The organism is Marinomonas fungiae, from assembly GCF_001418205.1.
In the GTDB taxonomy this organism is placed as follows: Bacteria; Pseudomonadota; Gammaproteobacteria; order Pseudomonadales; family Marinomonadaceae; genus Marinomonas; species Marinomonas fungiae.
In genome coordinates, this window is the sequence record NZ_LIQF01000001.1 from 274,534 (window position 1) to 389,876 (window position 115,343).

At 45.9% G+C, this 115,343-nt stretch carries 103 protein-coding genes (2 of these 103 only partly in view); 63 read left to right on the top strand and 40 right to left on the bottom strand.

The features are described from left to right. Positions 1–509: the 5' portion of a flap endonuclease Xni gene (gene xni, locus ASC49_RS01200; protein ID WP_055461625.1), read on the bottom strand. 271 nt of this gene lie to the left of the window's left edge; 509 of the gene's 780 nt are visible here — the first part of the coding sequence; the start codon lies at positions 507–509; its stop codon lies beyond the left edge, outside the window. A 109-nt stretch (positions 510–618) separates the two neighbouring features. On the opposite strand from xni, the gene ASC49_RS01205 reads away from it, so the two are divergent. Both ASC49_RS01205 and ASC49_RS01210 read left to right on the top strand, forming a co-directional pair. Further along, positions 619–1,872, top strand: a complete 1,254-nt coding sequence (locus ASC49_RS01205) for a hypothetical protein (RefSeq protein WP_055461384.1) — start codon at positions 619–621, stop codon at positions 1,870–1,872. Positions 1,873–2,075: 203 nt separating this feature from the next. Continuing rightward, positions 2,076–3,392, top strand: coding sequence for a TolC family outer membrane protein (locus tag ASC49_RS01210; protein ID WP_055461385.1), 1,317 nt, complete (start codon positions 2,076–2,078; stop codon positions 3,390–3,392). A gap of 74 nt (positions 3,393–3,466) precedes the next feature. On the opposite strand, the gene ASC49_RS01215 is transcribed toward ASC49_RS01210, so the two are convergent. Continuing rightward, positions 3,467–4,768: a M18 family aminopeptidase gene (locus ASC49_RS01215; protein WP_055461386.1), complete on the bottom strand. Its 1,302-nt coding sequence runs from the start codon at positions 4,766–4,768 to the stop codon at positions 3,467–3,469. Positions 4,769–4,891: 123 nt separating this feature from the next. Here ASC49_RS01215 and ASC49_RS01220 point away from each other — a divergent pair, with 123 nt between their 5' ends. Next, a complete protein-coding gene (locus tag ASC49_RS01220; RefSeq protein ID WP_055461387.1) occupies positions 4,892–6,910 on the top strand; it encodes a carboxy terminal-processing peptidase in 2,019 nt (672 codons plus the stop codon). 35 nt (positions 6,911–6,945) lie between these two features. Here the strand turns inward: ASC49_RS01220 and ASC49_RS01225 are convergent, their stop codons facing one another. Then, positions 6,946–7,155, bottom strand: coding sequence for a DUF2788 domain-containing protein (locus tag ASC49_RS01225; protein ID WP_055461388.1), 210 nt, complete (start codon positions 7,153–7,155; stop codon positions 6,946–6,948). 34 nt (positions 7,156–7,189) lie between these two features. Here ASC49_RS01225 and ybfE point away from each other — a divergent pair, with 34 nt between their 5' ends. From ybfE to ASC49_RS01245, 4 genes are all read left to right on the top strand, one after another. After that, positions 7,190–7,480: a LexA regulated protein gene (ybfE, locus tag ASC49_RS01230; RefSeq protein ID WP_055461389.1), complete on the top strand. Its 291-nt coding sequence runs from the start codon at positions 7,190–7,192 to the stop codon at positions 7,478–7,480. Positions 7,481–7,487: 7 nt separating this feature from the next. Next, positions 7,488–8,066: a thymidine kinase gene (locus ASC49_RS01235; RefSeq protein ID WP_055461390.1), complete on the top strand. Its 579-nt coding sequence runs from the start codon at positions 7,488–7,490 to the stop codon at positions 8,064–8,066. A gap of 3 nt (positions 8,067–8,069) precedes the next feature. After that, on the top strand, positions 8,070–8,972 hold the full coding sequence (locus ASC49_RS01240) for a recombination-associated protein RdgC (protein ID WP_055461391.1): 903 nt from the start codon (positions 8,070–8,072) through the stop codon (positions 8,970–8,972). A 144-nt stretch (positions 8,973–9,116) separates the two neighbouring features. Then, the gene (locus tag ASC49_RS01245) at positions 9,117–10,280 is read left to right on the top strand and encodes a cation diffusion facilitator family transporter (protein ID WP_055461392.1); all 1,164 of its coding nucleotides are present in this window, start codon (positions 9,117–9,119) and stop codon (positions 10,278–10,280) included. Here the strand turns inward: ASC49_RS01245 and ASC49_RS01250 are convergent. Next, a complete protein-coding gene (locus ASC49_RS01250) occupies positions 10,277–11,587 on the bottom strand; it encodes a DNA recombination protein RmuC (protein WP_055461393.1) in 1,311 nt (436 codons plus the stop codon). The genes ASC49_RS01245 and ASC49_RS01250 overlap by 4 nt on opposite strands. A 52-nt stretch (positions 11,588–11,639) precedes the next feature. On the opposite strand from ASC49_RS01250, the gene ASC49_RS01255 reads away from it, so the two are divergent. The 3 genes from ASC49_RS01255 to ASC49_RS01265 are packed head-to-tail and all read left to right on the top strand — an operon-like array spanning position 11,640 to position 15,715. Beyond that, entirely contained in the window at positions 11,640–12,257 is a 618-nt protein-coding gene (locus ASC49_RS01255; RefSeq protein WP_055461394.1) for a YigZ family protein, read from the top strand. 2 nt (positions 12,258–12,259) lie between these two features. Beyond that, on the top strand, positions 12,260–15,088 hold the full coding sequence (rapA, locus tag ASC49_RS01260; RefSeq protein ID WP_055461395.1) for an RNA polymerase-associated protein RapA: 2,829 nt from the start codon (positions 12,260–12,262) through the stop codon (positions 15,086–15,088). A gap of 9 nt (positions 15,089–15,097) precedes the next feature. Further along, positions 15,098–15,715 (top strand): RluA family pseudouridine synthase, encoded by a 618-nt coding sequence (locus tag ASC49_RS01265; protein ID WP_055461396.1) that lies wholly within the window; start codon positions 15,098–15,100, stop codon positions 15,713–15,715. Between the two features lie 65 nt (positions 15,716–15,780). Here the strand turns inward: ASC49_RS01265 and ASC49_RS01270 are convergent, their stop codons facing one another. From ASC49_RS01270 to ASC49_RS01280, 3 genes are all read right to left on the bottom strand, one after another. Continuing rightward, a complete protein-coding gene (locus tag ASC49_RS01270) occupies positions 15,781–16,080 on the bottom strand; it encodes a cysteine-rich CWC family protein (RefSeq protein WP_072242012.1) in 300 nt (99 codons plus the stop codon). Positions 16,081–16,291: 211 nt separating this feature from the next. Beyond that, a complete protein-coding gene (locus tag ASC49_RS01275) occupies positions 16,292–16,939 on the bottom strand; it encodes a DUF2959 domain-containing protein (RefSeq protein ID WP_055461397.1) in 648 nt (215 codons plus the stop codon). A gap of 158 nt (positions 16,940–17,097) precedes the next feature. After that, the gene (locus ASC49_RS01280) at positions 17,098–17,337 is read right to left on the bottom strand and encodes a hypothetical protein (RefSeq protein WP_055461398.1); all 240 of its coding nucleotides are present in this window, start codon (positions 17,335–17,337) and stop codon (positions 17,098–17,100) included. Between the two features lie 200 nt (positions 17,338–17,537). Here ASC49_RS01280 and ASC49_RS01285 point away from each other — a divergent pair, with 200 nt between their 5' ends. Continuing rightward, a complete protein-coding gene (locus ASC49_RS01285; protein ID WP_055461399.1) occupies positions 17,538–18,020 on the top strand; it encodes a LabA-like NYN domain-containing protein in 483 nt (160 codons plus the stop codon). A gap of 124 nt (positions 18,021–18,144) precedes the next feature. Further along, positions 18,145–18,462: a cupin domain-containing protein gene (locus ASC49_RS01290; protein ID WP_055461400.1), complete on the top strand. Its 318-nt coding sequence runs from the start codon at positions 18,145–18,147 to the stop codon at positions 18,460–18,462. Between the two features lie 10 nt (positions 18,463–18,472). On the opposite strand, the gene ASC49_RS01295 is transcribed toward ASC49_RS01290, so the two are convergent. From ASC49_RS01295 to ASC49_RS01305, 3 genes are all read right to left on the bottom strand, one after another. After that, entirely contained in the window at positions 18,473–18,742 is a 270-nt protein-coding gene (locus tag ASC49_RS01295) for a hypothetical protein (protein WP_055461401.1), read from the bottom strand. 90 nt (positions 18,743–18,832) lie between these two features. Beyond that, on the bottom strand, positions 18,833–19,687 hold the full coding sequence (locus tag ASC49_RS01300; protein ID WP_211261999.1) for a histone deacetylase family protein: 855 nt from the start codon (positions 19,685–19,687) through the stop codon (positions 18,833–18,835). 108 nt (positions 19,688–19,795) lie between these two features. Further along, positions 19,796–20,914: an HD domain-containing phosphohydrolase gene (locus ASC49_RS01305; protein WP_245624598.1), complete on the bottom strand. Its 1,119-nt coding sequence runs from the start codon at positions 20,912–20,914 to the stop codon at positions 19,796–19,798. Positions 20,915–21,031: 117 nt separating this feature from the next. Here ASC49_RS01305 and ASC49_RS01310 point away from each other — a divergent pair, with 117 nt between their 5' ends. Continuing rightward, on the top strand, positions 21,032–21,490 hold the full coding sequence (locus ASC49_RS01310) for an EVE domain-containing protein (RefSeq protein ID WP_055461403.1): 459 nt from the start codon (positions 21,032–21,034) through the stop codon (positions 21,488–21,490). 16 nt (positions 21,491–21,506) lie between these two features. On the opposite strand, the gene ASC49_RS01315 is transcribed toward ASC49_RS01310, so the two are convergent. Then, positions 21,507–22,199, bottom strand: coding sequence for a hypothetical protein (locus ASC49_RS01315; protein ID WP_055461404.1), 693 nt, complete (start codon positions 22,197–22,199; stop codon positions 21,507–21,509). A gap of 188 nt (positions 22,200–22,387) precedes the next feature. Here ASC49_RS01315 and miaB point away from each other — a divergent pair, with 188 nt between their 5' ends. Genes miaB through lnt form a run of 5 tightly spaced genes read left to right on the top strand, consistent with a single transcriptional unit; the run spans position 22,388 to position 27,701 of the window. Beyond that, complete coding sequence (gene miaB / locus ASC49_RS01320) at positions 22,388–23,746, top strand: tRNA (N6-isopentenyl adenosine(37)-C2)-methylthiotransferase MiaB (protein WP_055461405.1); 1,359 nt, start codon at positions 22,388–22,390, stop codon at positions 23,744–23,746. Positions 23,747–23,754: 8 nt separating this feature from the next. Beyond that, positions 23,755–24,804 carry a PhoH family protein gene (locus ASC49_RS01325; protein WP_055461406.1) on the top strand — a complete coding sequence of 350 codons (1,050 nt, stop codon included), beginning with the start codon at positions 23,755–23,757 and terminating at the stop codon, positions 24,802–24,804. Positions 24,805–24,806: 2 nt separating this feature from the next. Further along, on the top strand, positions 24,807–25,268 hold the full coding sequence (ybeY, locus tag ASC49_RS01330; protein ID WP_055461407.1) for an rRNA maturation RNase YbeY: 462 nt from the start codon (positions 24,807–24,809) through the stop codon (positions 25,266–25,268). Between the two features lie 11 nt (positions 25,269–25,279). Beyond that, complete coding sequence (locus ASC49_RS01335) at positions 25,280–26,146, top strand: HlyC/CorC family transporter (RefSeq protein WP_055461408.1); 867 nt, start codon at positions 25,280–25,282, stop codon at positions 26,144–26,146. A gap of 1 nt (position 26,147) precedes the next feature. Then, positions 26,148–27,701, top strand: a complete 1,554-nt coding sequence (gene lnt, locus ASC49_RS01340) for an apolipoprotein N-acyltransferase (protein ID WP_072242013.1) — start codon at positions 26,148–26,150, stop codon at positions 27,699–27,701. A 41-nt stretch (positions 27,702–27,742) separates the two neighbouring features. Here the strand turns inward: lnt and ASC49_RS01345 are convergent, their stop codons facing one another. Continuing rightward, entirely contained in the window at positions 27,743–28,150 is a 408-nt protein-coding gene (locus ASC49_RS01345) for a hypothetical protein (protein ID WP_055461409.1), read from the bottom strand. Between the two features lie 159 nt (positions 28,151–28,309). Here ASC49_RS01345 and leuS point away from each other — a divergent pair, with 159 nt between their 5' ends. From leuS to ASC49_RS01365, 4 genes are all read left to right on the top strand, one after another. Next, positions 28,310–30,757 carry a leucine--tRNA ligase gene (leuS, locus tag ASC49_RS01350; RefSeq protein ID WP_055461410.1) on the top strand — a complete coding sequence of 816 codons (2,448 nt, stop codon included), beginning with the start codon at positions 28,310–28,312 and terminating at the stop codon, positions 30,755–30,757. Between the two features lie 46 nt (positions 30,758–30,803). Continuing rightward, a complete protein-coding gene (locus ASC49_RS01355) occupies positions 30,804–31,313 on the top strand; it encodes an LPS-assembly lipoprotein LptE (protein WP_055461411.1) in 510 nt (169 codons plus the stop codon). Positions 31,314–31,315: 2 nt separating this feature from the next. Further along, complete coding sequence (gene holA / locus ASC49_RS01360) at positions 31,316–32,344, top strand: DNA polymerase III subunit delta (protein WP_055461412.1); 1,029 nt, start codon at positions 31,316–31,318, stop codon at positions 32,342–32,344. A gap of 123 nt (positions 32,345–32,467) precedes the next feature. Then, positions 32,468–34,483 (top strand): methyl-accepting chemotaxis protein, encoded by a 2,016-nt coding sequence (locus ASC49_RS01365; protein ID WP_055461413.1) that lies wholly within the window; start codon positions 32,468–32,470, stop codon positions 34,481–34,483. 83 nt (positions 34,484–34,566) lie between these two features. Here the strand turns inward: ASC49_RS01365 and ASC49_RS01370 are convergent, their stop codons facing one another. The 3 genes from ASC49_RS01370 to ASC49_RS01380 are packed head-to-tail and all read right to left on the bottom strand — an operon-like array spanning position 34,567 to position 39,337. Then, entirely contained in the window at positions 34,567–36,090 is a 1,524-nt protein-coding gene (locus ASC49_RS01370) for a SpoVR family protein (protein ID WP_055461414.1), read from the bottom strand. Then, positions 36,074–37,366: a YeaH/YhbH family protein gene (locus ASC49_RS01375; RefSeq protein WP_055461415.1), complete on the bottom strand. Its 1,293-nt coding sequence runs from the start codon at positions 37,364–37,366 to the stop codon at positions 36,074–36,076. Before ASC49_RS01375 ends, ASC49_RS01370 begins: the two co-directional genes overlap by 17 nt. Positions 37,367–37,414: 48 nt before the next feature. Continuing rightward, entirely contained in the window at positions 37,415–39,337 is a 1,923-nt protein-coding gene (locus ASC49_RS01380) for a PrkA family serine protein kinase (RefSeq protein WP_055461416.1), read from the bottom strand. Positions 39,338–39,837: 500 nt separating this feature from the next. On the opposite strand from ASC49_RS01380, the gene ASC49_RS01385 reads away from it, so the two are divergent. Beyond that, entirely contained in the window at positions 39,838–42,513 is a 2,676-nt protein-coding gene (locus ASC49_RS01385) for a cyclic nucleotide-binding domain-containing protein (RefSeq protein ID WP_245624599.1), read from the top strand. A gap of 104 nt (positions 42,514–42,617) precedes the next feature. Here the strand turns inward: ASC49_RS01385 and ASC49_RS01390 are convergent, their stop codons facing one another. Then, complete coding sequence (locus ASC49_RS01390) at positions 42,618–45,233, bottom strand: sensor domain-containing protein (protein ID WP_055461417.1); 2,616 nt, start codon at positions 45,231–45,233, stop codon at positions 42,618–42,620. Positions 45,234–45,578: 345 nt separating this feature from the next. On the opposite strand from ASC49_RS01390, the gene dapA reads away from it, so the two are divergent. Then, positions 45,579–46,451, top strand: coding sequence for a 4-hydroxy-tetrahydrodipicolinate synthase (dapA, locus tag ASC49_RS01395; protein ID WP_055461418.1), 873 nt, complete (start codon positions 45,579–45,581; stop codon positions 46,449–46,451). 70 nt (positions 46,452–46,521) lie between these two features. Here the strand turns inward: dapA and ASC49_RS01400 are convergent, their stop codons facing one another. After that, positions 46,522–48,159 (bottom strand): NAD+ synthase, encoded by a 1,638-nt coding sequence (locus ASC49_RS01400; RefSeq protein ID WP_055461419.1) that lies wholly within the window; start codon positions 48,157–48,159, stop codon positions 46,522–46,524. Between the two features lie 76 nt (positions 48,160–48,235). Here ASC49_RS01400 and ASC49_RS01405 point away from each other — a divergent pair, with 76 nt between their 5' ends. Beyond that, on the top strand, positions 48,236–48,481 hold the full coding sequence (locus tag ASC49_RS01405; RefSeq protein WP_055461420.1) for a PP0621 family protein: 246 nt from the start codon (positions 48,236–48,238) through the stop codon (positions 48,479–48,481). A 7-nt stretch (positions 48,482–48,488) separates the two neighbouring features. On the opposite strand, the gene ASC49_RS01410 is transcribed toward ASC49_RS01405, so the two are convergent. The 6 genes from ASC49_RS01410 to ASC49_RS01435 all read right to left on the bottom strand — a co-directional run bounded on the left by ASC49_RS01410 (position 48,489) and on the right by ASC49_RS01435 (position 52,850). Then, positions 48,489–48,887: a hypothetical protein gene (locus tag ASC49_RS01410; protein WP_055461421.1), complete on the bottom strand. Its 399-nt coding sequence runs from the start codon at positions 48,885–48,887 to the stop codon at positions 48,489–48,491. Continuing rightward, complete coding sequence (locus ASC49_RS01415) at positions 48,877–49,761, bottom strand: type II secretion system protein (protein WP_055461422.1); 885 nt, start codon at positions 49,759–49,761, stop codon at positions 48,877–48,879. The genes ASC49_RS01410 and ASC49_RS01415 overlap by 11 nt, the downstream gene beginning before the upstream one ends. Further along, positions 49,755–50,048, bottom strand: a complete 294-nt coding sequence (locus ASC49_RS01420; protein ID WP_055461423.1) for a type II secretion system protein — start codon at positions 50,046–50,048, stop codon at positions 49,755–49,757. The genes ASC49_RS01415 and ASC49_RS01420 overlap by 7 nt, the downstream gene beginning before the upstream one ends. Continuing rightward, the gene (locus tag ASC49_RS01425; RefSeq protein WP_055461424.1) at positions 50,045–50,548 is read right to left on the bottom strand and encodes a GspH/FimT family pseudopilin; all 504 of its coding nucleotides are present in this window, start codon (positions 50,546–50,548) and stop codon (positions 50,045–50,047) included. The genes ASC49_RS01420 and ASC49_RS01425 overlap by 4 nt, the downstream gene beginning before the upstream one ends. A 62-nt stretch (positions 50,549–50,610) precedes the next feature. Further along, positions 50,611–51,909 carry a DUF5610 domain-containing protein gene (locus tag ASC49_RS01430; RefSeq protein WP_055461425.1) on the bottom strand — a complete coding sequence of 433 codons (1,299 nt, stop codon included), beginning with the start codon at positions 51,907–51,909 and terminating at the stop codon, positions 50,611–50,613. An 80-nt stretch (positions 51,910–51,989) separates the two neighbouring features. Next, positions 51,990–52,850: an alpha/beta fold hydrolase gene (locus ASC49_RS01435; RefSeq protein WP_245624600.1), complete on the bottom strand. Its 861-nt coding sequence runs from the start codon at positions 52,848–52,850 to the stop codon at positions 51,990–51,992. A gap of 89 nt (positions 52,851–52,939) precedes the next feature. Between ASC49_RS01435 and pabB the strand changes: the two genes are divergently transcribed. The 3 genes from pabB (at position 52,940) to ASC49_RS01450 (ending at position 55,825) form a co-directional block, all read left to right on the top strand. Further along, positions 52,940–54,334, top strand: coding sequence for an aminodeoxychorismate synthase component I (gene pabB, locus ASC49_RS01440; RefSeq protein ID WP_055461427.1), 1,395 nt, complete (start codon positions 52,940–52,942; stop codon positions 54,332–54,334). A gap of 6 nt (positions 54,335–54,340) precedes the next feature. Then, positions 54,341–54,991, top strand: coding sequence for a CoA pyrophosphatase (locus ASC49_RS01445; protein ID WP_055461428.1), 651 nt, complete (start codon positions 54,341–54,343; stop codon positions 54,989–54,991). Positions 54,992–55,090: 99 nt separating this feature from the next. Continuing rightward, complete coding sequence (locus tag ASC49_RS01450) at positions 55,091–55,825, top strand: phosphoadenylyl-sulfate reductase (RefSeq protein ID WP_055461429.1); 735 nt, start codon at positions 55,091–55,093, stop codon at positions 55,823–55,825. A gap of 24 nt (positions 55,826–55,849) precedes the next feature. Here the strand turns inward: ASC49_RS01450 and ASC49_RS01455 are convergent, their stop codons facing one another. Beyond that, on the bottom strand, positions 55,850–56,152 hold the full coding sequence (locus tag ASC49_RS01455; RefSeq protein WP_055461430.1) for a LysR family transcriptional regulator: 303 nt from the start codon (positions 56,150–56,152) through the stop codon (positions 55,850–55,852). Positions 56,153–56,263: 111 nt separating this feature from the next. On the opposite strand from ASC49_RS01455, the gene ASC49_RS01460 reads away from it, so the two are divergent. Then, positions 56,264–57,610, top strand: a complete 1,347-nt coding sequence (locus ASC49_RS01460) for an anti-phage deoxyguanosine triphosphatase (protein ID WP_141656767.1) — start codon at positions 56,264–56,266, stop codon at positions 57,608–57,610. 2 nt (positions 57,611–57,612) lie between these two features. Here the strand turns inward: ASC49_RS01460 and ASC49_RS01465 are convergent, their stop codons facing one another. From ASC49_RS01465 to ASC49_RS01475, 3 genes are read right to left on the bottom strand one after another with little or no spacing between them, the layout of a single operon-like run. Next, the gene (locus ASC49_RS01465) at positions 57,613–58,107 is read right to left on the bottom strand and encodes a GNAT family N-acetyltransferase (protein WP_055461431.1); all 495 of its coding nucleotides are present in this window, start codon (positions 58,105–58,107) and stop codon (positions 57,613–57,615) included. 11 nt (positions 58,108–58,118) lie between these two features. Beyond that, on the bottom strand, positions 58,119–59,159 hold the full coding sequence (locus ASC49_RS01470) for a DUF2333 family protein (protein ID WP_055461432.1): 1,041 nt from the start codon (positions 59,157–59,159) through the stop codon (positions 58,119–58,121). Positions 59,160–59,174: 15 nt separating this feature from the next. Further along, positions 59,175–59,960, bottom strand: a complete 786-nt coding sequence (locus ASC49_RS01475; protein WP_055461433.1) for a hypothetical protein — start codon at positions 59,958–59,960, stop codon at positions 59,175–59,177. 98 nt (positions 59,961–60,058) lie between these two features. Between ASC49_RS01475 and dsbD the strand changes: the two genes are divergently transcribed. From dsbD to purD, 9 genes are all read left to right on the top strand, one after another. Continuing rightward, positions 60,059–61,888: a protein-disulfide reductase DsbD gene (gene dsbD / locus ASC49_RS01480; RefSeq protein ID WP_055461434.1), complete on the top strand. Its 1,830-nt coding sequence runs from the start codon at positions 60,059–60,061 to the stop codon at positions 61,886–61,888. Positions 61,889–62,098: 210 nt separating this feature from the next. Beyond that, positions 62,099–62,542 carry an acetyl-CoA carboxylase biotin carboxyl carrier protein gene (accB, locus tag ASC49_RS01485; protein WP_055461435.1) on the top strand — a complete coding sequence of 148 codons (444 nt, stop codon included), beginning with the start codon at positions 62,099–62,101 and terminating at the stop codon, positions 62,540–62,542. Between the two features lie 21 nt (positions 62,543–62,563). Next, positions 62,564–63,904, top strand: a complete 1,341-nt coding sequence (gene accC, locus ASC49_RS01490; protein WP_055461436.1) for an acetyl-CoA carboxylase biotin carboxylase subunit — start codon at positions 62,564–62,566, stop codon at positions 63,902–63,904. Between the two features lie 95 nt (positions 63,905–63,999). Beyond that, positions 64,000–64,887: a 50S ribosomal protein L11 methyltransferase gene (gene prmA, locus ASC49_RS01495; protein ID WP_055461437.1), complete on the top strand. Its 888-nt coding sequence runs from the start codon at positions 64,000–64,002 to the stop codon at positions 64,885–64,887. A 22-nt stretch (positions 64,888–64,909) separates the two neighbouring features. Next, a complete protein-coding gene (locus ASC49_RS01500) occupies positions 64,910–66,340 on the top strand; it encodes a DUF3426 domain-containing protein (protein ID WP_055461438.1) in 1,431 nt (476 codons plus the stop codon). A gap of 153 nt (positions 66,341–66,493) precedes the next feature. After that, positions 66,494–67,459: a tRNA dihydrouridine synthase DusB gene (gene dusB, locus ASC49_RS01505; protein ID WP_245624601.1), complete on the top strand. Its 966-nt coding sequence runs from the start codon at positions 66,494–66,496 to the stop codon at positions 67,457–67,459. 100 nt (positions 67,460–67,559) lie between these two features. Next, positions 67,560–67,838, top strand: a complete 279-nt coding sequence (gene fis, locus ASC49_RS01510; RefSeq protein ID WP_055461630.1) for a DNA-binding transcriptional regulator Fis — start codon at positions 67,560–67,562, stop codon at positions 67,836–67,838. 84 nt (positions 67,839–67,922) lie between these two features. After that, positions 67,923–69,491: a bifunctional phosphoribosylaminoimidazolecarboxamide formyltransferase/IMP cyclohydrolase gene (gene purH, locus ASC49_RS01515; RefSeq protein ID WP_055461440.1), complete on the top strand. Its 1,569-nt coding sequence runs from the start codon at positions 67,923–67,925 to the stop codon at positions 69,489–69,491. A 20-nt stretch (positions 69,492–69,511) separates the two neighbouring features. Further along, the gene (purD, locus tag ASC49_RS01520; protein ID WP_055461441.1) at positions 69,512–70,801 is read left to right on the top strand and encodes a phosphoribosylamine--glycine ligase; all 1,290 of its coding nucleotides are present in this window, start codon (positions 69,512–69,514) and stop codon (positions 70,799–70,801) included. Positions 70,802–70,869: 68 nt separating this feature from the next. Here the strand turns inward: purD and ASC49_RS01525 are convergent, their stop codons facing one another. Next, positions 70,870–71,124: a hypothetical protein gene (locus ASC49_RS01525; protein WP_055461442.1), complete on the bottom strand. Its 255-nt coding sequence runs from the start codon at positions 71,122–71,124 to the stop codon at positions 70,870–70,872. A gap of 45 nt (positions 71,125–71,169) precedes the next feature. Between ASC49_RS01525 and ASC49_RS01530 the strand changes: the two genes are divergently transcribed. The 8 genes from ASC49_RS01530 to yfaE all read left to right on the top strand — a co-directional run bounded on the left by ASC49_RS01530 (position 71,170) and on the right by yfaE (position 79,970). Beyond that, positions 71,170–73,440 carry a 7TMR-DISM family protein gene (locus ASC49_RS01530; RefSeq protein WP_162265190.1) on the top strand — a complete coding sequence of 757 codons (2,271 nt, stop codon included), beginning with the start codon at positions 71,170–71,172 and terminating at the stop codon, positions 73,438–73,440. Between the two features lie 48 nt (positions 73,441–73,488). Then, positions 73,489–73,830 carry a histidine triad nucleotide-binding protein gene (locus ASC49_RS01535; protein ID WP_055461444.1) on the top strand — a complete coding sequence of 114 codons (342 nt, stop codon included), beginning with the start codon at positions 73,489–73,491 and terminating at the stop codon, positions 73,828–73,830. A gap of 15 nt (positions 73,831–73,845) precedes the next feature. After that, complete coding sequence (gene coq7, locus ASC49_RS01540) at positions 73,846–74,481, top strand: 2-polyprenyl-3-methyl-6-methoxy-1,4-benzoquinone monooxygenase (protein ID WP_055461445.1); 636 nt, start codon at positions 73,846–73,848, stop codon at positions 74,479–74,481. A 3-nt stretch (positions 74,482–74,484) separates the two neighbouring features. After that, complete coding sequence (gene pdxH / locus ASC49_RS01545; protein WP_055461446.1) at positions 74,485–75,129, top strand: pyridoxamine 5'-phosphate oxidase; 645 nt, start codon at positions 74,485–74,487, stop codon at positions 75,127–75,129. A gap of 89 nt (positions 75,130–75,218) precedes the next feature. Further along, positions 75,219–75,932: a heparan-alpha-glucosaminide N-acetyltransferase gene (locus tag ASC49_RS01550; RefSeq protein WP_055461447.1), complete on the top strand. Its 714-nt coding sequence runs from the start codon at positions 75,219–75,221 to the stop codon at positions 75,930–75,932. Between the two features lie 276 nt (positions 75,933–76,208). Then, positions 76,209–78,476, top strand: coding sequence for a class 1a ribonucleoside-diphosphate reductase subunit alpha (nrdA, locus tag ASC49_RS01555; protein WP_055461448.1), 2,268 nt, complete (start codon positions 76,209–76,211; stop codon positions 78,474–78,476). 89 nt (positions 78,477–78,565) lie between these two features. Continuing rightward, complete coding sequence (gene nrdB, locus ASC49_RS01560; RefSeq protein WP_055461449.1) at positions 78,566–79,699, top strand: class Ia ribonucleoside-diphosphate reductase subunit beta; 1,134 nt, start codon at positions 78,566–78,568, stop codon at positions 79,697–79,699. Next, a complete protein-coding gene (gene yfaE, locus ASC49_RS01565; protein WP_082443657.1) occupies positions 79,680–79,970 on the top strand; it encodes a class I ribonucleotide reductase maintenance protein YfaE in 291 nt (96 codons plus the stop codon). The genes nrdB and yfaE overlap by 20 nt, the downstream gene beginning before the upstream one ends. Here the strand turns inward: yfaE and ASC49_RS01570 are convergent. Next, the gene (locus ASC49_RS01570) at positions 79,967–80,593 is read right to left on the bottom strand and encodes a CDP-alcohol phosphatidyltransferase family protein (RefSeq protein ID WP_055461450.1); all 627 of its coding nucleotides are present in this window, start codon (positions 80,591–80,593) and stop codon (positions 79,967–79,969) included. The two genes, yfaE and ASC49_RS01570, sit on opposite strands and share 4 nt — an antisense overlap. Before the next feature lie 109 nt (positions 80,594–80,702). On the opposite strand from ASC49_RS01570, the gene ASC49_RS01575 reads away from it, so the two are divergent. Further along, positions 80,703–81,464 (top strand): alpha/beta fold hydrolase, encoded by a 762-nt coding sequence (locus ASC49_RS01575; protein WP_055461451.1) that lies wholly within the window; start codon positions 80,703–80,705, stop codon positions 81,462–81,464. Here ASC49_RS01575 and ASC49_RS01580 read toward each other — a convergent pair. Genes ASC49_RS01580 through ASC49_RS01590 form a run of 3 tightly spaced genes read right to left on the bottom strand, consistent with a single transcriptional unit; the run spans position 81,438 to position 85,206 of the window. Further along, positions 81,438–82,334 (bottom strand): hypothetical protein, encoded by an 897-nt coding sequence (locus ASC49_RS01580; protein ID WP_141656768.1) that lies wholly within the window; start codon positions 82,332–82,334, stop codon positions 81,438–81,440. The two genes, ASC49_RS01575 and ASC49_RS01580, sit on opposite strands and share 27 nt — an antisense overlap. An 18-nt stretch (positions 82,335–82,352) precedes the next feature. Further along, on the bottom strand, positions 82,353–84,335 hold the full coding sequence (locus ASC49_RS01585) for a TonB-dependent receptor plug domain-containing protein (protein ID WP_162265191.1): 1,983 nt from the start codon (positions 84,333–84,335) through the stop codon (positions 82,353–82,355). 7 nt (positions 84,336–84,342) lie between these two features. Continuing rightward, the gene (locus tag ASC49_RS01590; RefSeq protein WP_055461454.1) at positions 84,343–85,206 is read right to left on the bottom strand and encodes a prephenate dehydratase; all 864 of its coding nucleotides are present in this window, start codon (positions 85,204–85,206) and stop codon (positions 84,343–84,345) included. Positions 85,207–85,322: 116 nt separating this feature from the next. On the opposite strand from ASC49_RS01590, the gene yidD reads away from it, so the two are divergent. Next, entirely contained in the window at positions 85,323–85,583 is a 261-nt protein-coding gene (gene yidD, locus ASC49_RS01595) for a membrane protein insertion efficiency factor YidD (protein WP_055461455.1), read from the top strand. On the opposite strand, the gene ASC49_RS01600 is transcribed toward yidD, so the two are convergent. From ASC49_RS01600 to ASC49_RS01615, 4 genes are all read right to left on the bottom strand, one after another. Continuing rightward, on the bottom strand, positions 85,580–86,221 hold the full coding sequence (locus ASC49_RS01600; protein WP_055461456.1) for a LuxR C-terminal-related transcriptional regulator: 642 nt from the start codon (positions 86,219–86,221) through the stop codon (positions 85,580–85,582). The two genes, yidD and ASC49_RS01600, sit on opposite strands and share 4 nt — an antisense overlap. Positions 86,222–86,248: 27 nt before the next feature. Beyond that, positions 86,249–88,207, bottom strand: a complete 1,959-nt coding sequence (acs, locus tag ASC49_RS01605) for an acetate--CoA ligase (protein ID WP_072242015.1) — start codon at positions 88,205–88,207, stop codon at positions 86,249–86,251. Between the two features lie 99 nt (positions 88,208–88,306). Then, positions 88,307–89,050: a class I SAM-dependent methyltransferase gene (locus ASC49_RS01610; protein WP_055461457.1), complete on the bottom strand. Its 744-nt coding sequence runs from the start codon at positions 89,048–89,050 to the stop codon at positions 88,307–88,309. Positions 89,051–89,086: 36 nt separating this feature from the next. Next, the gene (locus ASC49_RS01615; protein WP_245624602.1) at positions 89,087–89,707 is read right to left on the bottom strand and encodes an HAD-IA family hydrolase; all 621 of its coding nucleotides are present in this window, start codon (positions 89,705–89,707) and stop codon (positions 89,087–89,089) included. Between the two features lie 124 nt (positions 89,708–89,831). On the opposite strand from ASC49_RS01615, the gene ASC49_RS01620 reads away from it, so the two are divergent. From ASC49_RS01620 to ASC49_RS01635, 4 genes are read left to right on the top strand one after another with little or no spacing between them, the layout of a single operon-like run. Next, positions 89,832–90,425 carry a DUF4402 domain-containing protein gene (locus tag ASC49_RS01620; protein WP_055461458.1) on the top strand — a complete coding sequence of 198 codons (594 nt, stop codon included), beginning with the start codon at positions 89,832–89,834 and terminating at the stop codon, positions 90,423–90,425. A gap of 13 nt (positions 90,426–90,438) precedes the next feature. Beyond that, positions 90,439–90,909 carry a DUF4402 domain-containing protein gene (locus ASC49_RS01625; protein ID WP_055461459.1) on the top strand — a complete coding sequence of 157 codons (471 nt, stop codon included), beginning with the start codon at positions 90,439–90,441 and terminating at the stop codon, positions 90,907–90,909. Positions 90,910–90,916: 7 nt separating this feature from the next. Beyond that, complete coding sequence (locus ASC49_RS01630) at positions 90,917–91,765, top strand: fimbrial biogenesis chaperone (protein ID WP_055461460.1); 849 nt, start codon at positions 90,917–90,919, stop codon at positions 91,763–91,765. A 5-nt stretch (positions 91,766–91,770) separates the two neighbouring features. Then, positions 91,771–94,734, top strand: coding sequence for a fimbria/pilus outer membrane usher protein (locus tag ASC49_RS01635; protein WP_055461461.1), 2,964 nt, complete (start codon positions 91,771–91,773; stop codon positions 94,732–94,734). Between the two features lie 28 nt (positions 94,735–94,762). On the opposite strand, the gene ASC49_RS01640 is transcribed toward ASC49_RS01635, so the two are convergent. Together ASC49_RS01640 and ASC49_RS01645 are read right to left on the bottom strand one after the other, a co-directional pair. After that, positions 94,763–95,491, bottom strand: coding sequence for an SPOR domain-containing protein (locus tag ASC49_RS01640; protein ID WP_055461462.1), 729 nt, complete (start codon positions 95,489–95,491; stop codon positions 94,763–94,765). A gap of 26 nt (positions 95,492–95,517) precedes the next feature. Next, positions 95,518–95,877 carry a YqaA family protein gene (locus ASC49_RS01645; protein ID WP_211262000.1) on the bottom strand — a complete coding sequence of 120 codons (360 nt, stop codon included), beginning with the start codon at positions 95,875–95,877 and terminating at the stop codon, positions 95,518–95,520. Between the two features lie 322 nt (positions 95,878–96,199). Between ASC49_RS01645 and ASC49_RS01650 the strand changes: the two genes are divergently transcribed. The 5 genes from ASC49_RS01650 to ASC49_RS01670 are packed head-to-tail and all read left to right on the top strand — an operon-like array spanning position 96,200 to position 105,891. After that, the gene (locus ASC49_RS01650; protein ID WP_055461464.1) at positions 96,200–99,340 is read left to right on the top strand and encodes a glycoside hydrolase family 15 protein; all 3,141 of its coding nucleotides are present in this window, start codon (positions 96,200–96,202) and stop codon (positions 99,338–99,340) included. Positions 99,341–99,356: 16 nt separating this feature from the next. Continuing rightward, positions 99,357–101,525, top strand: a complete 2,169-nt coding sequence (gene glgB, locus ASC49_RS01655; RefSeq protein ID WP_055461465.1) for a 1,4-alpha-glucan branching protein GlgB — start codon at positions 99,357–99,359, stop codon at positions 101,523–101,525. Between the two features lie 18 nt (positions 101,526–101,543). Then, positions 101,544–103,574: a glycogen debranching protein GlgX gene (gene glgX, locus ASC49_RS01660; protein WP_055461466.1), complete on the top strand. Its 2,031-nt coding sequence runs from the start codon at positions 101,544–101,546 to the stop codon at positions 103,572–103,574. Positions 103,575–103,622: 48 nt separating this feature from the next. Then, positions 103,623–104,894, top strand: coding sequence for a response regulator (locus ASC49_RS01665; protein WP_055461467.1), 1,272 nt, complete (start codon positions 103,623–103,625; stop codon positions 104,892–104,894). 19 nt (positions 104,895–104,913) lie between these two features. Beyond that, complete coding sequence (locus ASC49_RS01670) at positions 104,914–105,891, top strand: serine/threonine protein kinase (protein WP_055461468.1); 978 nt, start codon at positions 104,914–104,916, stop codon at positions 105,889–105,891. Between the two features lie 4 nt (positions 105,892–105,895). Here ASC49_RS01670 and ASC49_RS01675 read toward each other — a convergent pair whose 3' ends face one another. Beyond that, a complete protein-coding gene (locus ASC49_RS01675) occupies positions 105,896–106,255 on the bottom strand; it encodes a VOC family protein (protein WP_055461469.1) in 360 nt (119 codons plus the stop codon). Positions 106,256–106,267: 12 nt separating this feature from the next. After that, positions 106,268–106,573: a GIY-YIG nuclease family protein gene (locus ASC49_RS01680; RefSeq protein WP_245624603.1), complete on the bottom strand. Its 306-nt coding sequence runs from the start codon at positions 106,571–106,573 to the stop codon at positions 106,268–106,270. Between the two features lie 297 nt (positions 106,574–106,870). Between ASC49_RS01680 and ASC49_RS01685 the strand changes: the two genes are divergently transcribed. The 6 genes from ASC49_RS01685 to ASC49_RS01710 all read left to right on the top strand — a co-directional run. Beyond that, positions 106,871–108,208 carry a TolC family protein gene (locus ASC49_RS01685; protein ID WP_245624604.1) on the top strand — a complete coding sequence of 446 codons (1,338 nt, stop codon included), beginning with the start codon at positions 106,871–106,873 and terminating at the stop codon, positions 108,206–108,208. Continuing rightward, positions 108,205–109,374, top strand: a complete 1,170-nt coding sequence (locus ASC49_RS01690; RefSeq protein WP_055461472.1) for an efflux RND transporter periplasmic adaptor subunit — start codon at positions 108,205–108,207, stop codon at positions 109,372–109,374. Before ASC49_RS01685 ends, ASC49_RS01690 begins: the two co-directional genes overlap by 4 nt. Then, complete coding sequence (locus ASC49_RS01695) at positions 109,371–112,529, top strand: efflux RND transporter permease subunit (protein WP_055461473.1); 3,159 nt, start codon at positions 109,371–109,373, stop codon at positions 112,527–112,529. Before ASC49_RS01690 ends, ASC49_RS01695 begins: the two co-directional genes overlap by 4 nt. 185 nt (positions 112,530–112,714) lie before the next feature. Further along, the gene (locus ASC49_RS01700) at positions 112,715–112,975 is read left to right on the top strand and encodes a DUF4212 domain-containing protein (RefSeq protein ID WP_055461474.1); all 261 of its coding nucleotides are present in this window, start codon (positions 112,715–112,717) and stop codon (positions 112,973–112,975) included. A 5-nt stretch (positions 112,976–112,980) separates the two neighbouring features. Next, positions 112,981–114,747 carry a sodium:solute symporter family protein gene (locus ASC49_RS01705; RefSeq protein WP_055461475.1) on the top strand — a complete coding sequence of 589 codons (1,767 nt, stop codon included), beginning with the start codon at positions 112,981–112,983 and terminating at the stop codon, positions 114,745–114,747. Positions 114,748–114,838: 91 nt separating this feature from the next. Then, on the top strand, positions 114,839–115,343 hold the 5' portion of the coding sequence (locus tag ASC49_RS01710) for a hypothetical protein (RefSeq protein ID WP_055461476.1). 23 nt of this gene lie beyond the right edge of the window; 505 of the gene's 528 nt are visible here — the first part of the coding sequence; its start codon is at positions 114,839–114,841; its stop codon lies beyond the right edge, outside the window.

Here is a 115,343-nt window from a genome sequence, read left to right on the forward strand (position 1 = left end):
GGCTTAACTCCATATTTTTGCTCCACCCAAAAAGCGTCATAGCCAATTTTTGCAAAATAGTCATATTGCAGGATATGCGGATATTGTAACAGTTGGGTATAGCCCTTATCCGTTGAAACAATCATCGAAGGAATGTGGTGCTGGCTAGCTTTGAAGGCTAAAGTGGCAATTAAGTCATCGGCTTCCCAGCCAGTGAGTCGCAAGCAAGGCCAGCCATTGAAGCGAAACACTTCTGCAAAGCGAGGCATGGCTTCTAGTAAACTGTCGTCCATAGGGGCTCGCCCGAGCTTATACTCTGGAAAGAGCTTATGACGCCAAGTCTTAGCTGGCGAATCGAATACGATCGCCATATATAGAGGCTCGTACTGAGCCACTAATTTTGCCAAGGCATCAATACATAGGCTTTGCGTGCGTTCAATGCGCCTGACTTCATCCGTTTCGCTCTCTAAAGCCGCATGTAAACGTCTTATCAAGTTTAAGCTATCAATGAGTAAAAGCCCGTTTTGCACTGCCACCTTCCACTTTGTGTCCTACATATAAGGCATCATTCTACGTTATTCTGAAACACAATTGGGAGTTTGCTAGCCCATGCATGACATGTTCAACAGAGGAAACGTTATGGACACTAAAACAATTCTAACCAGTGCCACCGTCACAGGGTTGCTACTGACCTCCATATCAGCTTTAGCCGCACCGGAAGCCATTGTGATTGAACGCAATGGTAGCCAAGTGACCGAAAAGCTGAGTAACGCAGCAGAACTCAGCTTCACGCCTGTTGCAGGGACGATTATTCCGATTGGTAAAAATTATGCACCCTTTCAATTACCGGAACTTTATGACACTGAGCGTCGGAATTGGAGTGATCACTTAGGCCAGCCCGTTCGCGTAGAACACAAAAGCCGAGATCTATCTCTTGAGGGCACACTAGAAGCTGTAAACGACCGCTATTTCACCTTAAGTGTGAAACGCGTGTCCGCAAACTACCCATTGAATGACTTTTACTTAGTCCCATCTTTAGCGGCCTCAAAAAGTCGATCCACGCTAAACTATCAAGGCTTACTCACCTATCAAACCTCGGATATTCACTGGCAACCTGAACTGACCATGATCATTGATGATCAGGACATCACTTTGGTGCAGCAAGCAAACATCCAAAATAACTCATCCATAGATGTGGAACTTAATTCAGCACTGCTGCACTACAACCAAAATTCTAACGTGATACGCCCGATGATGATGAAAGGTGCCATGGCCAGTGACATGTCGCTAGAACGCAGTGCGCCTGCTACGGAGTACAGCGACAGCGAAATCACTCTTGAATTGACTAAACTGGCGCTGCCAGCGGCCTCTCAAACTTTGGTCGACTTGGGCAAAACCAACAGCCGCATCAGTAGTCGTAGCAATGTTAGTAAGGTGTACAGCTACCCTTCTTCATCCAAGCTGAACTTAAGCTTCACCCAACAAATACGCTTCGACAGCCCAAAGGATTTGATTCCTGGTGTCTATCAAACGCTTTGGCATAAAAAACCTTACTACTTGAAAGGAAATCCTGTCGCGCTGCAAGACACTCGCGAAGGAGCTGAAGTAGAAGTGATGCTCAACCGTAGCCTCGATTTAACAGGGGACATTACTTTGTTAACGGAATCACAAAGCAAGCAAGGCCCGACTCAAACTTGGGAGCTGACACTGAAGAATCTATCGAAGCAGCCTCAAAACTACGCCATTACTCATCGTTTAGAAGCCCCCATTCGTGAGTTATCGTTGCGTTCTCTGGAGCAAATCGATGCCCAAAGTGTTGCCTTAAAAGGCTCAATCGCCCCTAATACGACTTACCAAATCCGCTATACAGTGGAACTTGATCAACCTAAGTAAGTTCGCAACTGCCTCACAAAACCTAGAGTTCTAGCGAGAGCTCTAGGTTCCATGTAAAATTTTTACACAATAGGTCAGGTCGTTTTTGGGAATGGGTATGATATTGTCAGTAGTCATACAAGGTATAACAAAAATGACAGTATTCAGTGTTTAGACCGTCAGGTAATATAAATTTATTTCATATCGAGGCAGAAAAGGAACCTATGAAAAAGCAAATTATCGCATCGATTGTTGTCGCGGCGGTCACGTTACCCGCTGCGCAAGCAGAAACATTGAGTGAAGTCTATAATTTAGCCAAGACACATGATCCAAGCCTAAGAGCAGCTAACGCCTCTTATCGTGCAGACAAAGAACAAGTCGATGTCACCCGTGGTAACTTATACCCAAACATCAGCTTCAGTGGCAATCTAGGGTATACCAAAACAGATCCAGATAACGCTGATTCCTTCAATAACAAGCAAAACCAGCTTGCTTTAAACCTAAACTACCCAATTTATTCTCCAGCGTTGAACTACGGCGTTGATGCAGTTGAACTAACATTTAAAAGTTCAGGCGTTGAGTTTGAACAAGCTCAAGAGCAGCTTATCTTTAACACTCTGAACGATTATTTTGCCGTACTGACCGCCCAAGCGACACTGGATACGACTCGCTCACAAGTGAAAAGCTATGCCGGTCAACTTGATCGTGTGAAAAAACAATATGAAGTGGGCTTAGTGTCCATTACCGATTTACAAGACGCTCAAGCGGCTTATGATTCTATTCTAGTCACCGAGCTGGAATCTGAAGCACAACTTACCATTGCATTGGAGGCTCTTTACCAGCGTACTGGTAAAAGCATCACAAGCATTCCTCGTTTAGCGGAGAACTTCCCGATTCAAGTGGATCCCAACTTGAATGCAAGTGATTTGATTAAGCGCGCCATGGCAGCAAACAAGAATGTTCGTATTTTAGATCTGTCCGTTGAATCGGCACAGAATAACATTAACATTCAAAAAGCGAGCGGTCGCGTACCAACCGTAGCGATCACTGGCTCACTTGCCCGTACCGACAATGACTACTCCGTGGAAACTTCATCTCGTACAGATGGCGTGACTAACACCTCTTCGATCGGTCTTGGCGTCAACATCCCCCTCTACAGTGGTGGTGCGATTAACGCTTCGATTCGTCAAGCAACCGCTAGCGCTGAAGCGGCGGTAGAAACTCGTGCTAATTCAATTCAAGACATTGAGTTGAACATTCGAAGTGCGGTACTTCGCTTGAAGACACTTGCAGCTCAGGTAAAAGCTCAGAAACAAGTTATCATCTCTTCTGAAAGCGCCCTAGAAGCGACTCAAGCAGGTTACGATGTTGGTACACGTAATATCGTCGAACTACTGGATGCGCAGTCTACTTTCTTTGATGCTAAGAATACTTACGAGCAGCTTCGCTATAGCTTCGTATTACAGCAAATCACACTGGATCAGTTAACTGGCGATTTGGATGAAGCCGACATTGCCGCGCTGAACCAATGGTTGATTTAACCCCTAAGGGCTAACTGCTACCAATAAAAATGCCCAGCACTTGCTGGGCATTTTTGTAGGATTCATGCGTCGAACTACTTGGCAATCAACTGCTCACGCTTAACGAATTCCACCAAAATCTTATAAAGATTAAAGGCATCGACACTGCCAGCCAGCTCTCGAATAGAATGCATACCGAAAGTTGGCAAACCGATATCTAAAGTTGCGACACCAATTTCCCCCGAAGTAATCGGGCCAATAGTACTACCACAAGCCATATCACTACGGACTACGAATGTTTGAGCAGGCAGTCCTAATTCGTTAGCAATGTCTTTGTAGACTGCTGCCGTTTCGCTGTTGGTGGCATAACGCTGGTTGTTATTCACCTTAATCACTGCGCCTTGATTGATCAAAGGTGCATGCAGCTGATCATGTTTCATGGCGTAGTTAGGGTGCAACGCATGGGCATTGTCCGCTGACACTAGCATCGAATGCTGTACCGTTTGCGTGTATTGCTCAGGCACAGGAATTAAGCGGCGCAACACATCTTCAAGGAATGGGCCATTCGCACCACAGGCAGATAAGCTGCCGACTTCCTCGTGATCGGTACAGATCAAAAGCGTTGGTCGGCTCGAATCTGCGTGCAAAAGCGCTTGCAAGCCAACGTAACAACTCAATAGATTATCCAAGCGCGCAGCACTGATATAATCTCCATGCAAGCCGGTAATCGCCGCTTTCTGCACGTCATAAAGGCTCAATTCAAAACTTAAAACAGATGCCACAGTCACGTCATTATGTTGACGTAAAATTTGCTCTGACAATAATTTTTCAAGTTCAAAAGTATGCTCTACGCCACACAGAATCGGTAAGATTTCTTCCTGTGGATTCACTTTAAAACCATCCGTGTTGACGCCACGACTTAGGTGGATGGCTAAGTTTGGCACCACAGCAATTGGGTCTTTGAAATCCACCAAACGGCTTTTCAGTTCACCTGTTTCTGTCTTAAAGGTTACGCGACCAGCAATGGATAAGTCTCGGTCCAGCCAAGTATGCAACAACACACCACCGTATACTTCAACGCCCAATTGATGATAGCCAAAGCGCTCCACATGAGCATTTGGTTTCAACTTCAAACATGGGCTATCCGTGTGTGCGCCAATCATGCGAAAACCTTGATGGGCAAAATCAAGTGTTGGCGTGGTAAAAGCAATGATCGATGAGTCATTACGTGTGACGAAATATTTGCCTGCTTCGCTGATCACCCACTCTTCTTGTTCATCTAATGCCTGGTAACCGGCGGCCAGTAGCTCTCGCTTCATCGTTGTTACGGCGTGAAACGGTGTGGGGGAATCATCAAGAAATGACAATAAACAATGATTAAAGCTGGCTTGATTCATATTTTCCTGCTGGGTCAATGAGATAAAAAACGACTTTTTCTCCACTGGACTGGTCTTGTCGATACGAGTCTAATATGATTTTAAAGAATCAAAGACAAATCAGTTTAAGGGAACCAATCGCGGATGATCTACAAACGCCTGTTGTTAAGTCTACTTCCAAGTATCGCGTTAGCCAGCGGTTCCGTTTCGGCGTATGAAAAACTCGAACCACCACACGATTACGACCGAGTCGCACAAGAAATCGTATCAACACTGGAAAGCGTTCACTATAACAAAACTCTGATCGACGATGAAATCTCAGAGCAAGCTTTCGATAATTACTTAGATGCGCTCGACCCGTCCCGTAGCTTCTTCCTTAAGAAGGACGTGGAAGCTCTATCTAAATATCGCGACGCATTTGACGATGCGTTACGCAATGGTAACTCACAGGTCGCTTATGACATCTACAACCTTTACTTAGAGCGCGCCGAAACGCGTCTTGAAAAGGTCTTAGCGGACATTCCTGAGATGGTGAAAGGCTTCAAGTACGATATCGATGAAAGCCTCAACGCCGATCCTGACAAATTGGTGTGGGCAGAGACCGATGCAGAGCTAGATGATTACTGGCGCAAACGCATCAAAAATCGTGCCCTAACGCTAAAACTAAACGGCGAGTCCGAAGCAGACATTATTGATGCAATTGAACGCCGTTACAAAAGTCAGCTAAAGCAAATTGATCAAACCAACGCAGTGGATGTATTTCAAAGCTTTGCCAGCTCAGTGACAGCCGTACTTGACCCTCACACGAGTTATTTTGCACCGCGAGCGTCAGAAGCCTTTAACATCAATATGAGTTTATCTCTTGAAGGCATTGGTGCCGTGCTACAAATGGAAGACGACTACACCAAAGTCGTGCGTTTAATTCCAGGTGGTCCAGCCGAAGCACAGAATGAGCTGGCGCCAAACGACCGTATCATTGCGGTTGGCCAAGAAGGTGAGCCGATGGTCGATGTCATCGGCATGCGCTTGGACGACGTCGTCGACATGATCCGTGGCGAACGTGGCACCAATGTCATCTTGGAAATCATTCCAGCTAACAGCAATTCGCAAAACAGCAAAAAAATCACCATTACCCGTGAGAAAGTAAAGCTTGAAGATCAGTCGGCGCAAAAGAAAATTGTTGAAGTAAAACGTGGCGAGGAAACCTTTAAGGTAGGCATCATCGAGCTACCAACTTTCTACTCTGACTTTGCAGCTATTCAACGTGGCGATCGTGACTATAAAAGCTCTACCCGTGATACCAAAAAGCTTATTGAAGAACTGCAAGAAGAAGGCATCACTGCCTTAATTCTAGATCTTCGTAATAACGGCGGCGGCTCATTGCAAGAAGCCAACTCCTTGACAGGCCTGTTTATTCCTGCTGGCCCGGTCGTGCAAATTCGCGATGCTTCTGGCCGTGTCAGTATTCTGGGCGATCAAGATCGTGAAGTAGCCTACAGCGGCCCTATGGCGGTAATGGTGAACCGCATGAGTGCTTCAGCGTCTGAGATCGTTGCGGGTGCACTGAAGGATTACGGTCGTGCCATTATTGTCGGTGACCAAACCTTTGGTAAAGGTACTGTTCAAGTGCTACAAGAGCTTGATAAAGGCCAATTGAAAATTACCCAGGCGAAGTTCTACCGCGTTTCAGGGGAAAGTACACAGCACAAAGGGGTAATGCCGGACATCAACTTTCCATCTTTAATCAACACGCAAGAAGTAGGCGAAAGCGCTCTTGAGAATCCGCTACCTTGGGATAAGATCCATGAAACACGTTACCCTGTGTACTGGAACTTTGAAGAATATGTGGCGGACTTGACGTCCCAACATGAGAAACGCATTAAGCAAGATGCCAACTTCGTAGCCCTAGAAGATCAAATTGCCTACGTCAAAGAACAAACGGAGAACTTCAAGTCAATTTCATTGAATGAAAAAAACCGTGAACAACAGCGTGAGCAAAATGAACAGCACGAGTTGGATCGTGAAAACAAACGTCGTCAGGCACTGGATCTTCCCACCATTGATAATGTCGATGATATTAAGGCACCAGAAGAAGATGTTTACGCTCACGAGGCCGCAGAGGTCATCTTAGACTTTATTAGTCTCTACCAGCAAAACCACTAGAATCTGGCCATCTGTTTAGACTATCTGGCGATAGTCTAAACAGAACTACCAAGAATTAACTCAATCACCACACCTTTTAGCACAAAAGCTAGCATTCCAAGGCCTAAACCGCCGATAATAATAAAGGTGCCAAGTTTTCCGGCATTAGATTTACGAGCTAAGTCCCACATGATGAACAACATAAACAGGCAAAAGCCTGTTATTAGCACTGTCATCATAATGGATTCAAATTCTTCTATTTCCATTTATAACCTACAGATTAGATATTCAATTTAAGTTATGGCTAAAGCTTCTTCAGACCGCAATACCATTGACCTATTTGGCACGGTTCGCGGCCGCCCCCGCACTCACCCGCTGCCTCGTAAAGACCAACTCAAGGCCAACAAACGCGCGCAGCGTGTAAAAGAAAAATCGCTAGGGATGAAGCGAGTCGAATTAGTGATCGACGAGGATACCGTAAAAAAGCTCGACATGCTTTGTGAATTATCAGGAATTAAACGCGCCGATTGGTTAACCATGCAAGTTGCCCTTGCGTTCAATAAAGCCAAAGTCCCTAACAAAGAAGGCTGATCCGACGATGGCAAAGCTCTACTACTATTATTCGGCTATGAACGCGGGTAAATCTACAACCCTACTGCAGTCAGCTTACAACTATCAAGAGCGTGGTATGAGCACCTTGCTGTTAACTGCTGCACTCGACGATCGCTACAGCCAAGGACAGATTACCTCGCGTATTGGCATTGCTGCAGACGCTGAGATTTTTCGCGCTAATACAGAGCTTTATCTACTCATCGAACAACATCACCAGCATGCAGCACTGGGCTGCATACTGGTGGATGAAGCACAATTTTTAGCCAAAGAGCAAGTCTACCAGTTATCCGAAGTGGTAGACCGTTTAGACATACCTGTTTTAGCCTTTGGTATTCGTACCGATTTTCAAGGGGAATTATTCCCTGGCAGCCAAGCCTTATTGGCTTGGTCTGATAAGCTGATCGAGCTTAAAACGATCTGTCACTGTGGTAGCAAAGCCACCATGGTTATTCGAGTAGACAGTGAAGGTCATGCCATCAAGGAAGGCACTCAAATCGAAATCGGCGGTAATGATCGATACATTTCCGTGTGCCGTAAACATTTTAAAGACGCGATGAAGGACTGATACATGTGGTTTAAGAACTTACAAATATTCCAACTCAAAGACACGGAAAATTTCAGCAGTACCGATTTGATCGCCAAGCTTCCTGAACATCCATTGCGAGAATGTGGTTCTCAGGATGAATTTACCTTTGGCTGGATGCCGCTCATCCGCAACAGTGAACAATGGTCTGTTGCCAGCGATCTTTGTCTCCTGATCCGTGCGGGTAAAGAAGAAAAAGTTCTACCCAGCGCGGTCATTCGAGAAGAGCTCGAAGCCAAGGTCTCTGAAATCGAAGTGGTGGAAGGCCGCAAAGTAGGCCGTAAAGAAAAAGCTGATATTAAAGATGAGCTTGTGTTTAGCTTACGTCCAAAAGCCTTCGCCAAACGCACCGACATTTGGGCCTACATTGATTTAAAAGCGAAATTATTGGTTCTCAACAGCACTAATGCTGGTATGACAGAACAACTCTTCAAACTGCTGCAAACTACACTAGGAAGCTTTCCTATGGTGCCTCTGCAAGCACAAGCTTCACCGGCGATGGTGATGACTGATTGGTTGATGAAAAACGATGTTCCAGCGAGCCTCGAAACAGGCGATGAATGTGAAATTGAAGACTCATCTGAGGATAAAGCCAAAATCCGCTTCAAATCCCTTGAGCCACTTTCAGAGGATGTTACGCGCCATCTTGAGCAAGGCATGAGTGTGAAAAATCTCGCCCTACGCTGGACCGATAAAATGTCCTTTGTTCTTAATAGTGACTTAACTTTAAAGAAAGTAAAATTCGACGATACTCTAAAAGAATCAGCGTTTAACGATTCTCAGGGCGGTGCATTGTCAGATATGGATGCCAATTTTTCACTTATGTCGTTAACCATTCGCGAGTTTTTTGAGTCATACAAACTGTGGTTCGAGATCGTCGACGAATAACAGTTTTCCACAATTTGGGTGGATAACCATGGGGAGAAAGACGGCAATGCTAGCAACAGCAAGTATCAGCCTGCTTTCTCCCTTTTCTATGCTATTAAATTTCCTTCAACAGCCTTTTTTAAGAACTCGATAGGACCTGACATCATGTCAAAAATGCAACAAGAAAAGCAAATAGCTCAACGAGTTACCATCGTGGGTGCTATATGGGATACGCTTCTCGGCATTGCCAAAATCATTGCGGGTTGGCTATCCCAATCACAAGCACTGGTAGCGGATGGGATTCACTCTTTATCGGATTTAGTCACCGACGTATTCGTCATCATTGCTTCTAACAATGCACGCCAAGCACCTGACAAAAACCATCCCTACGGACACCTTCGTTTTGAGACCTTAACAACCGTTATTCTCGGCGTAGTGCTGATAGTCGTGGCAACAGGGATTGTATTCGAATCCTTCAATAACGAAAGCTCACCAACCACTACATGGTACGGCGTTTCGGCGGTAATCCTGACCATTGTTATCAAGGAAATTATTTTCCACTACACTAAACGTGCAGGAGAAGAGATTGGCAGCAAACTACTGGTTGCCAATGCTTGGCACAGTCGCAGTGATGCGCTTTCCTCGGTTGCCGTTTTAGCAGGCTTAATTGGTGTCTATTTTGGTTACGCTTGGGCCGACCGAGTCGCCTCCGTGATCGTCGGCTTTTTCATCGGTAAAATTGCCGTGGAGATGATCTGGGATAATTTAAAAGAACTGGTCGATACCGCTCCCGACCCTAAGACCATAGAGCAAATTCGAGAAACCGCTGCGGGCTTAAAAAACATCATGGCACCTCATGATATCCGTGCTCGTTCCATGGCTGGCAAAATTTTCTTAGACATGCACATCCACGTGCCTGCTCATGCGACCGTTAGCGAAGGCCATTATCTTAGCGATCTAGTGGTGTACACGATCAAAAAAGCCCATCCACAAGTACAAGATGTAATGGTACACGTAGATACCGATGATCATATTCAGGCAGAAGACACCTTAGATCATGAACACACAGGTCGACCACCAGCCCTGCAACTTCCTGCACGAGACCAGATCCTAGCCGATTTAGGCTTTATGCTGCGCGCGCACCGCGATTATATCGACCTTGAACAAACTCAACTGCATTACCTAAATAAAACGCTCAACATCCACCTTATTGCCAAAGCAGCACAAGCACCGAGCACGGATTTAAGCAAGGTGACGCAAAGCATTTTGTTTGACCTGCAGAACATTCCTTATGGCAAGGATCATAAGGTACTGTGGTTACAGGATTAATCCTCACCTTCATCATTGAAGTCTTGATCGTCTTCTGGGAGCGCCAGCTGTTTGTTGGTTTTCGCTCCCATGAGACGCAGACGCTCCGCTCGGCTAATAAGGTTGCCGCGCCCTATCGTCAGTTTTTTCATGGCTTGCTCATGACTTCGAGTTAACGCATCAATACGGGTGCCGATCTCGTCCATATCTTGGACAAAGCCAGCAAACTTGTCGTACATTGCCCCCGCTTGACGGGCAATTTCCAAGGCGTTTTGACTTTGCTTCTCGTTGCGCCAGATATTTTGTACGGTTCGCAGTGTGGCCAACAAGTTTGACGGCCCAGTAATAATAATATTGTGCTCAAAAGCTTCTGAAAATAAGCCGTTTTCCGCTTGCAGCGCTAACCCATAAGCCGCCTCGATTGGGATAAACATAATCACAAAGTCGAGCGAGGTGATGCCTTTTAGATCGTGATAATTTTTCGCACTTAACTCTTTCATATGACGACGAATCGCGTCTAGATGTTGACGCAAGGCTTGTTGTTTCTGCTGTTCATCTTCCGCCTCCACATAAGCCAGATAACTCACCAAGACCATTTTGGAATCGATGATAATCTGTTTGCTCTCCGGCAAGTGGACAATCACATCGGGCTGATAACGCTTCCCTTCCTCGTTATTGAGCGATACTTGCACTTCGTACTCGCGGCCTTTCTCTAAGCCTGAGCGCTCTAAAATTCGCTCCAGAATCATCTCTCCCCAGCCGCCTTGAATTTTATTTTGACCTTTTAGTGCTTCGGTCAAACTCATGGCATCGTCGCTGATACGCTGGTTAAGCATTTGCAGATTCTTGATTTCTTTGACTAAAGAAAACCGCTCACGCGCCTCTTGGTCGTAACTTTGCTCAACACGCTGCTGGAATTCATGAATTTTCTGACCCAGAGGCGTTAGTAATGCGTGCAGCTGGCGTTCATTTTCATTGGCAAGGCGCACGCCCTGCTGCTGCATAATATCTTGCGCGAGTTGCTTAAACTGCACTTCGTTTTGGCGCTTTTGCTGTTCCAAAAACTGCTCTTTTTGCTGCCAGATTTCCTGCGCCGCAGCAAACTGTTGTTCTAATGTCAGCGCCTCTTTCTCAAGCTGATGCACCTCTTGTTGAGAACGTTCGAAGAGTTGGCGTGTTTGTATCAATTCCTGCACAGATTTTTCATGCTCAGCCTGCCACTTACGCTGGATTCTCTGTACAATACTGGCCGCGATGGCGGTCGTGATAGCAACACCAACAACACATCCCAAAGCAATCCACACAGATTGTTGCAACCAGTCTGTCATTTTATTCAGCCCGCCATTTTACTTTTAAAAACAATCGCTAAGCGAAGTTTACATGGATTACTACCAGAGCCCAACACACGAACAGCGCTTTGATCTGGAAATTAAGAACAGCCAGTTCATTACGACCGTGCGCCGCACCCGTGGCCGAGACGAAGCTAAAGCGTTCATTTTAGAAATGAATCTGCGTTACCCAGATGCCAATCATAACTGCTGGGCGTTTGTAGCGGGTGCGCCGAATAATGTGCACTTGTGGGATCAAAGTGACGATGGCGAGCCCAAAGGGACTGCCGGCAAGCCTATGCTGAATGTATTACAGCATTCAAACTTTGGCGAGATCACTGTCGTGGTGACCCGGTATTTTGGAGGCATTAAACTCGGTGCAGGTGGGCTAGTTCGTGCTTATAGCCAAGCGGTTGTGGAAGCCTTAGATAAGGTTGAATGGCAAGAAATTTATCCGCGACAAACCGTTTTCATCAAGATCGCCTATCCTTTGTTAGGTAAGGTGGAATATTGGTTAGAGAACAGCGACATTGATGTGGATGACAAACAATTTTCCGAAGACATTGAAATAACGCTCGCGGTGATTGAGCGCACTTGGCCAGAACAAAGACAGGCTCTGATCGATTTATGTCAGGGCAACATTAAGATTATTGAAGACGAAAAAGAGTAGTTATGTACCAAATTGGACAACGTTGGAGCAGCCGAAACGAACCTGACTTAGGGATCGGCATCATTATTGAATTACAACCTAAATCTTTTGTCTTATATTTTTCCGATGCAGAAAATGAGCGTAACTATGCGGTTTCACAGACCAGTTTAGTACGTCGTACCTTAACTCCAGGCGATCAATTGATTTTTGATGGGGAAGCACACACGGTTGAAGCAGTTCGAGAATTTGACTCTCTGATGGAATACAAAATCGGCGACGAGTGGGTCGACGAATCCGAAATTCAATTCCCGCGTAACGACAAGAATGAGTTGGATTCTATTTTGGCGTTGTCCCCTGCCCGCCGCATGTGGTTTGACCTACGCCGTAAGACCCTAGAACACCAAGCAGCTCATTCAGCAAGCCCTGTACGTGGCTTGATGGGATTAAAAGCTGAGTTGTTACCGCACCAAATTTATTTGGCCCATGATATTGCTAACCGCCCAGCGGCTCGTGCCTTGCTGTGTGATGAAGTAGGTATGGGTAAAACGTTGGAAGCTGGTTTGATCCTGCACCACCGTGTGCTCAATGGTTTATCTGAGCGCGCTTTAATTTTGACGCCAACCAACCTTCAACACCAATGGTTGGTAGAAATGCTACGCCGCTTTAACCAACCGTTTACGCTGATTAATGAAAGCGTATACGAAGACTACATGGATGGGGACGACAACCCATTTGAAGGTCAGGCATTTGTGATTGCGCCAATCGACTTTGTCTCAACCAATGGCAAAGTGGCAAAACACATGCTGTCTGCCGAATGGGATATGGTAATCGTTGACGAAGCCCATCACTTGGCTTGGGATCCTGACACCCCTAGCATTGCTTACCAGCTAGTTGAGCAACTGGCACTAACCTCTGAGTCACTATTGCTCTTGAGTGCAACACCAGAGCAAACAGGTGAGCGCGAGCACTTCTCCCGCCTACAACTGTTGGATCGCGAGCACTACCATAGCTTCGAGGTATACCAAGCCCAGCAAAATGAGTTCAAACGCGCTGCCGAACTTGCCGAGCAAATCCTACCATTTACTGAAGCTGACGCAGACCTTAGTCTACCGGATTGGAATGATATCTTTGCCGATTACTTCCACGAAGTTCAGTCGAAAGACTGGTTTGCCGACCTAGTTTCCGGTCATCAAGAGAAGTTAATCAGTGCAGCCCAAGACGCAGTCAATTGGCTAATTGACCGTCATGGTACTGGCCGTGAAATGTTCCGTAACACTCGCGCAGCGATCGGAGGCTTCCCTGAGCGTAATCTAAACGCTTACCCATTGATGAATAACGAGGCCTTCGCCAGTGCAGAGCGCCATGTTTTGCCAGAATATGAAGTTGACCACGGTTTTTGGGAAGCTGACCCACGCTGGCATTGGCTAAAAGAGTTCTTAGGCGATCAAAAAGCGAAAACCAAAGTGTTAGTCATCTGTCATACCGCAGATATGGCGCGTTGGTTAAATGATCAACTGACGTTTGCTGGTTTCCAAAGTGCGGATTTCCATGAACAGATGCCACTCATTCACCGTGACCGTGCTGCGGCTTACTTTGCTGACCCTGAAGGTGCGCAGGTATTGGTATGCTCTGAGATCGGTAGTGAAGGTCGCAACTTCCAGTTCAGCCATAATTTGGTGATGTATGATCTACCTGAACACCCTGACCTACTAGAACAACGTATTGGTCGTCTAGACCGTCTTGGTCAAACCAGCACGGTTCAAATTCATGTACCTTACCTAGAAGGTAGTGTGCAAGAGCGCTTGTATCAGTGGTATCACAACGCATTGAATGCCTTCAACCGTACCACAGGCTCTGGCGACAAAGTGAACAATGCTTTCCGAGAACAATTACAAGCCTTTTTATTCGGCAATGACGATGACAAAGCATTACTGGAAGAAGCTTACATTTACCATGAAGCGCTTCTAAAACAGATGGAGGAAGGCCGTAACCGTCTTTTAGAAATGTCTTCTTGTCGTCCAACGGTTGCCAAAACATTGATCGATCAAATCAATGCGCAAGCTACCCATGGTCTGCACGATTACATTGAGCAAGTCACTCATGCCTTTAACATCTACGCAGATTGCGTTAACGACGTACCAGAACAAGGCGCATGGTTTATTCGCCCATCTACCGACATGATGCTGGAAGCCCTACCTGGTATCGAAGAGGAAGGCAAAATGCTGATGCTCGACCGCCGTCAAGCTAGCCAACGTGAAGACGTTGCTTTTGCCACATGGGAACACCCATTGATCACCATGTTGATGGATGAAGTACAAGGCTTCGATTCCGGTAAGCTAACGTCTGCGATTCTGCCGATTGCCGCGTTGCCAGAAGGCACGGTATTAGTGGAAAGTATGTTTGTCATTGAAGCCACTGGGCACCCGCGCTTGAAGCTGGCGCAAACGTTACCTTTGACGCCTATTTGGCAATTATCAGATGCCAACGGCAAATTCCTACACGGTCAATTTACCGCTGACAAATGGGCTGAAAAATTGAAAGGCGTACCCAACCGCGTAGCAGAACAATGGGTGGCCGCATTGCGCTCTCAGCTATTGGATATTCTGCAAGGTCATCAACTGAAAGCTCAAGACCAAGCGCGCCCGACGGTGCATGCGGCAAAAGAAGCTTACCAGCGCAAATGGCAAGCTGAGATTGAGCGATTACGTGAATTACAACAGCAGAACCCAGCAATTCGCGATGAGCACATTGCCGAATACGAGAACTATCTAAATGAAGGTCTCGTACGTATTGATGAGCATCAAATTCGCTTGGATGCAATTCGTATCATTTTGACGACGAAGCCTGAGTAATTTGCACCAGTGTTAGACATTCTTTATGAAGACCAATGGCTGGTTGTGGTCGACAAACCAGCCAAGTGTTTATCTGTGCCGGGACGCGGTGCAGATAAACACGATTCGATTGTAGCGCGAGCTGAGCAGATGTTCGGAGAAGCCCATGCCATTCATCGATTGGATTACGCCACCTCGGGTCTTATATTGATCGCCAAAGACCTAGAATGCCAGAAACGTATGTATGCGCAGTTCCGTGAGCGCCATGTGCAAAAGGAATACCGCGCTATCATTCGAGGAGAAATCAAGGGGCAATGGGGGGAAGTTCGCAAACCATTGCGCTGTGATTGGGAGCGCCGACCAAGGCAAATGATTTGCACAGAATGGGGCAAAGACGCGATCACCCAATGGACACCATTGAGTTTTGAAGACGGTCATACCCGAGTCAGCTTAAAACCCATTACTGGTCGATCGCATCAGCTGCGTGTTCACATGCAGAGTTTGGGACATCCAATTTTAGGGGATGAGTTCTATGACTTTGAACCTACTACGGAAGAAAATAGACTACTACTGCATGCTTATCGCGTAGAGTTTTATCACCCCTTTACTAATGCCTGGGTAAAGTTTGTCGCGCCCTGTCCTTTTTAACAAAGCGTTAGGTCGCACTCGGCAGCCTAACAGACCTCCTTATAGCCTTTCATAAAGACGGCTGTCTAAGACTTTTTTAGCGTATCAAAAAAGCTATCTAAGTGTGCATCGCTGGAAAGGCCATTAAGGTTTGCCTGCTCTCCTTGTCGTGATTGGGCTGCGAATGCAACGCACTGCTTGCAAATACAAGCCTTACCTTGTGCAACGGAAGGAATTTTTGATAGCAATACCTTATCAATAACAATATCAGGCTGATGACACCAGCAGGTCGATGGATCTTGACCTAGGGTTACCGCACATTGATTATTCTCGCCACAGAGTGGACAACGCGTTGAATCGATCGAGCTCATAATTTCGGCACTCATACCAGTTTGTCATAAATACTGTATCGAGCAAAACCGACATTTATTTAGGGCTATCAGTCATGAATTTGCAATAAAGTCATTTACTTGGGGCGATTGGCTTACAAACTATAACGCCCTCTAATCAAGGTCGAGATTACAGTATTTTGGCGCAGGACGATTAAGCAGCAAAAAGGCCGCATCTTAAAATGCGGCCTTTCTCGATTCCTTGTAACTATTTCTTTAGGGTTGCAATAAACGCATTCGACTCATCTATGGCTTTACTCATATCCTTGATAAGACCAGAGATATCCGTTTTTAAATTGGCAAACTCACCTTTAATTGCGCTCACTGCTGCGGCGTTCAAGTTATGTTTTAAATACAACACATTGTCATTCAATGTAGCGAGTACCGGCGCCATCTTCGCTTCGGCTTGATGCATACTACGTAGCATCTGATTGAACTGACGCTTGGTATCATTCAATTTTGCCTCACTAACACGACGCATTTTCGCATTGCTGTATTGATCAAGCTCCTCTTCCCATTCATCAAACAAGTCTTCCGCTACTTGTTCCACATCATCAATACGTTTTGATACGCGTTCAGCAGCACTTTTACTGCTTTCATAGTCATCGTTCAAGTCGTCGTAGACGTCTTCTAAATCTCCGCCCTCAAAATCGGTTAGCATGACTAGTCGCTGATAAGCATCTTGAAACTCTTCTTGACTGTCTTTTTGGCTATCGCGAACATTTTCGACTCGATCCACCAAGATATCACGCTTATCAAGCCCTATCTTTTCCATTGCGCCATAGTAGGCAGTTTGACACCCCGCTAGAGACATCAGCAAAAGTGCGCCAGCAGCTTTGATGGCCAGAGATTTCATATTGACTTCCTTTGAATTGGTTTAATGTGACATAGGCAATATTTTTGCGGCTGTTGCATGGGATTACAACCTTATGGCGAAACTTACTTAGAAAAATCGCACATAGCATAAAAAGCCCCACTTAATTCCTTAAGCAGGGCTTTTAAAGTTGTACAAGGCTACTGCATCACTTGCGCAAACCAATCTTCTAACTTGGCTCGTTCTGACGTTTGCTTTTGAATCTGGCTTAGCTGCTGAATACTTCGCTCCAATTCCCCATCCAGTTTTTCAAGCTGGTTGAGGTTATCGTCTAACAATGTCAGCGCTTCCTCTAGCAACATCTGATCAGACATTACAAATGGCCTCTTTTGCAGCTCCATCATACCTTGCTTAGAGGTTAAAAGTTTTGAGCTTTTCATGGCGCATCCCTCCCACTGGCAGTCAAATAAGCTTAGCAGGCATTTTTTAATTGTGTTAATTCGTAAAATGCATTCAGGAGCGCCCTTGCTCTAAGTCAATTCCCCTTTTCAGTGAAACAATTTATAAATCAATGTTATACCTGACGTCAGCGGAGAAACCCGTTATGCTGATTTATTTTCCGCCATCGAATGAGTCCAACATGCAGAAAGTAGCCATCTTCGTTGATGTTCAAAATGTTTACTACACGACACGACAAGCTTTTCAGCGTCATTTTGACTATCAGGCTTTTTGGCAACACGCGACGGGACAACGCCAGCTCGTTAAAGCATTTGCCTACGCCATTGACCGTGGTGACGCAAAACAAAGAGCTTTTCAGAAAATCCTACAAAATATTGGTTTTGAAGTGAAAACTAAACCTTTTATACAGCGTTCCGACGGATCCGCTAAAGGCGATTGGGACGTTGGCATTACTCTTGATGTCATAGAATACGCACAAGATGTAGATGTCGTGGTGCTGGTATCAGGGGACGGCGATTTTGATTTATTAGTCCATAAGGTTCGCGAACGGTTTGGAAAAACCGTTGAGGTGTATGGTGTATCGACCCTAAGCGCCACGTCACTGATTCAAGCCGCAAGTCGATTCATTGAGATCGACGCTCCATTTTTATTATCTAAAAAGTGAAATGTTGACCACTCTTTCAGAATATTAGAATTGCATAATACTTTGTAATGTGATCAATTTGTAACGTTAACTAGTTAATATTGTGGCAGTTTTTATTTCTGAGAATAATAAAAAAGGATGTGTAGTGAAGGTCGAGAACATTTTTAACAATTTAGCGTTCAATTCATCCAAAGAGCAATTTGAAGACTTGGTTAAGGCTGATGGCGTCCGTATTGAGAGGATCGTTTCTCCTGCAAACTGCGAGCTCAGCAGCGAATGGTATAACCAGTCCGAAAATGAATGGGTGACGGTGCTACAAGGGTATGGGGTGCTTGCTTTTGAAGACGCTCGGATTATCAAGCTGGAGGCTGGTGATCACCTGTTAATTAAAGCTCATGAAAAGCATCGAGTGATCAAAACGTCAGCCGAGCAAGCGACGATATGGATAGCGGTTTTCTTTTAAAGTCGTACTATTACACTTTTATATCAATCAAGGTGCCAATCATATCGTCTGCGGCACCAATCACTTTAGCATTCGCTTTGGCGTTTAATTCACTGACATTGGCATTTATCAAGCCATCTTGAATATCCGCCTGGGGATTAGCGACGTTGCCCGTATCTGAAACACTCTGTAAAGCAGTACTGGCGTCTGCGACCTGAGCGCTGGCTTGTTGCAAACTATCTTGACTGCGCTGAAGGCCTAATTGGCCATAATAAGTACCACCACTGTTGGAAATTTGCATAACCTTGTACCTGAATAGGTTGAATCAATAAGCCAATATTAGTCTTCATTGAGAACTTGTCTACGATCTTTGCAATCTAGATACAATTTACTACTTAGCGTTATGGGTTTGCCAGACTTGACTCGCAGCGAGATGGAGCAAACCATGTCGAGCCGCGATTTTGTGGTGATCATGGTCGTATCCGCCACCAATGACGCAGGCAATGGGAACCGCTGCCGACATGACCAAATCAATGACATAACGATCCCTAGCAAATATGCCCTCATCGGTTAATTGGACATGACCTAATCGATCATCTTTATGAACATCAGCGCCAGCGTCATAGAGCACAAAGTCAGGCTGATATTGTTGCAGTAAACAAGGTAGATGCGCTTGTAGCAAGGCTAAATAATCCGCGTCATTACAGCCTTTATTCACTGAGATATTAACACCGCCAGACTGTTTCACCATGGGGTAGTTGTCGTCACAGTGGAATGATACGGGGATTACATTAGGGTCCTGCTCAAAGAACGCAATGGTACCATCACCTTGATGTACATCGCAGTCAATGATCAATACTTTGCTAGCCTTCCCTGTATCAACCAAGCTCCTAGCAGCTACCGCTAAATCATTAAAAATGCAAAAACCCGATCCTCGCCCCGGAAAAGCATGATGTGTACCTCCAGCAAGATGACAGGCTAAACCATGCTCCAAGGCTAATTCTGTGGTGAGCAAGGTACCTGACACAGCCCGCAAGGTTCGCTCAACCAACCACTCACTCCAGGGCAAACCGATGTCTTTTTCTTCTGCCTGAGTCAGCTGCCCACGAATAAAGCGCTGAACATACTCTGGGTCATGGGCTTGCATTAGCGTTTTAAGCGATAAGGGGCCTGGCTCATAGCAATTATCATGATCCATTAAACCTTGAGCACGTAAATGTTCTGCCAACAGACGAAATTTAGCCATTGGAAAACGATGGCGCTGAGGAAATGGAATGCTGTAATGGGGGTGAAAAACGAGAGGTAACTTCAAAATAACCGATCTTGCTTGCTAAAACGTGTCTCTACCTTAGCGTTAACGACGTTTGGCGACCAGTAGTTTTCGCACCGCTCGGTTAAACGCATCAACCAAATGTGGCGGAATGCCTTTGCCACTTTCTGCATTGACTTTTTGAATGGCACGCATGGCACTTTTTTTGTATTCATCACCCGATTTGCCCCATACCACATCAATAAAGCGAACCGCCATAGATAACACAAAAGCGCCTTGGGGGATCATGCCACCAACAAGCCCCTCTGGGTAACCAGTGCCGTCAAAGCGCTCTTTGTAAGTAATCACCATTTCCGAAGCCTGATCCCAGCCCTCGTGTTTACTGAGCAATTGTGCTCCCACCATTGGATGGTTATGCTCAGCGCGCTGCTTAGCCTCTTCATCGTCTCCGCATTTTAAGATCATCGCCAAGCCCATATTATGCATGTAGGCTGCTGCAGCAAGTTGTGCTTTATCGACGGGTTCAGAGCATTCTTGGTTAATTAATTGACTCAATTTCAAAATTCGTTCACCGCGCTCTGGTGAATAGCCCAACAATTTATTTAAGCGATAACTGAGCTGGCGAAAGTGGGAAATATCCTGTTGCTGAACATCATCGAACTCAACCTTGACCACTAGACTCTCAGACTCTTGTTTGGCCTTTTCTTCTTCAGCAGCGTCTTTATCGTTCATTTTCGCTAAAAAGCTTTCTGCAAGTTGAACGCGTGTTACGGCATCTTCCTCTGCATAGATTTGATCGAGATAGGCTTGTAAGAAGTTGAGTAATGCAGTGTCTGCTCCATGAAATTGGTGCAGCTGACGTAGTAAATGCAGGATTTTGTCCAACACTAAATTAATCAGCTCCCCCAATAGTGAATCGTAAGCAATGTAACCACCACGCATACCATCAACAATTTCTTCAAGACGGTGCAAGGCGTCGACTAGAGGATCAAGAAAACAAACCGAACAGTTGCCTTTCATGCTATGTAAAGAGCGAAATAAGTTATCAAGCTTTTCATGGGTAAAGCCTGATGACTCTATATCATTAACGATCGCTTCGATTTCTTGCTGCGCCTCTAAATAACACTCAAGCAAGTCATCTTTGAGTTCTTTATCCAACGCGGAAAACTCTTTACAAGCAAACTGCCCCATACCTTCTTCCAATTACATTCCTAATAGGGTTATTCCTACAACATCGTCAATTGTAGAGCCTAACCTTGGCTTAATGAATAAAATCTATGTATCTTTCTGCAACATCCACAACATTAATAATGAGGAAATATGGCTGTTTGGTTAATGAAATCCGAGCCGGATGAGTTTTCAATTAACGATTTGAAACATCGCCAGCATGAAAACTGGGATGGTGTACGTAACTTTCAAGCACGAAATTTTATGCGTCAGATGATGCTTGGCGATACAGTTTTGTTTTATCACTCCAGCTGTAAAACGCCCGCGATTGTCGGTACCGCAACCGTTTCTAAAACAGCCCACCCTGATCCCAGCTGTTGGAATTCCGAAAGCAAATACTTTGATGAAAAGTCCACACCAGAAAAACCACGCTGGGATCAAATTGAGCTAACCTTTGCAGGTAAGCTCAAGCGACCAATTACCTTGGCCGTTTTAAAAGCGATGCCCGAGTTAGATGGCTTTGCGCTGGTGCAAAAAGGTAGTCGTTTAAGTGTCATGCCAGTAGATGAACTTTACTGGCATGCCATTAAAGAAAAAATGCTGTTTGAATAGTGCAAGGGATTAGGCACTAGTGAAACAAGCGATCGCGCTGTTTGATACTGAAACTACGGTCAAAGTAATAACGTAGCTCGGCACCCAAATATGGAAATCCGGCACCTTTGCCATCACGAAATACAACCCCGTAAGCTACTCGCTCTTGAAATCTCTCTGGTTGGAAAAATGCTTCGGCACGCCAGCCAGTCCCACGCTCTTGATCTTCCGCGTATATTGCCAGACTGCGATTATCGTCAGGATACCAAATAGCCCCTAACTCCATCGAAACCGCGCGATCAAAATCCTCGTTGTAATTTGAGTATTTCCAATCAAGTGTTAGGTCATCCCAGTAGTAGGCAGCCATTAAATGGCCAATACCAACGCGGTCGGAAGCAAATGAATCATCACGGGATTCTTTTTCCAACACCCCTAAACCACCGCCTACGCGCCAAGATTCCTGTCGGTAGAACCCCATAACATTAAATTCTGAGGTAGAGTAATCTTCGTAGATTGGATCATCAAAGACATAATCACTGTCCAAGTTGACCTGAGTTGAAAATCGTTCAGATATAGGGATATTAATGGTGAGATCTATATTGAATGCAGGTTCATCTTTCGCCAGACCACCACCTAATGCCACCTCAAAATTGGGCAAATCCGTGTCCGCATACAAATTTGGAGTTAAGGTCACCAAACCAACTAAAAGAGAGGATTTCAGGTACTTCATAGGCTTTTTTATCTCTGTGAATGAACGCAAATATCAATAAAACGCTACATATTATTGGGTGTTATCGACCATAGAATTAGAAAATCCTATGGCTGCCTTCCGACACCCTATGGGAATCGGACCAAAACCTCAATATAATGTGCGCCAAAGTCACATGACGCACAAATTTATTAGGTTTACTTTTCACAATGGCGAAAAAACTCTTTATCCAAACCCACGGCTGTCAGATGAACGAATACGATTCATCTCGTATGGCTGACCTACTTGGCGAATCCCACGAGATGGAACTGACGGACAACCCAGAGGAAGCAGACGTTCTTCTGCTTAATACTTGTTCGATTCGTGAGAAAGCGCAAGACAAGGTTTACCACCAACTCGGCCGCTGGAAAAAGCTTAAAGAGAAAAACCCCGATCTTAAAATCGGTGTCGGTGGTTGTGTTGCCTCTCAAGAAGGTGACAACATTCGTAAACGCGCTAAGCACGTTGATATGATCTTTGGCCCTCAAACACTGCACAAATTACCAGAAATGGTAGATGCAGCGGCCAACTCGATCCCAATTACCGACGTCACTTTCCCAGAAATTGAGAAGTTTGACCACCTACCAGCGCCAAAAGTAGACGGTGCCGAAGCATTCGTGTCGGTCATGGAAGGCTGCAGCAAATACTGTACTTTCTGTGTCGTACCTTACACTCGTGGTGAAGAAGTGAGTCGTCACTTTGAAGACATCATGAAAGAAGTCGGCCAATTAGCAGAGCAAGGTGTACGTGAGATTCATCTACTGGGTCAAAACGTAAATGCTTACCGTGGCGAAAACAAAGACGGCGATGAAATGGATCTTGCGGATGTGATTCATGCGGTTGCACGTATTCCTGGCGTTGAGCGCATCCGCTTCACGACTTCACATCCGGTAGAGTTTACTGACAGCTTGATTGAAGCGTTCCGCACTGAGCCAAAACTGGTGAGTCACTTACACTTGCCTGTACAAAGTGGTGCTGATGCGGTGTTGTCTAACATGAAGCGCGGCCACGATCGTCAATTCTACATCGACAAGATCAACCGTATTAAAGAAGCGCGTCCAGGTATCAGTTTGTCTTCTGACTTTATCATTGGCTTCCCAGGCGAGACCGATGAAGACTTTATAGACACCATGAATCTAATCCAAGAAATCGGCTTCGACCACTCTTTCAGCTTCGTATATAGCCAGCGCCCAGGTACGCCTGCTGCGCAGCTAGAAGACACGACGCCAGAGGAAGTGAAAAAAGAACGTTTAGCGATCCTACAGCGCCGCATCATCCAACAGGCTTATGATATTAGCTTGAGCATGGTGGGTAACATTGAACGCATTTTGGTCAGTGGCTATTCGCCTCGTGATCCAGGCAAGCTACAAGGACGTACTGAAAATAACCGTATCGTAAACTTCCCCGCTGACAATCCAGCGCTGATTGGTAAGTTTGCGGATGTCGTGATTTCCGATGCCTACCCTAACTCATTGCTAGGCGAATTAGTCGGCTCTGAGTTGGACGCAGATTTCGAATTAACTAAATAAGGTCTATTTTGGACACATCATCTGTAATTTCTCAACAAATTCGACTGGAGCCCGCTGAGGCTCCAGCATTGGCTGCTCTATGTGGTCAGTTTGATGAACATCTAAAGCAAATCGAACAACGCTTAAATGTCTCAATCTCGCGCCGTGGTGAATTATTTGAAATCACGGGCGAAGACAACGAGCGCGTTGCGGCCACTAAAGTGTTGCTTGAAAGTATTTACCGTGAAGCGCTAGCGCAGAAAGAAATCACCAAAGAAGCGATTCATTTATACCTTCAAGAAAGTGCCATCGAGTCTCTTTCTAAAGGCAAAGCAGACAGTGGCCAAGTGGTGATCAAAACGCGCAAGGCCTACATCAAGCCTAAGGGTAAAAACCAACAAAACTACGTACAACAAATTCGTAAACACGATATCAACTTTGGTATTGGCCCAGCGGGTACCGGTAAAACCTATCTTGCTGTAGCTTGTGCGGTAGAAGCACTGGAAGCCGACCGAGTAGAACGTATTATGCTGGTGCGCCCAGCGGTGGAAGCGGGTGAAAAATTAGGTTTCTTGCCTGGTGATCTTTCTCAGAAAATCGATCCTTACTTGCGTCCTTTATACGACGCTTTGTACGAAATGTTGGGCTTCGAGCTGGTGGATAAGCTGATCGAGAAAAACGTAATCGAGATCGCTCCCCTTGCCTTCATGCGTGGCCGTACCCTGAATAACTCTTTTATCATTTTGGATGAAAGTCAGAACACCACTCGCGAACAGATGAAAATGTTCCTAACACGTATCGGCTTTGGCTCTACGGCAGTGATCACAGGTGATAAAACTCAGGTCGACTTACCGCGTGGCACTAACTCTGGCTTGGCGCACGCCATGCATGTCCTAGACAATGTTAATGGCATTAGCATGACGCACTTCTCGTCCGCGGATGTGGTGCGACACCCGTTAGTACAACGTATCGTAGAAGCCTACGACAAGTACGAAGAAGAAGCGGAAGCCGAGCGCAAGGAAAAAGAAGCGCAACGTCGAGCAGAGCGCGAAGCACAACAAAATGAGCAAGGTCAATAATCGTGGCAGAACTGTTTTTAGATCTTCAAGTCGCAACCGAAAGTGAAGCAGGCCTCCCAAGTGAAGTCGACTTCGAGACTTGGGCGCAAGCGGCTCTTCCAAACGAAGGTGAGTTTGAAATCACCATTCGTTTAGTGGACGAAGCCGAAAGCCATGAGTTGAACCATGAATACCGAGGCAAAGACAAGCCTACTAACGTGCTGTCTTTCCCATTTGAAGTGCCTGAAGGCATTGAACTGCCCTTACTCGGTGACTTGGTGATATGTCGTCAGGTCGTTGAGCAGGAAGCAGAAGAACAACAAAAACCCTTACTGCATCATTGGGCTCATATGGTTGTGCACGGCGTATTGCATTTACGCGGCTATGATCATATAAATGAAGATGAAGCAGAGGAAATGGAAGCGTTAGAAACGCAAATTCTGGCGTCGCTTTCCATTCCTGACCCTTATTTTGTTAACGAGTGAGTTTCACCACTATGAGCGAAGACCGATCGGGAAGTTCTAACGATCAACAGAAATCTTGGTTTGAACGATTAGCACAAGCCTTTCATGATGAGCCGCGCAACCGTCAGGACATCATCGAATTACTGCAAACAGCAGTAAAATCTGACGTGATCGACCGCGATGCTTACACCATCGCTGAAGGCGCGTTGGAAGTCTCTGAAGTTCAGGCACGCGACATTATGATTCCGCCATCGCAAATGGTAGTGATCAAGTCAGAAGATGATCCAAAAACGTCCATCCGTAAGGTAATTGATTCTTCTCACTCGCGTTTCCCTGTTGTTGGGGAAGACTCTGACGAGATTTTAGGTGTTCTGCTAGCAAAAGACTTGTTACCTTTGCTGTTTAAAGAAGGTGATATCACGCTAGAAGACATTCTTGATCGACTTCGCCCTGCGAACTTTATTCCTGAAAGTAAACGCCTAAACGTATTGCTGAATGAGTTTCGCACCAAGCGTTACCACATGGCCATTGTTTTGGATGAATACGGTAGTGTGTCAGGTCTTGTGACCATAGAAGACGTGCTAGAACAAATCGTTGGTGAGATCGAGGACGAAACCGATCGCCTTGAAAACGAAAACATTCAAGCTACGGCTCAAGAAGGTGTTTACCTTGTACCTGCCTTGGTATCAGTAGAAGATTTCAACGAATACTTCCACGCCAACATCAGTGAAGAAGAGTTCGACACCATCGGCGGCATCATTGTGCAGCAGTTTGGCCATGTACCTTCTCGCGGTGAGGAAATCACTTTTGAAAACTTCCATTTCAATGTGGTGAAATCAGACGGACGTCGCGTAAAAACACTACAGGTTTCTAAAGTAAGCGAAGAATCAATACTGTAATATGAACACCAACGCCACCTTAACAACGGATGTAACGGGGTGGCGTTTACGCCTCCTACACTCTTTTCAGACTCGCCCTGCACTGCATTGCCTAGGCTTACTCATAGCAGGTGCGCTATCAACTCTAAGCTTTGCTCCCTTTTATATCTGGCCAATTTACTTATTGGCCGTCAGCTATTTAATGCTGGCTTGGCAAAGTTCAAAAAACCTCAAACAATCTTTTAGTTTCGGCTTTAGTTTTGCTTTGGGTTTATTTGGCAGTGGCATTTCTTGGGTCTACGTTAGCATCGCCAACTTCGGGCAAGTCGGCATTGCCATTTCCCTGCTGATCACCTTAGGCCTTATCGCCGCTGCGGCTCTTTATTGGGGACTGGCGGGTATCGCCTACAGTAAGCTACGTCAATACTTGGCTTTAAGCTTTCGCGTGCCTTTGTTTGTGGCTTTGGTATTGCTGTTTGAATGGCTAAGAAGCACCCTTTTCACCGGTTTTCCTTGGCTATTACCTGGCTATATTGCGGAAAAAAGCTGGCTGTTTGAGATGCTCCCCATTGGCGGCATCTGGTTAACCAGTGCTTTGGTATTACTCACCTCTGCCGCTTTTGCCATGACACTCTTCCTCGGTCAGTCCTTGCGATACCTAGTAACAGCATCACTACTATGGCTCATCGCCGGTGCGTTGAATTTCAGCGCACCCAATTATGTCACTGAAAAGGAGTCGCACAGTGTAACCCTGATACAAGGCAATGTGGCTCAGGACGTTAAGTGGCTACCAGAAACCGCCGCACCAACGCTAACCTATTATCAGCAAGCAACCTTTGAAAATATCCAAAGCGATATCGTAGTTTGGCCGGAAACTGCAATTACTTACGTCCTGCACCAAGTAGAACCGTATCTAAAGCCTTTTTCTGAAGACTTAGAAAAGCAAGGCACTACCGTCATCACCGGTGTGCCAGTGTGGGATAAAGAACGTAACAGCTATTTCAACAGCGTGTGGGCGACGGGCAATGGTTTTGGCGTCTATGAGAAACAGAAGCTGGTGCCGTTTGGTGAATACGTACCGCTAGAAGACTGGTTTGGCCCGATCTTTGATTTATTTGGTATGCCGATGTCGCAGTTCCGTAAAGGTCCAGCCAATCAACCGACATTACAAGCGGGAGAACTCAGTGTAGCGCCGTTTATTTGTTATGAAGTGGTCTATCCAGACTTGGTTCGCTCAATGGTACGTGACAGTGATGTGTTGCTCACTATCAGTAACGATGGCTGGTTTGGTCACTCGATTGGGCCGCTACAGCATCTTCAAATCGCACAGTTTCGCGCCAAAGAAGCGGGCCGTTATATGATTCGAGCTACCAATACAGGGGTTAGCGCCATCATTGACACCAATGGCCAGATCGTGAGTGAACTACCGCAATTTGTTCGCGCAACCTTAACGGGGTCGATCGCCACAGTGGATGGCAACACGCCTTACGTAATGAATGGCAACCTTGCTCTTTGGCTATTGTTTGCTTTATTGATTGGTCTTGGCTTTATACCCGTCAGAAAGCCGCGCCGTTAAGGGGCCGGCTCTCTAACTGGGTGGATGTGAGCCTAAGAGGACTATTCGCCTTGGTAATACATCACACCGTAGTGGCAGACTTCGCAAGTATCGAGCATACCGCCCGCGTGGCTATTCTCATGGCCACAGTCCATACAAATATAACGTCCAGCTTGAGCCTCTTTGCCAGCCACGACACATTTCTCTAGCGGAACTGGATTATTGTTGGCGTGGTTAATCAACCATAGCAAGGCAATGTCTTCTTGCTCATCTAAGTCTTCCACCAATTCCTCACTTTGATCTTTGACGAGATGCCAGTTAGCATCCACCCAAGCTTCCATATAGCCCATCTTATCGTGCCAATAAGCTTTCATCAACTCGACGTCTTCAAGCAACCAATCTTTCGCACCAATAAGTGTTTTCTTGGCTTCTTCCACTAAATCTAGGTCTTGATCAGTATCTTTTTTCATAGATTGTACAACTCCATCGTTATGCGCCTTCTATTGTGCGCCTCATCTATATAAAATAGCGGATATTTCATTTTTCTGTTGGCGAAACTCGCGTTAAAGCGATGTACAGTATTGATTCGCCAAACAAACTTAACGCCTATTACGGGATGATCAAAGCACATGCAAGAACAATATAGTCCGCAGCAGATAGAAACCGCTGCACAAAGCTATTGGGATGAAAACAAAGTATTTAAAGCGGTAGCAGATTCCTCAAAAGAAAAATACTACTGCCTATCCATGTTCCCTTACCCAAGTGGCCGACTTCACATGGGGCATGTGCGTAACTACACCATCGGTGATGTGATCTCTCGCTACCAGCGTATGCTGGGTAAAAACGTAATGCAACCAATGGGTTGGGATGCATTCGGTATGCCTGCAGAAAACGCAGCGATCAAAAACAAAACTGCCCCAGCAAAATGGACCGATGAAAACATCGCCTACATGAAGGGACAGTTGAAAAAGCTAGGTTTTGGTTACGATTGGGATCGTGAAATCGCGACTTGCAAACCAGAGTACTACAAGTGGGAACAATGGTTCTTCACTCAACTAGTCGAGAAAGGTCTAGCCTACAAGAAAACTTCTGCTGTGAACTGGTGTCCAGAAGACCAAACCGTTCTTGCTAACGAGCAAGTTGAAGACGGTGGCTGCTGGCGCTGTGGCACACAAGTGGTGCGTAAACACATTCCACAGTGGTTTATCAAAATCACGGATTACGCAGAAGAACTGCTTAACGATCTAGACAAACTAGACGGTTGGCCAGAAAAAGTAAAAGCCATGCAGCGTAACTGGATCGGTCGTTCTGAAGGCCTTGAGTTCAGCTTTGGTGTTGAAGGCAAAGAAGAGCGCCTATCGGTTTACACGACTCGTCCAGACACTGTGATGGGCGTAACTTACGTGGCCGTTGCGGCAACGCACCCTCTTTCTTTAGAAGCGGCTGAATCTAACCCAGCCCTTGCAGACTTTATCGAAGAAAGTAAGCATACTTCGACTACAGAAGCCGATCTTGCGACCGTTGAGAAGAAAGGCATGGATACTGGCTTTAAAGCTATTCATCCAGTAACAGGCGAATCTGTACCAGTTTACGCTGCCAACTTCGTCTTGATGGATTACGGTTCTGGCGCAGTGATGTCTGTACCTGCCCACGATCAACGCGACTACGAATTTGCGGCGAAATACGGTCTACCAGTTAAACAAGTGATCCAGCCAGCTGGGGACGAAGCCATTGACCTAGCAAAAGAAGCCTTCACAGAGAAAGGCATCCTTTGCAACTCTGGTCAATTCGATGGCCTAGACTTCACCGCAGCATTCGATGCTATCTGTGCATTTATGACTGAAAAAGGCATTGGCGAGCGCAAAGTAAACTACCGTCTACGTGACTGGGGTGTTAGCCGTCAGCGTTACTGGGGCGCGCCAATCCCAACGATCAATCTAGCAGACGGTTCTGTGGTAACGACACCACACGATCAGCTACCAGTGGTTCTACCAACTGACGTTGTCATGGACGGTGTTAACTCACCTATCAAGAACAACCCTGAGTTCTCAGCAACGACTTACAACGGTGAGCCAGCTGAGCGTGAAACGGATACTTTTGACACCTTTATGGAATCGTCTTGGTACTTCGCACGCTACTGCTGCCCAGAGTCAGATGATGCCATGCTAACGGAAGAAGCTAACTACTGGCTTCCAGTTGACCAATACATCGGCGGTGTTGAACACGCGATCCTACACTTGCTGTACGCGCGTTTCTTCCACAAATTGCTTCGTGATGCAGGCCTAGTTAAGTCTGATGAGCCATTCACTCGCCTACTAACACAAGGTATGGTGAATAAAGATGGCACTAAGATGTCGAAATCTAAAGGCAACACCGTCGACCCTCAAGAGATGATCGAGAAGTACGGTGCGGATACCGTTCGTCTGTTCATCATGTTCACGGCGCCACCAGAACAGTCACTAGAGTGGAACGATGCCGGTGTAGACGGTGCGTCACGCTTCCTTCGTCGCCTATGGTCATTGGCTTACCGCCACAATAATGCTGGCACACCAGGTAAACTGGACGCTGAAGCACTAAATGGCGACCAAAAAGCACTGCGTCGTAAAACACACGAGACCATCAGCAAAGTAAGTGATGACATCGAACGTCGTCAGACTTTCAACACAGCCATCGCTGCGGTCATGGAACTTTGCAACGAGATCAGCAAGTTCGAAGACAAGTCTGAACTAGGCCTTGCCGTTGAACGTGAAGCGTTGGAAGCTGCAGTATTATTGCTATCGCCAATCGTACCTCACATTTCTCACCAACTATGGAGCGAGCTTGGTCATGGCACTGATGTGGTCAATGCAGCATGGCCTCAAGTGGATGAAGCAGCACTAGTCAAAGACGAGCTAACTATCGTCGTTCAAGTACTAGGTAAGAAACGTGCTGAGATCACTGTATCGGCAAACGCTGATGACAAAGAAGTGGAAGCTCAAGCACTGGCTAACCCAAATGTTCTTAAATTCATCGAAGGTAAAACGGTTCGTAAAGTGATCGTCGTACCAGGACGTTTGGTCAATATCGTTGCTAACTAAGTGACACAGGGGGTGGCTTAGGCCATCCCTTTTTTATGGAATGTATATGACTTTGCACGCACGAACTTTTTGGTTTATTCCCATCCTGATATTGGCCCTACTGTTGTCTGCCTGTGGTTTTCAGTTACGCGGCCAAACTCACGTACCGCCGCAATTGCAATCAATAACCCTACTGCTGGGTACGGGGTCGCAAGACTTTGATCGTGACCTGCGCATTGCCCTAGCTCAAGCGGGCATTCATGTTGTAGAAGGTACGCCTAGCGAGAACCTGTATGAACTCAAGGTTAACCCATTGGATGTGAAAGACACGGTCATGGCTCGTGCTGCGGATAATGATATTACTCAGGTGGAGCGCCGAATTAGTGCTACCTACTTTGTTCGCGATGAACAAGGCAAAGCCCTATGGGGCCCTCGTACTATTAGCACCTCCATTATGTTGAATAACCAAGACGCAGAACAAAGCCTTAAGTCGGCTTATAATGCTGAGCAGATGCAACGTGCCAGCGGCCAACTCGCTGATGAGCTAGTTTACGATTTAAACTACGCGACTTTCTAACGATGAAAATTCGCCCCGATCAGTTAACGCAGTCCTTAGAAAAAGGGCTGCAGCCTATCTACATTGTTTCCGGTGACGAAGTTCTACTGTGTCAAGAAACCTGTGACACGGTACGTCGTTCAGCAATACAACAAGGCAGCGAAGAGCGCTTACGTTTTGTTGCCGATGCTCAGTTTGATTGGCAGGACGTCATCAATGAAATGCAAGCTTTGTCTCTCTTCTCTTCAAGACGCTTGTTCGACATTCAAATAGATAAGCTTAGTGAAAAACACAGCAAAGCCTTAGCACAAGTCGTGCATCTTCTAAGCCTCGACAATGTAGTGTTACTTTCATTGCCGAAAGTCGATGCTAAAACCCAAAAAACCAAATGGTTCAGTGCCCTCGAGCAAGCTGGCACTTTTGTTCAAGTCTGGCCAATTGAAAGCAATCGCCTACCCGCATGGGTACAACAACGGGCTAAGTCGTTAAACCTTACCTTATCTCGTGAAGCAGCGGCCATTATGTGCGAACGGGGTGAAGGCAACTTACTTGCCCTATCACAAGAACTGGAAAAGCTCTTACTTAGTCATGGCCCAGGTGCACAACTGGATGAACAAACCATTGCTGAAAGTGTGGCCGACTCCAGTCGCTATTCTATCTACGATTTAAGCGATCGCTTATTAACCGGCAAGCTTAAAGACGCACTACATTGCTTGAGCCAACTGCGTGCAGAAGGAATAGAAGACAGCATTTTGCTCTGGTTGTACAACCGCGAGCTGGACACACTCAATCAACTGGCCTCCCTAGCTCAACAACAAGGCTTGCGTAATGCCTGCCAAAAACTACGTATTTGGGACAAGCGCGTTCCAATTTATGAAAGTGCTTATCAACGATTACCGCTGAACAGTCTCGCCTATATGCAGCGTTATATCGCTCTACTAGACCAAAGTATTAAAGGACTTGAGGGACCAGACATAGAACTAGGGTTTCGTAACCTAACCCTCATGTTCTGCGGCATCAAGCCCGTCGCAACTGAGCTTGATGTACTTTGATCAGGTAGCCATGTCATTGACGTGTATCAAAAAGCCACCTAAGTTTACACAAACCCTATAGGTTTAGCTTTTCGTGGCTCGTACACTAAAACAATAGAATTATTTGCATTAGGATTGGAAAATATGGCTTGGTTTAAACGCTCTCCGCTCGCTGAACAGAAAACACTGAACAATGAGTTTTCCAATTTAGTACAGATATCCTCACATCAGATCACCAGCGAAACACTGGCTCCTTTAGCATTTAAAAATGCACAGACTCAGCTGATTCTCGCTTACATCTCACCGCATCTCAATTTTGAGTCTGTCGTTAACAAAATCAAATCGTCGGCACCCTTTTGCTCCAAGATAATCGGCGTCATGACTGCTGGTGAGCTCAATAGCTGCAAAGCTAATATGTATCAGGCTGCAGACAACTCATGGGATAACATCGTTCTACAAAGCTTTAGCAGTGATTTATTTGAGCAAGTCAGCATCCATACGGTGCCATTACATTGCGAAGATCTGCGCTCAGGAAACATTAAACTATCTAAAGAACAGCGCATTAAGGCCATTCAAAGGGAGCTAGATAAAGTAAAGCTTCCATTTTCTGTCCATTTCAACGACACCATTGCACTGACTTTTATTGATGGCTTGTCGTCTTCAGAAAACTTCTTCATGCAAGCCATGTATGCAACCGGCGAGTTTCCATGCCACTTTTTAGGTGGGTCAGCTGGCGGAAAGTTAGATTTTAAGCAGGCCTTGGTGCATGATGGCAACAAAGTCGCCAACAATTGCGCGGTCCTAGCTTTTGTGAAGATGAAAGAGGACGCTCGCTTTGGCATTTTAAAAACGCATAACTTTGAAAGCACTAACGAATCATTCGTGATTGCCGAAGCCGATGCGATGCGTCGCAATGTCCGCAGCATCATCAGTAAAAAAACTGGCCAGCTGGTGAATATTATCGACCATCTCTGTCATTACTTTCACTGTCAGCCCCATGAACTAGAAAGCAAATTGGTTGGGCATACGTTCGCTGTTAAAATCCGCGATGAACTCTTCATACGTTCTGTTGCGGCCATCGATGCGAACGAAGGATTAATTCATTTCTTCTGTGACTTGGATTTCGGTGACGAGTTGATCTTGGTGAAATCAAAAGACTTTGCTGGAGCAACGGAGCAAGCGTTTCAAAACTTCATGCGAGATAAACCTTCAAAGCCAGTTGCCATGATTGCTAACGACTGCATTTTACGTCGTTTAAATAACCCTAAAGACTTAAGCAAGGTTACGAGTTTTAAAGACATAAAAGCCGCAGGGTACTCAACCTTTGGTGAAATCCTTGGCATTCACATGAACCAAACTCTGACTGGTTTATTCTTCTTTAAAGTCGAAAAAGAAGACTCTTTTAAAGATTATTTCGTCGATAAGTTCCCAGTACATTACGCGAATTTTCGTGAATACTTCCTACTCACACAACTTAATAGCAGCCAGCAGTTAAACAAACTACAAGATAATTTGATTAATCATTTATCCGAATACCGCCCTCTCTTGCAAGAAGTAACAGGCAGCTTTGAGCGAGTCACAAACTACTCTGGATCTACTCAAGAAGTCGTCACAGGCGTTACCTCGGAATTCTCGAGTTTTAGCCAAGCTATTCATGCGCAAGAAAAAGACCGAGCGGAAATGGTTGCTAATGTAAAAGAGCTAAAAGAAAACGCGGACCGGGTACTGAGCATTTTGAAAGTTATTTCCGGTATTGCAGACCAGACCAACCTACTGGCATTGAATGCCGCTATCGAGGCTGCCCGTGCCGGTGAAGCTGGCAGAGGTTTTGCTGTAGTAGCGGATGAGGTGCGCCAGCTCTCCCAAAATACACAACAGAGCCTAAATCAAACCGGGGAAACCATTCATGCTGTGGATGCATCGGTTAGCTCCATAGAGAAAAGCATTGAAAAGATTGATGCTTTTATGAGTCATCTATTGGACAGTACGTCTACCCTTTCAGCTCAAATTAGCAGCTTAAGTGAGACTTCTGAGATGGCAAGCCAAGATGTTCAAAGTAGTATTGCTTCCATTCAGGGTATGAGCGATCGAGTGGAAGAAATTAACAATGAAGTGGATATGATTGAACGCTTAAAAGCAAATAACAACCTGTCCATTTAAAGATTTAGCTGTAATGAAAAGGGAGGTCTATTGAACCTCCCTTTTTACATTTACAATCCTCAACAACATGAAATCAACAGAGCTTATAACTCTGATGCTAACTCACTGGAATAGACCTTAACCAAGGTATCACCATCCCAAGACTCTACCCGTACGTCAAATCCCCAAAGGCGTTGGAAATGCTTCACCACCTCAACAGTATCGTCATTCAGTGGCCGACCACTGTCCATCGTATGCTTTAAGATCAAGCTACGATCGCCATATAAATTGACTCTTTGAACTTGAATGTTCGGCTCACGATAACTCAAGTTGTACTGCTGTGCCAGACGCTGACGTAACCCTTGAAAACCACTGTCATCGTGAATCTCTTTAATTTCCACATAGGACTCTAAGGAATCGTTCTCGACCCCAAAGAAACGAAAATCGCGCATTACCTTGGGCGACAGGAACTGCAAAATAAAGCTTTCATCTTTAAAGTTACGCATCGCAAAATCCAATACTTCCAACCAAGGTTTACCGACAATGTCAGGGAACCACTCGCGGTCTTCGTCCGTTGGATTTTCACACATGCGTTTAATATCTGAATAGATTGCAAACCCTAACGCATATGGGTTAATGCCCGAGTAGTAGGAAGCATCAAAGCTTGGCTGAAATACCACATTTGTGTGTGACTGTAAGAACTCAAGGATAAACCCTTCGTCTACTTTCCCCCGGTTATACAGCTCATTCATCAATGTGTAGTGCCAAAATGATGCCCAGCCCTCGTTCATCACTTGAGTCTGGCGTTGAGGGTAAAAATACTGCGCCATTTTACGAACGATTCGAATAATTTCTCGCTGCCAAGGCTTCAATAATGGGGCATTTTTCTCCAAGAAATACAGCAAGTTTTCTTGTGGTTCGCTCGGGAAAATTCGTTCTTTTTTCTTTTCAACCTCCGCATGATCCATGATCGGAATCGTGCGCCACAAATCATTTACCTGCTGCTGAAGGATATGCTCTCGCTCGTCCTGCCTTGCTTTTTCTTCGCTTAACGAGAGCGGCACAGGACGCTTGTAACGATCTACACCAAAGTTCATCAAGGCATGACAGGAATCGATCGTCAGCTCTACTTCTTCAATGCCATATTTCTCTTCGCAGTCTTGAATGTACTTTTTCGCAAACACTAAGTAGTCGATTATGGCCGTAGCGTCAGTCCAGGTACGGAACAGGTAATTTCCCTTAAAGAAAGAGTTATGTCCATAACAGGCGTGTGCAATAACTAAGGCCTGCATCATCATGTTGTTCTCTTCCATTAAATAAGCAATACAAGGGGAAGAGTTAATCACAATCTCGTAGGCCAACCCCATACGACCACGCTTATAGTTTTGCTCAGTTTCAAGAAATTGCTTTCCATAAGACCAATGATGATAACCCAACGGCATCCCGACGGATGCGTAGGCATCCATCATTTGCTCAGAGCTAATCACTTCGATTTGGTTCGGATAAGTATCTAAACCAAATTCTGCCGCAATCTTACCGATCTCTTCGTCGTACTTCTGAATAAGCTCAAAGGTCCAGTCTGGCCCATGAGAAAGATAATCGGACTTCTTTTTAGTTTCTTGACTCATGTGGCCTCCTTTGGAATAAATCTCGGAATACTGGGTAGATATCTCCGACTTCCACGATATGGCGCATAGCAAAACTTTTTGGGTGATTGGCCTGCACTTGCTCATATGCGTGCCACAAACTCTGGTGTTCTCTTGGTGTGATTTCGATATAAGTGAAATATTGCACCAGATCTACCAGCTCTTCTTCCATGAGCTTACGGCAAATACGAGAATCATCGTCCCAGTTATCCCCGTCTGAAGCCTGCGCAGCATAAATATTCCACTGATCAGGAGGATAACGATCTTTGACGATCTTCTCCATCAGCTTTAATGCACTGGAAACAATAGTACCGCCCGTTTCCCGGGAGTAGAAAAACTCCTCTTCGGTGACCTCTTTAGCACTGGTATGATGGCGTATAAATACCACATCGATTTTTTCATAATTACGATTTAAAAACAGATACAGCAGAATAAAGAAGCGTTTGGCCACGTTTTTGGTTTCTTGCGTCATAGAGCCTGACACATCCATGATGCAAAACATCACGGCCTTACTGCTTGGGCGAGGCTCTTTGACATGATGGTTGTAACGTAGATCATAGGTGTCTAAAAACGGCGTCCGTTCAATTTTCTGCTTGAGCAATTCAATTTGCTCATCTAACCAAGCAAGCTTCACTTTCTCTTCAGGTGTTGCAGAAGTATTCGCCAAAATTGCATCCCGCTCTTCCTCCGCCTCAAGCAGCTTTTTGCGTGAACCACTGCTCATTACCATGCGACGGGCATAAGCATTGCGCATAGAGCGCACGACGTTTAGCTTCGAAGGAGTTCCTTCCGATACGATGCCTGCGTGCTTGAGACTGAATTCTTTAATTTCTTTCAGATCCTTACGTACTAAATTTGGCAGCGCCAAGTTTTCAAAGACAAAATCCAAGAACTCTTCTTGAGAAATTTGAAAGACAAAATCATCTTCCCCTTCCCCTTGGTTTGAAGCATTACCTTGCCCTGCGCCTTGACCAGAGCCACCTTCAGGCTTTGGAACTCTATCCCCAGTAGTGAACTCCTTGTTGCCAGGATGTACTACCGATCCTTTACCACCTTTACCGTGTCCAAAGTTCGGCTCATGAATATCACGTTTAGGGATCGTGATTTGCTCACCACGATCCAAGTCTTGAATACTGCGTTTGTTGACCGCTTCTTCGACAGCTTTACGAATGTGCTCTCGATAGCGGCGCAAAAAACGCTGACGGTTGACGCTACTCTTGTGCTTCCCATTCAGGCGGCGGTCAATTATGTAAGACATGCTCGCACCTCCTCTCTCAACCTATTTAGGCAACAGCTTAATTTCTACCTACTGGGATTTACGCACACGTAGATACCATTCTGATAACAAGCGCACTTGTTTTTCGGTGTAGCCGCGCTCAACCATTCGTTTCACAAACTCATTATGTTTACGCTGATCTTCTTTCGAAGATTTGGCACTGAAGGAAATAACCGGTAGCAGATCTTCGGTGTTGGAGAACATTTTACGCTCGATCACCACACGCAATTTCTCATAGCTTAACCAGCTAGGGTTTGAGCCATTGTTGTTGGCCCGGGCACGCAACACGAAATTCACCACTTCGTTACGGAAGTCTTTTGGATTACTAATGCCCGCTGGTTTCTCAATTTTTTCTAGCTCATCGTTAATGGCAGAGCGGTCCAGAATGTCACCCGTTTCCGGATCACGATATTCTTGATCCTGAATCCAGAAATCCGCATAAGTGACATAGCGATCAAAGATATTCTGGCCGTACTCAGAGTAAGACTCTAAGTAAGCGGTTTGTATCTCTTTACCAATAAACTCAATATAACGGGGGGCAATGAACTCTTTGAGTGCCCGTAAATAACGATCATGGCGCTCTTGATCAAATTGCTCTTGCTCAATCTGCTGTTCAAGCACATACATCAAGTGTACAGGGTTGGCCGCCACTTCAGTCGGGTCAAAGTTGAACACTCGCGACAGAATTTTGAAGGCAAAACGCGTCGATAACCCGTCCATCCCTTCATTCACTCCCGCCGCATCTTTGTATTCCTGAAGCGACTTCGCTTTAGGATCAATATCTTTCAGAGTCTCCCCATCGTAAATACGCATTTTTGAGAAAACACTAGAGTTCTCTGGCTCTTTAATCCGCGATAGCACAGAGAACTGTGCCAGCATTTTCAATGTATCAGGTGCACAAGGTGAATGGTTTAAAGAAGAGTTCTCAAGCAGTTTCTGATAGATTTTCATTTCCTCTGTGACGCGTAGACAGTAAGGCACTTTCACTGTGTAAACGCGGTCAATGAAGGCTTCGTTGGTTTTATTGTTCTTGAAAGACTGCCACTCGGATTCGTTCGAGTGGGCTAAAATAATGCCATCAAATGGAATACCACCCAGTCCCTCAGTACCGTTATAGTTGCCTTCTTGAGTCGCCGTTAGCAGTGGATGTAGCACTTTAATTGGTGCCTTAAACATTTCCACAAATTCCATGATGCCACGGTTACCACGACATAGCCCCCCAGAGAAGCTATAAGCATCAGCATCGTTCTGCTCAAAAAATTCCAACTTACGAATATCAACTTTACCAACAAGAGCTGATATATCTTGGTTGTTCTCATCACCGGGTTCCGTTTTTGAAATAGCAATTTGCTTGATTGCCGATGGATATACTTTCACTACACGGAATTGCTGAATATCACCATTGAACTCTTTGAGACGTTTCGCAGCCCAAGGAGACATCGCACTTTTTAAATAGCGCTTGGGAATACCATATTCTTCCGCAAGAATGTCACCATCTTCATGGACATCAAACAAGGCCAATGGCGACTCAAATACTGGAGAGCCTTTAATGGCATAGAAAGGTACTGTTTGCATGAGCTCTTTTAGCTTTTCGGCAAGTGACGATTTACCACCACCGACAGGACCTAACAAATATAAAACCTGCTTCGATTCTTCCAACCCTTGAGCAGCATGCGTCAGGAAAGCCACAATTCTTTCGATCGCTTCTTCCATACCATAGAAGTGCTCAAAGGTTCGATAACGCTTGATGACCTTGTTGGAAAAAATACGGCTACTACGAGAGTCCTTAGAAGTATCAACAACTTCCGGTTCACCAATCGCCATAAGCAAGCGCTCAGAAGCGGATGCATAAGCTGAAGGGTCTTCTTTACAAAGGCTTAGGTACTCGTCGAGTGATAATTCTTCTTCTTTTTGAGCATCAAAACGAGATTGAACATGATCAAAAATACTCATCGCGGTATCCCCTTATATACAGTCTTTGGGCTCGCACAAGTCGCAACGGCTACCCTGGATTTCAACCAGACAGTCTGGTTCTAAAGCAGTGAAAAGTCTTAGAAGATAATTAAGGTTTAGCATAGTCTGACGACTACTCAAGTAAGAAATGACAGGATTTACAAAAATAAATCTTTGGTAAAACAAAGTGATAAAAGTTTAACTACCTGATAATAAAGCGATTCAAATAGTGTTTTCTCAAATAAGGATTTTCTATGGCAAAGCAAGCACCTCAGGGGCTAAAAGCATAAACGGGCCCAGAAAAACCTGACTCCAAATCGGATTCCCCCTTTCCCCAAATGCATGTTTTGTAGTAATTTAACAAAATAAATACGGCCTTTTGAAACACTTATGCAGCCCAAAACAAACACTTTTTGGGAACATATTTTGCATTCTATTTAGTCATTCCCACTCGCATCAAGTGGCATAACACATCCGCACTGTCATAATTTTACGTCAGTATGGGTAACGAAACGCTTAATGCCAACATTCGTCATCAAGGTGGTTTAATGGATTTATCAAACTATGTGAGCACACTTCCTTTTATGGACAAGGCCTCGAATCAGGTCATTCAAACCCTTAGCGAGCTTGCCCAGATCAAGGAACTTAGCGCTGGTGAAATGCTGGCGCAGCAATTTGAAGTTGGTCACTCCCTATATATTTTAATGTCCGGTGAAGTCTCCATCTCAATTCCATTGCAGGAATCAGGGAAGTCCTATCACGTGGGACTCATCAGCCGTCAACATACGCCCATTGGCTGGTCTGCTTTTCGCCAGACATCACGCTATGCAACCAGTTTTCAAGCCACGAAAAATACCCAATTAATTAGCTGGCCAATTACAGAATTACAAAAAATTCTTGATCATGAAATCGAGTTTGCCGAGCATTTCCTTGCCTTTGTTTACCGTGAGTCATTGCCTGTCCTAACCGGCATTCAAAATCTTACTCGTCCTTTCTTTGCCAATGAGTCTTTGGCCTTTGAAGAAACTCGTCCTCTGATCGAGCCTGAGTTACAAAAGCAGTCCATCAAACAATCAGTAGCATTATTATCCGACACGGCATTTTGTGAGGGCTTCACACAAAATGAACTGCATGCCATGTCCAAACATGCACATGTCATCCTGGCGCATCAAGGGGACATTCTGTCGCAGCAAGATCAGCCTGAAGATGGCTTGTATTTTCTAGTCAAGGGTAAAGCTGTGGTGAGCTACCAAACCGAGGCCGCCGAAGTGATCACGACCCGAACCATTTCTCGCCCTGGTACTGTGTTGGCGTGGTGTACAAATGGCACACCACAACGTAATCGTTCAACTATTATCAGCTCGCGGGATACAACCGTGTTGTTTATTGCACGAGATGATTTGTTGTCACTGTTTGAAGAAATGCCCAAGTTTGCCATCAAGTATTGGTACCGCTTAATCTGGCTAGTTGGCACCCATCTGGTGTCGGCGCGGATGCGCTACTTATCACAGATTGCCAGTGATGAAGTTCTCGCTGTTAACAGCATGATTGAACAAAATGCGGCAGTTCTACCTGTCAGCTCTCCTTTATACAAAGTGGGCTCGCTGCTAAAAAATGCCGTCACAACAGATGAAGCTTTTGGTGTTCTGTATCGCTGTTTGCATTACGGAACGCGTATCGAGCGCACCATTTCGGGCATGAGTCTCGATATTCTAAAAGATCTACAGCGTGAAAACGCCTTTTATCGCAAGCTGGCGCATATTTACGATGCAGTGAATACCCTACCTGCCGAGTTAAACTCCATCGATGTGCGCCGATTCGCAACAGAGCAATTCACACAAGCCTTTAAGCAGGTCCCGTACATCATCAAAGGCATGGAAAACTTACCTAAGAAGCAAGGCTGCTTATTCATTTACAACCACCTATTAGGCTCATCAAGCAATCAGCTTGCGAACGGGTTTCGTTTTTCATTAGATGCGCAATTCATCAGCTCGATGATTATTTACAAACAATATGGCATTGCGGCACAGCGCGTAGTTCGACGGAGCAAAGAGTTTGAGTTCTGGCGCGACGCCTATTACGAAAGATTCGGCAATATCTTTGTCGACAGTTGGAGTGCCCTGCAAGCAGGCACAGAAGCCCATCATAAGTTCTTGGCTGATGGTCAAGAAACGTTGCATTCGAACATGCCCCTCATCATTTCACCTGAAGGCAAGAGCTTTCCGACCAATGAATCGCCCGGTGAGTTACTTCCTTACGTATTTGAATTGGCGGGATCAATGAAAGGAGAAGATGAGCCTTGGATTGTGCCTATCGCAGTGGCCAACTTTGATAAACGAGCTGACCATAATATCTACACAGCGGTCATCAAACCTGCGTTTCGTATTTCTGACCGCGTCGATATTGAAGACGCTGAAGCCGTCGCTAACTTCTTAAAGGAGTACCAAGAAGAGTTCCGCCAGACGGTGAAAGAAGCCGAGGACTTGGCTCAAGAAATTAAGAAATACCCTGTTTTAAGTCGTCGCCAAGGCTGCATTTCAAATGTCCGCAGCGTCAATCAAATTGATGTGGAATTTGAATCCGATGTGCGTGAATTGGAGTTCCGCCAAGCCCATCGCCGCTTTAGCAATCGCCCAGTGGCTTTCTATGGTAGCTCAACCATTAAAAATTGGGCTGATTTCGAAGCCCCATTTGATAGCAAAGACACCGTAAATCTTGGCTTTAACGGCGCCACCATCGATGCCTGTGTGTATTACTTTGAACGCATTGTTTTGCCTTACAATCCTCGGTCGCTGGTACTTTATGCTGGAGATAACGACATTGGCAACAAACATAGCAGCAACAAAGTCATTGATCGTTATGTCAGTTTGCTAGAAAAGGTCGACCGTCATTTGCCGGGGATTCCGGTCACGATTCTCGGCGTCAAGCTCAGCCCCACTCGACAAAGCATGCGCAATACCGTGGAAAGCACGAATAAGATGCTGCAACAACTTGCTCGTACTCGCCCCAACACCATCTTTATCGACAGCAACAAGATTTTGGGAGATAAACACGGCAATGTTGAAGAAAGCTTCTTTGAAGATGACCGCCTGCACTTAAATGAAAAAGGCTATCAGAAGCTTGGTGAAGCGTTATCCATCCACACAGACCATATCTATACTCAACACAAATCCTGAGTAATAATAAAAAAGCTCACTGGACTCCAGTGAGCTTTTTCGCTTTCATCGCTTGAATATTCGCCTGTCGACTTACAAAACCTGATCATTTCCTCTTCCTTCTATTACGCTTGCCCCTGTAACGGCCATAAATAATAGCTTTCTATGTCTTGGGCGCAATGTGGTCGCGAGAAGAAATAACCTTGCAGGTATTTGCATCCAAATGATTGCAGCATCTCCCATTGATCTTGAGTTTCTACGCCTTCTGCAACCACATCCATCGACATACTTGAAGCCAACGCAATGATCGCTTTCGCCACATCACGATCGGAATGATCGTAAGTAATTCCATCAATAAAACTGCGATCAATTTTCAGAGTATTGGCATTCAACTTTTTCAAATACCCTAAGGATGTATAGCCCGAACCAAAATCATCCACTGAGGCTTTAATGCCCCAACTTCGCAAAGTATTCAATACCACAGTCGCTTGATCAGGGTCGGCCATGATAGCCGTTTCCGTCAGCTCAATTTCCAAGCAATGAGCCAAGTAGGGATACTGATCTAACAGTGAGCGAAACAGATCAACCAACCCTAAGCGAGTAACATGGGCGGCGGATACATTGACGGAGACTTCCAGCAAAGGTAGCCCGAGATTACGCCAATGACTCATTTGAATTGCTACGGCGTTTAGTACCCAGCGATCCAGTTCAATGATTAAGTTTGATTCTTCGGCAATGGTGATAAATCGATCTGGATACACCAATCCTAGGCGTGGATGATTCCAACGAACTAATGCCTCTAATCCATAAACTTTACCGGACTGAGCTTCTACTTTAGGCTGAAAATGAAGCACCAACTCATCATTCACAATAGCCTCACGCAGCTCGGACTCCAATTGCACTCGCTCAGGTGTTGAGCCCTTTAAGAATTCACGCTGCCAAAATACATAACACCCCTTGCCTGAATTCTTCGCCTCATACAAGGAGATATCAGCGTAACGCATGGCTGTCACTCGATCACTCGCGTCCTCAGGCAAATTCACCACGCCAACGCTAGCGCCAATATAAACTTGGGTTTCAAATACGGTAAACACTTCGGATAACTGAGCAATCAAATGCTCCGCAATCTGTTCTTGCTGGGAGCGGTTGAGCTGCCCCGTCAGCAACATAACAAATTCATCTCCTCCCTGGCGGGCCACCAAGGTTGCATTTGGCACGGCTTCCAACAGCCTCTGTCCTACCAAATACAACAACTGATCCCCTGCGTGATGACCAAGAGAGTCGTTAACAAACTTAAAGCGATCCAAGTCCAAATAGAACAGAGTCATAGGATGACTCTCAAGATTCGGTGCAGACAGCTTTTGACTTAAAAATTGCTCAAACTGGAAACGATTAGGCAAAGAGGTTTGCGAATCAAAATAGGCCATGTGATGCAGCTGTTCTTGGGCATTTTTTGATTCCGTAATGTCATTGAAAATGGCAATGAAATTAACGACTTTCCCTTGATTATCTCGCAGCGCTTCTAGGGACAACCAAATGGTTTTATCGATCAACTCTGGACAGGTGAAATACACCTCCCCCGCCCAATGATTCGTTTCTATAACGGTCCGCCAAATATCGTTAATCGACATTTCATGGGTCCAAGCGGTCGCTAGACGCTCAGTGATACGTTGAGAGAATTCCCGAGACTGCAATTTAAAAATGCCGCAAGCAACATCATTGAAATCTAAGATTTCCTTATGTCGCCCCATCAGCACGTTGCCTTGCATGGAGGATTGGAAAAAGTGTGACGATATTTTAACTAGGTGCTCAGAAGTACGCAGGTCAGAAATATCTTGCAGTACTCCTTGGATCGTATCGTCTTCGCCTTTACTGCCGACTTTTAAACGGCCACGCAAAATAACGTAGCAATCACGCCCCTCCAAGGTAAACTGCATTTCTGCTTGAATCGTTTCACCATATTGTTGGCACTTGCGAAACTGGCGTCGCACATCCTCGCTATGTTCGCCATCGAGAACCTCTAGAAAGCCTTCAAGAGACATGTATTTGTGTTCGTCTGAGAAACCAAAGAGTTCAAGCACATCGTTTGAAAACAAGAACGTTTGCGAGCCGCAATCAAAGGTCCACTCACCCATTTTGGCAAGTTCATGAGCATGTTTTAATTCTTGTTTGAAATCCGCAATCTGGCGTTCTGCTTGTTTTTGACTGGTGATATCCGCCAAAGTCCAGAGGCGACCAACTAGAGAATCACCTCGTACAATCGGTTTTACACTGTAGCGAAGCCAGCGTCCCGCTTTGAGTAATAACTCGCCATTAAACGCGGCATGATTATCATGGCTGTGGCGCAAAAAACTCAGAAAGTTTTCTGGGGTCTCTAACTGGCTCGAAAGGTTTTGGAGAAAATCCGTCATGCTGATTTCGCCATCGAAATGGCTTGGCACCGTTAGCAGTTCCCCCAGAGCAGCGTTATAACGCAATTGATCTCTTTGAAAATCCACGATCAACATGGCTTCAGAAGACGAACCAAATGTCGTTTCAAACAACTCCTGATGTTCTGCCGCCGCATCATCCCGTTCTAACATAGCGTCCGACGCCAGATCGATTGAACGCTCTAACAGGATAATGTCGTTTTCCTGCTGTCGAAACATGAGATCAAGTTCAGATGCTAACATTTGCAGTTTGCCCGTTCTGGTTTCTTCTGGAAAATGTTTGTCTAGTAACTGTTTAATCTTTTGATGCATAGAATAGCTCTAATCGCATGTTTCAAATTATTTTTTTTAAAGAGATCTCTGGGGAATTTATGCTAATGAATTTCCCTATCAATTACTAATTAAAATGCACTGATTCCTTATTGACTCCGACAGAAAAAACCTTCAGCATGATGTGAATCGTTTTTTCTGACATAGACTTTTAAAAATGAACACATTCGCATTCACAAATAAACGCAACGGCGATAAACGTAAGGGTAAGAAACCTTGCGACGCTGGCGTGTGGATGTAATTTAAAAATTTCCCTCGGCAGCATGTTTGCCGATGGAAAACTCCAGCTTGCCGAACATGTTGCCGAATCTAACTAGAGGTAACAATATGTTTCATGGCGCGATCACAGCTCTTATCACACCCTTTTCCAACAATCAGTTAGACGAAGCTGCCCTACGTCGTATCGTTCGCTGGCAGATTGATTCGGGCATTAACGGCCTTGTCCCAGTTGGCACAACCGGGGAAAGCCCAACCCTGAGTGAAGCTGAGCACAAACGAGTTATCGAGATTACCGTAGAAGAAGCAAACAAAGCGGTGCCAATCATCGCCGGTGCAGGTTCTAACAACCCTATCGAAGCCGTTGACTACTCAAGACACGCCGCCGAAGCTGGCGCCGATGCAGCGCTTCATGTGGCAGGTTACTACAATCGCCCCAACCAACGTGGCTTGTACGCGCATTATGAGTATGTTCACAACAACACAGAACTACCGATCATCGTGTACAACATTCCGCCTCGCGCGGTGGTAGGCGTGGACGTTGCGACTATGGCCGAGCTTGCCAAACTTGAACGTATCGTCGGTGTAAAAGATGCTACTGGCGATCTGACACGTCCAATCCGCGAACGCGCCTTGATTAAAAAACCTTTCAGCTTTTTAAGTGGTGATGACGTAAGCTGCGTGGCTTATAACGTAGGTGGAGGCAATGGCTGCATTTCGGTCACGTCAAATATTGCCCCTAAACAAGTGGTAGAAATTCATCGCCTATGCCGTGAAGGCAACTTTGTCGCAGCCGCCGCACTACAGGATAAATTGTTTGCCCTACATTCAGCGTTGTTTATTGAGCCAAACCCAGCTGGTCCTAAGTACGCTATGTCTTTACTAGGTCTCTGCTCTGATGAAGTGCGTCTACCTATGATGCCGCTATTAGACAGTACAAAAGAGACCATTCGCAACACAATGAAAGCGTTAGAGCTAATCTAACCTGAAGGTTTGAACCATAAAAAAGCAGCTCATAGGAGCTGCTTTTCGTTCACACATTCACGTCTTAACATCACTCGCCAATATGCCAACCATTGGTAATTGGGTAACGACGATCTCGACCAAACCCACGCTCTGTGACACGCACCCCTGTCGGTGCTTGACGACGCTTGTATTCATTTAAATCGACCAGACGTAACACGCGATAAACCGTCTCACGATCAAATTCTTTTGACGCTAAGATTGCTTCTGCACTCATATCTTTTTCGATATACATGTGTAAGATGCTGTCCAGTACATCGTAGCTAGGCAACGAATCTTCGTCCACTTGATCTGGCGCCAATTCTGCACTCGGTGGACGCGTAATCACACGCTCAGGAATCACATACCCTAACGTGTTACGGTAACGACTGAGGCGGAACACCAAAGTTTTAAACACGTCTTTCAGGACTGAGTAACCACCGACCATGTCGCCATACAGTGTTGCGTAACCTACGGCCATCTCACTCTTGTTACCAGTGGTCAGTACCATGTAGCCTTTCTTATTAGAAATGGCCATCAAGGTCACACCGCGGGTACGAGCTTGGAGGTTTTCTTCTGTGGTATCTCGGGCGTAGCCTTCAAATTCTGGTGCAAGAGTTTTCATAAACGCCGTCACCATTGGTTCGATTGGCAACACACTGTACTCAACACCCAGCAATTTAGCTTCTTCTTCAGCGTCTTCAAGACTCATAGAAGAAGTGTAGGTGTACGGCATCATCACCGCTTGCACGCGATCAGCCCCAATGGCATCGACCGCAACCGCTAAAGATAACGCCGAATCAATGCCACCACTTAATCCCAATACAATACCTTTAAAGCGGTTTTTCTCGATGTAATCTCGTAAACCTGTGACCATGGCTTGGTAGACACTGGCTTCTACGTCTAGCGTTGGCGCAATGTCGCCAGCGAGTACTTCTAATCGACGCTCACGATCTTCAGCAATCGTAAAGTCAACACAGTACAACCCCGTCTCATACCAAGGCGCTTGGCGCACTTTGTGCCCTTGAGCATTGACAACAAAGGAACCGCCTTCATACACCAACTCATCCTGCGCCCCCATATAATTGACGTATACGATCGGCAGTTGGTTCTCACTCGCACGGCGTTGCAGTAACTGCTCGCGCACGCCCATTTTTTCAATATGATAAGGCGAAGCATTTAAGTTCAAAATTAATTCAGCGCCCGCCCCCTTTGCTTGGGCAATTGGCTCTGGATGCCAAATATCTTCACAGATACTGAGGCCAACTTTAGCGCCTTTGATATTGACGATGCACGGCGCAGTTCCCGCTTGGAAGTAGCGTTTATCATCAAATACCTGGAAGTTCGGCAGCTTCTGCTTGCAATACTCTCCTAGTATTTGACCTTGGTAAAACACACCTGCGCAGTTAAATAACTCGCCATCAATTTCTCGCGGATAACCGACCACCACATAAATGTCATGAACTTGGTCTAAAATATTAGCTAAGGCCATTTCGATGCGTGGCGTCAAACTTGGACGAAGGAGTAAATCCTCTGGCGGATAACCAGTTAGGGTCAACTCAGGAAAAACGATCACATCTGCTTGTTGCTCATCTCTTGCTTTAAGAGACTGTGCAATCACAGATTCGGTGTTATTTTTGATGTCGCCAACTAGCATATCCAGTTGGGCCATGGCTACTCGAATAGTCATTACGTTGCTATCTCAGACACTCTGTTAGATTATATAGGTGTTATTGTCGTGGAATTACAAGGCTAAGGTAAAGGGCATGATTGTACGTTTATTATTTTTTATTCTGGTTTTTGCCATTGGCTGGATAATTTATCGACAATTTGCAAAAGCCATTATGGCTAAATCCAAATCGGTTAAGAAAATGCAGACCAAAAAGCCGCATGAAGAAGCCATGGTAAAATGCGCGACCTGCGGTACTTTTGTCCCTGCCAGTCACGCCGTCTACGATCACAACCAAACGCCATTTTGCAGTGTTGAGCATAAAATCGAACATCAGTCGTGATCGAAATTTAGTACGTTAACCACATCTGCTTTGTCTCGCCGCTATCATGCTGCCACCAGCAACGCACCCGCTGCTGGTCTCTGGTAGCGCACCAACGCTCAACGTTAAGGTGCTCAATACGCTGTTTTTGCAACCAAGCAGCGCCTGACGAAAACTGTCGAAGCTGCCAATAACCACTTTGGGGACGACAAAAGCCTGTGCAATTTAATGATCCGACAGCAACCGCAGGCATTGTAGATAACATCTGATAAATATCCCGCCAAATGATTTGAGGTTGTTGCTGTGCCTTTTGGGTTTGCCACAAGCTTTCCTCTTGAAGTGACGACTGATGACTCACCAATAGTGCACTCAGCATAATGACCATCAGCAAGATCGGCATAGACACCCAACCATGATTAGGTTTCATTGGTTTTCCCTACCGATGCCAACAGTTTGCCAACTTTAAAACAAAGCCCATCATAGTGCCATTGATCCCCTCTTAAGGTTTGATAGGACTGACTTTGAGCCGCCAACTCACATTCTGCGGCGCCATATAAATATTCCACTAAGATACCAACAAGCTGCGCTGTCGGCACGGTGCCATAATCCACCAACACTTCATCAGCGATACCATCTAAATTACGATCCAAAACTGGGTAAAACCGCACATGCTCCAGACCGGTCATTAATTCTAACGCGTTTCCGGACTTTTCCGGTCGGCGCCAAAAAGCATTGAATTGTGACTTCCCCTCTTTCACAAACCAGTAGAACCCCTCCGCACTGTATACCAACACCTCTCCTGTTAAAGCAGGCCCTGTATTCCAAGCTTTCAACACACCATTATTACTCGACAATACCTTAGCAACAGAGCTCTGGTCGCAACTACTGACATGCACCGAATCCCCAACCCCTATGCCCTCACATGCCATGTTGACATCTATTTCATGCTCGTCAGACCAACCATAAGCGGCACATAACCCAAAATCCTTGCCATATAACCAGTCTGAGCCAAGATCAAGTTGATCTGTAGTTAAACGAGCGGGCTTAGATTGACCATTACCAACTTCCAGCCACTCATTGGAGCTAAAACAGCCAACACTACCCAAACGCTGAAACTGAGCTTGAAACTGGTCATCTAGCGATGCATTCAATGCCATCAAATCAAGTATCTTTTGCCGCTTAGACAAACTCAGTTCCATACTTTGAATAAACGGAATCACAATCCCAATTAGGCCCGTCAATACTGCAATAGCCACTAAGGATTCGATCAACAAATATCCAGACCGAGTTGCTTTCACCATTTGCTTAACTCGTATTGCAGTACTCGTTGTAATTGCGTTCCTCGACACACCTGACACAACGTTGCGGCAGATATCGTCGAATCAATACTGGGACTCTGAGCAAAGGTTTTGGACATTTGCTCGGACAAAGCGTTTTGGACGTTGTGATGGTGTTTCGCCTGGAGCTCTATTATTTGTTTCGTCAGTTGATTAAGTTGGTATTGCGTAGCGCTGATGACCATAGCCACACAAGCCATCGCCAAGACGGCCTCCAACAGGATCCACCCCTGCAGACGATGCTGTCTCATAAGCACTCCTTGGCATCATAACGTTGATCATCAAGATATGCGCGACCACTTTGATTAACCAAGATACGCAGTGCCTCGGCTTGTGCTCGACACAAATAGAAGGAGCCATTTTGATAACTTGACAGGCCTGTCGGTAAGAATTGCAAATATGCTCGTTGAGCGGGAAAACCACGCCAAACAATCGTTGTTTCAGGAGAGAATTTTTGCGTCTGCAATGCACCCGCTTGATTGGTGATGCGAATGAAAGCCTGTTGCTGCCATGCGCCGTTACAATTCGCCCCACCGCATAGCAAAACTGACTGCCCACTACTCATAGCCAAACTTCTGGCGCGGGAAATAAGCAACAATAGATCACTAACATCTTGCGATAAGATACGCCGGGCTTGCCAGCGCTGGTAATAACCAACAATATTTGAAGAAAGAAAAGCCGAAGAAACAATTGAGATCATAGCGACCACAATAAGTAACTCCAGCAGGGAAAACCCCTTGCAGGAATTCATGACACACTCCTTATGTCATTAAAGCCAGCATCCTTGCTAGCCGATAAATGAAGACGTCTAGGTTAACTCTTCAGGGTAGTCTGTGTTTCATCTGACGCAGCAGCATCCTCAACCAAATTTTCAGCATCGGTTACACTATCCGCCGCATTCTGCGTTGACTCAGGCATTAACCACTGACTAATACGGTCTATCATCTGCTGCTGATATTCAAATACCTGCTGAAGATCTTCCATTTTCTGGGCTTGCTGTTCACGCATTGCCATAATATCTGACATAGTACTTTTCACTACTTGACGGTAATCATCAAACAGCTCAGACGTTTTGTTCACAGCCTCTTCCAACGCTTGACGATACTCGCCTAACGGCTCTTGGATAGAGCGCATACCCGAATTTTGACCGTATGCAGAAACCGCTTGAGAGGTTTTCATAGTCTGACTGGTCTGCAGTGACATCGAAAAGCTGGCTAACTGAGACGCATCAAAGCCCATATCAAAGCCTTTTTGCAACGCTCCAGCCACATCACCATCATAAAACAAATCCGAAACCTTCCCGACCGATTTCATCATGTCTTGAATGGCGGCTAATTCATCATCATTCAAATCGCCCTCGACGCTAAAATCAAAGGCGAAGGATTGGCTTGAACTTTCATAACGGGAGTAAGTCAGACCATTTTCACTCATGCTAGCCGACTCACCCTGAGAACTAGCATTAAGCGAATACAAATTCAATTTCACAACATCCCCTTCTTGGGTTGTCATTTGAATTTGCGAGTAGTCTTCACGGCGATAGCTCATTTCTGAAGCCATAGACACTTGTGAGGCTGCATTGACATCCGCAGGTTCAAAAAAGGTTTGTCTCAATGCTTCAAAGCCTTCATCTAATAGACTCTGCGTTTCTTCAATGCCTTCTTGTACGCCACCGTTCACCAACCAACCGAGTGCATCTAGTTTTTCTTTGGCATCATCCATACCTTTTTGCACGGCTTCTTTTGCCGTATCAAACACTGCCGCTAAACGTTCATCATTGGCGCCATTCTTCTGGAGCTTTTCCATGTAATTGCCCACGTGAGACATAATACGTTGCGCAACTTTTTCCGGTGAAAAATCATTCTCACTTTTACTAGTCGCCGTCGTTGCCTGCTCAGAGGCCTGAGCACTAGGCGCGCTAAAAGAAGCCGTTAGCCTTGCTGACAAAGACTGTTGAATGACACCCATGGAGCGATAAGAAGACGAAGAAGGCACATAACCATCCGCTCCCCACTGCTTCGCCGCTTTGGCCTGATCAGTCGTTGAAGTTTGGTTGTGGTTATTAGCTCTAAATGAAGGCATGGCATGACCAAGGCCTTTTAATGGATCAGACATACTCCTTCCCCGTTTAAAAATTTACCGTTGTATAATTATCGTCCAATACCCTCAAAGCTTTAGCTAAAAATTTAATCTTTTTATGCAAACCATTGCGAAAGGTATTTCGCTATCTGACGAGGTTTTTGAAACGGTAAAGAATGATCACAGCCTGTCACGCTTTTGTGCAGCCAACCTTCTCGTTTTTTGGCCAACTCGTCATAATGCGCGCGGAGCAGGTCGTGGCTCAACTCACCCGACAGTAAAAATACCTGATCCGCTTGGGCCAACATTTCATCCCTTAGAGAAACATTTTGCGACACCCGTTCGACCCAATCCGTAACCGCATCTAAAGCATAACTAAAACCAATCGGGCGATGCGCTAAGCGACTCTGAGTAGTGGCCTCTGCCACAGGATGTTTGCGTCGATTAGGGGCTACACCATCCATAAAATGGGCTATTCCAAGTTCTACATCCCCCGTTTCACGAATGGTTTCTGAGGCAACACGGTAACGTTGACGCACCTCAGCCAAGGTATCGACACACTCTCGCTCTAAAGAGGCTGGCTCCATTAATGCTAGACGATGAGTTACGCCTTGCGTTCGACGAAGCTCAGCGTTTAGGTGCAATGCGACCAAGCCCCCCAATGAATATCCGATGACATCGAACTCATGCCACGATAAATGCGCCAACAACTGAGCGACCTCTTCAGAGAGTTGATCAATACTTAACGGTGCTTCTCTTTGCTGATGGAAGAATGACGACCCCATTCCATTCAAGTCAGGAATTAAAATCCAGCGCCAATGGTTTAGATACTCCAGCATTGGCCCGTAAGTAAGTTCGCCTGCGACCCCCGCCCCATGCAGCATTAAACATGCGCTATCCGTTTTACTATTAGGCACTTCAATCAAGTGATAGGCCAACTCGGTGTCGGCTAATGGCAAAATTTTTGTCTCGAACACTTTAATTCTTCCTACTCGTTCCCACATTTCAGGGTAAAATAGCGCTATTAAACGCTTGAAAACTCTTTAAATATACGTGGTTCCTAATTATGGCAGAAGTCAAACTCATTAGTTTGCCTTATGAAAGCACCCTAACTCGTCTGTTCCCTAAGTTCAGCGATCTTCCCTATCCAATTCTCTTTGATAGCAATGTTGAGGCATTTGCAGATACTCGCTGGGATATTTTAAGCGCAGCCCCTTTGGCCGTACTTGAAGCACACGCGAAGGAGTTTGCTCTGAGCTGGTCTGTCGAACCATTGTTTGAGACGCACAGTACCGATAATCCTATGTTACTGTTGAGCGAATTGGTGGAGATTCTAACCAAACAAAGTTGGGCAGATGACACGTCTTTAGTTTTCAATGGCGGTTTACTCGGTTACTACGGATACGAAGCGGGACGCTATGTTGAGCGTCTACCCGAAAACGTGATTGAAGATGTTCAGCTCCCCACCATTCTACTAGGGCTTTACGGCTGGGCCATCGTCACTGACCATCAAGAAAAAACCACGGTTTTAGTCATCACCCCTTGGTGCCAATTCAGCGAAAATGAATTGCTAGCGCGCTTGGCTCAATTAGACGATTCCAACCTTTCTAAACCCTTCCATTTAGAAAGCCCATTTGTCGCCAACATGAGCGCTGAAGGCTACGCAGAACGCTTCTACAAAGTTCAGGATTACATTCAGGCAGGCGATTGCTATCAAGTCAATTTAACCCAACGTTTCAGTGCGCCTTACAGCGGTCAAACTTGGCAAGCCTACTTAGCCGTTAAAGCAAGCTGCCCAACCCCCTTTGGTGCTTACTTCCAACTTCCCGATGGTCGTGCAGTGTCTTCGCACTCTCCGGAGCGCTTTATATTGTGCGACAACGGGCGTATAGAGTCTAAACCGATTAAGGGAACTCGACCACGAGGCGCCACGCCTACAGAAGACCAAGCCTATGCAGATGAACTGATGGCCTCCGAAAAAGACCGAGCAGAAAATCTAATGATCGTTGACTTGCTTCGCAACGACCTTGGCAAGAATTGCGTTACAGGTAGCGTCAAAGTACCCAAGCTATTTGCCCTAGAAAGCTATGCTAATGTGCATCATATGGTGTCGACTGTTGAAGGTCGTATTGAGAAAAAAAGCGATGCTTTAAAAGTCTTCCAAGAAAGCTTTCCCGGGGGCTCTATTACGGGCGCACCCAAAGTACGAGCAATGGAAATTATTGATGAACTAGAGCCCCATGAGCGCAGTGCCTACTGCGGCTCTATGATTTACTTTGGCTGTAACGGCCAAATGGACTCCAGCATCATGATTCGTACCTTGATTGCAGACGGCCAGAAAATACACTGCTGGGCGGGCGGAGGGCTGGTAGCGGACTCTGTTTGTGAAGAAGAGTATCAAGAAACCTTTACTAAAATTGGCCGCTTAACCCATACTCTAGAAAAGGAATTCCTCAGGTAGCGACTTATGGTGGACGTCTCAACATTTTTAGAATCTCCCCCTATAACGCCGACAATTGATGAAATTCGCGCGGCGTTAGTTAATGAAACGTCCCAGCAGATTTACAACCCTGACCAGGACATCGCCCCACACGCTTATCGACACGATTACCGAGCAGCGGCGGTATTAATTCCGATCTATCACTGCTCAAACGATAACGAACTAAAGGTATTACTGACGCAGCGTTCATTGCATATGCGTAATCATCCGGGACAAATAGCTTTTCCTGGTGGCAAACACGACCCTGAAGATGCCAGCATTCAGTACACTGCCTTAAGGGAAACTCTTGAAGAAGTTGGCCTCGCGCCAGATTGTTTTGAGTTACTAGGTGAACTGGGGGAGTATCGTTCCATCTCAGGTTTTTGTATCAAGCCTGTGGTGGCTGAAATGACCCGTATGAGCGAACTTAGCATCAGTGAAGATGAAGTGGAACAAGTACATTGGGTTCCCCTAAACCACTTACTTAACCCGCAAAACTTCACCTATGTTGAAAGAGAAATCGGAGACCTAAAGCGCGGTTATTTTGAAATTTCTTATCACGGTTTACGCATTTGGGGGGTTACGGCTGGCATTATTTTTGGGCTCTACCAAGCAATTGAAAATCATTCTCGCAAATAGTGCTATTGCATTATAAGGTTAGGCGGCATTTGTATTTTATATCCCGCTTTGAACTTGCTATGGTACAGCCAAATTTGATCAAGACTAGGATAGCAAACCATGTCCAACTTTGACCTAGAAGCATTCGTCCAACATCACAAGGCAGATGAAGCTCAAAAGATTATTCACAGCGCACTAAAAGAATTCGACAACATCGCTATTTCTTTCAGCGGTGCTGAAGACGTTGTACTGATCGACATGGCCGTGAAAGCCAAAAAAGACGTGCAAGTTTTTTCACTCGATACTGGCCGCCTGCATCCAGAAACTTACCGCTATATTGACCAGGTCCGCAAACACTACAATATCAACATTGACATCATGTCACCGGATGCCGAAAAGCTAGAAGCCTTCACCAAAGAGAAAGGTCTGTTTAGTTTCTACGAAGATGGCCATAAGGAATGTTGTGGCGTTCGTAAAGTGGCACCGCTACGTAAGAAGCTTGCAACATTGGATGCATGGATCACAGGTCAGCGTAAAGATCAGAGTCATGGTACTCGTAACCAGCTAGATTTTGCAGAACTGGACAGTGCATTTGGTACAGAGGAAAGCCCTCTTTACAAGTTTAACCCATTGGCAAACTGGTCTTCAGAAGATGTATGGAACTACATCAAAGTGTTTGAAGTACCATTTAACGAGCTACATCAAAAAGGCTTCACTAGCATTGGTTGTGAACCTTGCACTCGCCCAGTATTGCCAAACCAGCATGAACGCGAAGGCCGCTGGTGGTGGGAAGAGTCAGAGCACAAAGAATGTGGCCTGCATATCGGAAACCTAATTCCGACTAAACAAGCTTAATAAAAAGTGCCTAAAGAGAAATCTTTAGGCACTTTTTCTTGAAGGATGTGCTGCTTCTTTGTGGGCTACATAACTTTGCCATTGATTCACAAATTCTTCGTAGCAATTACCTAAATCCTGTACATGCCGGTACAGCACTTCCCCAGCTTCAGTGAGTTCTGTCGAGCGTCCATGACGAATCAATAGAGGCTCACCGAGTCCCTTTTCTAGCTTTTGAATATGCTGACTTACCGCTGGCTGAGTCAATCCCAGTTTACGGGCCGTCTGCGTGAAACTTCCTGTTTCGACTAGCGTTCTGAATGTGATGAGATGTTGAGTATTTAGCATAATGTTTCCTTATGATGGTAAACATTATGCCCCCTACCGCTTAGTCAGGCATTGACCTACATCGTATTTTAATGAAAGACTCGAAAGACAGTATTATCAGAGCAGTAAAGCATGATGAACGACAATTTTGACTTAGCCACTTGGATGACACGCCGTTCTGGCCCTCGTACAGAAAGAAGTAATGACCACCGCGACGTATATCAACGCGATCGAGCTCGTATCATTCATAGTGCAGCATTCCGACGCTTACAATCCAAAACTCAAATCCTCGCCATACGACAAAATGATTACAGTCGCACACGCTTAACCCATTCGCTCGAAGTAGCTCAAATCGGTGGTGGCATTGTTTACCATTTGCAATCTTCGCATCCATCTGAAGCTGATTTCCAACCTTGGCTAGCCAGCGATTCCTTAATGGAGACCATTTGCCTCAGCCACGACATTGGTCACCCTCCATTTGGTCATGGAGGGGAGGTCGCTCTTAATTTCATGATGACAGAATACGGGGGCTTTGAAGGCAACGCCCAATCCCTGCGAATCCTCGGCAAACGTGGCTCCTATTCAGAACACTTTGGCATGGACGTTTCACGTCGAACCATGCTAGGTGTATTAAAATACCCGGCTTTACACAATAATGTTGTTGGTCAGTACCCTGATAAGCCGTCCAGTCTGCGCCAATTCAAAGCACAAGATTGGCAACCACCAAAGTGCATTTACCAGGAAGAAGCTGAGTTATTAGAGTGGATTTTAGAGCCTTTTAACTTAAAAGACCGAGATAAGCTAACCGCAGTGAATCGTGTTAGACCTGATTATCACGGCCGCACTCAGCATTGCGGTTTTGATACTTCCATTATGGACCTGGCAGACGATATTGCCTACGGTGTTCACGACCTAGAAGATGCCATTGTCCTTGGCATGGTCACTAGGGAGATGTGGTTACAACATTTAAAACCTAAACTTGATGCCATTGACTCCCTCTTTTTAAAAGACAATCTTGATCGATTAGAAACGCAGCTTTTTAGCAAACAGAGCCATTTGCGCAAAAAAGCGATTGGAGATCTGGTCAGCTGGTTTATTACGACATGTTTTGTTACAGAAAACTCCGAGTTCGAGCATCCTTTGCTATGTTATCAGGCAGCGTTACCTGAAGCAGAGCGAGCCGCACTGGATATTTTAAAAGCCTTTGAGATGCAACATATTATCTTGCGCCCAGAAGTGCAGATGTTGGTTTATAAAGGTCAACAAATGCTGTTAGAAATGTTTGAAGCAGTGGCTGCCGATCCAGCGCGCTTACTCCCAAAAGATTTAGCTAAAGAATGGCTAAAAACATTGGATGATGGACAAAACAGCCAGCGCATCATTTGTGATTATATGGCTTCGATGAGTGATGACTACGCCAGCCGCATGTACAAAACCCTGTTTGTACCGAGTTCAGGCTCTGTGTTTGAGCCTATCTAGTATCACCCCAGCTGGCGACCAAGTAACACGAGGTCGCCATGCACCCCACCGCAGCGAGCAACATTCGGTAGACGTCCCCAAGTTTCGAAATTATTTTTCAAAAAGAAGGTATGGCTATTGTGATTTGCCATCAAGACGTAGGCGACTAGGGTGTGTATATCTAAGTGCCCAGCTTGCTTGGCAATATAGTTTAATAGCCAATGACCACAACCTAGACGCTGGTAATCATGTTGAATATAGATGGCCACTTCCACCACCCCATCAAAGGACGGTAAACCATAGAAGTTTTCCAGCGAACACCAACCAATGATGGCCTGATCGCTTTCCAACACCCAAAGAGGACGCAGCTCGTCGGCGCTCTCAACCCAATCCATAACACCGATAAGATTGATGCCACTTTTAAAGTCGGTTTGCGCTTCCGCTTCACTGAAAATAGAGAGGATTGTCGGCGCATCCTCTAGGGTTGCAGGACGCACCGACAATGGTAGAGAAGACATAGGAACTAAATTTAGCCTTGCTCTAACAAGCGAATCAGGTCGATCATTTGCGCGTTCGCACGAGACATGTAAGACGCCATTACTAACGAATGGTTAGCCAAAAGACCAAAGCCACTGCCGTTTAAAATCATTGGCGACCAAACGGTTTCCTGAGTTGACTCTAGCTCACGGATAATCTGACGTAGACTTACCAACGCATTTTTGCCTTGTAGCGTGTAAACAAAGTCCACTTCAACCGCTTTAAGAATATGTAACATTGCGTAGCTCGCGCCACGAGCCTCATAGAAAACATTATCAACCTGCGTCCAAGGCGTTTGTACGTTCTGAACGGCCGCACCATCGGTTGATTGACGTGCGGTTGTATCACCCGCTAAATCTGTGTTTTCACGTTCTTTCGCCACACTTGCCGACAAACGCTGAGACAAGCTACCAAGACGCGTAGACATATCAGATAGGTAATCCGCTAGGTTGTCTGCGCGAGCATAGAATTGTGCGTTGTCGTCTTTGTTAGCTAAGCGATCTAGATACTTCAAAAGTTCAGCATTACCGCGGCGGTACTCACTTTCACTTGAAGGTAATGCCCAACTACGAGTATCAAAGTTGTACTGTGGCTCAGCAATTTTCAGATTCTCGTCTTCAGTAGACTGGGACTGACTACGACTAAACTCTTTACGTAGGGCTCGTGCTAAATCACGCACTTGAACCATCACGCCAAACTCCCAAGATGGCATGTTGTCCATGAACACACCCGGCGGCATAATGTCATTAGAAATAAAACCGCCGTTCTTTTCCAACATGGTATCGACCAACGTGTACAGAGTACTCGTCATGGTATAACCCGTTACTAACTGCTTGCTGTTATTTAAGTAACCACGATCTTCCGCTCGAGCCTTGGCTTCCGCCACCACATCAAACTGGTCTGGCTCAGTGTCCCAGTAAACACCTAAGCCAACCAAAAAGATGACCAGTAATATCACTGCAACCGCAACAGACTTGCCCATTTTTGGTAAGCCTGGCAAAGAAAAGGCTATCTTATCGATAAATTTCGCCATTGGTGTGTTCCCATGTTAATTAACTTTAACTTCAATTGCGCGTCTAGAGCTGTTAAATGTCATCGCTCTGACTCTAAAATCCGGTGTTCTACTGTTTATAATCTGATACAGCAGTCGACCTTCCTTATCATTCGGCCAATAAATCTCAAGTGATCCTTTAGTCAGATCTACTCGATCAATAATAGGCTGTATTTGTGCGAGAATCTTCTCTTCACTTAATTGAAAAAGATTTTCAGACAAATAAAACAGATTTCCTGAGTTCGTTGGCGACGTTGTCACGGCCACCGTTTGCCGTTTTTTCTGTACTTGGATTTGTTGAATCTGAGCTTCAACTTCACCAATTAAGGGATCACGAGGATTAACCTGCTTCGCCGCATCCAGATAACGTCTTGCGCTCGCAATATCCTGCGTTTTAGCGGCATTAGCCGCCCAAGCCAGATAACGCTCCACAATGGTGGCAATTCCAAGGGTCGCCTGATAGTTCCCGGGATCACGCCCTAGTGCCACTTGAAAAAAGAAGTTGGCATTATCCCCTTCAGGCTTCAACAAACGATTCTCAGCGAGAGCAATTTGCCCCATTTTCACTAAATCTTTAGTAATCTGGTCTGTCGCACTTACCTGACGCAAAGTACCTACATGATTGTCATGCGTCCGCTGGCTTTGTGCTTGCCTATGTGCGTCATTTTGGTTTTCTTGAGACGTTACCTGCGCGTCCGTGTGCCACCAGTTAGACCCAGGTAACGTCGTGCAGGCCGATAAAAACATTGACGAAGTAAGTAAGAAAAGCGCTTTTTTTATCAAGAGAACTCCTAGGCGTTTGGAAACTTTCACAGGCGTTGGTAGTCTATAGCGCCTTTATTTACGAATAAACCATCGTTGCACAAAACGAGTCTTACTCTATGATGCGATTCATCGCTGCGTTATTGATCCTTATCTCTACAAGCTACAGTTTGGCGTTTAACTTTAGCTCGCCTTTTAACTCCGAACCTGAGTTCCTGCCGGTCGATCAGGCTTTTAGCCTATCCGTTAACAGCGATACATCAGGCCAAGTATGGGCCACTTGGCATATTACCGACGGCTACTATCTTTACCGTCATCAACTCAAAATCGATAGTCAAGATGAACCTTCATTACAATTTGCCGACATCCCTCAAGGCGAAATTAAGCAAGACCCCTATTTTGGCGAGGTAGAAGTTTATCATCACCAATTAAAACTGCCATTACAGGTTGATGAGAGCGTCTTACCCAACAACATTAACTTTACTATCCGCTACCAAGGCTGCGCAGAAAAGGGATTGTGCTATCCGCCACAAACTGTGCCCATGTCTGCCGAGTTTGCTAAAGTAACAAGCTCTCGACTGAATGATGATGTTGAACCGTCCACTCCAGCAACCGCTTTCAAACCGTCTGAGGCGCAGCAAGTCACCAGTTTAATCAGCCAATCGTCCTTCAGCAAAATGCTAATTGTCATGTTTGGTCTTGGCTTATTACTGTCCTTAACTCCCTGCGTATTACCCATGATCCCTATTGTTAGTGCGATTGTTGTGGGGAGCAAAGCTAAGGGGTGGAGTGGCTTATATTTATCCGCGGTGTATGTCTTAGCGATGGCATTGACCTATGGTTTGATCGGCGCTTTGGCTGGCTGGTTTGGCACACAGCTCAACCTACAAGCCGCCCTTCAAGACCCCATTATTTTACTTTTAAGTGCTGCGCTCTTTTTACTGTTGTCACTCTCTATGTTCGGCGTATTTGATCTGCGCTTGCCAAGTACCCTACAAACTCGCTTAGATGAGTGGTCGAATCGCTCACAGAATAGCCGCTCCAAAATCCTAGGCATCTTTCTCGCAGGGATTTTTGCAACCCTTGTCGTGTCTCCCTGCGTTTCTGCGCCTCTGGCTGGGGTAGTGCTTTATATCAGCTCGACATCAGACCCACTTTATGGCGCAGCAGCACTATTCAGCATGGGACTAGGTATGGGCTTACCACTATTATTAGTGGGGGCTTTAGGGAGCAAAGTCCTCCCTAAAAATGGCGCTTGGCTAGAAGACATAAAGAAACTCATGGGCTTTGCGCTACTTGGGCTTGCCATTTGGCTGGCTAACCGTTGGATATCAGAAGATTTCCATTTATGGCTCTGGGGCTTACTCAGTTTAGGTATCGCATCCTACTTTTTGCACCGCACGTTAACGGGACATTCTCATCCGGTCCGCTGGTTATTTGCTCTCAGCGCTATCATGATCGGTTTTGTCGAAATTATCGGTGCGACATCTGGCAGTCATACCCCTATGACCCCTTTAAACCAGCTGTCATTAAACCGTGCTGGGGAGGCCAACCCTCATGCAGAAGTGCCGTACTATCGCACCATTGGCTCCCTAGAAGAACTGAAGCAGATTCAAACTCAAAGCACGCTTCCGATCGTGATTGACCTCTACGCAGACTGGTGCATAAGCTGCAAAATTACCGAAGAGAAGGTATTTAAGCACCCTGATGTACTGCCTCTCCTGCACCAAGTCACGTTTGTAAAGGTTGATGTGACCGATAATAACCCTAAGAATCAAACGTTCTTAAAACACTTTGGTTTATTTGGCCCACCCGCCATGCTGTTTTTCAATCGTCAAGATGACTTATTAGACAATTACTCCTTGGTCGGAGAGCCCACCAAGGATGAAGTAGAAGCACGTTTACAAGCGTTACTGTCAAATGAAAACAACGAAAAAGTTTACCAGTGATCGTTTTTTGAACTCATTTTCCAGTTATAGGTTTTTTATCTACAAAACTGGACAATTTCGCGGTTTTTACTGATAATTTCCGGCTAATTGGATTTTCAACTGGCTACCACTGAGTGTGTAAAAATACTTTTTTATAGCCAGTACCGCCTGCTTACGATTGCTTCGTCAGCAGTTATAGACTGAATACATAGACAGAAAAAGAGAGTCAACATGGACATTCGCAAAATCAAAAAGCTTATCGAACTACTAGAAGAATCTAACGTTTACGAGATTGAAATCAAGGAAGGTGAAGAAGCAGTTCGAATCAGTCGTGGCGGAGCTCCAGTAGCAGCCCCTCAGGTTTACGCGGCTCCAGCTCCGGTAGCAGCGCCAGCTCCTACAGCGGCTCCAGAAGCAGCACCAGCGGAAGCAGCAATTGTTGGCCATTCAGTTAACTCTCCAATGGTTGGTACTTTCTACCAATCTCCTGCACCTGGCGCGAAATCTTTCATTGAAGTTGGCCAAAAAGTAAATGTTGGTGACACGATCTGTATCGTTGAAGCCATGAAGATGATGAACCAAATCGAAGCTGATAAAGCGGGAACAATTGGCGCTATCCTAGTATCTGATGGTGAGCCAGTAGAATTCGACCAACCGCTTGTTACTATCATTTAACCCCCTGCCAAAGGTTTCATCATGCTAGATAAAGTATTGATTGCTAACCGAGGCGAAATTGCACTGCGTATCCTACGCGCTTGTAAAGAACTCGGTATCAAAACAGTTGCGGTTCACTCTAAGATTGACCGCGACCTACTACACGTACGCCTTGCAGACGAATCGATCTGTATCGGCCCAAATCCATCAAAAGACAGCTACCTAAACATTCCTGCACTGATCAGCGCTGCAGAATTGACAGATACGTCTGCGATCCACCCAGGTTACGGTTTTCTTGCGGAAAACGCTGACTTCGCAGAGCAAGTAGAACGCTCTGGCTTTATTTTCATCGGCCCAAAAGCTGAAACGATTCGCCTAATGGGTGACAAAGTTTCTGCTATCAAGGCGATGCGTGAAGCAAACGTGCCAACGGTTCCTGGTTCGAATGGTCCGGTACCTTCGGATCCAGAAGAATGTATGCGCATTGCTCGCGAAATCGGTTACCCAGTCATCGTTAAAGCGGCAGCGGGCGGTGGTGGTCGTGGTATGCGCGTTGTACACAACGAAGGCAGCCTACTAAAATCGATCAGCGTTACGCAATCTGAAGCAGGTTCTTACTTCGGTGACAGCACGGTTTACATGGAAAAATTCCTAACTAATCCTCGTCACGTTGAAGTACAAGTACTAGCAGACGGTCAAGGCAATGCAATTCACCTTTACGACCGTGACTGTTCGCTACAGCGTCGTCACCAAAAAGTATTAGAAGAAGCGCCAGCACCTCTTCTAGATCCTGATGCTCGTGCTCAATGTCTACAAGCCTGTGTTGATGCCTGTATCAAGATTGGTTACCGCGGTGCAGGTACATTCGAATTCCTATACGAAGATGGTCGCTTCTACTTCATCGAAATGAACACTCGCGTTCAGGTTGAACACCCTGTTACGGAAATGGTAACTGGCATCGACATCGTTAAAGAGCAGCTACGTATTGCCAGCGGCTTACCTCTTTCTATTAAACAGGAAGATGTGAAGCTTAAAGGTCACGCAGTGGAAGCGCGTATTAACGCGGAAGATCCTAAGACCTTTATGCCAAGCCCAGGTAAAGTAAACTACTTCCATGCGCCAGGCGGTATGGGCGTTCGTGTTGACTCTCACCTTTACAGCGGTTACTCAGTACCACCAACTTACGATTCAATGATCGCGAAAGTTATCTGTTTTGCAGACACTCGTGAAGGCGCTCTAAAGCGTCTAGAAGTTGCACTGGATGAAACCTTCATCGACGGCATCAAAACTAACATCGACCTACAAAAAGATTTAGTGACTGATACCAATTTCATTGCTGGTGGTGTCAACATCCACTACTTGGAAAAGAAACTGGGCCTATAATTGCGCTCAATTACTACACCTCCGCTCGGAGGTGTAGTACCCTCCTTCTATTGCATTAATCAGACTTTTTTAAGTCATAATAGGACTTTAATCCCATGCCTTGGCTGCAAATCCGCGTTCATACTACGCCAGATCACGTCCCTGCATTTGAAGACGCCATGCTTAAATGCGGCGCATTGGTTGTCACCTTTGAAGACGTTCATGACGACCCAGTTTACGAGCCAGATCTCAACACCACACCTTTATGGAAACATACTCGTGTCACAGGCCTGTTTGAAGCAGACGCTGATCTAGAGCTGATTCGTAGCGTGATTGAACACAAGGCGGAACACCTGAACGAATCAAGCATTGATTTAAAAATTGAAATTCTTGAAGACAAGGACTGGATTCGCGAGTGGATGGACAGCTACCACCCTATCCAGTTTGGTAAACGTCTTTGGGTTTGCCCAAGCTGGCGTGAAGTACCTGACGCCAACGCAGTTAACCTAATCCTTGACCCAGGGCTTGCATTTGGTACAGGAACCCATCCAACCACGGCCCTGTGCTTGGAATGGTTGGATTCTGTCGATTGCCAAGACAAGAGCATCATCGATTACGGCTGCGGTTCAGGCATTCTTGGCATTGCCGGTCTATTGTTAGGCGCTAATAACATGGTGGGGATCGACATTGATCCTCAAGCTGTTCAAGCAACGCAAGCCAACGCTGAGCGCAACCACATTGCCCCAGATCGCTATGAAGTAAAGTTACCCCCGTATGAAGGTGACCTACAAGCCGATATCGTCGTGGCGAATATTCTTGCTGGTCCGCTAGCGGAGCTTGCAGATACTATTTCAAAGCTGGTAAAACAAGGTGGCTTGCTTGCACTTTCTGGTATTTTAGAAAGCCAAGCGCATTCCGTTGTCGAAGCCTATAAACCTTGGTTTAAAATCGAGTCCATCGTTGAGAAAGAAGAATGGGTTCGCATTGTGGCGAAAAAGTTGTAGCCCATAAGGAAAATTACGGCTTATGTCAGAAAGCATGATCACTCGTTGTCCAAAATGTTCAACCACTTTCCGTGTCACACAGGAAGTGCTTAATATGGCCAAAGGCAAGGTACGCTGTGGTCAATGCTTTCATATTTTTACTGCCAAGCCTGCTCAAACTGCTTCAGAAAACAGACCTGTTGCAGCCACATCCTCTAACAACGCAGCGCAACAACCCACTCCAATCAAGCAAGAGACGCCAAAGCCAACAGCCGAACAAGACCAACTGACACAACGGGAAAGCACGCCCCCAGAACAACCTCCCGAACAAAACAGGTCTGCACAGCAGTCACCTGCCACCGAGACAATTAAAGACGATGGCACGGTTAACCCAGATTGGCTGGACACACTCTTTAACGAAGAAGATTTAGAACCCTATACCCCCCCAAAAAACAGCAGCGCGCGTTTTATTGGCAGCCCTATTGACGATGAGCTGTTTGATGATTTGGACCAAACTACACAATCTGAAGCGCCGCAGAAGCCTGCACCACAAATGGCACGCCAACCTCAACGCCCGAAAACTTCACGCCCGCAACCAGAGCCAACAAAAAAAGAGCGCACTGAGGAATTGGCCCCATGGGAAGTTGAGCTGGCCGAACTTGAAGCTCAATTCAGTGAGCAATCGCCGGAATCTAAGCCCATTTTCAGTGAAGCATTAACCAAAGCTGCCCGCACACCAGATACACCGAAATCAAAACCAGCAACAACGCCCCTGACAAAACAATATGTCTCTACTCCAGAAGCGGAAGAGCCAGATTACATGCAGGCCTTGCATTCGCTTGCTCAAGATGTGTCAAAACATGAAAGCATGAGTCATGCTGACTATTCCTCACAAGAATCAATGAAGCAATTAGCAGCTGAATACAGCTTAGCCGCCTTAACAGGCTCAGAACAAGAGCCATCTAAGCGTCATCGCAAACGAAGTAAGCACACTTGGCTATGGACATTCGCATCGTTAATTGCCTTAATCGTGCTGGTGACACAAATCGCGACAGGCTACTTTGAGCAAGGCAGTCGTTCACCAGAATTTCGCGCATTTTACAAAGCAGCCTGCTCTTACCTAGGTTGCACTCTACCTGCATTTGAAGACGTTAATGCCGTTGAAATTGAGCATGTCCGCATTCAGAGCCACCCGACCCTTGCAAACAGTTTGCAAGTCAATGCCATCATGACCAACCGTAGCAGCTTTGCCCAAGCCATGCCTAAGCTCGCGCTAGAGTTCTACGATCTCAATGGTCGCCCAGTCGCGGCCCGCTTGTTCGCGCCGCAAAACTACTTGCATAAAGACTTTTTAGACATCACCTTTATGCCACCCAACACGCCTATCCACATCGTAATTCAGATTCAAGATCCTGGTGCAAGGGCAGTCACCCATCAAATCAAAGTGTTTGCCGACAACACTCAGTCCTACTAAATGTGCATTTATTGAACATCCTGTAAATAAGCACAAATTTTAGCCAATTTCTGAGTTGTCAAGACTTCAAAAAACCGAATCCCCTAGGTATTATTCACGCCCGCTCGACGGTGTAGCAGATCTTTAACAACAGATTCGGTATTTAGACACATCATGGCCTTTAGCATTGGCAATTACAGCATCGAAAAGCCCGTTATTCTTGCTCCAATGGCAGGTGTAACCGACTTACCCTTTCGACGCCTTTGTCATCAGTATGGTGCCGGTTTAGTCGTCTCAGAAATGGTCACATCTGATGTGCGCCTATGGGATACTAATAAAAGCCGTATGCGCCTAGTTCATGATGCGGAAGTGGCACCTCGATCCGTACAAATAGCAGGCTCTGATCCCATCATGATGGCCCAAGCGGCGCGTCAAAATGTAGAGCTTGGCGCTCAAATTATTGATATCAATATGGGCTGCCCCGCAAAAAAAGTACTTAATAAAGCAGCTGGTTCCGCTTTGTTGCAAGATGAGCCTCTCGTTCAAAAAATACTCGAATCCGTCGTTAGTAGTGTTGATGTTCCGGTGACGCTAAAAATCCGTACCGGTTGGTCGCCCGATCAACGTAACGGACTAACAATTGCGAAAATAGCCGAACAGTCTGGCATTCAAGCCCTCGCTGTGCATGGCCGCACACGTGCTTGTAAGTTTAAAGGCGAAGTGGAATACGACACCATTGCTGAAATTAAGCAGGCAATCTCCATTCCTGTGTTTGCCAATGGTGACATCCAAACAGCTGAACAAGCCAAGCAAGTATTAGATTACACGCAAGCCGATGCGGTGATGATTGGTCGCGCTGCTCAAGGACGCCCATGGATATTTCGGGAAATCAATCACTACTTAGAACACAACGAGCTTTTGACACCTCCAGCAACGGATGAGGTCCAAGCTATCGTTATCAATCACGTTAAGGCGTTACATGATTTTTACGGTAGCTTCATGGGAGCAAGAATTGCACGCAAGCACGTTGGCTGGTATCTGCAAACATTGGCAGACACAACGCCATTTCGAAGCCAGTTTAATCGCATCGACGATGCGCAAGAACAGCTCGATCTGTTGAATGAATTCTTTGTTTCTTAGCACGTTAGGAAACATTTCTGGTACCTGAATGAGATTGCGAGATTACCCATCTCACGCACGTCTATTCAAAATGGTTAGCTTTAAAATAGAAGGTTACTCTGTGGTAGATCAAACACATACTCAAACGTTTCAAACAGCTTCAACTGAGCAATCACAAACCCTGCGCGACAATGTTGAAAAAGCATTGCAGAACTACTTTGCTCACTTAGACGGCCAACCTGTTACTGATTTGTACCAACTAGTGTTAGCTGAGGTAGAGGCACCTTTGCTAGAGTCCGTCATGAACTACACTAAAGACAATCAAACCAAAGCGTCCGCGATTCTAGGTCTAAATCGTGGTACGCTACGCAAAAAGCTGAAGCAGTACGGTATGCTGTAAGTAAAAAAGGGCGCACTCCGCCCTTTTTTCGTTTTACCCGTTCCCCTAACTTAATAAAACGTTAATCACATTGCGAGAAGCATAATGGCAAACACAACTCCAATTAAACGCGCTCTTATCAGCGTTTCTGACAAAACTGGCATTGTAGAATTTGCACGCGAATTGGCTAGCCAAGGCGTAGAAATCCTGTCGACTGGCGGTACTTACAAACTGTTGCTTGAGAACAGCGTTGCAGCAGTTGAAGTTTCTGACTACACAGGCTTCCCTGAAATGATGGACGGTCGAGTTAAGACCCTTCACCCGAAAGTTCACGGCGGCATTTTGGGTCGTCGTGACATTGACGGTGCAATCATGCAAGAGCACGGCATCCAAGAAATCGACATGGTTGTGGTTAACCTATACCCATTCGAAGCGACCATCGCTCGTCCTGACTGCGATCTACCACTAGCGATCGAAAACATCGACATCGGTGGTCCGACAATGGTTCGTTCTGCTGCAAAAAACCACAAAGACGTTGCGATCGTTGTTGATCCTACAAGCTACGAAGGCATCCTAGCGTCTTTGAAAGAAAACGGTGGTTTGACTTACGATCAGCGCTTCGACCTAGCCGTAAAAGCTTTTGAACACACGTCTAACTACGACGGCAACATCGCTAACTACCTAGGTAAGAAAGTAGAAGGCGGTAGTGAAGACTTCCCACGTACGTTCAACTTGCAATTCAACAAGCAAGAAGAAATGCGTTACGGCGAAAACCCACACCAAAAAGCAGCCTTCTATGTTGAAGCTAACCCACAAGAAGCGTCTATTAGCACAGCGAAGCAGCTTCAAGGTAAAGCTCTTTCTTACAACAACATCGCTGACACTGACGCAGCGCTTGAGTGTGTTAAGAGCTTCCAAGAGCCAGCGTGTGTGATCGTTAAACATGCTAACCCATGTGGTGTGGCAACGGCTGCAAATCAGCTTGAAGCGTACGATCTAGCGTTCAAAACTGACCCAACGTCTGCGTTTGGCGGCATCATCGCATTCAACCAAGAGCTTACAGCTGAAACAGCACAAGCTATCGTTGATCGTCAATTCGTTGAAGTCATCATTGCACCGAAAGTCAGCGTTGCGGCACTTGAAATCGTTGCAGCTAAACAGAACGTTCGTCTTTTAGAGTGTGGCGAGTGGTCAACTGACAAGCCAGCTGCACTAGATTACAAACGCGTAAACGGTGGCCTATTGGTTCAAGACCGTGATGACGGTGCTATTGAACTTGACGATCTTAAAGTTGTTTCTAAGCGTCAGCCTTCTGAAGAAGAGCTAAAAGACCTTCTGTTTGCTTGGAAAGTCGCGAAATTCGTGAAATCAAACGCGATCGTTTACGCTAAAGCAGGCCAAACAATCGGCGTGGGCGCAGGTCAAATGAGCCGCGTTTACTCTGCTAAAATTGCCGGCATTAAAGCGGCTGATGAGAACCTACAAGTCGAAGGTTCTGTCATGGCGTCTGACGCATTCTTCCCATTCCGTGACGGCATCGATGCCGCTGCTGCAGCGGGCATTACGGCTGTGATCCAACCAGGCGGCTCTATGCGTGATGACGAAGTCATCGCGGCTGCAGACGAAGCTGGTATGGCAATGGTCTTCACTGGCATGCGCCACTTCCGTCACTAAGATAGGCATAGGAAACAAGCATGAAAGTTCTTGTAATTGGTAACGGCGGGCGCGAACACGCGCTTGCTTGGAAAGCTGCACAATCTGCCGACGTAGAAACGGTTTTCGTTGCTCCAGGTAACGCGGGTACTGCGCTTGAAGCAAAAGTTGAAAACGTTAACATTGGTGTAGAAGACATTGATGCCTTAGTAGCGTTTGCAAAAGACAACGACATCGGCCTAACCATTGTTGGCCCAGAAGCTCCGCTTGTTCTAGGTGTCGTGGATGCATTTGACGCGGCGGGTCTGCCGATCTTTGGCCCAACCAAAGCCGCAGCTCAGCTAGAAGGCTCTAAAGCGTTCAGTAAAGACTTCTTGGCCCGTCACAATATCCCAACAGCGGAATACGCGAATTTCACTGACATTCCTGCTGCGGTTGCGTACATCAAAGAAAAAGGTGCACCAATTGTAGTAAAAGCGGATGGTCTTGCTGCTGGCAAGGGCGTTATCGTTGCACAAACGGAAGCAGAAGCCATTGCTGCCGTCGAAGATATGCTAGCTGGCAACGCCTTTGGCGAGGCTGGCTCACGAGTTGTGGTTGAAGAGTGTCTAATTGGTGAAGAAGCAAGCTTTATCGTTATGGTTGACGGTGAAAGCGTGCTACCAATGGCTTCTAGCCAAGATCACAAAGCTCGTGATAATGGTGACACTGGCCCTAATACTGGCGGCATGGGTGCTTACTCTCCTGCCCCTGTTGTAACGCCTGAGATGCATGATCGCATTATGAATGAAGTGATCATGCCAACCGTTAAAGGCATGAATGCCGAAGGTAACCGCTACCGTGGTTTCTTATACGCGGGTGTTATGGTCGCTACTGACGGCACGCCAAAAGTTCTTGAGTTCAACTGCCGTTTTGGTGACCCTGAAACTCAACCTATCATGATGCGTCTTCGTTCAGACCTTGTCGAAATGTGTCTTGCTGCCGTTAATGGTGAGCTTGATTCTATTGAAGCAGATTGGGACCCACGCGCTAGTCTAGGTGTTGTGCTGGCTGCTGGCGGCTACCCTGCTTCTTACAACAAAGGTGACGTGATTTCTGGTCACGACGCAACACTTCCAGAGCACCAGAAAGTATTCCACGCTGGCACCGCATCTAAAGATGGCAACGTTGTCACTAATGGCGGCCGTGTACTTTGTGCAGTCTCTCTTGGTGAGACCGTTGCCGAGGCGCAAGCAGGTGCATACGACGTTGTAAAACAAATCTCTTGGGATAACGTTTACTTCCGTACTGACATTGGTCACCGCGCCGTTTCGCGTGAGCAAGCGAAATAATTCCGCGTTTCCAATAGAACGTTAAACTAAAAAGGCCACTTGCGTGGCCTTTTTTTCATCTCGAATATCTACTTTTTACCCAAACCTGCCTGCTTTTTATCCAGCCAGGCTTTAAATTTCTTTCCGACTTCCAATACAATTAATCCAAAAATCACGCCACCCATCCAATCTAAGTCTAGTAAAAAACCCAGAGCGCCTAACATTGCATAGCCATATAAAAAATTACTACGGGTCTGCCCTTGATGTACACGGGTAAACCAAGTCACCACTAACAGTGCGATACACCACCAGACATAATATTCGACCAAGATTGGATATAGCATTTCACACCCTAACTAGTTAATAATGTAGGCCTCATGGAGGCCGCTTTGATTAAACACAGCATACAGACGCTCATTTTACTCGCAATTATGTATCTGACCAACATCGCCTATGGAGCTCCGATGATGGCGTTGCTGGATGAGGAAAACCACAGCGTAAACATTGGCAGCGTTGGTAGTTATTTCATTGATGAGACCGGCCGCCTAACCTTACGAGACATAGACTCTGAGCAGTTACGTAAGCGTTTTGTTCCCTTGAAACGTGAGTTTCCTCAATTTGGCTTGGTGAAAGGCAATATTTGGATTCGCGTCGAAGTTGCCCAACGCTTACCTGCAGGCGAAAACGCGGCACTTCACATCAAGGCTCCGCGGGCACAAGTGGTAGATGTGTACACCCCAAGTTTATTAAACAATCAGATTTTTGCTGAAATGGGGGATGCGCGCCCCTACCGAAATCGAATCATCGCTTATCCTGACTACGTTGTACCGTTACCTAGCTCAGCGCCACCGCTTTATACCGTATATATAAAGGTAAACTCTCGCCTACCGGTTAACTTATTTATAGAACTGAAAACCTTTTCAGAGTTAACCAATGATATTCAAAAAGACACTTACATAACGGGCTTCTTAATGGGGATTCTGCTGCTCTTGCTCGTCAGCAATGTGTTCTTTTTTATCCGCACTCGGCACCCTATGTATTTGCTCTACAGCACGCTACTACTAGGGATTGCTTGTTTGCACTTTGCTTTACACGGTTTTGTCTATCAGCTTTTCCCAACCCTAATGGGCTTACAAGAGCGCGTTTATAATTTTTCAGCGCTCGCCTGTGCCGCTCTTATCACCTATTTCACACGCTTCTATATTGATACTAAGGAAACCCTGCCAAGAATCGATAAGCTATTGTTGCTGATGATCTTAGGCAATGCCTTCTTAGCGGTTATTTATGCCTTAGCCCCCCAAGAATTAAACATCATTTTTTTAAGTATCAGCGCCTTCAGCACCTTGTTGGTATTGCTATTGGTGGCCCTATACAGCGTATACAAGCGCATCCCTTATGCACTCTACTATTTAACTGCTCGAGTCGTGTTAACCGTTGGCCACAGCATTTGGATATGCACTACTTACGGCGTGCTATCTTTTCCCTTCTGGTACGAATGGGGCCTGACCATATCCATTATCTTAGAAGCCCTTGTACATTTTAGTGGCATCATCACGCGCCATACGCCTACCCATAGCCATGCCGCCAAGGTCGATGACATGCCACGTTATGAGTTATTAACTGAGATCGCCTCTCGCATCAAGCGCCAAACAGCCATCATTGATCATCAGTACAGTCTAAATGAACCGCAAGCAGATGAATTGAAACAGGCGTATAAGAATTTATCCAACATTGCCGAGCGTTTATCTTTTATTCAGGGTTTGCAAACTAATAGCACACCTCATCGCCTCAATGCCCCGACGAATTTGCAGCTACTGATTGACCAAGCTGCCATCGATTTTTACACCCTCGACCAAAGCGATGCTGAAATTGACATGCAGTACGGTCAGACCGTTGGCTGGGAGCTACTTTCAAACAGCTATATCATCAAGCACTTGTTTCAAGTGATTATGGAAGAGTTACATCACCATACCGATCAAACACTGAATATAGAAAGTGACGTGGAAATCAACGAGCGTGATGGTCAACGCATCCTACATATTCGCGCCTACCCAATGCCTAGCTCGGTTACCCTTGAAAAAGAACACTATTTCGGCCCTCGCTACCTACGCGACCTTGTTGAAGCTTTGGAAGGCGATATTGCCATTTCAGGAGAAGGTCGTGCACGCGCCTTAATCTGCCGAATCCCGGTTAACATTAGACAGATTGAAGCCAGCGAATTAGCCAAGCAAACTCAGCTTGAAAACCTTATTTTAGTGATTATTGGCCATCAAGATTCAGATCTGATTGAGCGTACAAGTAATTTCTTACACACCCGTTTATTTGCCCTTACTCACATCGACACGGTTAGCGATCTGCACAGTCTTCTTAATCAACGCAATGCTAAAAGTCGCTTTGTGATCTTGCTATTTGAGGATGAAAAAAACTTCGGCGCGTCAGATTTGGCTGGTTTTGTTAGCGCATTACATGAAACCGATTCATGCTTGCTGATTTCAAACAATGTTAATATGTCACAAGAATATGCTAGCGCGCTCGGTTTTAATGGATTTGTTTACAGCTCTCAAATAGAGACCAAACTATTAACCGACATAGAGCAGCTGCAGAGAGAAATACCAGGCTCGATGTTGCCTAAAATCAAGAGATATTCTCAATCCACTTGAGATTTACAGACGTAATTAAAATAATGAACACCGATATAGGAGACTTTAATGGACTGTTTATTTTGTAAACTGGTCAACGGTGACATCCCGGCCAAAATACTGTATCAAGACGATGATGTCATCGCCTTTGAGGACATTGCCCCTCAAGCTCCTACTCATTTTCTAGTGATTCCAAAACGCCATATCAGCACACTAAATGACTTATCAGCTGACGATGCCGCTTTAGTTGGCAAGCTCCCCATTACGGCAGCTAAAATTGCGCAGCAACTGGGCATTGCCGATGACGGTTTCCGTGTAGTGATGAACTGTAATGAGATGGGGGGCCAAACGGTTTACCACATTCATATGCATGTGCTTGGCGGCCGCGCCATGACTTGGCCGCCAGGCTAACAGAAGGTACCTAAGATGCTTCTAACAAAACTCGATAAGGCGGTGATACAGTTTGATCGTGCCTTACAAACTTTGGTTCCGAAAGTAGCCAAAGCAGCGCGTCCATCTCCAGCATTGCAGCACCCTGAGGCTCTTCTGGAGCCAACAGAGCAACGCCATGCAATTGGCTTGATGCGCATTAATCACACCGGTGAAGTATGCGCTCAAGCACTGTATGCGGGTCAAGCGACCACGGCAAAACTAGAGATGGTCAGAGCTGAGATGGAGCATGCTGCCGACGAAGAAGTCGACCACCTTGTATGGTGTGAAGAGCGCCTCTACGAGCTTGGTAGTCGTCCCAGCGTGTTAAATCCATTGTTTTATGGGGCATCATTCTGTATTGGCGCAGGTGCAGGCATGATTAGTGACAAACTCAGTTTGGGATTCGTCGCTGCAACCGAAGACCAAGTATGCTTGCACCTTGATAAGCATATGGCCGCCCTGCCTGAACAAGACCAACGCTCTCGTGCCATCTTAGAGCAAATGCATATCGACGAGGCTAAACATAAGCAAATGGCATTGGATTCTGGCGGTTATGAATTTCCTCAGCCCGTCATGCGCGTCATGACATTAGTTTCTAAAGTAATGACTCACTCAACTTATCGGATCTAACTTATGAATCGTGACCTACAATCGCTTCGCCGTGATTACCAATTTGACGACTTAACTGAAGAAAAAGCTGGCTCAGATCCATTAGCGCTGTTTGATGCTTGGCTTAGCCAAGCGATCGAAGCCTGTCCAGATGACCCAACAGGTATGCTGCTGAGCACAGTGGATGCAGACAATAAACCCCACTGTCGCACGGTACTATTAAAACAACGTGATGCCAGCAGCTTTACTTTTTTCACTAACTACAACAGTGATAAAGGCCAAGACATCGCCAACAATCCAAACGTGTCTCTGACTTTTTTCTGGGCACCACTTTCTCGTCAGGTTCGCATTGAAGGCGTGGCCAAAAAAGTATCTCGTGAGGTGTCTGAAGCTTACTTCGCAACACGCCCTAAAGGTAGCCAAATTGCTGCAAGCGTGTCCCGTCAGAGCCAAGTAATCGCTTCTCGAGACGTTTTGTCGACAGAGTTTGCTGAGCTTGAGAAGCAATATCAAGACAGCGATGTGCCTTGCCCAGAGAATTGGGGCGGGTACGCGGTAGAAGCCTCTACTATTGAGTTTTGGCAAGGTCGCCCAAGCCGTTTGCACGACCGTATCGTGTTTACGTTAGACGACCAAGGCTCTTGGCAAGCAGTGCGTAAAGCGCCTTAAGCAGCACTTAAGTCATGTTAAAAAGCCATCGCTACGATACATAGCCTAGTCGTAGCGATGGCTTTTTTATTGTTAAGCAGAACTTTTATATGTCCTCGTCACAAGCTCGATTTAACGTTCTCGATAGCTATCGCGGCCTAGCCGTGGTGCTGATGATTCTATTTCATTTTTGTTGGGATTTAAGAGACTTTGGCTTTGTAACATTCGACGATCGAAGCGACTTTTGGATTAACTTTCGCGCGCTCATCGTCTTTATGTTTGTCACAGCCGTTGGCTGGTCCAGTTATTTAGCCACCCACAATCACCAACCCTTACGACGCTTTATCAAGAATCAAACCAAAGTCGCTCTCGGCGCAGCGCTGATTTCTTTAGGTACCTATCTGGCACTTCCGGAACAATGGGTATTCTTCGGCATATTGCACTTTATCTTTACAGCAGGCTTTATCGTGCGCCCCCTAGCAGGGCGCCCCGTGATTTCCTGTATAGTTGGCCTGCTCCTGATCGCTACCAGCTATTTTTATCACATCGACGCCCTGACTTCTCACCGCTGGTTTATCCACACCTTTTCCGCACCGGACGCAACCTTAGACTTTATCAACCCTCTTCCTTGGCTGGGAGCTGTCTTAATTGGCCCGATATTTGGATACCTCCGGCTACACTATGTTAAATTGCCTCAAAATATTAGCGTTAAAGCACTGACATTCTTGGGCCGACATGCATTGTTAGCCTATCTACTACATCAATTAATACTGTACCCACTAGTAATGGGCGGATACTTTTTTATGGCATTAGATAAGCAGTGATCAATCTACAAACAACCAATGACAGTAAACAAAATTTCTTATTTTAATGTTGCAATTACACATTCAAGAACTCTTGGGCATGCTCACGTAAGTGATCACTTCAGGGACAAGCAAGGCGCAAAATTTTGATTTTTTCAAGCCTTGATTTTCATCGATTTGAGCACTATTGTTCGTGCCATCCAATACACATTACACTACATCTAGTATCAAGCAGTACCTGGAAATACTATATACAGTATATCCACAGGTTTTACTGCGAAAATGGGAATCTAAGGCATGAGCACTCTGACAGTTACCAAGCGGAACGGCAAAACTGAAAACATTAACCTTGATAAAATTCATAAAGTTATCACTTGGGCAGCTGAAGGTTTAGACAATGTCTCCGTTTCACAGGTAGAGCTGAAAGCGCAAATTCAGTTTTTTGAAGGTATTCGTACAACGGATATTCACGAAACATTAATCAAGTCTGCAGCAGATCTAATCTCAGAAGATACGCCGGATTACCAATACTTGGCGGCTCGTCTAGCTATTTTCCATTTGCGTAAGAAAGCATTTGGTGAGTTCGAACCACCGCACCTACATCTCCATGTTCGAAACCTAGTTGAGCAAGGCCGCTACGACAAAGAGATTCTAGAGAACTACAGCGCTGAAGAGCTGGATACGATTAACGGTTTTATCGATCACTCCCGTGATATGAATTTCTCCTACGCAGCGGTAAAACAGCTGGAAGGTAAGTACCTAGTTCAGAACCGTGTGACTGGCCAAATTTACGAAAGCCCGCAGTTTATCTACATCTTAGTTGCCGCTTGTCTATTTGCTAACTACGAGAAGTCAGCACGTCTTGATTTGATCAAACGCTTCTACGATGCGGTCTCTCAGTTCAAGCTGTCACTGCCAACACCCATCATGTCTGGTATTCGTACTCCAACGCGTCAATTTAGTAGCTGTGTCTTGATTGAGTGTGGTGACTCCCTAGATTCAATCAACGCTACCTCTAGCGCGGTTGTGAAATATGTAAGCCAGCGCGCGGGCATCGGCATCAACGCTGGAGCGATCCGCGCATTGGGCAGTCCAATTCGTGGTGGTGAAGCGTTCCATACGGGTTGTATTCCGTTCTACAAACACTTCCAGACAGCGGTTAAGAGTTGTTCTCAAGGCGGTGTGCGCGGCGGTGCAGCAACCGTGTTCTACCCTATTTGGCACTTAGAAGTTGAGAACTTGCTGGTTCTTAAAAATAACCGTGGCGTGGAAGAAAACCGCGTACGTCACCTTGACTACGGCGTGCAGTTCAACCGTTTGATGTACCAGCGTCTAATTAAAGGCGGCAACATCACATTGTTTAGCCCTTCTGACGTACCTGGTTTGTACGACGCATTCTTTGCTGACCAAGAAGAGTTTGATCGTCTATATTCACTTTACGAAGCTGATGAGAGCATTCGCAAACGCACTATCAAAGCATCTGAGCTATTCACTCTGTTTGCTTCAGAGCGCGCCAGCACGGGTCGTATTTACTTACAGAACGTAGACCACTGTAATACACACAGCCCATTTGATCCGAAAGTGGCTCCGGTTAAGCAAAGCAACCTATGTCTTGAGATCGCCCTACCAACGAAACCTTTGAACCGTGTAGACGACCCAGAAGGCGAGATCGCCTTGTGTACATTGTCCGCGTTCAACCTAGGTGCGCTTGAGAATCTTGACGAACTAGAAGAACTGTCTGAACTGATTATTCGAGCTTTAGACAGTCTATTAGATTATCAGAATTACCCAATTCCAGCGGCGCAGCGCGCAACTGAACTACGTCGTACTCTTGGGGTAGGTGTCATCAACTACGCGTACTACCTAGCGAAGAACGGTGTACGTTACTCAGACGGCAGTGCCAACGATTTGACACATAAAACCTTTGAGGCGATTCAGTACTTCCTACTGAAAGCATCAAACAAATTGGCGAAAGAGTTTGGCCCTTGTACTGCATTCAATGAAACTACTTATGCTCAAGGTATCCTACCAATCGATACTTATAAGAAAGAGCTGGACAATATTGTTTCAACAGAACTGCAATATGACTGGGAAACGCTACGCCAAGAAATCAAGCAGCATGGCCTGCGTAACTCGACGCTTACTGCTCTAATGCCGTCTGAGACCTCATCTCAGATCAGTAACGCAACTAACGGTATCGAACCACCACGCGGTTTCGTGTCTGTGAAAGCAAGTAAAGACGGCATCTTGAAGCAGGTCGTTCCTGAGTTTGAACGCTTGAAGCAAAACTACGAACTGTTGTGGACCATCCCTTCGAACGATGGCTACCTGCAACTTGTGGGCATCATGCAAAAGTTCGTAGACCAAGCAATTTCAGCCAATACAAACTACGATCCATCGAAGTTTGAAGCTGGCAAAGTGCCAATGAAAGTCATCTTGAAAGACTTGCTAACCGCCTACAAATTGGGCATCAAAACACTGTACTACCATAACACTCGTGACGGTGCAGAAGACAAGCAAGACGATATGGTTGATGATTGTGCAGGCGGCGCTTGTAAGATCTAATTTGCAATGCCCTACGTACTGATGACGTAGGGCTTTCCACCCTATTTATCTTTTATTCTATTCGCGATCATTAAGGATCCTTTTCGGCAATGAGTTACTCTACTTTTAACCGCAAGCAATTTGACAGTCTGCAACAACCGATGTTTTTCGGGGAAAACGTGAACGTAGCGCGCTACGACCAACAGAAACACCCTATTTTTGAAAAGCTAATCGAGAAGCAACTGTCCTTTTTCTGGCGCCCAGAAGAAGTAGATTTATCCAATGACCGCAAAGACTTCCTCAAGCTTGAAGAGCACGAGCAGCATATCTTTTTAAGCAATTTGAAGTACCAAACGCTACTAGACAGTGTTCAAGGCCGTTCACCGAACGTTGCCCTACTGCCAATCGTGTCTTTGCCAGAGCTGGAAACATGGATTGAGACTTGGTCGTTCTCTGAGACCATCCACAGTCGCTCATACACTCATATCATTCGCAACATTGTTAACGACCCTACTAAGGTCTTTGATGACATTGTGGTCAACGATGAAATTGCTAAACGTGCCATCAGTGTTTCCAAGTACTACGACGACCTAATTGAACTGGTTAACCTATACAACACCCTCGGTTTAGGTGTTCATAAAGTCCCCGATCGTGGCGAAGTTGTCGTCACTATGAAGACTTTGAAAAAAGCGCTTTACCTAACAATAGCCTCCGTTAACGTTCTTGAAGCAATCCGCTTCTACGTCAGCTTTGCCTGCAGTTTTGCTTTTGCAGAACGCACGCTGATGGAAGGTAACGCTAAGATCATTAAGCTGATCGCCCGTGACGAAGCGCTGCACCTAAACGGCACGCAGCACATGCTAAACCTGATGATGTCTGGCCGTGATGATCCTGAAATGGCTGTCATCGCTCAAGAATGCCAACAAGATGTGATCAACATCTTCGTTGAAGCGGCACAACAGGAAAAAGACTGGGCACAATATTTGTTCAAAGACGGCTCAATGATTGGCTTGAACGCACAAATCCTAGGCCAGTACGTGGAATACATCACTAACGTTCGCATGCAAGCCATTGGCCTAGAAACACAGTTTGCCACTAAAAATAACCCGATTCCGTGGATCAATGCATGGTTAGTAAGTGACAACGTTCAGGTTGCACCACAAGAAGCTGAAATCAGCTCTTACTTAGTCGGCCAAATTGACAATGATCTAGACGGAGCGGATTTTGACGACTTTGATCTCTAAACCCGAGCATCAAGATCGAGAAGTTCATCGTGTTTTGCTAGGCAAAAAGCAGATACTCGTCACCGAAGACGAGCCTCTGCTGCCGCAGCTTGAACGTGCAGGCGTGCAAGTGGAGTACCAATGCCGCGAAGGCTATTGCTCCTCTTGTATGATCAAACTTCTATGGGGCAAGGTCAGCTACCCTGTGGAGCCATTAGCTTGGGTAAACAGCGGCTATATGCTGACCTGCTGCGCCATTGTTAAAAGCGATATTGAGATCGCCATGCTCTAGCGAGCATTTACCGCATTGTCGAGCATCTTATAAGCGGCATAGATCCTTGTTCCAGTGGTTATCCAGCATAGACCACCAAATACAACGGCGAACACTACAAACTGGCTCGGAAATAGACAAATCAGCACAAAGCAGATAATGGTTTCCGTGCCTTCGGTAATACCGCCCAGGAAATACAGCGACTTCTTGCCATAATCCAGCTGCTCGATGTTGCGCTTGGCGGCCATGACGGCAAAGGCTAAGAAGCTGCTCCCTGTTCCCATAAACGACCAAATCAAAAACGCCGCCGCCAGCGCGTTTTGCTCAGGATTGGCCACAGCAAAGCCAAATACAACAGCAGAATAAAAGATAAAATCTAACACAATATCTAAATAGCCACCCGCATCTGAGCTACTGTTAGTAGCCCTTGCCAGCGCACCATCTAGACCATCACATACCCGGTTTAATACGATCCCTAATAGCCCCAAGAAGAAAAAGCCACCCGCCAGCGCCAGCGCCGCCAGCATACCCATTGCAAACCCCATCAGCGTAATTTGATTAGCGGTGATACCACGCCTGATCAATGGCTGAGCCAATTGCGTTAAGGGCGTTTTAATGACCGGAATAAAAACCTTATCAAGCACATAAACTCCTTAGTAATGCTATTGTGATAACCTCTTTACTTATACGCTCCAGATGCGTTGTTTGTTACTATAGCCGACAGTTTTATTGGCTCAATATAGGAACGATGTCATGATCCATGCAAAGCAATACGGTGAGAACCTGCCTCCGTTGGTCGTCATTCACGGCTTATTTGGTAACGCTGACAACTGGCATTCCATTGCACAGAAATGGGCGGAGAATTTCACTGTTTATTGCCTAGATCTCCCTAACCATGGCCGCTCTTCTTATCTTGAGCCGGTCACCTTTCCTGCGATGGCCGATGCCATCAATCAATGGCTCGAAGATAACCAGCTCGACAATATCTTTTTATTAGGCCATTCCGTCGGCGGTAAAGTATCCATGCAGCTCACCAGTGATCATCCAGAAAAGATCGCTAAGCTAATAGTAGCGGACATTGCACCGGTTGATTATTCACCTAGCCATACAGAAATCTTTAAAGGCCTTCAGGAAATCAACCGTCAAAAACCTGCTAGCCGTAAAGCGGCAGACGAACTGCTTGCCCAATACGAGAGTAATGTAGGGGTGCGCCAATTCCTTTTGAAAAACTTAAAACGCACCGAGCATGGTCATGTGATTGATCTAGGACTTGAACAACTACTGGCAGGCTACGAAACTATTCTCAGCAAACCGAAACTGAAAGATGGCATTCAGACGCCTACGCTTTTTATAAAAGGCGAAAACTCAGATTACATACTGCCCAAATATCAAGCAGCTTCACTGACTCACTTTCCAAACGCCAGCGTCAAAATGATTCCCGAAACGGGCCATTGGTTGCATGCCGAAAAACCAACCACCTTCGCCAGTTTAGTTAAGCGATTCCTCACAACCTGATTCAGGACACAGGCCAAATTCACTTAACAGGAAGCGGTCTGTGGGCAATACTAGGCCATACATACGAATAAGATAGGGGTTGAAAGCAATGCGTAACGGGGTTGGATAAGACGCCGGCATCAGGGCACCACTGGCGTCATAGCCCTTGATGTACGATGTCACTAACTCAAGCTTATCCTGCGACGTACTGTAAAGTGCAAATAAAGCACCGGCCCTTACTAGTTGCAATGAGTGAGCCGCTAACGCCTTTTTTTTATGGAACATCAAGCGAATAGCATCTTTCGAAAACTGGGGATCAAACAAGGCCGAATCATACAGCGACATGACTAGGTTAGAACTTTCTAACACATCGGTTAAATGCTTCAGTTTCTCTTCACGCCCCTCTTCTGCGATAGGATAAGAATACACTTCTACACTCTGCAATTTGGCTAATCGCAACGTTCGCTCACTTAACGATAACGCGTCACTGTGTACCACTGCGATGGGGGCATGGTCTTCCCAAAATGACTGCAACACTTTCAAGCGCAAATCCAGTGGCGCTCCAGAAAAGACTGCCGTACTCGCTTTCGGGCATTGAGCCCGAGCCACCTCAAATTCTTCTTCTCCTAAAAAAAGCGTAATAATGGAGACGTCCGCATGACTTTCACAGATTCGAGCGTAGCTATGATGGCCAACAGTGATAACAAGATCACCATCTCGAAGCTGAGTATCAGGATTGCTTAGGATCGGCACTTGATAGGAGGAAGACGCTGATAGCGACATCGACAATACTCTGGAAACCGTTTCTCGCCCATCATGGAATACGAACGTGCTGGCCTGAACCAGCGCGCTCGTAAGTAATCCAATGATGAGCAAAAAAATCCGTTTCATAGTGACTGCGATATAAAGTTAAAAAGACACGTTAGCAAACATAAAGTAACTGGTTTTCTTTTCGGTGACATTATTCACGCGTATATACGGTTCATTATCCAAGCGAATATTGGCTCCAACTCCAGCTGTTAAAGTAGTTGAGCCTGCCACACGGCGATAACTCAGCCAAAGTCCTAAGGCTTCATAATCGTAAGTGGCGATTTCTTTACCATAAATATAGCGGCTATTTATAGAAAAACTATCGTTTAACGGTGTACTCAGAAATAAGGTTGTTATAAATGGCGCTACACTTTCTGAAATATTCTTATGATTAGCCTGAGTATCCTGGTAAGACATGGTAGTACGAACCAAGGTGCCTTTTGCTGAGCGCCAATCAAGCTCCGCTTCAATACCATCAATGGTAGCTTTGAGGTCTGTCGCTGGCGTCAACACACCACCGTCTTCTAGCGCATCTTCGTATTTTTTATTTGATCCAACGAGATTTGTCATTTTTTCGCGATAAGCGGATAAATCAAAGGACAAGCCAAGAGTTGGAATATTTTGAAAATAGCCGACCTCGTAGGCGATAATTTTTTCCGCGGGCACACCTGTTGAGTAAGCAGGAATAGAACGAATACCATTAAAAACATAAGACCAAGCGGCTTTTTGATCGTAAAGATCCGGCACTCTATAAGCTTGCGAAACATTGGCACGTAATGACGATTGTGGTGTTAGCTTGTAGGTCGCACCAATTTGCGGCGAGGTATAATCCCCCGACAGCGTGCTGTGCTCGTACATAGCGCCAGCATTCAAGATCAACGGATCCAATGCTCGATAACTGAGGTTGGTTGAGACGCGCGATAACTCGTCTTTGTAATGACCATCAAAGTAAGTGGCCGAATCAACCGAATCCTGGCGATAAGAGACCGTATTTACAAATCGGTAGTCACTGTTTGGCGTCCAAATGCTTTGTAGCTCAATATCGTGACGCTCTTCATCTAGATCAGAAAGCAAATGTCCCTCGTAGATTTGCTCTTCAGGAAGACTCTGAGCAAACAGCAGGTTCAGCACTTGCCCGTATACATCCACATCGTGATCTTCAAGACGGTCCGATTTGTCGTAGTAATACTGCATTTTTAGCGTATGCGTCGGTGACTGCTCAAACTCCCAGCCAAGCTTAATATGCTCACGATCTCGTTCCAGTTTCGGACGAGTATCACCATAACTCACACCTGGTACTTCATAGAACTCAACATCGGCGTCAAGATTGGTCACCCCAAGATCTATATCCACTTTTTGAGTGGGATCTTCGTACACAAAAAACATATTTCCAGAGGTCTGAACATGACCATCATTACGTGGATCGCCATCACCTTTAAACTGATAACCATCAACAGTCCCACGTGAAGCAGATACCCGGTAGCTCCAATTGTCCGATAAACCACTGTATTGACCGTATATGCGTCGGTTGCCCTGATCATCGGAGGTGACAAAAACATCGCTCCCCAGCGTATCCAGCGGACTACGAGTTATGATGTTAATCACAGCCAAAAAGGAGTTACTACCATAACTCGAGGCATTCGGACCTCGGTTAATTTCCACACGTTCAACATCTTCAATATTCAATGCCAAACTAGGCCAGTCCACGCGAGCATAAACAGAGCTATAGACCGAGCGACCATTTACAAGCACCTGAATACGACGAAAACGATCTAGCTCCGTACCATGATAAGCAACCACCTTGCGATAGGAATTCCAGTATGGCCCAACAAAAAAACCGGGCACATGAAACAGTAAATCTTCTACATACTGAATATTTGAACGGCGAATAAATTCGCCAGATAAGACCGACAAGGTCGATGACACTTCCACTCGGGGCTGCGCTACGCGCGCAGGCGTGACAACAGCGGGAATGTCGCCCAACAGCATATCGTCAAGACCCAGCAAGGAATCATCAATGCTATCTGCGCTTACTACGCCAACATAAGTCATCAATAGCGCGCTAGTAATGAAACGAATCATACAACCCTCACTTTCGAAAAGCGTCAGCATAGTATGTCCCTAATATGCGCACTTCCTCAGAAAAGAAACGAAGCTCCTCTAGCGCTGCCTGCATTGCTGGAGATTGAAAATGGGCTTCAACATCAACGTAAAATTGAGTCGCTGTAAACTGACCATCAAGCATATAACTTTCAAGTTTGAGCATGTTTATGCCTTGGGTAGCAAAACCCCCCATAGCTTTATACAGCGCTGCGGGAATATTCCGCACTTTAAACAGAAATGAAGTAATGTAGCGTTGTTCTGGCTCAAAGGTTGGCATTTTTTGCTGTTGTGAAAAGACAAGAAAACGGGTGGTGTTGCCTGCAACATCATTAAAATGCGATTGCAATATTGGCAGGCCGTATAGGTCTGCTGCCAATGCTGAGGAAATGACCGCCAAGCCAGCCTGCTTAGACTCCGCCAAATGTTTTGCCGCGCCTGCGGTGTCATACATAGCCACAGGTTTTGCACCAAGCGCTTTGATATTACGATCGCACTGAGCGAGCGCCTGCGGGTGACTGCCAACGCTTTGTACATCTGTCAGAGCCATCCCAGGTGTGCCAATTAAGCAGTGGTTAATTGGCTCAAAATGCTCTTTTACCACGTACAGCTGAGTGCCTTTTAGCTCACGGTAAATCTCTTCCACTCGGCCTGCTGTCGAGTTCTCAACAGGAATCATGGCATAATGCGCTTCACCACTTTCCACTTTCGCCAGTGCTTGGCTGAAGCTAGCACAGTTGACCATCTGCCAATCGGGAAAGCAATGTTTACAAGCAAGATGTGAGTAGGCACCCGGCTCACCTTGGTATGCTACGACATGATCGGCATTGATTGAAACGCCTAATTGGGTCATGATGATTACACCATTCATCGAATACAAAAGACTTTGAACCTTACCAATTTTTGACGTTTTCCAACACTAAAATTGACAATCAACGCAAAAAAAAATCATCTGATTAGTTGAACATTATGAAGCAAGTTTTTATCAAGTTAGTGCGTTTCTACCAGTACCTACTCAGCCCGTTACTGGGAAACAACTGTCGTTATTATCCAACTTGCTCAGCCTACATGATTGAAGCGATTGAACGCTTTGGTGTCGTAAAAGGTATCTGGTTAGGTCTGAAGCGCCTAGGTCGCTGCCATCCTTTTCATGAAGGGGGAATCGATCCTGTTCCCGAGAAGAAATGCGGTCCACATAAAGATCATAAACCGCATAATACTAAAAATTAATTTAGCTGAAGATTCAAATCACTCACAACCAATACTGCCTGAGTACGGTTATTGATATTTAGTTTGCGAAAAATAGCGGTAATATGAGCTTTCACCGTTGCTTCGGAAATATTCAGCTCATAAGCAATCTGCTTATTAAGTAAGCCCTCATGCAAGTAGCACAAAACCTTATATTGTTGTGGTGTTAACTCTGCCACACGACGCTGCATATCTAAATTGGGGCTAGGTAGCTGCTCCAATTGTTCTGACATGCCATCCGGTAGCCAAGTATCACCATCAAGGATAGCGGTAATCGCTTCTAAATAAACCGCTGGCTCACTCGTTTTTGGAATAAAGCCTAACGCGCCCGCTTCAATAACATTCGCCACAACAGCCAAATCGTCACTGCCTGAAATCACCGCGATAGGAATATCAGGGAAATCTGCACGGATACGTATTAATCCATATAAATCACCGCTTCCTGGCATATTTAAATCCAGAAGTAACAAATCCACATCAGGATTCGCTTTAAGGCTTCCCAATGTGGACTCGAGGTCATGTGATTCTTGAATATCTACTTCACCGAGTTGATCGCGTAGCGCTCCCGTGAGAGCGCTGCGAAATAAAGGATGATCATCAGCGATAAGAAGTGAAATCACTAGGTTTCCTTAGCATGAACGTATGATTTACTTATTTAACCTGTTATCGATCAAATCATCAACCACACTTGGATCCGCTAGAGTACTTGTATCACCTAAAGCGTCATGCTCATTAGCTGCTATCTTGCGCAGAATACGACGCATAATCTTACCCGAGCGAGTTTTTGGTAGACCGGTGGTTGCCCAGTGCACTAGATCAGGCGTCGCAATTGGGCCCACTTCTTGGCGCACCATCATCTTAACTGACTTAGTTAACTCTTCGTCTGGCTCTACGCCTGCAACTGGGATGATGTAAACATATATTCCCTGGCCTTTTAGATCATGCGGGTAACCTACTACGGCGGCTTCGGCAACCGATGGATGTGCCACCAACGCACTTTCAATTTCTGCTGTACCGAGACGGTGACCGGATACGTTTAGCACGTCATCCATACGACCTGTGATCCAGTAAGCGCCATCAGCATCGCGACGGGCACCATCACCAGTGAAGTATTTGCCCTCGAAAGTACTGAAGTACGTTTGCTCAAAACGCTCATGGTCACCATAAACCGTACGAGACTGGCCCGGCCAAGAATCTAGAATCACTAGACCACCCTCCACTTCAACGCCCATCTCAGTGATCAGATTACCCTCTGCATCCACCAACGCTGGCTGAACACCATACAAAGGTGCCGTACAGGAACCTGGTTTTGGATTGGTTTCCGTCACACGTGGCGTCATCATTAAGCCACCTGTTTCCGTTTGCCACCAAGTATCAACGATTGGGCACTTACCATTACCAATGTTCTTGTGGTACCAAACCCATGCTTCAGGGTTAATCGGCTCACCCACACTGCCTAGTACACGCAACGAATCACGTTTGCTGGTTGCAATAGGCTCGTCACCTTTCGCCATCAATGCACGGATCGCAGTGGGTGCCGTGTATAGCTGAGTAACATTGAACTTATCAACGACGCGACCGATACGGCCAGAGTCTGGGTAAGTCGGTACACCTTCAAATAGGACACTTGTTACACCGTTCGCTAATGGTCCGTAAACCATGTAGCTGTGACCCGTAATCCAGCCTACATCGGCTGCACACCAGTACACATCATCAGGTTTAATGTCGAATACTAGCTCGTGCGTTAATGATGCATACACTAGGTAACCACCTGTAGTGTGAACGACACCTTTTGGCTTACCAGTTGAACCAGACGTGTAAAGAATAAATAACGGATCTTCTGCGTTCATTGGCTCTGGAGCGGCTTCTGTGCTTTCTTGTGCTGCCAATTCCGCCCAATCTAGGTCACGACCTTCTACCCAATTCACATCAGCCTTGGTGTAACGGTACACCACGACTTTTTCAACGGTTGGACAAGCATTATTGTCTAGAGCTTTGTCAACGTTGTTTTTCAAAGGTACTAAGTTGCCAGCACGTTTACCTTGATCTGCGGTTAGAACAAGTTTTACTTCACAGTCATTTAGACGGTCAGCGATCGCAGACGCAGAGAAGCCGCCAAAGATAACACTGTGAATTGCACCAATACGAGCACAAGCCAACATGGCATAGGCCGCTTGAGGAATCATTGGCATGTAGATGGCAACACGATCGCCCTTCTGCACACCTTGCTTGCGTAATACATTTGCTAGGCGACCTACTTCATCGTGAAGTTCTTGGTAAGTGACCACACTGTCGTTACCTTCCACATCCCCTTCTACATAGAACGCCACTTTATCGGCTTTTTCTGGAAGGTGACGGTCGATACAGTTATAAGCCGCGTTTAATTCGCCGTCTTCAAACCACTTGATGCTGACATTGCCACGTTCAAAACTTGTGTTCTTCACTTTTGTGTAAGGTTTTGACCAAGCTAAACGAAGGCCTTCTTTGCCCCAAAATGTATCTGGGTCACTGATTGATTCTTGGTAACGTTGTTCAAATTCGGCTTGGCTAACATTGGCGTTGGAGTAGGTGTAATCCATCTGCTCCGTGTATTCTGAATGTGACATGACTCGCTCCGTTGTTATTTTTTATAAGGATGCTGAAACTTACTATATCGCTTGCTCTAGGACAGGGTATCCCACTTTAGTCTAACCCTCTGATAACACTCAGTTATCAAATGTGCCGGCATATAAGAAAAATGGCAGTCGAGCTGGAACCTTCTCAAGCGGATCTTTCCACACATATTCGATCTCTTTCTCAGCCTCCTTAATCTTAAAGTCGCCATGCTTTTCCATCATGATCTGCGATGCAGACCAAGAGCGCATGAAAGCAAACGCTTGAGACATAGTCCAATGGCACTTTAATTCAAAGGTCGGTGTTTCGATCTTGGTAAACGGGAATTCAACTGCCGTGTATTGGCCGCGCAACAAGGTAGTTTTTTCTGGCCAAAATGGCTGCAAAATTGGCAACAGATGCTCCTTAATCGCTTGATCTAAAGTATTGTCAAACTCGACCCAGTTATACCCCCAGATAAACAACTTGCCTTCTGGTTTTAAAACTCTGCGAACTTCCGCCCAAAAACTGTCCAAATCAAACCAATGCAAAGCGTGAGCGACACACACCGCATCAAAGTAATTATCTGGAAAATTAGTATGCTCTGAAGGCTGCACTGAATAATTCACTTTGCGATGTGGCGTTGCCTTAGCGATTTGTGCCTCCGAAATATCCGTGGCTTCGACCTGATTGAAATACGCCGCTAGATCAATAGAAGCCTGCCCAGTACCACAGGCACAATCCCAAACACGCTCGGTTTGCTTGACTTGATGACTCAGCCAGTAATACAGCTCCGGTGGGTACGTAGGCCTTACGCGAGAATAGTTAGCCGCCGAGGAGGGATCGAAAGTACGCATATCTCTTCCAAATTGGTTTGCAGAAAATAACAGTATCTACCTAATTACCCCATATGTATAAAGGATTTCTTGTGCACTTGCGATACCTTTGACCTGTTCCGCTTGTATCCCTTTTGTAAGCGCGCCATCGACATTCACTTGGTTGTCATCCAAAAACAGGATGTGCTCGGGATTCACACCTAACTCATTGACCACATAATCAAAAACCTCTAACTCAGGTTTCACCAAGCCCATTTGATGAGACGCAAAGTAACTATGAAAAAGCCCTGAAAGCTGCATTTCATCCATTAAACGCCCCCAGTGGGCATCATTAGTATTAGACAAGACAGCACGATGAAAATGAGACGGAATACTCTGAACCAATTCAATCGCGCCCTCAAACAATCCTTTCGGCCAATTGATAAAGTTCTCTGTGAAGCTGTTAGGATCCACATCACGATTAGTTTCGCTTAATAACCGCTCAACAAATACAGGCAAAGGTATCTGACCGCTATCAAACGCCTTCACCGAAGGTGACTTCAGCCACATTTCCCAAAGCTCTGATTCACTGCCCGCCTCCATTTGAAAGACCTTAGCGAAGTCCTCTTGAGTACCCAAGTTGACCAGCACATTGCCTAGGTCAAATAGAACTACTTGTATTTTTATCGCACTACCCACAGCAGCCCTCCAACCATTCAATCAAAACTTGTAAAAAAGGTTTACATTTTACCCTTTGAATTTGCTAAAGGTTTAGCTTTTAATGACGTTAAGAGATATGGATACCTATCTATGAGGAATACGTATGAAGTCACTTAAGAAAACAATTGTTACAGCAGGTTTTGCTACGTTGCTATCAAGCAATGCGCTGGCCCTTGAATCACTAAATTCCGATGCGACTGTTATTGTAAATAATGCTTTTACATTAGCAGAAACGGCTGAAATGACTTTTGGTTCAATTCGTGCCACCGCCGATACAACGAACACTGCAACGGCATCATTAACATTACCTGCTGATGGTTCAGCTGGCGCAGTCACCGCAGGCACTCCCGCAGACGCAAATATTGTCGTGATTTCGGCAGGTACTCCAGCCTCATTTGCTGTCACCAACGCCGCACCATTCACAACCCTTACATTGACATTGCCGTCATCGGCAATAACTCTTGCCACTGCTGGAGGCACGGCTGAGTTTACCGTCGATACCTTTAATGCGATTATCCGAGGTGGTCAGAATGATGGCGATGCTTATACTTCTGGAACACCGAACTTAAGAACAGATGCCTCTGGCGCCGTTAGTTTTGATGTTGGCGCAACACTGCATACCGATGCAACCACTCCAGCTACAGACTACTTAGACGGCACCTACACAGGTAGCTATCAGGTGCAGGTTGATTACTAACTCGCCTCTCAAAATGAATATGCCATACTTAAAAAGTATATTCTGTGCGACACTGCTATCATCTATTGCTGAAGTTAAGGGTGAAATCATTGAACTCTCGCCCTTAACTTTCGGTTCAGTGGTTATTGCAGAAAACAACACCCAAGAACATGTTACCTTAACCTACGCAGGGAATGTTATTCGAAGCAATGGCATTTATATTGTTACTCCCCCAACCGTCGGTCAGTTTCTATTAACCAATTACCCTAGTAATCAACAAGTTTTTATTTCTGGCAGAAGTATTCAAGCAAGAAGTAACAGTGATATCTATTCTGTCGATCAATTTACATTAACAGATGTGGATGTGCCTTCTGTACTGACGACTGATAACTCAGGCTCAGCAACGCTTTTCGTAGGTGGCACATTAGAGACCTCAGGGTCTGGGGTAAATTCCTATGTAAATACTCAATATAGGATTAGCTATCAAATATCAGTTAATTATTAAGGACATTATGATTCATTACAACGGAATTAACCTCTTCAGCAAAGCAATAGTGGTATTGGTTACACTTGTTTTGAGTACATTCACTTATGCTGATTTAATGATTTCTCCTACTCGCGTTTTTTTGGACGATGGCGATAGAACTTTTGAAGTCAACCTAATCAACACAGGCAAACAAATTAGAAGCTATCGAGTAGAATGGAAACAAATGGCAGCTCTGCAGCAAGGTGGCTATCGAGAGTTGACTGAAAAAGAGAAAAGCCAATACTCGAGTCTTGAACGATTCGTCAGAATCAGCCCAAAGCAAGTGACGCTTGCTCCCGGTGGACGTCAGACCGTTAAGCTCCTTGTCAGAAAACCCAGTGGCCTTCAAACTGGTGAATATCGATCACATTTATCCTTTGTAGCGCTACCTCCCAGTCAGAGCAACTCAGAAAAAAATGCAGGAAGCTCAATCTCATTAAACGTACTGATGAGTTACACCATGCCTGTCATCTACCGCGTAGGGGCGGTGAACGTTAATCCAGCAATCACAGATATTTCTCTTGTGCATAAAAAAGAGACGGGGATCACGAATATTAAGGTCGATCTATACCACAACGATCCATTTAGCAGCCATGGTCGGTTAATAGCGTATTGGACGCCTCAAAATGGGCCCAAAAGGCAAGTTGGCCTGATAAATGGTTATAACTTCTACCCGGAAACAAAGACAGCTACCACACAATTTCCATGGCAAGATTTTAAGCTTGAACCCGGAATATTAGAAGTTCGCTATGAGGGACAATTGGAATTTAAAGGCTTGCTACTGGCTCAAAAAACGTTGCCCATTACACAACAGATGATCAATTCCGTTAAGTAGTTCTTATGCGCAGTGCTTGCCTCATCATCGTTGCCTCTTTGGCTGTATCAACCTCTCATGCTAATGAGGCCTTTGAGCGCTTAAAGGCCAAATACAAAGCTATACAAGATGATCAAGTGGCTCTGCCAAGCCTCACTAAAACGGCAGCCACTCAAGCAGCCAATAACGCGCAAACGATACGCCCAGATGCAATCGCTAGCACCATTCCCGCGGGAGAAGAGCTGATTCTTGGAGTGCAACTAGGCAAGCTAGTTTTGGGGCAGGTGTTCGGTTTTAAAACCGAACATGGAGCCAAGATAAGCTTATTCGACATGACACAAGCGTTTGATTTCGCCATTGAAACAGACTTTGACAACGAATCAGCCTCAGGGTGGATTCGTAACCCTGTAAATACATTTGAGATCTCTCATCAAGAAGACGGTAATTGGTCAGTTATCGCAAATGGACAAAACTCTATTATTGATGCTCAGCAAATCAGTTTAGAAGACGATTTCTATATTGACTTAAACCTGTACGAACAATGGTTTGATGTAAACCTTGATGTCAATTACGGTACGCTGACACTTAAAACTCAGAGCAACCGCCCCCTTCCTATCGAAGAAAAACTGGCACGGGAGCAACGCGCTAAAGATGCGTATCGCGCACAAAATGAAGCCCGCGCCCCGCTTCAAAAGCATGATTACCAACCAATATCTAAGCCATTATTGGATATACAAGCATCAATTAACGCCAGCGAAAACAGCGATACTAGCCATAATATTTCAGTGTTGGGCTCTAATGATGTAGCGTATTTTAACACGCAGTACTACTTCGCTATAAACGGCAGTAACGAGATTAACTCCGCACGCTTATCTGGCAGTCGCTACTCTAATGAAAGTGAGCTTTTAGGCTTTATGAATGCCACCACACTCGAGTTTGGTGATATTCGAAGTACGCAAATCAACCCACTTCAAACTGGTCGTACCCATCTTGGTGCACGTATAAGCAATACTCCACTTTCCTATAGCGGCGGTAATAGCATCAACCTTATTGGTGATATCCAAGCAGGCTGGGATGTGGAGGTATACCGAAATCAGCTGCTACTCACTAGCCAATTTAATGTCACTGGCGGTCAATATGAGTTCCAAGATGTGCCCCTGGTGTTCGGATACAACGAGATCGAGCTGGTTTTTTACGGACCTCAAGGCCAAGTAAATCGCGAAAAGCAAGATTATTACGTTAGCTCAACAGGTCAGTCGGCGGGGCAGTTTGTCTACGATATATCCTTTATTGACGAAGGGGAAAGATTGTTCGATCAAAACACCTTAAATAATGAAAACAATAACGGCCTCAGTACTTTAATTCGTGCAGATTATGGTGTGACGGATTGGTGGTCATTAAGCATTGGCTCGCAAGTACATCACGAACAGGGCTTTGAGCAGTACGATCAACAATCCTTCGGCAGTGATATTTCATTGTTTGGCGCCGCCCTGCTTTCGATTGATTCACTGGAGCAGGACAACGGTGATTATGAGCGCCGTTACCAGATTGATACCAGCCTATGGAACCAGTCTCTAAGCTTTATCCATCGTGAAAATCAACGCACCGATGACGCTAAGGATGTTAGCAGCTTTGAATCTCAAGAGCTTAGACTTTCTGGCGCCGTACCTCGTTTAAGGCTGTCCTATCAACAATCCATCGAGCAAATCACTCCTGATGGCGATGAAGCCTACATGCGTTTTATCAATCAGCTCGGGACCAGTGTTGGTGACAGCTATCTATCAAATCGACTGACTTGGTCTGACCAAGACGCTGCTGAGACGACTGGTGATTGGCAAATCCAACGTTATTTGAGTGACTATTTTGTTCGCTTTGGCAACGACTATACGGTTTCACCTGAGTTTGATATAGACGCCTTCTTTGCTGAAATCAGTGGCGATATTAGCGACAACACCAGTGGTCGTGTGCGATTTATTTATAATTTAGAGAATGACTCCAGTGAAACAGCATTGGTAGCTAGCTGGCAGCCTAATGAGTTCAGTCTTACTTCAAACCTCTCTTACAGCGATCGAACTGGTTGGCGCGCCTCTTTGTTAGGGCGAGTCGGTATTGGCATGACTCAAAACGACAGTGCATTTTTTTCTAGGATGCCTGTTTCTTCACAAGGCACTCTGTCTGCTCGTGTATTTTTGGATAACAATCGTAACGGTCGTTTTGATTTAGGCGATCGCCCCCTCCAAAATGTCGATATTGAAACCTTACAAAGCTATCGCAAAGCTACCACTAACTCACAAGGAATAGCGGTAATCACCGCCTTACCGAGCTATCAACAAACCGATATCGATATCGATTTGAGCAAACTCGACGACCCCTATTTAATTCGCGCAAATCAAGGGGTTTCCATTGCTCCACGCCCAGGCTCGATTCAAACACTCGACATCCCCGTCGTCCCATCTTTGGAGATCGAAGGCTATGTCAAAGAGCTACAGCAAAACGGCAACTTGACCAACAGAGCCCGCGTTCCCGTATTGCTAAAAGACACTTCTGGTACAGTTGTTGAGGAAGTCATCAGTGAATTTGATGGCTATTTCTTAATAACAGGGATTGTACCTCAGGCCTATACACTGGAAATTGACCCAACTTATCTGCGTAACTTTAACTTCCAACAGGGCTCTCAAATCCCACTTACCGGTGAGGAATCCGGTGTATTGGCAGAGCAAAACCTAATTTTACGTAAGTCATTCGAACTACAGGGATACAGTGCACAGCTTGCGTCATTCAGCCGCCTTGAATCCTTGCGTGGTTACTGGCGCATACTAAGTAAACGCTTGCCTGAAATCGCTCAATACCGATATTTTTACAACCGAACAGAGTCAGGCTATCAATTGTATGTGGGATTTTCGAAGGACAAACAGGAAGCCAGCAGCATTTGCGTTTTTTTAGCAGATCATAATGTGGACTGTGATGTCACAAGCATCACTCGCCGCTAACGTTCATTAATTAGCGGCGTAAGACGATTTACAACGAAAGGAAGGGATCGCCTTTGTAGCTCGTGATTAGGCAATCCTGCTGCATCTGCTTCAACTTATTACAAAAGTCGACGCTGTAAGCTTTTTTCAAAAATGGCCCGACGATGAGCTGGTAGTAGGTTTTGCCTTTCACTTGATGCCGATTGATCAACGGCGCAGTGTCGGCGAACTCCTCAGCGTATTTTTGCGTGATAGCTTGCCAGCCCTGAATAGCTTGTTGCTCAGAGCCATAAGCCGCCAGTTGCACACCATAGTATTGGGATGTCGAACTGGCATCAGCTTTGGTTTTGGAGCCCCCTTGAAACTCTGCCGTTACCGCATTGCTAGGCGGCGACTGACGGAACGGTTTGTCCGATCGCGTGGTGGAGATGGGGGGAGTCTCCACCTTGGGCGTGGTATTAATGTCCGCCAATGCTGCGGAAGGTAAAACCGGAGCTTGATTCGCTTGCTGTTTGGCTTCCGCTACAGGCGCCATTTCTTGAGTTAAGCTTTCGCTCGACTCTGGCACCGTATCAAGCGTTTCCACCAGCAGTTTCAAATCTGATTCTAAGGCTAGGATGCGTTGCAACTGTGGTTTCATGTCCTCCCATTCCTGCTGCTGAGCTTGTAAAGCTTCCTGCAATTCAGCGTTAGTCATGGTACCTTTTTTCTCAGGTGTTAACGTACAGCCTGCTAACCAAATAGCCCCTGCGCAAACCACTAATAACTTCAGTCTCATACATCCCCTCCATCAATTGAGACATCTTACGATAACACTAGGGCGTTTGTCCCCCAAACTAATGCCCCATAACGAAGGCATTTACCGATCAGTATCCATAGCATAGATGACAGCCAATGTAGCTTCGCCACGCCCGCAGCCAAACACAGTGCGTCGCCGACAACAGGCAACCAACTGAATAATAAAGCTGGCTGACCAAAACGCTGAATCCAATGCTGAACTTGCTGTAAGCGCTTAGCGGATATAGGGAACCAGCGTTTATCCTGGAAATGAAGCAAGTATTTACCAAGCCACCAATTCGTCATACCACCAAGGGTATTTCCAATTGAAGCACTCCCCCACCCCCAAAATGCTAACTCTGGGTAACGCGCAACAAATCCCAGCAATAGTAATTCTGAGCCCAATGGTAGTACGGTCGCCGCTAAAAAAGCGATAAAAAATAGGCCAACAAGCTCTGGCGCTGCTTCAATTAATATATTGATATGAATACACCTTTACATCATGCTTTGTGTAACACAAGCTACTAGATCATAACAAGATTCAGCATCTGACTTTGATGCAGACTACTAATTAACGTAACACAACTTACATTTTGCTATTGCCTTAACAAGATACTGTCATGAAACACCAGTATACTGCCGCATCATAACAAGGCCTTAAAATTGCATAAGCAAATAAACGCTCTCAGCCATAAAAGGGATCTTTTATATGCCGTTTGACATTCCAACCGAGCTCGACTCCCTATACCAACACATTGATAAGGTGATTCTGTCTCGACAACACCCTGTAACTGGGCTTTTTCCAGCAAGCACCAGCATCAACAACCACGGCGACTACACCGACGCTTGGGTACGAGATAATGTTTATTCCATTCAAGCTGTTTGGGCTCTATCACTCGCCTACAAACGTGCCTCAAATCCGGACAATCGCGCCCACGAATTAGAGTACGCTTGCATTAAAATGATGCGTGGCTTGTTATTTGCCATGATGCGCCAATCACATAAGGTTGAAGCCTTTAAAGACTCTCTCGATCCGATTGATGCCCTTCACGCAAAATACGATACTAAAACAGGACAGGAAGTGGTCGCGGATGACGCATGGGGACACCTGCAAATTGACGCCACCAGTTTTTATCTCCTAACCCTTGCGCAAATGACCAAATCAGGCAGCAGCCTGATCTATTCTCGCGATGAATTTAATTTCATTCAGAACCTGATTTATTACATCTCTCGGACTTACCGTACCCCTGATTTCGGCATTTGGGAACGTGGTAATAAAGTCAACAATGGCAAAGCCGAAATCAACGCTAGTTCTGTAGGTATGGCGAAAGCCGCTCTGGAAGCGTTAGACGGCTTGAACCTCTTCGGCGAAGACGGTCCAGAATGGGCAGTTGTGCACTCCTTTGCCGACGCGGTCGCTCGTGCAGGTTCTGTCTTGGAGTCCCTATTACCTAAAGAATCTCGATCCAAAGAAGTAGACAGTGCCTTGCTTAGTATCATCAGCTATCCTGCATTCGCGGTAAATGATGAAAAACTAAAACGCAAAACACGCCAAGAAATCCTCGATAAATTAGGCGGTAATTACGGCTGTAAACGTTTCTTGCTCGACGGACACCAAACCGTAATAGAAGACCACAGTCGTATTTATTATGAATATGACGAACTAATCAATTTTGAGCACATCGAGTCCGAGTGGCCGCTATTCTTTACTTATCTTTATATCGACCGTTTATTTGCTCGCGATTGGGAAAGCGCCAACTACTACCGCTACCGCTTAGAAAGCCTAATGGTGGAAAAAGACGGCGAGCGTCTGCTACCAGAGCTTTACTATGTACCAGAAGAGTTTATTCTTGCGGAAAAAGCGGCGCCAGGCACACAAATACGAGTTCCGAACGATAACTTGCCATTAGTCTGGGCGCAAAGCCTCTACCTGGTTGGGCGCATGCTCGACGATGAGCTCATCACGACAGAAGATCTCGACCCTCTAGGGTTGCATAAGAAGCAGCATATCCATCGTAACGTCAACATCTCTTTGGTCGTGTTGGCTAAGAACAATAAGATCAAGCAGCAATTATTGGATGCAGGCTGCTTATGCCAAACCGTGGACGAAATAGCCCCCATCCAGATCGTCAATTCAGAACAGTTAATTGAATTGTATCGTAATGTTGGCGCGTCAAAAGCCCTAGGATTAAGCGGCCGTCCAAGCCGAGCTCTAAACAGTCTGGCCATCGCACAGCCGTTTGTTGTGAATGACCAACGCTGCTTATGTTTACCGTGGTTCCAAAATGCGGATCGTGACTATCGTAAAACGGATCCAGCTCTCTTTGAGCAGCACATTCGCAACGAGCTTTCGGTTATTTCCGAAAGCTGGTATTACCCAGCAAATGCGGTATTTGCCGTTCTAATCGATGAAGCGCTAGCTGAAATGAAAGGTGCGGCACATCTGTTTGAGTTTTTCCGCGGCCTACAAAAGCGTGAGTTCAGTGAATTTCGAGTTATTCCGCAATCTGCGAAAAACGCTTTTAAATCAGGCAGTCGTCGCCTGATGAACTTTGATATGCCACATGGCTATGAGTTGGGTACTCAACTGCCAGTTTATGAAGCCCCATGGCCTATCTCAAGTGTCGCGGATACGGCCAGCTACGACTATCAGCATTGGAGCATTAGTCAGCTTATTCAACACCTACAAGAGAAACCCACTTTAGAAGATGCCACTGAAATTCTACTGCAATTGGGCCGACGCAACGCACTGCATGAGCAAGTCACCGAGCAAAACGGCGAGCTCATTACCGTTCGAAACGTGCTGGACTCGGTGTACACCAACGCCTTAATTCATCGTAACTGGTACTGTGTTCGCCAACTTTATTCGTTAATGCTTAAACCCACCATGGACATGGCCACCCATGCGGCTGAGATCACGGTGCGTCAACGTGTATTGATGATCGGCCAGCACTCCGAACATCAGGTGAGTATTACCACGCCACTGCATCATAAAGATGTCTTTAAAGCCATTGCACAAAGCTCAGATTCATTATTAGCTCAAGTACTCTACCATGAGCTATTAGCGATCACTGGCACGTTGATGAAGATTCATCCTGAGTATTTTGCTGGGGTACGCACCATTCGCTTGCACAACCTAGGTCTACTTTGTGCGCATAAGTTTCTCAACGATGACGATTGTGACAACATCGACGTGATTAAAACTCTTGCAGCGCACTCGCCCATGGAACTTTATGAAACTCTACGTCGAGTTCTAGTAGAAAAGCATAAAGAGTTTACCCATGTCGTCGCCAGTGTGCGTTATCACCAACGGGTCGACTCGCAGGCAGGTCGTAGTAAAGACATAGACTGGTTTGAGTGGCGTACAGGTCAAGGACTTATCACCAAGCTACCAGAAACTATGTTGCTGCAACTATGGGACAGTCTCGCACAAACTAACCGCATCGTATTTGGCGACCCGCAAAGTAATACTATCCTTGATTGCAAGCGTACCTTGAGCTCTATGACACCAGGGGAAGATACTTTTGCGCATTTGATCGAGTCCCTGACCTTCGACATTACACCGAGCTGGTATAAGTGCTTAATTTTTGAAGGTTTGTACGCATTTATTCTATTTTGTCAGAAACACCCTAATGGCGAGTTCATTGAGGAAGTAAATTTACCAGTTTTGATTTCCAAAGCGGCCATGGATCATGTAAAACAATATAAGACTGACCACCCAGAGGTGGATAGCTATGACATGGCATTGGATGAATTTGCCCAGCTGACACCAAACAAAGTGAATCATTACTTAAGTTGGGCCGTCACCAAATTGCACAGTCAACAACGTCACATACATAAAACATCTTAATTGGTTGGAGAAGTAAATGGATCTTCTGAACGACGTCATCAACGCTCGCTGTTCCGACCCTTTTAAATGTCTTGGTTTAAAACCAAACCAAGACAAAGGATTTACATTAACGGTATGGCGTCCCGATGCTACCAAAGTCGAAGTGCTTGAAATTGATTCAGAAAAACTAATTGGCGTCATGAAAGCAGGCAAAGCGGACGGCGTCTTTTTGTTTGCCTGGCCAGCTAAACGAGCACAAAGCCACTACCGCCTAAGGGTTCATTATGGCGAGGCTAACTTTACTATCGTCGACCCGTATCAATTTCCAGAGGCCACCTTTTCCGACCCGGAATACCACAGTGCCAGCCTGTATCATAAAGAAGGTGCTCTACTCCGCTCAGCTAAAGTAAACGATAAACTATCGATTCAGGGCACACGCTTTGCCGTATACGCCCCTGCCGCTCGATCCGTTTCTGTTGTAGGAGACTTTAATAATTGGGATGGGCGCATACATCCCATGTCGAGTAATGGTGACGGCGTTTGGCGTTTGTTCATTCCTGATATTATTGCTGGCGCGCGCTACAAGTATGAGATTCGCGCCAATAATGGCGACATCCTGCCGCATCGTACTGATCCTTTCGCCAAAGCCATTGAACAATTTCCATCCTTTGCCAGCGTTGTCTCTGCCAGCACTTATCGCTGGCAAGATGAGTCATGGGTCAATCGTGAAATCCAAGATATCTACGAGCAGCCAATGAGCATCTATGAGGTTCACCTTGGCTCTTGGAAGAAACAACATGACGGTAAATCTTTAAGCTACGCTCAATTGAAAGAGCAGCTGGTGCCTTATGTAGTGGAAATGGGTTATACCCACGTTGAACTGCTGCCTGTGATGGAGTTTCCATTCGATGGTTCTTGGGGATATCAGCCTATTGGCCTGTTTGCACCGACCTCCCGTTACGGCAGTGCAGACGATTTCCGAGCTCTAGTAGATGCCTTCCACCATGCAGGCATTGGCGTCATCATGGACTGGGTACCGGCCCATTTCCCAACCGACAGTCATGGCTTGGCTAACTTCGATGGCACCAAACAATACGAGTATCCAGATCCTAAAAAGGGCTGGCATACGGAATGGAATTCATTGATCTACGACTTTGGTAAAGATCATGTGGTGGACTATCTCATCAGTAATGCCAATTACTGGCTGGATGAATTCCATATTGACGGCCTTCGTGTTGATGCTGTGGCATCAATGCTGTACCTAGATTACTCTCGTAAAGACGGTGAGTGGGTGCCAAACGTAGACGGCGGCAATCACAACTATGAAGCCATTGATTTTATTCGCAGACTCAATGAAACCATCTATCTAAACCACCCCCGCTGCTTCACAGTGGCCGAGGAATCAACGGCGTTTCCTGGAGTGTCCAAGCCCACTTATATGGATGGGCTCGGCTTTGGTTTTAAGTGGAACATGGGCTGGATGAACGACTCTCTTAGCTATATCAGCAAAGATCCGATTTACCGCCAACACCATCAAGGTGATCTAACCTTCTCTATGGTATATGCCTATGATGAACAATTTATTCTGCCCATCTCTCACGATGAAGTAGTGCATGGTAAAGGTTCCATGATCGCCAAGATGCCAGGGGATGCTTGGCAAAAATTCGCGAACCTTCGTGCTTTTACCAGCTATATGTATTTCCATCCGGGTAAAAAGCTTAATTTCATGGGCAATGAATTGGCACAAGGTCAAGAATGGAGCCACGAACGCTCCTTAGATTGGCATTTGCTGGAGGTGGATTATCACGCTGGACAACAGCAAGTCACCAAAGCACTGAACCATTTATATAAAAATGAGCCAGCCTTGCATTTAGATCACTCACCATCGGGATTTGAATGGATCAGCTTAGATGACAGTGCCAACTCCACATTAGCGTTTGTCCGCCGCGAAAAAGAGTCGGCGGAACATTTGCTTATTCTTGTGAACTTTACCCCAACGCCACATGGTAACTACCGAATTGGAACGCCACAGAAAGGACGTTACGAAGTTGTTTTTAACTCGGATGAAACTGTCTACACAGGTAGCGGCTACCCGGTTAAGAACAGCTACTTAACAGAGCCTGTTATAAATCATGGCAGAGAGCAAAGTATTGAAGTACAACTGCCCCCCTTATGCACTCTTGCCCTAAAATGGCACGCTAAATAAAGACAATAGGAGCGAAGTATGACCCGCAACTGGCAGATCAATGTTGGCTTCCCGCTACCGCTAGGAGCCACACCGACTCCAGATGGGGTCAACTTTGCGGTGTTTTCAGAACATGCTCAGCAATTGTACCTATGCTTGTTTAATGACGAAGGAGACGAACTCGCTCGTCTCCCTTTTCTCGAAAAGCATCGCGGAATTTGGCATATGGAGGTGGTTGGATTAGAACAAGGCCAGCATTATGGCTTGCGTGCAGAAGGTTCCTTTGACCCAAGCAACATGAGCTTTTTTAATCCAAACAAATTGCTCATTGACCCTTACGCTAAGCAACTAAGCGAGCGCCTCGTGTTTCACGAAGAACAAATTACGCTGACGCCTGAAGGTCAAGCGGATCAACGCGACTCCGCTGCTTTTGTCCCCAAGTCTGTGGTCTCCATCCCGCAGCCGTTGGCGCACATACGCCCAAGCAAACCGCGTGGTGCGGAACGTTGCCTGTATGAAATGCATATTAAAGGTTTCAGTCAGCAGCTGGATATTGCCCCTGAATTACGCGGCACCTATTTAGGCGCCTGCAGTGATGCCGCCATTGAACATCTACAACACCTTGGCGTCTCAACAATACAACTCATGCCCTGCTTTGCTTTTGCCGACGAGATCCACTTACAAACAAAAGGCCTGAGTAACTACTGGGGCTATAACCCCGTCAATTTTTTCACCCCCGAACCGCGCTATGCTCTAGAAAATCCAGTCAGCGAGTTCCAGCAAATGATCGCTCGTTTCCATGAAGCGGGGCTAGAAGTGATTTTAGACGTGGTTTACAACCATACCTCTGAAAGTGAGCTGACACATGGCACCACCAGCTTCCGCGGCCTCGATAACCAAGTATATTATCGCCACCAAGACGGCCAATACCTGAATTACACTGGCTGCGGTAACTGCGTAAATACTTACCATCCCGCTACTGTGCGCTTAATCTGTGACAGCATGCGTTACTGGGTTGAGGTGATGGGAGTTGACGGCTTCCGTTTTGATTTAGGCGTCGATCTAGGACGAGAACAAAATGACTTCTCCCCCACCGCCCCCTTGTTACAAGCGATTTTGCAGGATCCTATTTTAAGCCTGACCACGCTCGTAATGGAGCCATGGGACATTGGCCCAAATGGCTATCAAGTAGGCAACTTTCCGCGCGGCTTTTTAGAATGCAATGATAAATATCGAGACACGGTACGCCGCTTCTGGCGCGGTGATGCGAATACAATTCCTGAGTTCGCCACCCGTTTAATGGGCTCTCGAGACTTATTTCATAAGGGACACAAATGTGCCCTGCACTCGGTGAATTACATTACATACCATGACGGCTATACCTTACACGACCTAGTCGCCTACCACCGTCGTCATAATCTGGATAATTTAGAAGAGAACCGTGATGGCCACACCGATAATATTAGCCAAAACTTTGGTGTTGAAGGTGAAACGGACGATTCACGTATTTTGGCCGCTCGCTTAACACAACAGAAATGTTTTATGGCGACGCTGTTATTTAGTCAAGGTACACCTCATATTCTTGGTGGAGATGAACTTGCACATAGCCAGAAAGGCAACAACAATGCTTACTGTCAAGACAATGAGATCACTTGGTTAAACTGGCAGGCATCAAACGAACGCGATACGCTGACGGGCTTAATTAAAGAAGCCCTAGCGCTGCGCCAGCGCTATCCCATTTTAGCTGAAGCTTTTCTCTTAGACGATCCGCTGTACCAGCATAAACCCAGTGATGACGTCAGTTGGTTTAACGAAAGTGGTCAATTAATGTCACAAGACGATTGGCAACATTCCGAACGTGATTTCTTATCAATGCAGTTGACTGATGCCTACAACAAAACAAAACTGTGGCTGATGTTTTACCGTGAAGATCTGCCGCTTAAGGTGCGTTCACCTAATGGTTCTCAAATTAAAAGCGTGCTATTTTCAACTCATGACACAAATCAAGTTCATGAGTTTGAATGTGATTTAAAAATGCGCTCGGTGATGCTGCTGGAGCTTGAGACCTAGTGCAAATACTCGCATATGAGAGTATGTGATAAAGGAGCAACTCTTTACGTGGCCGATATTAGTATTCCAGATTTTAAAAACATCAATAAGAAAGAAGAAAACTCGCGTGCTTCGGTTGAAAACAAACGCGTTCTGATCGTTGAAGACATTGGTGAGATGCGCCTGATGCTAAAGTCGCTGATGACTAGCTTAGGCTACAGTAAAATTGATATTGAGCCGTCTGGTCAAGCCGCCCTCAAACGCATTTTGGATGGGCGCTATGACATTGTTTTGTCGGATTACAACTTGGGAGGTAGCGTAGATGGTCAGCAACTTCTCGAGGTGACTCGTAAAACCTACGCTTTAGACCACTCTACCATTTTTATGATGATTACAGCCGACACAGCGTATGAAGCTGTGGTGAGCGTCCTAGAGTACCAACCTGATAGCTACTTGGTGAAACCTTTCCCACCCGAAGCCTTTATGCGCCGTTTAGGCCGTGTTGTTCAGCAGAAAAAAGCTTTCCATAACTTAAACCAAGCGCGCTTGCATAAAGATTGGGACAAAGTTATTGAAGAAGCCAAGTACATTATGTCTAAGCATGCGCCTTATGAGAGCCTTTGTCTCAAATCCATCGGCGAATCACTTTATGCCAAAGGCGAGTACAAACAATCCAAAACGCATTACATGCTGATTACCCAAAAGCATAAAAACTTGGCTTGGGCCTACTATGGTATGGCGCTCTCAGAAATGGCAATGGAGCAGTACCCGGCTGCGGCTAAAAATCTTGAAACAACCATCAATTTGAGTCGCCACTTTTTGTCCGCATACGACTTGCTTGCGGATGCCTATGAAAAGATGGAAAACCTAGATCAAGCGAAGAACATTCTTATCTCCGTACTAGAAGTCTCACCACGTTCCCCAGAGCGAAGCAAACGACTCGGCGACATCAGTATTAAGCTACAAGATTGGGCCGCCGCGGAACAAGCCTATTCACGGGTCATCCGTTTAAATCGTGATACGATAAATGAAACCGTGGATATGTACTACGACCATCTTCAAGCGATTACCAACCTTATCGCCTCTGGCCATGATAACAGTAAAACATTGAACGATAAGTTTAAACGATCGCTCACACGTCTTCGTATTATCGGTAAAGCCAGCCCTGTTGCAGTCACCAACTCATTCCGTATTGAAGTGCAACAATACGTCACCCGAAATCATCTTGGTGAAGCGATAAAAACTTGGCAAAATTGGCACCGTCTCATCCAAGAAGGAAAAGCGTCACCCTTATCCGAAGCTCAAGAATATACCTTGAAAAAGCGTCTTGGCTTGATTTAACCTTTTATTAAGTGCATTTATGTCAACAAATTCTAGCCTACACCCTTACAGCGCCTTAACTCCGGACACGGTTATGGATGCAGTAGAAAGCCTAGGCTTCTACTGTGACCATCGACTATATCCGCTCAATAGTTATGAAAACCGTGTCTACCAAGTAGGCATTGAAAACGCCACCCCCTTAATCGCCAAGTTCTATCGCCCAAAGCGTTGGAGTGCCGCACAAATCCAAGCCGAACACGATGCGACACTTGCTCTGAAAAAAGCGGGGGTGGACGTAGCAGCACCGCTGTTGATGCGAGGCAAGAGCTTGTTTGAACACCAAGGCTTTTATTTCTCTTTAACCCCTAAGGTCATCGGAGAAGCGCCGGAGCCCGGCAATCTCAATCAACTGTTCCAGATTGGCGAATTAATCGGTGCTATGCACCAAGCATCGCGAGATTGGCAAATTGAGCAGCGCCCTTATCTTTCCGCTATTCAGCGCATTGAGCGCGCTTGTAAAGTGGTGCTTGAAAGTAGCTATCTACCTAAATCGATGACTCCCGCATACGTTCAAGTCGTTGAACAGTTACTGCTGCGCATTACCCAAACATTGCCGTCACACCAGAGTAATAGCATTCGCTTTATTCATGGTGATTGTCATCGTAGCAATATCATTGCGCATGATGACGCCATGACATTATTGGATTTTGACGATTGTCGTATGGGCTACGCTGTGCAGGATTTGTGGTTGCATGTCAGTGATGCGAACGAGAGACGAGCTCAGCTGAGTGAGTTGATCGAAGGTTACGAAAGTCAGTGTGATTTTGACTCACGAGAGCTGGATTTAATTGATGCCATGATGGCAGAGCGAACATTGGTCTATACCGCCTGGATAGCCGAGCGCTGGCTCGATCCCGCTTTCCCCATTATCTTCCCGCACTTTATCAGCGAAGAGTTTTGGCGACAGCATATCCAAGATTTAAATGATATTTTAGTTAAATGGGGACAATGGCGTTAATCCCTTAGTGGCTTTTCTTGCTTTTCACTTGGATCAAGTTACGATCCAAGTCATACATGACAAATAACACGTAATCCCCTTGATCAACAGGGCCTTCGAGTAACTCAACTTGCAGTTGCTCGAAGTGCATAATCAGCTGTTCAGCACTCAAGTCACTGATTAAAGAAATATGTCCTGAGCCCTCCAAAGCATGGTGACGCAGTTCATCACCAATACCTTGAAACAGGATCTTCTCTTCACCAAATGCCACGCCAATTCCAAGCTCTGAAGACATAGGTTCCATATTAAACACGGTTTTATAAAACGCCTGAGAACGAACCGCATCCGCCACCGTAAGAACAATTAGATCAAAACGTTTTATCATTCCTTAATCCTATCACTCAACCGACTTGCCCATTTCAAGAACTTGGGAATCTAAATTTATCTCTGGAAACAGATCCCCCAGATGCAACAAACCTAACACCAGTTTATCCTTGGTACGACGAGGCAGTCGCTTAACTCGATATTCCAGTTGCATGGCTTGTTGCTTGCTCGCCACAACCTGATGCCAAGCCAAGGTTAAAGGCGCTTTGCCACGTAAATAACGGGCACTTTTGCTACCGCCTTGACAATGCTCAGAAAAGCGACGATCCACATCCGTTGTCACCCCCGTATAAAGAGTATCCTGACGGGTTCTAACCATGTAAACAAACCAAGGCGACAACATTGTACTCAACTTTCCAACCGCTCTCTAAATTGTTTAGATTTTAAAGAATATAGCTTATCAAACAAGATATTCACTACCCGTAAAAGAATTTATCTAGACTTCAAGAAAAGATTTTGTGCGTTTCATAAATAGGTTATGAGAGTATGTAAATCTATGCAAAGACCATAGTTATTGTGGGCTCATTCATTAATATTCTATGACATTCTTTATTACTTATTTAACGGACAATCGATGACACTCTGTTCGAGGTATTCCCCGCTTCTGATCAGCACCTTGATAAGCGCTACACTAGTAGGCTGCAGCACGCCCGCCAGCGAACCTCAAGCCTATTACCAAAACGCTGAAGCACTTATCAACCTAGAAAACCAACGAGTGTTTCACTCTGCCGAATCGCCACAACAGAATGCTCAACTACTGGATTTAATTCCTGATACGAATCTAGAAGCGCTAATCCAAACAGCCTTATCAGGGAATCCTAGTCTACAAAAAACAGCCTTGTCTTTAGCTGCAAGCCGCCTGAGCTTAACAAATGAACAAGCAGACCGCTTACCACAAGCAAATTTAGGCTTGTCGGCCAGCGATTCGGAAAATAACAGTGGTCAGTTCTCGGCCAACGCGACCATCCGTTGGGAAATTGACCTCTGGGCACGTTTGGCCGACGTTCAAAGCGCAGCAGAAAAAAACGTTGTTAGTGAGTACGAACTGTTTCGAGCTAGCCAAGCCAGCCTCGCTGCAAATGTAATGAAGAACTGGTTACAACTAATCGCCGATCAACGAGCGATCAACATTGAGCAACAGCGGCTTGCCTTACTAGAGACCAACGAGACATTGATCATACAACGCTTTCGTAATGGCCTTGGCTCTTTAGAGAGCCTCGACGAAGCAAAAACCTCAACCTCCCAATCACGCGCGGACTTAGCGCAGTACAAGGAAGATCTCACCCACACGCTAAGAGCGCTGCGTTTGTTGCTCGGCGATAATCAAGCCACACAAATGGCTATCCCAGATCAGTACCCAGAGGTGTGGTTGGATCTCAATAAACTACCTATCCAAGATCTTGCGCTACGTCCAGATTTGCGGGCCGCCTATCTAGATATCGAAGCGGCAGATTACGAAGTAAAAGTCGCCTATAAAGATATGCTGCCATCTTTTGATCTCAGCGCCAGCCTCAGTGACGCTGGTGGCAATCTAAGAGATGCCCTCTTTGTGTCGCCTGTTTGGTCCTTACTCGGCCAATTAAGCGCCCCCTTGTTTCAGGGAGGACGTCTTAAAGCCAATCATGAGATCGCCAAGCTAAAAATGGCGCAAGCCTACCAAGATTATCGTGAAACTCTGCTCTTCGCGGTCAATGAAGTAGAAAATGCCATAGGACAAGAAACCGTGTTGGGGCTGCGTCGCCAACATATTGCCAACGCCCTAAGCAGTGCTGAAAGCAACCGTCAGCAATATGAGCGTAAATACCGCTCAGGCATAGTGGAATTAAGCGATCTAATCAGTGCTCAGCAGGTCGTTTTTAATCTGCAAGCGCAGCTCGATACGCTGCAATTTCAACAACTCAGTAATCGTATAGATTTAGGTTTAGCCCTAGGATTAGGAATCGCACAACCATGAAACGATCATTAAATTGGATTTATTTTGCGCTGGCTGTGCTTATCTTGATAGCCGTGTTGGTGTACATCCAATCTGCCATGAAAGCCAACGAGGCCGCCGTAAGCAAACCGCGCCCAACCAGCAAAGCGAGCGCCTTAGATGTTTCTGTCGTCGCGGTTCGTGCAGCGGAACACTCTGCCTCTATCCAAGCCGTTGGCGTTGCCAACGCAAATCAAAACCTCTTATTGACCACTCAGATCAGCGGTGAAGTCATTGAGCTATCCCCAAGCTTCGAAGTCGGTGAACAGATAAAAAAGGGGCAGGTACTACTCCGTTTAAAAAATATCAGCACTCAGGCTGATCTTGCCCGCGCGAAAAACACCCTCGCCAATGCCGAATTAACGTTAAAAGAGGAGCAACGCCAAGCAGATCAAGCCAATGCCGAATGGCGTGCCGCTGGTTTAAGCGGTGATCCAGCATCAGATTTGGTCCTTCGTGCGCCGCAATTGGCTGCCGCTAAAACGGACCTAAGCGCCGCTCAGGCAGCCTTGGCGTTAGCACAAGACAATGTCAAACAGCTCACTATTCGAGCGCCGTTTGATGCCATTGTGGTGTCAAAAGACGTTGCTTTAGGCGCTTACCTTAACAGCAATACTCAAGTCGCAACCTTATACAGTACCGATCAAGTAGTCGTAGAGCTGCAGCTAAGTTTGCTAGATTGGCAGAAATTACCCAGTGCCGACCGCATGCTAAAGAATCATTGGCCCGCTCAAGTAAATTCGGTGAATGGTAGCGATACATGGCAAGGCTACGTCAAACAAGCGGGGTTGCACGTAGACAGTAATTCAGGACTACGCAGCCTATTTGTCGCAGTCGACACCCCCCTACAACAATCTCCAGAATTGATTCCGGGCAGCTTCGTGAAAGTACAACTGGCTGGAGCCTCCCTAAAGAATCTGTGGCAATTACCTAATTCAGCCCTCAGTCAGAAAAGTGAAATCTGGTATGTGGATCAAGACAATCGATTGGCAAATTTTGATGCGACACCCAAATTTGTCGATCAAGAGTTTGTTTATATCGAGGTACCGGAAAGACTTAGAGAGACACCCCATCAAGTTCTTATTCAACCCTATAATAGCTACTTAAAAGGTATGCTGGTCAATCCTCAAGAACGAGGTAAGCCATGAACACAGAACAAGCTCGCGGTCTTATCCCTTGGTTTGCCAACAACCCGGTCGCAGCTAACCTACTGCTTGTGTTAGTGATTGCTTTGGGCGTCATCAATATGGATGGTCTCAACAAGGAAGCCTTCCCTAGCCTGACGCCAAATCAAGTATCGGTCTACATTGAATACGACAGTGGTTCTGCCCAAGCGAGCGAAGAAGGTGTCGCCATCCCTGTCGAGCAAGCATTACAGGATGTACTAGGCATCAAAACTGTGACCACCATATCCAACTCACGAGGTGTCAATACGCGCATTGAAATGCAAGATGGCTATGACATTGACGACTTGATGCAAGATGTTAAAGATGAGCTCGATCAAGTCACTTCTTTTCCCGACGAAGCCGATCCACCAGTGGTTACCAAGGCCATGCGCGAAGAGCATGCTATTTGGATTCAACTTTACGGTAACACGGACCGTCGTACGCTACAGACCCTAAGCAAAGACCTAGAATCCGATTTACTTGAGCATCCAAACATCAATTCAGTCAAAATTTCCGGCTGGCTCGACCCGACCATGTTGATTGATGTCGACAAAAGTAAGCTGGAAGCCTACGGTTTAACTTTATCTGATGTCGCTAGCGCCATAAATAATGAATCCAGCCCAGAACGCGTGGCCACATTACGTAATGAAGATATTTATTTGCATGTACGCGCTTCTCAACAAGCGTATGTGAAACAAGCGTTTGCCAATATTCCTATTCGTAGCAACAGCTCAGGCTCCGTCTTACGTTTACAAGACATCGCGACCATTACCGATGCCTTTGATGACGATGACTTTATGTTGTCGCGCTTTAATGGCGAATCCAGCCTAGCTCTACAAGTCATCACCACCGGCCGCGACGACATCAGTAAGTCCGCCGAAGCCGCTAAAGGCATAGCCGAGGGGTGGCTGCTAAGTGGCCGCTTGCCAGAAGGCGTTGAGCTTGATACTTGGTATGACCGCAGTGAATCCATTAATGGCCGTTTATCGCTAATGGTCACCAATGCCATCACAGGGATCGTGCTGGTGTTTATCATGCTGGCCATTTTCCTCAACTTAACCGTCGCTTTTTGGGTCGCGATGGGCTTGCCGTTTATCTTTTTCGGTACCCTGTTTGTAATGGGCCTCGACAGTGTTGGACTGACCCTCAACCTGTTCACCACCTTTGGTTTTATCATGGCGTTGGGCATCGTGGTAGACGATGCTGTGGTAATCGGGGAAAGTGTTTACAGTGTGCGCTCCAAGGAAGGAGATACCCTAGCCAATACGATTAAGGGCACTATGCGGGTCGCCGTGCCCACCTTGTTTGGTGTCTTTACCACCGTAGCGGCATTTTGGGCCCTATCTAATATCGAAGGTCGTTTAGGTCAACTGTACGCACAGTTTGCCGCCGTCGTCGCCATTTGTTTGATCCTTTCAGTGATTGAATCCAAACTGATTTTGCCTGCCCATTTGGCACACTTGAATACGCACCGAAAGCCCCCAAAAAACTTACTTGCCCGTGCATGGGCCAAGATTCAACATGGCGCCGATGCTTCGTTGCAATGGTTCAACGAGCGGGTTTACGCAAGTTTAATCCTGCGTGCAATTGAATTTCGCTACGCTGTCTTGGTTCTGTTTCTAGCCGTCTTTGCGCTGGTAATTTCTATGCCTATGACTGGCGCCATTCGTATGAGCTTCTTCCCGAACATTCCAGGGGATACCATTCGCGCAACGCTTACCATGTACACCGATGCCAGCTACGGCCAAACACATCGGGTTTTGACATTGCTGGAAGATAGTGCTCGCGAAACCGATAAAACCTTAAGCAAGGGATCAAACACGCTAGGCATTGATCATTTACAAGTCACAGCAAGTGGCGATCAGTCTGGTAGCCTACGTATTGAGCTGGCCTCTGATGCTCCCTATACCGCAGCCGAGTTTGCCCGAACGTGGCAGCGTTTAGTAGGGTCGCCGGAAGGGGTGAGTAATCTTCGGATTCGGAGTGCCCGCGAGTCAGTAGACGCTCTACGTGTTGAACTTCGAGGTCGTGACAATAATGTTCTAGATGGCGCAATGGAAGAGCTGATCACTAAACTAGGCTCGGTATCTGCTGTGCGAGGTATCGAGCAAAGCGACTCTGCCAGTGAATCTCGTCTCGTGTTACATCTCAACGAACAAGGCCGAGCGTTAGGATTATCCACAAACGCACTGGCTTCACAGATCATGGGGAACTTCGATGGGCAAGTAGTACAAAAATACCAACGAGATAATGCCGAGATAGAAGTTCGTATTGGTTATCCCGATGATCAGCAAGAAAGCCCTGCTAATATTCTTGGCACCTTGATTACGCTAGAGAATGGCAGCCGAGTTCCCCTGTCTTCAGTGGCTAGCTTAGATCAAGAAATCGCCCAAACGAAAGTAACTCGCATCGATGGTAAGCGTTCGGTGTATTTATCTGCGGAGGTAGATAAAGAGCAGATGTCTTCTACTGAAGTAGTGGCGTATCTAAAAAGTGCGATTGAGCCAGAAATGAAGCAACGCTTTCCATCGGTTGATATGTACTATTCTGGAGAAGCCGAGGAGCGAGAAGAAACACAATCTTCTATGATTCAGATGTTCAGTATCGCTATGCTCATTATCTACGGCTTGTTGGCGATTCCACTGAAATCCTACAGCCAACCTATCATCATCATGATGGCCATTCCATTTGGTATTGTTGGTGCATTATTAGGACACTGGTTTAATGGTTTGGCACTGGGTATTTTTTCGCTCAATGGCATCATTGCCCTATCTGGAGTAGTTGTGAACGATAGCTTGCTGTTAACCGCGCGCTTTAATGAGCTGCGTCGTGAAACCAAGCACTTACACAAAGCGGTGATCGAAGCCTGTCAAACCCGCCTAAGAGCGGTCTTACTAACGTCCATCACTACTTTTGCAGGCTTGATCCCAATTCTTTGGGAAACCTCACGTCAAGCCCAAGTCATGGTCCCAGCAGCAGTGTCGTTAGCTTACGGCATCTTATTTGCCACTGTGATTACTTTGATCCTGATCCCTGTGCTACTAATGATTCAAGAGGACATCAAGCACTTAGCACGTCGTATTAAATCGTTCTTTGGTGATGAGACAACGGAGTTGACCTCCAAGACATTAGACTAATCTCCCGAAACCTTTCCTCAACTAACCACACAAACGCCAGAGTTCCCCCTGCTCTGGCGTGCTTTCCATGCTTTGCAAACTCTTGATTTGCTGTTTTTTTGTACTCTTCGACTAAAGTCTCAATTCTTCTTTACAAACACACTGCTACATTGAATGTGCAAATAAAAATAACAAAGGAGTCGACTATGTCGGATCATACTCAAAACCAAGAAAACTACTGGAAGGCAAACGTCAGATTAATTTTTGGCTGTTTGATCGTATGGGCACTGGTGTCCTACGGTTTTGGCATTCTTCTTCGTCCTATGCTTGCAGGGATTGAAGTCGGGGGGACAGATTTAGGATTTTGGTTTGCTCAACAAGGTTCCATTATTAGCTTTATCGTTTTGGTGTTTTTTTACGCTTGGCGCATGAATGCTTTAGATAAACAATTTGGCCTTGAGGAGTAATCAACATGAGTCAATTTACGATTAACTTGCTGTTTGTAGGCGCCTCGTTTGCGCTCTACTTTGGTATCGCGATTTGGGCTCGTGCTGGCTCAACCAAAGAGTTCTATGTCGCCGGTGGTGGTGTCCATCCTGTCATGAACGGTATGGCGACGGCTGCTGACTGGATGTCTGCAGCGTCTTTCATTTCTATGGCGGGTTTGATTGCTGCAGGTGGTTACGCTAACTCGACTTTCCTAATGGGTTGGACTGGTGGTTATGTACTTCTAGCCATGTTGTTGGCTCCTTACCTACGTAAGTTCGGCAAATTTACCGTGCCAGACTTTATCGGTGATCGCTTCTACTCACGTACTGCACGTCTTGTGGCGGTAGCCTGCTTGATCATTGCTTCGGTGACTTACGTTATCGGTCAAATGACTGGTGCGGGTGTCGCCTTCTCTCGCTTCCTTGAAGTGGACAATAACACTGGCCTGATGATTGCCGCGGTCGTGGTATTCTTCTATGCGGTACTCGGTGGTATGAAAGGTATCACGTACACTCAGGTAGCTCAGTACTGTGTACTGATCGTGGCGTACACGATTCCAGCAGTATTCATTTCTCTACAACTAACGGACACTTTCATTCCGGCAATTGGTTTGTTCTCTGAACACACGCAATCTGGCATGCCTTTGCTACAAAAACTAGACGAAGTAGTTCGTGAACTTGGCTTCCGTGATTACACCGCAGACGTAGACAATAAACTGAACATGGTTCTGTTTACTCTATCTCTAATGATCGGTACAGCGGGTCTACCACACGTAATCATTCGTTTCTTCACAGTACCTAAAGTAGCTGACGCACGCTGGTCTGCTGGTTGGGCATTAGTGTTCATCGCGCTACTTTACCTAACTGCACCAGCAGTGGCATCAATGGCTCGCTTGAACCTAATGACAACGATTTACCCTGAAGGTCCAACTGCCAATGCAATTAACTACGACGAGCGTCCTGACTGGATCCAAACTTGGGAACAAACAGGTCTAATCAAATACGAAGATAAAAATGGTGATGGCCGCATTCAGTTCTACAACGACACACCAGCGTTTGCTGAAGAAGCAACGGCTCGTGGTTGGGCAGGTAACGAGCTGAAAGTAAATGGTGACATTCTAGTATTGGCGAATCCAGAGATTGCCAACTTACCTGGTTGGGTAATCGGTTTGATCGCAGCTGGTGGTCTAGCTGCAGCATTGTCTACCGCAGCAGGCCTTTTATTGGCGATCTCATCTGCTGTGAGCCATGACTTGATCAAAGGCTCAATCAACCCAGATATTACCGAGAAAGGTGAGCTTTTAGCCGCTCGTGTATCCATGTTCTTTGCGATCGTCATCGCCACTTACCTAGGTATGAATCCACCTGGCTTCGCGGCTCAGGTCGTTGCATTGGCATTCGGTATCGCTGCAGCGTCGATCTTCCCAGCACTAATGATGGGTATCTTCTCTAAACGAGTGAACAGTAAAGGGGCTGTACTAGGTATGCTAGCAGGCCTATGTAGTACTCTAGTTTACATCTTTACTTACCTTGGCTGGTTCTTCATCCCTGGTACGAACCAACTAGCAAATACACCTGATAACTGGTTATTCGGTGTGTCACCACTATCGTTCGGTGCGATTGGTGCAGTGATCAACTTTGCAGTAGCCTTCATTGTGTCAAGCATGACAGAAGAAGTACCTCAAGATGTTCAAGACCTTGTTGAAAGCGTACGCTACCCTAAAGGTGCGGGCGGCGCGGTCGACCATTAATCGTTAGTTTGACTAACAAGGCTAGCTCCTTAGGAGCTAGCCAACTTAATACAACAGACTTCATACAACAAAATAATAAGAAGGTGACTTTATGCTTTGGGAATTAATCGCGACCATCTGTGCAGGCCTAGCAGGTGCGGGTATCGCCCTATTCATCCGCAAGCTGTCGTTAAAGAAAGCACCTAAATGGCTGGTTCCTGCCTTGGCGGGTATCGGTATGTTAAGTTTCCAAATCCAAAGTGAATACACTTGGTACGAACACCAAGCAAGCCTACTACCAGAAGGCGTAGTGGTGGTTAAAACGGTAGAGGAAGAAGCGCCATGGCGTCCATGGAGTATGGTTTACCCTCAAACAACTCGATTTATTGCGGCAGATATCAACAATGCTGCACAAAATGATTTGAACCACGATGTGTATTTAGTGGACCTGTATTTCTTTGAACGCCGCTTGTCTGCTAAGCGCGTTACTCAAGTGATTCATTGTGGTGCAGCTGCACGAGCAAACTTTACTAATAAATTAGAAGTACCAAAAGTCAATCAAGTCGACAACCGCGAGTGGGTATCTATGCCAAGCAACGATCCATTACTTACCGCTG

Coding starts and splice junctions, on each gene's coding strand:
- ASC49_RS01465 (WP_055461431.1), bottom strand. CDS start 58,107: ATGTCTTCTCTACCATTGTCGGTGCGTCCTGCAACCCTAGAGGATGCG.
- ASC49_RS01580 (WP_141656768.1), bottom strand. CDS start 82,334: ATGAAACGGATTTTTTTGCTCATCATTGGATTACTTACGAGCGCGCTG.
- ASC49_RS01625 (WP_055461459.1), top strand. CDS start 90,439: ATGAATATGCCATACTTAAAAAGTATATTCTGTGCGACACTGCTATCA.
- ASC49_RS01245 (WP_055461392.1), top strand. CDS start 9,117: ATGTCAAAAATGCAACAAGAAAAGCAAATAGCTCAACGAGTTACCATC.
- ASC49_RS01370 (WP_055461414.1), bottom strand. CDS start 36,090: ATGAGTCAAGAAACTAAAAAGAAGTCCGATTATCTTTCTCATGGGCCA.
- ASC49_RS01405 (WP_055461420.1), top strand. CDS start 48,236: ATGATTGTACGTTTATTATTTTTTATTCTGGTTTTTGCCATTGGCTGG.
- ASC49_RS01610 (WP_055461457.1), bottom strand. CDS start 89,050: ATGCGTACTTTCGATCCCTCCTCGGCGGCTAACTATTCTCGCGTAAGG.
- ASC49_RS01690 (WP_055461472.1), top strand. CDS start 108,205: ATGAAACGATCATTAAATTGGATTTATTTTGCGCTGGCTGTGCTTATC.
- coq7 (WP_055461445.1), top strand. CDS start 73,846: ATGCTTCTAACAAAACTCGATAAGGCGGTGATACAGTTTGATCGTGCC.
- dapA (WP_055461418.1), top strand. CDS start 45,579: ATGTTTCATGGCGCGATCACAGCTCTTATCACACCCTTTTCCAACAAT.
- ASC49_RS01650 (WP_055461464.1), top strand. CDS start 96,200: ATGCCGTTTGACATTCCAACCGAGCTCGACTCCCTATACCAACACATT.
- ASC49_RS01390 (WP_055461417.1), bottom strand. CDS start 45,233: ATGCATCAAAAGATTAAACAGTTACTAGACAAACATTTTCCAGAAGAA.
- ASC49_RS01450 (WP_055461429.1), top strand. CDS start 55,091: ATGTCCAACTTTGACCTAGAAGCATTCGTCCAACATCACAAGGCAGAT.
- pdxH (WP_055461446.1), top strand. CDS start 74,485: ATGAATCGTGACCTACAATCGCTTCGCCGTGATTACCAATTTGACGAC.
- leuS (WP_055461410.1), top strand. CDS start 28,310: ATGCAAGAACAATATAGTCCGCAGCAGATAGAAACCGCTGCACAAAGC.
- ASC49_RS01500 (WP_055461438.1), top strand. CDS start 64,910: ATGTCAGAAAGCATGATCACTCGTTGTCCAAAATGTTCAACCACTTTC.
- ASC49_RS01285 (WP_055461399.1), top strand. CDS start 17,538: ATGCAGAAAGTAGCCATCTTCGTTGATGTTCAAAATGTTTACTACACG.
- ASC49_RS01225 (WP_055461388.1), bottom strand. CDS start 7,155: ATGGAAATAGAAGAATTTGAATCCATTATGATGACAGTGCTAATAACA.
- ASC49_RS01680 (WP_245624603.1), bottom strand. CDS start 106,573: ATGGTTAGAACCCGTCAGGATACTCTTTATACGGGGGTGACAACGGAT.
- accC (WP_055461436.1), top strand. CDS start 62,564: ATGCTAGATAAAGTATTGATTGCTAACCGAGGCGAAATTGCACTGCGT.
- ASC49_RS01455 (WP_055461430.1), bottom strand. CDS start 56,152: ATGCTAAATACTCAACATCTCATCACATTCAGAACGCTAGTCGAAACA.
- ASC49_RS01310 (WP_055461403.1), top strand. CDS start 21,032: ATGGCTGTTTGGTTAATGAAATCCGAGCCGGATGAGTTTTCAATTAAC.
- rapA (WP_055461395.1), top strand. CDS start 12,260: ATGTACCAAATTGGACAACGTTGGAGCAGCCGAAACGAACCTGACTTA.
- ASC49_RS01365 (WP_055461413.1), top strand. CDS start 32,468: ATGGCTTGGTTTAAACGCTCTCCGCTCGCTGAACAGAAAACACTGAAC.
- ASC49_RS01535 (WP_055461444.1), top strand. CDS start 73,489: ATGGACTGTTTATTTTGTAAACTGGTCAACGGTGACATCCCGGCCAAA.
- ASC49_RS01270 (WP_072242012.1), bottom strand. CDS start 16,080: ATGAGTGCCGAAATTATGAGCTCGATCGATTCAACGCGTTGTCCACTC.
- ASC49_RS01460 (WP_141656767.1), top strand. CDS start 56,264: ATGATGAACGACAATTTTGACTTAGCCACTTGGATGACACGCCGTTCT.
- ASC49_RS01550 (WP_055461447.1), top strand. CDS start 75,219: ATGTCCTCGTCACAAGCTCGATTTAACGTTCTCGATAGCTATCGCGGC.
- ASC49_RS01425 (WP_055461424.1), bottom strand. CDS start 50,548: ATGAATTCCTGCAAGGGGTTTTCCCTGCTGGAGTTACTTATTGTGGTC.
- nrdB (WP_055461449.1), top strand. CDS start 78,566: ATGAGTTACTCTACTTTTAACCGCAAGCAATTTGACAGTCTGCAACAA.
- ASC49_RS01410 (WP_055461421.1), bottom strand. CDS start 48,887: ATGAAACCTAATCATGGTTGGGTGTCTATGCCGATCTTGCTGATGGTC.
- ybfE (WP_055461389.1), top strand. CDS start 7,190: ATGGCTAAAGCTTCTTCAGACCGCAATACCATTGACCTATTTGGCACG.
- ASC49_RS01695 (WP_055461473.1), top strand. CDS start 109,371: ATGAACACAGAACAAGCTCGCGGTCTTATCCCTTGGTTTGCCAACAAC.
- glgX (WP_055461466.1), top strand. CDS start 101,544: ATGACCCGCAACTGGCAGATCAATGTTGGCTTCCCGCTACCGCTAGGA.
- ASC49_RS01640 (WP_055461462.1), bottom strand. CDS start 95,491: ATGAGACTGAAGTTATTAGTGGTTTGCGCAGGGGCTATTTGGTTAGCA.
- ASC49_RS01375 (WP_055461415.1), bottom strand. CDS start 37,366: ATGTCTTACATAATTGACCGCCGCCTGAATGGGAAGCACAAGAGTAGC.
- miaB (WP_055461405.1), top strand. CDS start 22,388: ATGGCGAAAAAACTCTTTATCCAAACCCACGGCTGTCAGATGAACGAA.
- nrdA (WP_055461448.1), top strand. CDS start 76,209: ATGAGCACTCTGACAGTTACCAAGCGGAACGGCAAAACTGAAAACATT.
- ASC49_RS01205 (WP_055461384.1), top strand. CDS start 619: ATGGACACTAAAACAATTCTAACCAGTGCCACCGTCACAGGGTTGCTA.
- holA (WP_055461412.1), top strand. CDS start 31,316: ATGAAAATTCGCCCCGATCAGTTAACGCAGTCCTTAGAAAAAGGGCTG.
- ASC49_RS01250 (WP_055461393.1), bottom strand. CDS start 11,587: ATGACAGACTGGTTGCAACAATCTGTGTGGATTGCTTTGGGATGTGTT.
- glgB (WP_055461465.1), top strand. CDS start 99,357: ATGGATCTTCTGAACGACGTCATCAACGCTCGCTGTTCCGACCCTTTT.
- ASC49_RS01525 (WP_055461442.1), bottom strand. CDS start 71,124: ATGCTATATCCAATCTTGGTCGAATATTATGTCTGGTGGTGTATCGCA.
- ASC49_RS01700 (WP_055461474.1), top strand. CDS start 112,715: ATGTCGGATCATACTCAAAACCAAGAAAACTACTGGAAGGCAAACGTC.
- ASC49_RS01420 (WP_055461423.1), bottom strand. CDS start 50,048: ATGAGACAGCATCGTCTGCAGGGGTGGATCCTGTTGGAGGCCGTCTTG.
- ASC49_RS01630 (WP_055461460.1), top strand. CDS start 90,917: ATGATTCATTACAACGGAATTAACCTCTTCAGCAAAGCAATAGTGGTA.
- ASC49_RS01300 (WP_211261999.1), bottom strand. CDS start 19,687: ATGGCTAAATTTCGTCTGTTGGCAGAACATTTACGTGCTCAAGGTTTA.
- ASC49_RS01345 (WP_055461409.1), bottom strand. CDS start 28,150: ATGAAAAAAGATACTGATCAAGACCTAGATTTAGTGGAAGAAGCCAAG.
- ASC49_RS01575 (WP_055461451.1), top strand. CDS start 80,703: ATGATCCATGCAAAGCAATACGGTGAGAACCTGCCTCCGTTGGTCGTC.
- ASC49_RS01210 (WP_055461385.1), top strand. CDS start 2,076: ATGAAAAAGCAAATTATCGCATCGATTGTTGTCGCGGCGGTCACGTTA.
- purD (WP_055461441.1), top strand. CDS start 69,512: ATGAAAGTTCTTGTAATTGGTAACGGCGGGCGCGAACACGCGCTTGCT.
- ASC49_RS01430 (WP_055461425.1), bottom strand. CDS start 51,909: ATGTCTGATCCATTAAAAGGCCTTGGTCATGCCATGCCTTCATTTAGA.
- lnt (WP_072242013.1), top strand. CDS start 26,148: ATGAACACCAACGCCACCTTAACAACGGATGTAACGGGGTGGCGTTTA.
- ASC49_RS01705 (WP_055461475.1), top strand. CDS start 112,981: ATGAGTCAATTTACGATTAACTTGCTGTTTGTAGGCGCCTCGTTTGCG.
- ASC49_RS01415 (WP_055461422.1), bottom strand. CDS start 49,761: ATGGTGAAAGCAACTCGGTCTGGATATTTGTTGATCGAATCCTTAGTG.
- ASC49_RS01675 (WP_055461469.1), bottom strand. CDS start 106,255: ATGATAAAACGTTTTGATCTAATTGTTCTTACGGTGGCGGATGCGGTT.
- yidD (WP_055461455.1), top strand. CDS start 85,323: ATGAAGCAAGTTTTTATCAAGTTAGTGCGTTTCTACCAGTACCTACTC.
- ASC49_RS01275 (WP_055461397.1), bottom strand. CDS start 16,939: ATGAAATCTCTGGCCATCAAAGCTGCTGGCGCACTTTTGCTGATGTCT.
- ASC49_RS01470 (WP_055461432.1), bottom strand. CDS start 59,159: ATGGCGAAATTTATCGATAAGATAGCCTTTTCTTTGCCAGGCTTACCA.
- ASC49_RS01400 (WP_055461419.1), bottom strand. CDS start 48,159: ATGACTATTCGAGTAGCCATGGCCCAACTGGATATGCTAGTTGGCGAC.
- ASC49_RS01585 (WP_162265191.1), bottom strand. CDS start 84,335: ATGATTCGTTTCATTACTAGCGCGCTATTGATGACTTATGTTGGCGTA.
- ASC49_RS01620 (WP_055461458.1), top strand. CDS start 89,832: ATGAAGTCACTTAAGAAAACAATTGTTACAGCAGGTTTTGCTACGTTG.
- pabB (WP_055461427.1), top strand. CDS start 52,940: ATGGCAGAAGTCAAACTCATTAGTTTGCCTTATGAAAGCACCCTAACT.
- ASC49_RS01255 (WP_055461394.1), top strand. CDS start 11,640: ATGGATTACTACCAGAGCCCAACACACGAACAGCGCTTTGATCTGGAA.
- ASC49_RS01240 (WP_055461391.1), top strand. CDS start 8,070: ATGTGGTTTAAGAACTTACAAATATTCCAACTCAAAGACACGGAAAAT.
- dusB (WP_245624601.1), top strand. CDS start 66,494: ATGGCCTTTAGCATTGGCAATTACAGCATCGAAAAGCCCGTTATTCTT.
- ASC49_RS01235 (WP_055461390.1), top strand. CDS start 7,488: ATGGCAAAGCTCTACTACTATTATTCGGCTATGAACGCGGGTAAATCT.
- ASC49_RS01220 (WP_055461387.1), top strand. CDS start 4,892: ATGATCTACAAACGCCTGTTGTTAAGTCTACTTCCAAGTATCGCGTTA.
- purH (WP_055461440.1), top strand. CDS start 67,923: ATGGCAAACACAACTCCAATTAAACGCGCTCTTATCAGCGTTTCTGAC.
- ASC49_RS01445 (WP_055461428.1), top strand. CDS start 54,341: ATGGTGGACGTCTCAACATTTTTAGAATCTCCCCCTATAACGCCGACA.
- acs (WP_072242015.1), bottom strand. CDS start 88,207: ATGTCACATTCAGAATACACGGAGCAGATGGATTACACCTACTCCAAC.
- accB (WP_055461435.1), top strand. CDS start 62,099: ATGGACATTCGCAAAATCAAAAAGCTTATCGAACTACTAGAAGAATCT.
- ASC49_RS01380 (WP_055461416.1), bottom strand. CDS start 39,337: ATGAGTATTTTTGATCATGTTCAATCTCGTTTTGATGCTCAAAAAGAA.
- dsbD (WP_055461434.1), top strand. CDS start 60,059: ATGATGCGATTCATCGCTGCGTTATTGATCCTTATCTCTACAAGCTAC.
- ASC49_RS01385 (WP_245624599.1), top strand. CDS start 39,838: ATGGGTAACGAAACGCTTAATGCCAACATTCGTCATCAAGGTGGTTTA.
- ASC49_RS01215 (WP_055461386.1), bottom strand. CDS start 4,768: ATGAATCAAGCCAGCTTTAATCATTGTTTATTGTCATTTCTTGATGAT.
- prmA (WP_055461437.1), top strand. CDS start 64,000: ATGCCTTGGCTGCAAATCCGCGTTCATACTACGCCAGATCACGTCCCT.
- ASC49_RS01280 (WP_055461398.1), bottom strand. CDS start 17,337: ATGAAAAGCTCAAAACTTTTAACCTCTAAGCAAGGTATGATGGAGCTG.
- ASC49_RS01355 (WP_055461411.1), top strand. CDS start 30,804: ATGACTTTGCACGCACGAACTTTTTGGTTTATTCCCATCCTGATATTG.
- ASC49_RS01590 (WP_055461454.1), bottom strand. CDS start 85,206: ATGACCCAATTAGGCGTTTCAATCAATGCCGATCATGTCGTAGCATAC.
- ASC49_RS01635 (WP_055461461.1), top strand. CDS start 91,771: ATGCGCAGTGCTTGCCTCATCATCGTTGCCTCTTTGGCTGTATCAACC.
- ASC49_RS01315 (WP_055461404.1), bottom strand. CDS start 22,199: ATGAAGTACCTGAAATCCTCTCTTTTAGTTGGTTTGGTGACCTTAACT.
- ASC49_RS01335 (WP_055461408.1), top strand. CDS start 25,280: ATGAGCGAAGACCGATCGGGAAGTTCTAACGATCAACAGAAATCTTGG.
- ASC49_RS01295 (WP_055461401.1), bottom strand. CDS start 18,742: ATGCAAATTTCCAACAGTGGTGGTACTTATTATGGCCAATTAGGCCTT.
- ASC49_RS01670 (WP_055461468.1), top strand. CDS start 104,914: ATGTCAACAAATTCTAGCCTACACCCTTACAGCGCCTTAACTCCGGAC.